This is a genomic window from Streptomyces sp. NPDC029041, from assembly GCF_040637515.1.
In the GTDB taxonomy this organism is placed as follows: Bacteria; Actinomycetota; Actinomycetes; order Streptomycetales; family Streptomycetaceae; genus Streptomyces.
Genome location: NZ_JBEZWO010000008.1, coordinates 73,757 through 158,098, shown reverse-complemented (window position 1 = coordinate 158,098; position 84,342 = coordinate 73,757). Strand labels below are relative to the sequence as shown.

At 71.4% G+C, this 84,342-nt stretch carries 75 protein-coding genes and 1 tRNA gene (1 of these 76 running past the window's edge); 32 read left to right on the top strand and 44 right to left on the bottom strand.

Annotation, left to right across the window (positions count from 1 at the left end; genetic code table 11):
* Positions 1-682, bottom strand: a 682-nt coding sequence (locus AB0F04_RS21975; RefSeq protein WP_362043678.1) for a helix-turn-helix transcriptional regulator, incomplete at its 3' end; no start/stop codon positions are given.
* Between the two features lie 119 nt (positions 683-801).
* Here AB0F04_RS21975 and AB0F04_RS21970 point away from each other — a divergent pair.
* From AB0F04_RS21970 to AB0F04_RS21960, 3 genes are all read left to right on the top strand, one after another.
* Entirely contained in the window at positions 802-1,233 is a 432-nt protein-coding gene (locus AB0F04_RS21970) for an ATP-binding protein (protein ID WP_362043676.1), read from the top strand.
* A 333-nt stretch (positions 1,234-1,566) separates the two neighbouring features.
* Positions 1,567-2,466, top strand: coding sequence for a helix-turn-helix domain-containing protein (locus tag AB0F04_RS21965; RefSeq protein WP_362044266.1), 900 nt, complete (start codon positions 1,567-1,569; stop codon positions 2,464-2,466).
* Between the two features lie 47 nt (positions 2,467-2,513).
* Complete coding sequence (locus AB0F04_RS21960) at positions 2,514-3,125, top strand: Uma2 family endonuclease (protein WP_362043674.1); 612 nt, start codon at positions 2,514-2,516, stop codon at positions 3,123-3,125.
* A 429-nt stretch (positions 3,126-3,554) separates the two neighbouring features.
* On the opposite strand, the gene aspS is transcribed toward AB0F04_RS21960, so the two are convergent.
* Entirely contained in the window at positions 3,555-5,318 is a 1,764-nt protein-coding gene (gene aspS, locus AB0F04_RS21955; protein ID WP_362043672.1) for an aspartate--tRNA ligase, read from the bottom strand.
* A gap of 178 nt (positions 5,319-5,496) precedes the next feature.
* Between aspS and AB0F04_RS21950 the strand changes: the two genes are divergently transcribed.
* Positions 5,497-7,635: a SpoIIE family protein phosphatase gene (locus tag AB0F04_RS21950; RefSeq protein WP_362043670.1), complete on the top strand. Its 2,139-nt coding sequence runs from the start codon at positions 5,497-5,499 to the stop codon at positions 7,633-7,635.
* Positions 7,636-7,648: 13 nt separating this feature from the next.
* Here AB0F04_RS21950 and AB0F04_RS21945 read toward each other — a convergent pair whose 3' ends face one another.
* From AB0F04_RS21945 to AB0F04_RS21935, 3 genes are all read right to left on the bottom strand, one after another.
* Complete coding sequence (locus tag AB0F04_RS21945; protein WP_362043669.1) at positions 7,649-8,728, bottom strand: AI-2E family transporter; 1,080 nt, start codon at positions 8,726-8,728, stop codon at positions 7,649-7,651.
* 85 nt (positions 8,729-8,813) lie between these two features.
* Entirely contained in the window at positions 8,814-9,791 is a 978-nt protein-coding gene (locus AB0F04_RS21940; protein WP_362043667.1) for a pirin family protein, read from the bottom strand.
* 271 nt (positions 9,792-10,062) lie between these two features.
* The gene (locus AB0F04_RS21935) at positions 10,063-10,527 is read right to left on the bottom strand and encodes an SseB family protein (RefSeq protein ID WP_030846788.1); all 465 of its coding nucleotides are present in this window, start codon (positions 10,525-10,527) and stop codon (positions 10,063-10,065) included.
* A gap of 121 nt (positions 10,528-10,648) precedes the next feature.
* Between AB0F04_RS21935 and AB0F04_RS21930 the strand changes: the two genes are divergently transcribed.
* The 5 genes from AB0F04_RS21930 (at position 10,649) to AB0F04_RS21910 (ending at position 15,728) form a co-directional block, all read left to right on the top strand.
* A complete protein-coding gene (locus AB0F04_RS21930; RefSeq protein WP_362043665.1) occupies positions 10,649-11,455 on the top strand; it encodes an intradiol ring-cleavage dioxygenase in 807 nt (268 codons plus the stop codon).
* Between the two features lie 134 nt (positions 11,456-11,589).
* Positions 11,590-13,416, top strand: a complete 1,827-nt coding sequence (locus AB0F04_RS21925; protein WP_362043664.1) for an acyl-CoA dehydrogenase — start codon at positions 11,590-11,592, stop codon at positions 13,414-13,416.
* A 76-nt stretch (positions 13,417-13,492) separates the two neighbouring features.
* Positions 13,493-14,791 carry a M18 family aminopeptidase gene (locus AB0F04_RS21920; RefSeq protein WP_362043662.1) on the top strand — a complete coding sequence of 433 codons (1,299 nt, stop codon included), beginning with the start codon at positions 13,493-13,495 and terminating at the stop codon, positions 14,789-14,791.
* 88 nt (positions 14,792-14,879) lie between these two features.
* Positions 14,880-15,131 (top strand): DUF6458 family protein, encoded by a 252-nt coding sequence (locus AB0F04_RS21915; protein WP_362043660.1) that lies wholly within the window; start codon positions 14,880-14,882, stop codon positions 15,129-15,131.
* Positions 15,132-15,236: 105 nt separating this feature from the next.
* Positions 15,237-15,728, top strand: coding sequence for an LURP-one-related family protein (locus tag AB0F04_RS21910; protein ID WP_362043658.1), 492 nt, complete (start codon positions 15,237-15,239; stop codon positions 15,726-15,728).
* A gap of 25 nt (positions 15,729-15,753) precedes the next feature.
* Here the strand turns inward: AB0F04_RS21910 and AB0F04_RS21905 are convergent, their stop codons facing one another.
* Positions 15,754-16,551, bottom strand: coding sequence for a carbon-nitrogen family hydrolase (locus tag AB0F04_RS21905; protein WP_362043656.1), 798 nt, complete (start codon positions 16,549-16,551; stop codon positions 15,754-15,756).
* A gap of 181 nt (positions 16,552-16,732) precedes the next feature.
* Between AB0F04_RS21905 and AB0F04_RS21900 the strand changes: the two genes are divergently transcribed.
* Together AB0F04_RS21900 and AB0F04_RS21895 are read left to right on the top strand one after the other, a co-directional pair.
* On the top strand, positions 16,733-17,557 hold the full coding sequence (locus tag AB0F04_RS21900; RefSeq protein WP_362043654.1) for a maleylpyruvate isomerase family mycothiol-dependent enzyme: 825 nt from the start codon (positions 16,733-16,735) through the stop codon (positions 17,555-17,557).
* Positions 17,558-17,648: 91 nt separating this feature from the next.
* Positions 17,649-18,386, top strand: a complete 738-nt coding sequence (locus tag AB0F04_RS21895; protein ID WP_362043652.1) for a methyltransferase — start codon at positions 17,649-17,651, stop codon at positions 18,384-18,386.
* A 7-nt stretch (positions 18,387-18,393) separates the two neighbouring features.
* On the opposite strand, the gene AB0F04_RS21890 is transcribed toward AB0F04_RS21895, so the two are convergent.
* Both AB0F04_RS21890 and AB0F04_RS21885 read right to left on the bottom strand, forming a co-directional pair.
* Entirely contained in the window at positions 18,394-19,707 is a 1,314-nt protein-coding gene (locus tag AB0F04_RS21890; RefSeq protein ID WP_362043650.1) for an MFS transporter, read from the bottom strand.
* Positions 19,704-20,354 carry a GntR family transcriptional regulator gene (locus tag AB0F04_RS21885; protein WP_053670247.1) on the bottom strand — a complete coding sequence of 217 codons (651 nt, stop codon included), beginning with the start codon at positions 20,352-20,354 and terminating at the stop codon, positions 19,704-19,706. The genes AB0F04_RS21890 and AB0F04_RS21885 overlap by 4 nt, the downstream gene beginning before the upstream one ends.
* A gap of 208 nt (positions 20,355-20,562) precedes the next feature.
* Here AB0F04_RS21885 and AB0F04_RS21880 point away from each other — a divergent pair, with 208 nt between their 5' ends.
* Positions 20,563-21,462, top strand: a complete 900-nt coding sequence (locus tag AB0F04_RS21880) for a serine hydrolase (RefSeq protein WP_362043648.1) — start codon at positions 20,563-20,565, stop codon at positions 21,460-21,462.
* Positions 21,463-21,531: 69 nt separating this feature from the next.
* On the opposite strand, the gene AB0F04_RS21875 is transcribed toward AB0F04_RS21880, so the two are convergent.
* The 6 genes from AB0F04_RS21875 to AB0F04_RS21850 form a co-directional block, all read right to left on the bottom strand.
* Positions 21,532-22,347 carry a hypothetical protein gene (locus AB0F04_RS21875; RefSeq protein WP_362043646.1) on the bottom strand — a complete coding sequence of 272 codons (816 nt, stop codon included), beginning with the start codon at positions 22,345-22,347 and terminating at the stop codon, positions 21,532-21,534.
* Between the two features lie 37 nt (positions 22,348-22,384).
* Positions 22,385-24,619 carry a glycoside hydrolase domain-containing protein gene (locus tag AB0F04_RS21870; RefSeq protein ID WP_362043644.1) on the bottom strand — a complete coding sequence of 745 codons (2,235 nt, stop codon included), beginning with the start codon at positions 24,617-24,619 and terminating at the stop codon, positions 22,385-22,387.
* Between the two features lie 249 nt (positions 24,620-24,868).
* Positions 24,869-26,332, bottom strand: coding sequence for a dihydrolipoamide acetyltransferase family protein (locus tag AB0F04_RS21865; RefSeq protein ID WP_362043642.1), 1,464 nt, complete (start codon positions 26,330-26,332; stop codon positions 24,869-24,871).
* Between the two features lie 10 nt (positions 26,333-26,342).
* The gene (locus tag AB0F04_RS21860; protein WP_362043640.1) at positions 26,343-27,320 is read right to left on the bottom strand and encodes an alpha-ketoacid dehydrogenase subunit beta; all 978 of its coding nucleotides are present in this window, start codon (positions 27,318-27,320) and stop codon (positions 26,343-26,345) included.
* Position 27,321: 1 nt separating this feature from the next.
* Positions 27,322-28,518 (bottom strand): pyruvate dehydrogenase (acetyl-transferring) E1 component subunit alpha, encoded by a 1,197-nt coding sequence (gene pdhA, locus AB0F04_RS21855; RefSeq protein WP_362043638.1) that lies wholly within the window; start codon positions 28,516-28,518, stop codon positions 27,322-27,324.
* Between the two features lie 395 nt (positions 28,519-28,913).
* On the bottom strand, positions 28,914-30,506 hold the full coding sequence (locus tag AB0F04_RS21850; protein ID WP_362043636.1) for a protein kinase: 1,593 nt from the start codon (positions 30,504-30,506) through the stop codon (positions 28,914-28,916).
* A 367-nt stretch (positions 30,507-30,873) separates the two neighbouring features.
* Here AB0F04_RS21850 and AB0F04_RS21845 point away from each other — a divergent pair, with 367 nt between their 5' ends.
* Positions 30,874-32,520, top strand: a complete 1,647-nt coding sequence (locus tag AB0F04_RS21845; RefSeq protein ID WP_362043634.1) for a protein kinase — start codon at positions 30,874-30,876, stop codon at positions 32,518-32,520.
* A 70-nt stretch (positions 32,521-32,590) separates the two neighbouring features.
* Here the strand turns inward: AB0F04_RS21845 and AB0F04_RS21840 are convergent, their stop codons facing one another.
* Positions 32,591-33,130 carry a bacterial proteasome activator family protein gene (locus AB0F04_RS21840; protein ID WP_362043632.1) on the bottom strand — a complete coding sequence of 180 codons (540 nt, stop codon included), beginning with the start codon at positions 33,128-33,130 and terminating at the stop codon, positions 32,591-32,593.
* Positions 33,131-33,793: 663 nt separating this feature from the next.
* Here AB0F04_RS21840 and AB0F04_RS21835 point away from each other — a divergent pair.
* Entirely contained in the window at positions 33,794-34,042 is a 249-nt protein-coding gene (locus AB0F04_RS21835) for a hypothetical protein (protein WP_362043630.1), read from the top strand.
* Positions 34,043-34,073: 31 nt separating this feature from the next.
* Here AB0F04_RS21835 and AB0F04_RS21830 read toward each other — a convergent pair whose 3' ends face one another.
* Complete coding sequence (locus AB0F04_RS21830) at positions 34,074-35,063, bottom strand: NAD(P)H-quinone oxidoreductase (RefSeq protein ID WP_362043628.1); 990 nt, start codon at positions 35,061-35,063, stop codon at positions 34,074-34,076.
* A 170-nt stretch (positions 35,064-35,233) separates the two neighbouring features.
* Here AB0F04_RS21830 and AB0F04_RS21825 point away from each other — a divergent pair, with 170 nt between their 5' ends.
* The gene (locus AB0F04_RS21825) at positions 35,234-36,253 is read left to right on the top strand and encodes an ATP-binding cassette domain-containing protein (RefSeq protein ID WP_362043626.1); all 1,020 of its coding nucleotides are present in this window, start codon (positions 35,234-35,236) and stop codon (positions 36,251-36,253) included.
* The gene (locus AB0F04_RS21820; RefSeq protein WP_362043624.1) at positions 36,250-37,098 is read left to right on the top strand and encodes an ABC transporter permease; all 849 of its coding nucleotides are present in this window, start codon (positions 36,250-36,252) and stop codon (positions 37,096-37,098) included. The genes AB0F04_RS21825 and AB0F04_RS21820 overlap by 4 nt, the downstream gene beginning before the upstream one ends.
* A gap of 71 nt (positions 37,099-37,169) precedes the next feature.
* Here AB0F04_RS21820 and AB0F04_RS21815 read toward each other — a convergent pair whose 3' ends face one another.
* The 6 genes from AB0F04_RS21815 to pdhA (AB0F04_RS21790) all read right to left on the bottom strand — a co-directional run bounded on the left by AB0F04_RS21815 (position 37,170) and on the right by pdhA (AB0F04_RS21790) (position 44,340).
* Complete coding sequence (locus AB0F04_RS21815; RefSeq protein ID WP_362043622.1) at positions 37,170-38,279, bottom strand: potassium channel family protein; 1,110 nt, start codon at positions 38,277-38,279, stop codon at positions 37,170-37,172.
* Positions 38,276-39,667, bottom strand: a complete 1,392-nt coding sequence (locus tag AB0F04_RS21810) for a molybdopterin molybdotransferase MoeA (RefSeq protein ID WP_362043621.1) — start codon at positions 39,665-39,667, stop codon at positions 38,276-38,278. The genes AB0F04_RS21815 and AB0F04_RS21810 overlap by 4 nt, the downstream gene beginning before the upstream one ends.
* Positions 39,664-40,653, bottom strand: coding sequence for an NTP transferase domain-containing protein (locus tag AB0F04_RS21805; protein ID WP_362043620.1), 990 nt, complete (start codon positions 40,651-40,653; stop codon positions 39,664-39,666). The genes AB0F04_RS21810 and AB0F04_RS21805 overlap by 4 nt, the downstream gene beginning before the upstream one ends.
* Positions 40,654-40,739: 86 nt before the next feature.
* The gene (locus AB0F04_RS21800) at positions 40,740-42,188 is read right to left on the bottom strand and encodes a dihydrolipoamide acetyltransferase family protein (RefSeq protein ID WP_362043619.1); all 1,449 of its coding nucleotides are present in this window, start codon (positions 42,186-42,188) and stop codon (positions 40,740-40,742) included.
* The gene (locus AB0F04_RS21795; RefSeq protein WP_362043618.1) at positions 42,188-43,192 is read right to left on the bottom strand and encodes an alpha-ketoacid dehydrogenase subunit beta; all 1,005 of its coding nucleotides are present in this window, start codon (positions 43,190-43,192) and stop codon (positions 42,188-42,190) included. The genes AB0F04_RS21800 and AB0F04_RS21795 overlap by 1 nt, the downstream gene beginning before the upstream one ends.
* A complete protein-coding gene (pdhA, locus tag AB0F04_RS21790; RefSeq protein ID WP_362043617.1) occupies positions 43,189-44,340 on the bottom strand; it encodes a pyruvate dehydrogenase (acetyl-transferring) E1 component subunit alpha in 1,152 nt (383 codons plus the stop codon). Before pdhA (AB0F04_RS21790) ends, AB0F04_RS21795 begins: the two co-directional genes overlap by 4 nt.
* Before the next feature lie 190 nt (positions 44,341-44,530).
* Here pdhA (AB0F04_RS21790) and AB0F04_RS21785 point away from each other — a divergent pair, with 190 nt between their 5' ends.
* Complete coding sequence (locus AB0F04_RS21785; protein ID WP_362044264.1) at positions 44,531-45,016, top strand: Lrp/AsnC family transcriptional regulator; 486 nt, start codon at positions 44,531-44,533, stop codon at positions 45,014-45,016.
* 283 nt (positions 45,017-45,299) lie between these two features.
* Here the strand turns inward: AB0F04_RS21785 and AB0F04_RS21780 are convergent, their stop codons facing one another.
* Complete coding sequence (locus AB0F04_RS21780; RefSeq protein WP_362043616.1) at positions 45,300-45,890, bottom strand: TetR/AcrR family transcriptional regulator; 591 nt, start codon at positions 45,888-45,890, stop codon at positions 45,300-45,302.
* A complete protein-coding gene (locus tag AB0F04_RS21775) occupies positions 45,887-47,404 on the bottom strand; it encodes a 3-hydroxyacyl-CoA dehydrogenase (RefSeq protein WP_362043615.1) in 1,518 nt (505 codons plus the stop codon). Before AB0F04_RS21775 ends, AB0F04_RS21780 begins: the two co-directional genes overlap by 4 nt.
* Before the next feature lie 160 nt (positions 47,405-47,564).
* Here AB0F04_RS21775 and paaN point away from each other — a divergent pair, with 160 nt between their 5' ends.
* Complete coding sequence (paaN, locus tag AB0F04_RS21770; RefSeq protein WP_362043614.1) at positions 47,565-49,256, top strand: phenylacetic acid degradation protein PaaN; 1,692 nt, start codon at positions 47,565-47,567, stop codon at positions 49,254-49,256.
* 69 nt (positions 49,257-49,325) lie between these two features.
* Here paaN and AB0F04_RS21765 read toward each other — a convergent pair whose 3' ends face one another.
* The 3 genes from AB0F04_RS21765 to AB0F04_RS21755 are packed head-to-tail and all read right to left on the bottom strand — an operon-like array spanning position 49,326 to position 52,041.
* Positions 49,326-50,069, bottom strand: coding sequence for a TrmH family RNA methyltransferase (locus tag AB0F04_RS21765; protein ID WP_362043613.1), 744 nt, complete (start codon positions 50,067-50,069; stop codon positions 49,326-49,328).
* Positions 50,066-51,277: an HTTM domain-containing protein gene (locus tag AB0F04_RS21760; protein WP_362043612.1), complete on the bottom strand. Its 1,212-nt coding sequence runs from the start codon at positions 51,275-51,277 to the stop codon at positions 50,066-50,068. The genes AB0F04_RS21765 and AB0F04_RS21760 overlap by 4 nt, the downstream gene beginning before the upstream one ends.
* The gene (locus tag AB0F04_RS21755) at positions 51,274-52,041 is read right to left on the bottom strand and encodes a DUF5819 family protein (RefSeq protein WP_362044262.1); all 768 of its coding nucleotides are present in this window, start codon (positions 52,039-52,041) and stop codon (positions 51,274-51,276) included. The genes AB0F04_RS21760 and AB0F04_RS21755 overlap by 4 nt, the downstream gene beginning before the upstream one ends.
* 284 nt (positions 52,042-52,325) lie before the next feature.
* Between AB0F04_RS21755 and AB0F04_RS21750 the strand changes: the two genes are divergently transcribed.
* Positions 52,326-53,459, top strand: coding sequence for an acyl-CoA dehydrogenase (locus AB0F04_RS21750; RefSeq protein WP_362043611.1), 1,134 nt, complete (start codon positions 52,326-52,328; stop codon positions 53,457-53,459).
* 29 nt (positions 53,460-53,488) lie between these two features.
* Here AB0F04_RS21750 and AB0F04_RS21745 read toward each other — a convergent pair whose 3' ends face one another.
* From AB0F04_RS21745 to AB0F04_RS21730, 4 genes are all read right to left on the bottom strand, one after another.
* Complete coding sequence (locus AB0F04_RS21745) at positions 53,489-53,818, bottom strand: rhodanese-like domain-containing protein (protein ID WP_362044260.1); 330 nt, start codon at positions 53,816-53,818, stop codon at positions 53,489-53,491.
* A gap of 76 nt (positions 53,819-53,894) precedes the next feature.
* Complete coding sequence (locus AB0F04_RS21740) at positions 53,895-54,722, bottom strand: hypothetical protein (RefSeq protein WP_362043610.1); 828 nt, start codon at positions 54,720-54,722, stop codon at positions 53,895-53,897.
* Positions 54,723-54,887: 165 nt separating this feature from the next.
* Positions 54,888-56,327 (bottom strand): DUF2252 domain-containing protein, encoded by a 1,440-nt coding sequence (locus AB0F04_RS21735; RefSeq protein WP_362043609.1) that lies wholly within the window; start codon positions 56,325-56,327, stop codon positions 54,888-54,890.
* Positions 56,328-56,457: 130 nt separating this feature from the next.
* Positions 56,458-57,156: a ScbR family autoregulator-binding transcription factor gene (locus tag AB0F04_RS21730; protein WP_362043608.1), complete on the bottom strand. Its 699-nt coding sequence runs from the start codon at positions 57,154-57,156 to the stop codon at positions 56,458-56,460.
* A gap of 512 nt (positions 57,157-57,668) precedes the next feature.
* Here AB0F04_RS21730 and AB0F04_RS21725 point away from each other — a divergent pair.
* A complete protein-coding gene (locus AB0F04_RS21725) occupies positions 57,669-58,682 on the top strand; it encodes a ScbA/BarX family gamma-butyrolactone biosynthesis protein (protein WP_362043607.1) in 1,014 nt (337 codons plus the stop codon).
* The gene (locus AB0F04_RS21720; RefSeq protein WP_362043606.1) at positions 58,679-59,602 is read left to right on the top strand and encodes an NAD-dependent epimerase/dehydratase family protein; all 924 of its coding nucleotides are present in this window, start codon (positions 58,679-58,681) and stop codon (positions 59,600-59,602) included. Before AB0F04_RS21725 ends, AB0F04_RS21720 begins: the two co-directional genes overlap by 4 nt.
* On the opposite strand, the gene AB0F04_RS21715 is transcribed toward AB0F04_RS21720, so the two are convergent.
* The 4 genes from AB0F04_RS21715 to AB0F04_RS21700 all read right to left on the bottom strand — a co-directional run bounded on the left by AB0F04_RS21715 (position 59,603) and on the right by AB0F04_RS21700 (position 63,894).
* Positions 59,603-60,895: a cytochrome P450 gene (locus AB0F04_RS21715; protein ID WP_362043605.1), complete on the bottom strand. Its 1,293-nt coding sequence runs from the start codon at positions 60,893-60,895 to the stop codon at positions 59,603-59,605.
* A gap of 278 nt (positions 60,896-61,173) precedes the next feature.
* Positions 61,174-61,941 carry a VOC family protein gene (locus AB0F04_RS21710; RefSeq protein ID WP_362043604.1) on the bottom strand — a complete coding sequence of 256 codons (768 nt, stop codon included), beginning with the start codon at positions 61,939-61,941 and terminating at the stop codon, positions 61,174-61,176.
* Between the two features lie 32 nt (positions 61,942-61,973).
* On the bottom strand, positions 61,974-62,633 hold the full coding sequence (locus tag AB0F04_RS21705) for a response regulator transcription factor (RefSeq protein WP_362044258.1): 660 nt from the start codon (positions 62,631-62,633) through the stop codon (positions 61,974-61,976).
* Positions 62,623-63,894: a sensor domain-containing protein gene (locus tag AB0F04_RS21700; RefSeq protein ID WP_362043603.1), complete on the bottom strand. Its 1,272-nt coding sequence runs from the start codon at positions 63,892-63,894 to the stop codon at positions 62,623-62,625. Before AB0F04_RS21700 ends, AB0F04_RS21705 begins: the two co-directional genes overlap by 11 nt.
* A 157-nt stretch (positions 63,895-64,051) precedes the next feature.
* Between AB0F04_RS21700 and AB0F04_RS21695 the strand changes: the two genes are divergently transcribed.
* From AB0F04_RS21695 to AB0F04_RS21685, 3 genes are all read left to right on the top strand, one after another.
* Positions 64,052-64,777, top strand: coding sequence for an ABC transporter ATP-binding protein (locus AB0F04_RS21695; RefSeq protein ID WP_362043602.1), 726 nt, complete (start codon positions 64,052-64,054; stop codon positions 64,775-64,777).
* The gene (locus AB0F04_RS21690; RefSeq protein ID WP_362043601.1) at positions 64,771-67,209 is read left to right on the top strand and encodes an ABC transporter permease; all 2,439 of its coding nucleotides are present in this window, start codon (positions 64,771-64,773) and stop codon (positions 67,207-67,209) included. The genes AB0F04_RS21695 and AB0F04_RS21690 overlap by 7 nt, the downstream gene beginning before the upstream one ends.
* Before the next feature lie 70 nt (positions 67,210-67,279).
* Positions 67,280-67,813 (top strand): helix-turn-helix domain-containing protein, encoded by a 534-nt coding sequence (locus AB0F04_RS21685; protein WP_362043600.1) that lies wholly within the window; start codon positions 67,280-67,282, stop codon positions 67,811-67,813.
* 112 nt (positions 67,814-67,925) lie between these two features.
* Here AB0F04_RS21685 and AB0F04_RS21680 read toward each other — a convergent pair.
* A tRNA-Leu gene (locus tag AB0F04_RS21680) sits at positions 67,926-68,009 on the bottom strand.
* Positions 68,010-68,481: 472 nt separating this feature from the next.
* On the opposite strand from AB0F04_RS21680, the gene AB0F04_RS21675 reads away from it, so the two are divergent.
* The 7 genes from AB0F04_RS21675 (at position 68,482) to AB0F04_RS21645 (ending at position 77,919) form a co-directional block, all read left to right on the top strand.
* A complete protein-coding gene (locus AB0F04_RS21675) occupies positions 68,482-69,339 on the top strand; it encodes a DUF3662 and FHA domain-containing protein (protein ID WP_362043599.1) in 858 nt (285 codons plus the stop codon).
* Between the two features lie 10 nt (positions 69,340-69,349).
* Positions 69,350-69,862: an FHA domain-containing protein gene (locus AB0F04_RS21670; protein WP_362043598.1), complete on the top strand. Its 513-nt coding sequence runs from the start codon at positions 69,350-69,352 to the stop codon at positions 69,860-69,862.
* Positions 69,863-70,002: 140 nt separating this feature from the next.
* Positions 70,003-71,550 carry a Stp1/IreP family PP2C-type Ser/Thr phosphatase gene (locus tag AB0F04_RS21665; RefSeq protein WP_362043597.1) on the top strand — a complete coding sequence of 516 codons (1,548 nt, stop codon included), beginning with the start codon at positions 70,003-70,005 and terminating at the stop codon, positions 71,548-71,550.
* 22 nt (positions 71,551-71,572) lie between these two features.
* Positions 71,573-73,021: an FtsW/RodA/SpoVE family cell cycle protein gene (locus AB0F04_RS21660; protein ID WP_362043596.1), complete on the top strand. Its 1,449-nt coding sequence runs from the start codon at positions 71,573-71,575 to the stop codon at positions 73,019-73,021.
* Positions 73,018-74,496 (top strand): penicillin-binding protein 2, encoded by a 1,479-nt coding sequence (locus AB0F04_RS21655; protein ID WP_362043595.1) that lies wholly within the window; start codon positions 73,018-73,020, stop codon positions 74,494-74,496. The genes AB0F04_RS21660 and AB0F04_RS21655 overlap by 4 nt, the downstream gene beginning before the upstream one ends.
* A 169-nt stretch (positions 74,497-74,665) precedes the next feature.
* The gene (pknB, locus tag AB0F04_RS21650; protein ID WP_362043594.1) at positions 74,666-76,696 is read left to right on the top strand and encodes a Stk1 family PASTA domain-containing Ser/Thr kinase; all 2,031 of its coding nucleotides are present in this window, start codon (positions 74,666-74,668) and stop codon (positions 76,694-76,696) included.
* 191 nt (positions 76,697-76,887) lie between these two features.
* Entirely contained in the window at positions 76,888-77,919 is a 1,032-nt protein-coding gene (locus AB0F04_RS21645) for a restriction endonuclease (RefSeq protein WP_362043593.1), read from the top strand.
* Between the two features lie 93 nt (positions 77,920-78,012).
* Here AB0F04_RS21645 and AB0F04_RS21640 read toward each other — a convergent pair whose 3' ends face one another.
* Genes AB0F04_RS21640 through AB0F04_RS21615 form a run of 6 tightly spaced genes read right to left on the bottom strand, consistent with a single transcriptional unit; the run spans position 78,013 to position 82,272 of the window.
* Positions 78,013-78,762, bottom strand: a complete 750-nt coding sequence (locus AB0F04_RS21640) for a class E sortase (protein ID WP_362043592.1) — start codon at positions 78,760-78,762, stop codon at positions 78,013-78,015.
* A 13-nt stretch (positions 78,763-78,775) separates the two neighbouring features.
* On the bottom strand, positions 78,776-79,948 hold the full coding sequence (locus AB0F04_RS21635; protein ID WP_362043591.1) for a class E sortase: 1,173 nt from the start codon (positions 79,946-79,948) through the stop codon (positions 78,776-78,778).
* Entirely contained in the window at positions 79,945-80,583 is a 639-nt protein-coding gene (locus AB0F04_RS21630) for an aminodeoxychorismate/anthranilate synthase component II (protein WP_362043590.1), read from the bottom strand. The genes AB0F04_RS21635 and AB0F04_RS21630 overlap by 4 nt, the downstream gene beginning before the upstream one ends.
* The gene (locus AB0F04_RS21625) at positions 80,580-80,777 is read right to left on the bottom strand and encodes a hypothetical protein (protein WP_033309918.1); all 198 of its coding nucleotides are present in this window, start codon (positions 80,775-80,777) and stop codon (positions 80,580-80,582) included. The genes AB0F04_RS21630 and AB0F04_RS21625 overlap by 4 nt, the downstream gene beginning before the upstream one ends.
* A gap of 17 nt (positions 80,778-80,794) precedes the next feature.
* Positions 80,795-81,469, bottom strand: coding sequence for a class E sortase (locus AB0F04_RS21620; protein WP_362043589.1), 675 nt, complete (start codon positions 81,467-81,469; stop codon positions 80,795-80,797).
* A 23-nt stretch (positions 81,470-81,492) separates the two neighbouring features.
* Positions 81,493-82,272, bottom strand: coding sequence for a DUF881 domain-containing protein (locus AB0F04_RS21615; RefSeq protein WP_362043588.1), 780 nt, complete (start codon positions 82,270-82,272; stop codon positions 81,493-81,495).
* 139 nt (positions 82,273-82,411) lie between these two features.
* Between AB0F04_RS21615 and crgA the strand changes: the two genes are divergently transcribed.
* Entirely contained in the window at positions 82,412-82,666 is a 255-nt protein-coding gene (crgA, locus tag AB0F04_RS21610) for a cell division protein CrgA (protein ID WP_031137573.1), read from the top strand.
* Positions 82,667-82,917: 251 nt separating this feature from the next.
* Here the strand turns inward: crgA and AB0F04_RS21605 are convergent, their stop codons facing one another.
* Together AB0F04_RS21605 and AB0F04_RS21600 are read right to left on the bottom strand one after the other, a co-directional pair.
* Positions 82,918-83,808, bottom strand: a complete 891-nt coding sequence (locus tag AB0F04_RS21605; protein ID WP_362043587.1) for a rhomboid family intramembrane serine protease — start codon at positions 83,806-83,808, stop codon at positions 82,918-82,920.
* 138 nt (positions 83,809-83,946) lie between these two features.
* On the bottom strand, positions 83,947-84,342 hold the 3' portion of the coding sequence (locus tag AB0F04_RS21600) for a peptidylprolyl isomerase (RefSeq protein WP_362043586.1). It continues 132 nt past the right edge of the window; only the last 396 of its 528 coding nucleotides appear in the window; its start codon lies off the right edge, out of view — the gene reads right to left on this strand; its stop codon occupies positions 83,947-83,949.

The window sequence follows — 84,342 nt, the reverse complement described above, 5'->3', positions numbered from 1 at the left end:
TCAAGCCGGCGTGCTCCTCGCGGTCCATCGGCATCACCTGAAGCTCGACGTTCCGCAACTGGCCCATGTCCAGCAAGTGCTCAAGCTGACGCCGCAACGCGGCCTTCCCACCGAGTGGGCGACGCAGCGTCCACTCCTCCAGGACAAAACTGAGCTCAGGCGCCGGTTCCCGATCGAACACCGACTTGCGGGCCACTCGCGCGGCGATGAATCGCTCCACCTCGTCCTCGGTGTAAGCAGGGCGCCGCATCAGAAGCAATCCCCGAGCGTATTCCGGGGTCTGCAGCAGTCCGTGAAGGTTCAGCGGATCGTACAGCTGCAGCTCGACCGCCCTGGCCTCCATCTGCGCCAAGTCCCGAACCTTCTTCGGATACCGGACCCTCTTCACGTCCTCCCAAGCCGCCGCGACGAGCCCACCCGCTCCCAGCACCTCGTCGGCCTTGTCCAGATACTCCTGCCGAGGAATCCGCTTCCCGCCCTCGACCTTGTAGACCAGGTCCTCCCCGTATCCCACCGCCGTCGCGAACTCGGCGGCCCGCATCCCCACCGCCTCACGCCGCAGCCTCAACTGCCGCCCCACCGTGGCGATCACGGCCACTCCCCACTCGTCGTCCGGGTCCACCTCCCACCCCGGCTCGTCCGCTTCCCCACCGAGCCGACGCACCTCGCCGTCCACCGTCATGCCGCACCTTCCGTCGTACTGCCGACAGCCCGGACAAGGGCCGACAAGCCCCGGACAGTCACTCTACGTACCTCCGCTGTCACTGTTCACGGTAGGCAGGTACCGCCACGCTCAGTCACGTGAATCAGGAAAAGTCCACCCAACTTCTCGCACCCACCGAGCACTTCAGCGTCCTGTTGTCGTCCACCCCACGCGGAGCCCGCCTCGCCCGGCTCCTGGCCCGGGAGTGGATGCGCACCGCGGAGATGCCCCACCGCATCACCGGGGCCGCCGAACACCTCGTCGCCGAACTCGCCGCGAACGCCGCCACCCACGGGCGGCTCCCCGGCCGGGACTTCCGCCTCGTACTCCGGACGCAAGGCGAAGCCCTCCGTATCGAGGTCACGGACACCCGGGGTGACGACCTCCCCCGCCACCACCCAGCCGCCCCCGACGCCGAGTCAGGCCGCGGCCTCCTCCTCGTAGAGGCCCTCGCCGACCGCTGGGGCGTGCGGACCGGGCCGGTCCCCCGCAAGACCGTATGGGCGGAACTCGATCTGCCGAACCTCTGACCAGCCAAAACGACACAGGCACCGTGACCCGGCCGCGTGTGCTCCGGTGCCGTCGGCGGTCTTCCCCAAGAAACACGAGAGGGAAAGAAACCGCACCAAGCCCCACCCCTCCCGCCCACGGCGCACACTCACTCCGGAGAGTGAACATCACCAACTGAACTGGATGTGGGACCGGTTGCCTGCCCTACGCTCAGCGCAACACCGAGCACCACGGAACAACCCCCAGACAGGCAACGGCCCTCGCCGGGACTGGCATCCCAATGCGAGGGCCTGACCACCAAGGAAGTCAGACCCTTCCCGATGGACACCACCAAGGAAGTCAGACCCTTCCCGATGGACACCCAAAACCCTAGCGTGCGCCCCCACGCCCAGTCCCGTAACAGCGGCAAAAACCACCCGCACCGGCACACCGGCGGGCACGCCCGCCCCGGCGGCGGCGTCATCCACGACAACACCCGCCACACCACCCGCTTCACGGTGATCGGCAACCACCTCACGCAGCACCCCGACCTGTCGCTCCTCGCGATCGGACTGGCCTGCCACATCCAGTCGCTGCCCACCGGCGCGGGCATCGACATCAAGTCCCTCGCCGCCCGCTTCCCCGAGGGCCCCACCCGGATCGCCGCCGCCCTGCGCGAGCTGGAGACCCACGGCTATCTGAGCCGCACCCGCGAACGCACACCAACCGGCCGCATCGTCACCCGCACCGTCTCCTGCAACCAGCCGCGAGGCCACCGCGACCACGACAGGCCCGAAGCGGCACCGCCCAAGCCCCCGCCCCGCCGATCGGCAACCGCCCCTCAGCAGAAACGCCGCGCCCTCCCCGCCGTGCCCAAACCCGCGTACATCTCCCCCACCCTCCTCCAGGCAGCCACCGATGTCCTGGCCGCCCTGCGCCGCACCGACCCCCGCCTGCTCCTCTCCGCCACGGACACCGAACACCTCGCCCCCGGTGTCGCCGCCTGGCTGGAACGGGACCTCACCCCCACCGCCGTACGACACGCCCTGACCAGCGACCTGCCACCAGAGCCCCTGCGCCGCCCGGCCGCCTTCCTGGCCCACCGCCTCACGTCCCAGCTGCCACCGCTGCCGACGTACCACCGGCCCGAGCCTCCACCGGCCGCCCGGCATCCCCTCCAGAACTGCCAAGGCTGCGACCGGGCCTTCCGCGCCCCGGCCCCCGGCCGCTGCCGCGACTGCCGAACCGATCTCCCCGGGGGCCGCCTAGCATGAACGTGACGATCCTTGCCCCTGGGCACAGACGACGAGGAGCGAGCGCCATGACCATCGCCCCGGAGAACGCGCGGCAGGGCGCCTCCCACCTGTACCGGGTCATGCGGGATTTCGTTCAGTCGGCGGACGACAACCTCCCCGGCAAGTTCGAGATCACCAAGGAAGGAATCGTCCTCGACATGATGTCGCCCATGAAGCCGCACGAACTCACCGTGCTGCGCGTCCGCAAGCGCCTGGAGAAGGTGATGCCGGACGAGATCGTGGCCCACACGGGTGAGCCCGACGTGGAGGACGAGCCCGAGGGCATCATGCGGCGCCCCGACGTGATGGTGATCGCCGAGGCGGACATGGAAGGGGAGGGTTCCTTCGACCCCCGGTCGCTCGTCGCCGCCGTGGAGGTCATCTCCCGCTCGAACCCGGACAACGACTGGGTCACCAAGATGCGCGACTACCCCCTGATGGGCGTCCCCGTCTACGCGATCTTCGACCCCCGCACCGGCACCGGCACGGTCCTCACCGACATCCACGCCACCCCCGACGGCCCCCGCTATGCCACCCGCAAGGACTTCGTCTACGGGGAGGACGTCACCATCGCCGACTGGACGATCACCACCGAGAACCTGCCACGTTACGAGAGCGGCACCGGCGAGCAGCGCTGAGCCTCTGACGCGACTTCTACGTCCTCAGCAACGCCGCGAGACGGGTAGCGGTCCGCTCGCCCGCCCGCTGCCTGATCAAGCCCTCCTTCGCGACGACACGGATCGTCCGTCGATCCCCACCGGATCCCGGCCACCCCCAGCCGGCCCTTCGCCCCGCTCGTCCGAGCACGGAGGCGACGCGCTCGACGGCGTCTTCGAACGGCAGGGCGACCACCAGGTCGATCCGTGAACGTTTTTCCTCATCAGCCTGGCCACGAGGCGGGTCGAGCCACCCCAGGCCCCGACAGCGGCAGCCAGAGCCGCAAGCTCCTCGGCCGGTGTCCGGTCCTCGTCGTCGTCCACACGCCCCCCTTCCCCTTGGAGACGAAAGTGGCTCGGAACCGGCGCCGGTTCCGAGCCACTCAAAGGCGTTCAAGAGAACGCGATCGCCTACTTCGGCTGCGGCTTGCGCACCGACAGGTGCAGCTCCTTCAGCCGCGCCTCGTCCAGCTCCGTCGGCGCGCCCATCATCAGGTCCTGGGCGTTGCCGTTGAGCGGGAAGGAGATGGTCTCGCGGATGTTGGGCTCGTCGGCGAGCAGCATGACGATGCGGTCGACGCCCGGGGCGATGCCGCCGTGCGGCGGGGCGCCAAAGCGCAGGGCGCGCAGCATGCCCGCGAACTTCTCCTCGACGGTCTCGCGGTCGTACCCGGCGATCTCGAAGGCCTTGAGCATGATCTCCGGCTCGTGGTTCCGGATCGCGCCGGAGGACAGCTCGACACCGTTGCAGACGATGTCGTACTGCCAGCCGAGGATGTCCAGCGGGTCCTGGGTCTCCAGGGCCTCCAGGCCACCCTGCGGCATGGAGAAGGGGTTGTGCGAGAAGTCGATCGCGCCGGTCTCCTCGTCCTTCTCGTACATCGGGAAGTCGACGATCCAGCAGAACCGGAACACGCCCTCCTCGAAGTGCCCGGCACGCTTGGCGGCCTCGACCCGCACCGCGCCCATGATCTTGGAGACCTCGTCGAACTCGCCGGCGCCGAAGAAGACGGCGTGGCCGGCCGAGAGCGACAGACGCTTGGTCAGCTCGGCGACGTTCTCCTCGGTGAGGAACTTCGCGATCGGGCCGGACAGCGAGCCGTCCTCGGCGACACGGACCCAGGCCAGGCCCTTGGCGCCCTGCGAGACGGCGTAGTCACCGAGCTGGTCGAAGAACTTGCGCGGCTGGCCCGAGACGTCCGGCACGGGCAGGGCGCGGACGTGCTTGCCGGCGAACGCCTTGAACTCCGAGCCCTCGAAGACGTCGGTGATGTCGACGAGTTCGAGCTGGGCGCGCAGGTCGGGCTTGTCGGAGCCGTACTTCAGCATCGCCTCGCGGAACGGGATCCGCGGGAACGGCGAGGTGACGTGACGGCCGCCGCCGAACTCCTCGAACAGCTCGGTCATGAGCTTCTCGACGGGCTGGAAGACGTCCTCCTGCTCGACGAAGCTCATCTCGATGTCGAGCTGGTAGAACTCGCCCGGCGAGCGGTCGGCGCGCGCGTCCTCGTCACGGAAGCAGGGCGCGATCTGGAAGTACCGGTCGAAGCCGGAGATCATCAGCAGCTGCTTGAACTGCTGGGGCGCCTGGGGAAGGGCGTAGAACTTGCCCGGGTTCAGGCGGGAGGGGACGACGAAGTCGCGGGCGCCCTCGGGGGAGGTCGCGGACAGGATCGGCGTCGCCATCTCGTTGAACCCGAGGGCGACCATCTTCGAGCGGATCGAAGCGATCACCGACGACCGCAGCATGATGTTCTTGTGCATGCGCTCGCGGCGCAGGTCCAGGAAGCGGTACTCAAGGCGCCGCTCCTCGTTGACCCCGTCCTCGGTGTTGATCGTGAACGGCAGCGGGGCGGCCGCGCCGAGCAGCTCGACCTCGCCGACCTCGACCTCGACCTCACCGGTCGGCAGCTCGGGGTTGATGTTCTCGGCACCCCGGGAGACGACCTTGCCGTCGACGCGGACGGTCGACTCCTTGGAGAGCTTGTCGAGGGCCTCGTAGGCGGGGGTGCCGGGTCGGGCCACGAGCTGCGTGATGCCGTAGTGATCGCGCAGATCGATGAAGAGGATGCCGCCCAGGTCGCGCCGATTGTGCAGCCAGCCACTCAGCCGGACGTCGCTGCCGACGTCAGAGGAGCGGAGCTCGCCGCAGGTGTGGGACCTGTACCGATGCATCGTCGTTCATCCAGTCTTCGCTGATCGGGGTCTGTGTTTCACGTGAAACGCCTCCCCAGCGTACCGGGCAGGCGAAGATCAGCTCTCCCCAGTTGTCGATCGAGCACGCCGTGGCCGTCGTTGCGGCGCGTGTCGCCATCGGTGGCAGCGGGCGAGCGCGTGTTCTTAAAGTAGGCCAATGCGCACTGGCGAGCCTCTGCCCGCCGTGGGGGAGGCCCTCGCCGCCCTCGCGACCGGCCTGTGGCACTGGGACACCGCCACCGGGCTGGTCACGGTCGATGCCGAGGCGGCCCGGTTGCTCGGGCTGCCCGCCGAGCAGATCAGCCTCACGGAGGCCCAGGCCCGGGCCCGGCTGCACCCGGTCGACTGGAACGAGATCACCGGCGTGATCCAGCTGGCCGTGGCCGAGGGCACCCTGGCCGAGGTCCGGATCCGGATCATGGACGAGCAGGGCCGGGTCGTCCGGATCGTCCGCAGCCGCTCCAAACCGTCCTTCGACCGGGCCCTCAAGGCGTACCGGATGATCGGCACGCTCCAGGAGGTCACCGAGCCGACGCCGGGCACCCCGGCCGGGCGCAGCGCGGTGACCGGGGACTGGCGGCGCTCCCGGGAGGCGTTCCTGCTGGACGCGGGCCGGGCGCTGGCCGAGGCGCGCTCCACCCAGGAGGTCCTGCGCGTCACGGCGAACCTGTCGATGCCCGGGTTCTCGCCGGACGGTCTCGCCGTGTTCGGGGTCTCGGGCGACCGCCTGACGGTCATCGGCCACCACGGGCAGCAGCGGGGCACCGAGAACCCCTTCTCGGAGATGCCGCTGGACACCGACTACCCGGCCGCGGAGGTGGTGCGGACCGGCCGGGCCGTGTACCTGTCCTCCGCCGAGCAGTACAAGGCCCGCTACCCGCTGACCTGGCCGCTCGCAGAGCGCTTCGGCCGCCGCTCCTGGGCGTTCCTGCCGCTGACCGTGGCCGGGCGCACGATGGGGGCGTGGATGGCGGCGTTCACCTACCCGGTGGCGTTCACCCCGGACGAGCGGTCCGTGCTGGCGACGGTGGCCCGGATGCTGGCACAGGCCCTGACCCGGGCGGGCCTGGCCGAGAGCGAGCGGGCCCTGACCGACGGCCTGCAGCGCACGATGCTGCCGAGGCTCGGACCCCAGCGCATCCCGGGCATGAGCGTCGCCGCCCGCTACGTCCCCACCGGTGGCGGACTCCAGGTCGGCGGCGACTGGTACGACGTGATCCCCCTGCCCAGTGGACGGTTCGCCCTGGTCATCGGTGACGTACAGGGCCATGACGTCCGGGCGGCGGGCCTGATGGGGCAGTTGCGGATCGCCCTGCGGGCCTACGCGTCGGAGGGCCACCGCCCGGACGCGGTGCTGTCACGGGCCTCCCGCTTCCTGCACGGCATCAGCGACGAGGATCCGGCCGATGCGCGCTTCGCGACGTGCGTGTACGTCGAGGTCGACCCCTCGACGGGGGTGCTGGACATCGCCCGCGCCGGACACCCGGATCCGGCGATCCGGATGGCCGACGGCACGGTGATGACCCGGCCGACGTCCGGCGGGCTGCCGCTGGGCATCGACCCGGACGCCGACTACCCCACGACCCGGCTCATCCTGGAATCCGGCGAGACGATGCTGATCTGCACGGACGGCCTGCTCGAGACCGGCGGACATGACCTGGAGACCGGCTGGCGGCGGCTGCGCCTGATCCTGGAGGAGCACAAGGGCGATCTGGAGGAGCTCGCCGACACCCTGGTGCAGGCCGTTCACGGGCCGTCCTCGCACCACACCACCGGGCCGCTGGCCGACCGCCGCGAGGACGACATCGCGATGCTGCTGCTGAGCCGCGAGGGCGGGGGCTGCGGCTGCGGCGACGCGATGACCGTACGGCCGCCGGTGCGGCGCTCGGTGCTGACCGTCGCGCAGGCCGAGCCCGAGCGGGTCGCCGTCGCCCGCCAGCAGCTGCGCGAGCTGCTGCACGACTGGGCCTCACGCGACCAGGTCGACTCGGCGGTGCTGCTGCTGTCGGAGATGCTGACGAACGTCCTCGTGCACACCGACTCCGACGCGCTGCTGGTCGCCGAGATCACCGGCGAGGTGGGCGGGCGGCGGTTGCGCATCGAGGTCACCGACGCCGGCGACGACCTGCCGCACCGACGCAGCCCCGGTGAACTGGCCTCGTCCGGCCGCGGCCTGGTGCTGATCGAACTGCTCGCGCACGCCTGGGGGGTGGACCCACGCGGCGAGGGCAAGAGCATCTGGTTCGAGCTCTACGAGTCCACGAACGGCTCGGGCGACGGCTCCTGGTCCCCCTAGCGCTCAGGGGCACTCACGCCTCCTTCGACGAAGGCCCGGGCACCGGCGGCTCCTGTTCGCCGTAGCGCGTGCGCAGTTCCTGGATGACGCCGAAGGCCGCCGCCGTGAGCGGGACGGCCAGCAGCATGCCGAGGACTCCGGCGACGGACGCCCCGGCCGTGATGGTCACCATCACCACCGCCGGATGCATCTGCACGGTCCGGCTCTGGATCATCGGCTGGAGCACGTGCCCCTCCAGCACCTGCACGGCCAGGACCACGCCGAGCGCCCACAGCGCGATGACGAACCCCCGGTCGGCGAGCGCGACCAGCACGGCCAGGGCTCCCGAGATGAACGCGCCGAGATAGGGGATGTACGCGCCGACGAAGACCAGCGCGCCCAGCCCGGGTGCGCCGGGCACGTCGAGGACGAGCAGCCCCACGGTGATGCAGAGGGCGTCGATGAGGGCGATGAGGGTGGTGCCGCGCATGAACCCCTCGACGGCCCTCAGAGCCCGCCGCGCCATGGCCTCCAGGACGTCCGCCGACCCGCGGGGCGACAAGGACCGCAGCGTCCCGGCGGCCTTGTCGGAATCGCGCAGGAAGAAGAAGACGAGCAGCAGCGCGAGGACGGCCATGGCGATGGACTCGCCGACCACGCTGACGCCGCTGATCACGCCGGAGGCGGCCGTACCGCCGAACTTGCCCAGCAGCTCCCGGGCGTTGGAGGCGAGGTCGTCCAGCGAGGTGCCGGCCGCCCCGAAGTGCTCGGAGACGCCCCGGGCGGCCTCCTTGAGCGAGGCGACGATCTCGTCGCCGGTGTCGATGAGCGCGGCGACGACGATGTACACGGCACCGCCGACCACGGCGACCACCGCGACACAGGTGAGCCCGGCCGCGAGAGACCGGTGCACCCCGGCCTTGACCAGCCGCCGGTGCAGCGGCCCGAGCAGCGCCGTCCCGAGCAGCGCGAGCAGCACGGGCACGACGGCGGTCCGGAACTCCACGACCAGCCGGATGCCGACGTAGACGGCTCCGGCGGCGAGCAGCAGGACGGCACACCAGGCGGCGAAACGCCGGGCGGCTTCGGGGAGCAGCGGGGTGGAGGCCTGCACATGCCCACCCGACCACGCCCCGGGCGGGCCGTCCCGTCAGGGAGGCCCGCCAGGGTGACGGGGCGTCAGCCGACCCCGTGCCGCGTCAGTCCTGCGGACCGCTCGCGGTCATCCCGTGCACCGCCGGGACCGTGCCCAGGCGGCCCTTCTGGAAGTCCTCGAAGGCCTGCATGAGCTCGTCCTTGGTGTTCATGACGAACGGGCCGTAGTGGGCCATCGGCTCGCGGATGGGCTGCCCGCCGAGCAGGACGACCTCCATGTCCGGCGTGTGCCCGTCCTGCTTCTCGTCCGCGCGGACGGTCAGCGAGGAACCCGCGCCGAAGACCGCGGTCTGGCCCATGTGGAGGGGACGCCGCTCGGCACCGACCGCGCCCTTGCCCGCCAGGACGTACGCCAGGCCGTTGAAGTCCTCGCGCCACGGCAGGGTGAGCTCCGCGCCCGGCGCGAGGGTCGCGTGGACCATCGTGATCGGCGTGTGCGTGATGCCGGGGCCCTCGTGGCCGTCCAGCTCACCGGCGATGACGCGCAGCAGCGCACCACCGTCGGGGGAGGTGAGCAGCTGGACCGAGCCGCTGCGGATGTCCTGGTAGCGCGGGGCCATCATCTTGTCCTTGGCCGGGAGGTTCACCCACAGCTGCAGGCCGTGGAAGAGCCCGCCGGAGACGACGAGATGCTCGGGTGGGGCCTCGATGTGCAGCAGGCCCGAGCCCGCGGTCATCCACTGGGTGTCCCCGTTGGTGATGGTGCCGCCACCGCCGTTGGAGTCCTGGTGGTCGAAGATCCCGTCGATGATGTAGGTGACGGTCTCGAAGCCGCGGTGCGGGTGCCAGGGCGTGCCCTTGGGCTCGCCCGGCGCGTACTCCACCTCGCCCATCTGGTCCATCATGATGAACGGGTCGAGATGGCGGTAGTTGATCCCCGCGAACGCCCGGCGTACCGGGAAGCCCTCGCCCTCGAAACCGCTCGGAGCGGTCGTGACGGCAAGGACGGGACGGGCCACGGCGTCGGCCGGCGCGGTCACGCGGGGCAGCGTCAACGGGTTCTCGACGGTCACTGCAGGCATGTCGGTTCCTCCTCGTGTACGCCCAGTTTAGTTGAGCGTTGAACTTTCTGCTACCCGGAACAGAGAAAACCCGGAGGGCATTCCCACCCGGGGGACGGCGCAGCGAACCACGGGAGACGGGCATGACGAAAGGCCGTCACCCCGTCGCGGGTGACGGCCCTCGGGCACCGGTGTCGGATTCGCCCACGGCCTGGAGGCCGTCCTCGACGGTCCGGCGTCCGCCTGCCGAGCCGGTGGGACGTCTCAGCCGCCGTCTGCGCAGCGATGGCGCCTAGCCATACATGCGGCGCATCGCGAACTCGACCATCTGCTCCACGGCCTTCGCGTCGAACACCATGCGGTGCTCGCCCTCCATGTCGAGGACGAAGCCGTAGCCGGTCGGCAGCAGGTCCAGCACCTCCGCGCCGGTGATCACGAAGTACTTGGACTCCTTGCCCGCGTACCGGCGCAGCTCCTTGAGCGTGCTGAACATCGGGATCACGGGCTGCTGGGTGTTGTGCAGGGCGAGGAAGCCGGGGTTGTCGCCACGCGGGCAGTAGACCTTCGAGGTGGCGAAGACCTGCTGGAAGTCCTCGGCGGCCATCTGCCCGGTGGTGAAGGCGCGCACCGCGTCCGTGAGGGAGGGCGGGGACGGCTCGGGGTACAGCGGCGGCTGCTGCCCGTATCCGCCGGACATCGGCTGCTGCGGAGGGGCGTACTGCCCTTGCGGGCCCGCTGTCTGGTCGTAGCCGTACATGAGCGCAAGCGTACCGAGAGCGGACGGGCGGGCGGGCCGGTACGGCCGGTCAGGGAAACCGACAGCGAGTCGACAGCGCCGGGCCGTGGATCGGCCCGGCCCGCGCTCGTAGCGTCGTGGCATGAGCGCACGCCCCGGCCAGAGCCCGCCCGCGCACGACGGGGGCCTCGCCCTCGACCTGCCCGTCCTCGCCCGGCGCCGGATGATCCGGCTGATGGCGGGCGTGAGCCTGGTCCCGCTGGCGGGCTGCACGTCCGAGTCCCCGGAGGGGACCCCGGAGTCGTCCTCGCCCGGCGGGTGCGCGGAGATCCCCGAGGAGACGGCCGGGCCCTTCCCCGGCGACGGCTCGAACGGTGTGAACGTGCTGAGGGAGAGCGGGGTCGTGCGCAGCGACATCACGCGGAGTTTCGGCGACTCCGCGGGCGGCACGGCCGAGGGCGTGCCGCTGACGGTCCGGCTCACGGTGGTGGACGCGGCCTCCGGCTGCGGGGCACCGAAGAAGGGAGCGGCCGTCTACCTCTGGCACTGCGACCGGGAGGGCGCCTACTCCTTGTATTCCGAGGGCGTCACGGAGGAGAACTACCTGCGGGGCGTGCAGGAGGCGGACGACCGGGGCCGGGTCACGTTCACCAGCGTCTTCCCGGGCTGCTACCCGGGCCGCTGGCCGCACCTGCACTTCGAGGTCTACGGCAGCCTCGCCGACGCCACCGCGGCGACGTCGATCACGAACACCTCGCAGCTCGCCTTCCCGAAGGACGTCTGCGACGCGGTCTACGCCACGGACGGCTATGGCGCGAGCGTGCCGAATCTGGCCGGCCTGTCCCTGGAGGACGACGGTATTTTCAGCGACGGCCACGACCGCCAGCTGGCGACGATGACGGGCAGCGCGAAGGACGGCTACACCGCGGCATTGACCGTTCCGGTGTGACCTGTCACAGATGACGGATCGGGGTTGCTTCTTATTACCGACGGGTAGCATCATCGTAGCTACTTGTTGGTACGTGAACTAGCGCGAGGATCCAGTGCCTCGCCGATCTCTCTACGGAGCCGGGAGCCGTCGCCATGGGGCACTACAAGTCGAATCTCCGCGACATCGAGTTCAACCTCTTCGAAGTACTCGGGCGCGACAAGGTGTACGGCACCGGCCCGTTCGAGGAGATGGACGTCGAGACCGCGAAGAGCATCCTGGAAGAGATGACGCGCCTCTCGGAGAACGAGCTGGCCGAGTCCTTCATCGACGCCGACCGCAACCCGCCGGTCTTCGACCCGGAGACCAACACCGCGCCGGTCCCCGCGTCCTTCAAGAAGAGCTACCAGGCCTTCATGGACTCCGAGTACTGGCGCCTGGGCCTGCCCGAGGAGATCGGCGGCACCACCTCGCCCCGCTCCCTGATCTGGGCCTACGCCGAGCTCATCCTGGGCGCCAACCCGGCCGTGTGGATGTACTCCTCGGGCCCGGCGTTCGCCGGCATCCTCTTCGAGGAGGGCAACGAGGTCCAGAAGCACATAGCCCAGGTCGCCACGGAGAAGCAGTGGGGCTCCACGATGGTGCTCACCGAGCCCGACGCGGGCTCCGACGTGGGCGCCGGCCGCACCAAGGCCGTGCAGCAGGAGGACGGCTCCTGGCACATCGAGGGCGTGAAGCGCTTCATCACCTCCGGTGAGCACGACATGTCGGAGAACATCCTCCACTACGTGCTGGCCCGCCCCGAGGGCGCAGGACCCGGCACCAAGGGCCTGTCCCTGTTCCTCGTCCCGAAGTACCTCTTCGACTTCGAGACCGGCGAGCTGGGCGAGCGCAACGGCGTCTACGCCACCAACGTCGAGCACAAGATGGGCCTGAAGGCCTCCAACACCTGCGAGATGACCTTCGGCGACCAGCACCCCGCCAAGGGCTGGCTGATCGGCGACAAGCACGACGGCATCCGCCAGATGTTCCGCATCATCGAGTTCGCCCGCATGATGGTCGGCACGAAGGCGATCTCCACGCTCTCCACGGGCTACCTCAACGCCCTGGAGTACGCCAAGGAGCGCGTCCAGGGCCCCGACCTGGCGAACTTCATGGACAAGACCGCGCCCAAGGTCACCATCACCCACCACCCCGACGTGCGCCGCTCGCTCATGACGCAGAAGGCGTACGCCGAGGGCATGCGCGCGCTGGTGCTGTACACCGCCTCCATCCAGGACGAGATCCAGGTCAAGGAGGCCGCCGGCGAGGACACCTCCGCCCTGGAGGCGCTGAACGACCTGCTCCTGCCCATCGTCAAGGGCTACGGCTCCGAGAAGGGCTACGAGCAGCTCGCCCAGTCGCTGCAGACCTTCGGCGGCTCCGGCTTCCTGCAGGAGTACCCGATCGAGCAGTACATCCGGGACTCCAAGATCGACACCCTCTACGAGGGCACCACGGCCATCCAGGGCCAGGACTTCTTCTTCCGGAAGATCGTCCGCAACCAGGGCGCCGCGCTGAACTCCCTCGCCGAGGACATCAAGAAGTTCCTGGCGCTCGGTGAGGGCGGCGAGGAGCTCGGCGCGGCCCGCGAGCACCTCGCCAAGGCCGCCGTCGAGCTGGAGGCCATCGTCGGCCTGATGCTCACCGACCTCGCGGCCACCGAGCAGGACGTCAAGAACATCTACAAGGTGGGCCTCAACAGCACCCGCCTGCTGATGGCCTCCGGTGACGTCGTCGTCGGCTACCTGCTGCTCAAGGGCGCCGCGGTGGCCGCCGAGAAGCTGGAGACGGCCGGCTCCAAGGACAAGGCCTTCTACACCGGCAAGATCGCCGCCGCGAAGTTCTTCGCCGCCAACGTCCTGCCGGGCGTCACCCTGGCCCGCAAGGTCGCCGAGGGTGTCGAGCTGGACCTGATGGAGCTGGACGAGGCCGCGTTCTAGATCTTTCACGTCCTCTGTGCGAGGGCCCGTTCCCCTACCCGGGGAACGGGCCCTCGTCCGTCGTTACAGTGAACCCATGACCGAACGAGCCCGCTTCGACCGCGGCCACACCGACGACCTCATGACCTTCCTGGCGGCGAGCCCCTCGCCGTACCACGCCGTGGCGAACGCCGCCGAGCGGCTGGAGAAGGCGGGCTTCAGGCAGGTCGCCGAGACGGACGCCTGGGACGGGACGAGCGGCGGCAAGTACGTGCTGCGCGGCGGCGCGATCGTCGCCTGGTACGTGCCGGAGGGCGCCGCGCCCCACACGCCGTTCCGGATCGTCGGCGCCCACACCGACTCCCCCAACCTGCGCGTCAAGCCCCTCCCCGACAGCGGGGCGCACGGCTGGCGCCAGGTGGCCGTGGAGATCTACGGCGGACCGCTGCTCAACTCCTGGCTGGACCGCGACCTCGGCATCGCGGGCCGCCTCACCCTGCGCGACGGCTCGACGCGCCTGGTCAACGTCGACCGGCCGCTGCTGCGCGTCCCGCAGCTCGCCATCCACCTGGACCGCTCGGTGACGGCCGACGGCCTCAAGCTCGACAAGCAGCGGCACATGCAGCCGGTGTGGGGCCTGGGCCACGACGTCCGCGACGGCGACCTGATCGCCTTCCTGGAGGAGACGGCCGGCGTCCCGGCGGGCGAGGTCACCGGCTGGGACCTGATGACGCACTCCGTGGAACCGCCCGCCTACCTGGGCCGCGACCGCGAGCTGCTGGCCGGCCCGCGGATGGACAACCTCCTGTCGGTGCACGCCGGGACGGCGGCCCTGGCGGCCGTGGCGTCCGGGGCGTCCGCCCCCTCCTCCATCCCGGTCCTGGCCGCCTTCGACCATGAGGAGAACGGCTCGCAGTCGGACACCGGCGCGGACGGGCCGCTGCTCGGCAACGTCCTGGAGCGCTCGGTCTTCGCGCGCGGCGGCTCCTTCGAGGACCGGGCCCGCGCCTTCGCCGGCACGGTCTGCCTGTCCTCCGACACGGGCCACGCCGTCCACCCCAACTACGCGGAGCGGCACGACCCGACGCACCACCCGCGCGTCAACGGCGGCCCGATCCTCAAGGTCAACGTCAACAACCGCTACGCCACGGACGGTTCGGGCCGCGCGGAGTTCACGGCGGCCTGCGAGGCGGCCGGTGTGCCCTTCCAGTCCTTCGTCTCCAACAACTCCATGCCCTGCGGCACCACGATCGGCCCGATCACCGCCGCCCGGCACGGCATCAGGACCGTCGACATCGGCGTGGCCATCCTGTCGATGCACAGCGTGCGCGAACTGTGCGGCGCCGACGACCCGTTCCTGCTCGCGGGCGCGCTGGCGGCGTTCCTCGAGAGGTAGAAGAGGCCGTCACCGCATGGGTGTTCCCTTCGGGGGTACCCGGTGTTCCGGGACCGGAACGGCCGGACCGTACAGGGAGGCGACACACATGGGCCTCGGCGGATGCATCATCCTCATCGCCGTGGGAGCCATCCTCACGTTCGCGACCGACTGGGACATGCAGGGGGTCAACCTCGACCTGGTCGGCATCATCCTGATGATCGTCGGACTGATCGGCGTCACCACGTTCAGCAGCATCGCCAGGCGCCGACGCGTGGTGGTGCCCCCCGCGACCCCGGTCGTGGAGGACCCGGCGGTGCACCACCGCCGCGACGGCTACAGCGACGGCTACGGGGTCTGACCCCGGAGGCCTCGCCGCTGCGCAGCGGTTCCGGCGGGCGGGAGGGCTCAGCCCTTCGGCCTATCGGCGGCGTTGCATCACCGGCCGCCGGGAAGCCCTGGTCTCATGAGATTCCTCGTGTACGACCGGCTTCTCGGGTTCGGTGACGACTACTGGATCGAGGACGACCGCGGCAGCAAGGTGTTCCTCGTCGACGGCAAGGCCCTGCGGCTGCGGGACACCTGGGAGTTGAAGGACACCCAGGGGCGCGTCCTCGTCGACATCCATCAGAAGATGCTCGCGCTGCGCGACACCATGGTGCTCCAGCGCGGCGGGGAGCCGCTGGCGACGATCCGCAGGAAGCGGCTGTCCCTGCTGCGCAACCACTACCGGGTGTCCCTGGCCGACGGCAACGAGCTGGACGTCAGCGGGAAGATCCTCGACCGGGAGTTCGCCGTCGAGTACGACGGCGAACTGCTGGCGGTGATCTCCCGGCGGTGGCTGACCCTGCGGGACACCTACGGCGTGGACGTCGTCCGCGAGGACGCGGATCCGGCGCTGCTGATCGCCGTGGCGGTGTGTGTGATCCACCTGGCGGAGAAGGAGCGGGAGGACTGAGCCGACCGGGCGGGCGCTCGCTTCGTCAGGGCCGGCGGGGAGGCCGGAGTCCCAGCACCCGGTCCTTCAGTGCCGGGAACTGCTCCCGGGTGGCGGCGACCTTCCCCGGGTCGAACTCCACCGTGAGGACCTCCTCGCCGGCGCCGGCCTGCGCCAGCACCTCACCCCACGGGTCGACCACGATCGAGTGACCGGCCTGCGGAACTCCGGCGTGCGTCCCGGCCGTTGCGCAGGCGAGGAGGAACGTCTGGTTCTCCACGGCCCGCGCCCGGGCCAGCAGCGTCCAGTGGGAGCGGCGGCGCTCCGGCCAGCCCGCCGAGACCACGAGCGTCTCGGCACCGGCGTCGACGAGACCGCGGAAGAGCTCGGGGAAGCGGAGGTCGTAGCAGGTGGACAGGCCCAGGGTCGTCGCGGGCAGACGCACCGTCACCAGCTCGGTGCCCGCGCCCATCAGCACGGCCTCGCCCTTGTCGAAGCCGAAGCGGTGGATCTTGCGGTAGGCGGCCGCCAGGTCGCCGGAGGGGGAGAAGACGAGGGAGGTGTTGTAGAGCGGCCCGTCAGGGTCCCGCTCCGGGATGGAACCGGCGTGCAGCCACACCCCCGCCTCGCTCGCGGCCTTCGCCATCGCCTCGTACGTCGGCCCCTCGAGCGGCTCGGCCTCGCGCCCGAACTCCTCGTAGGCGAAGGCGCCCGTGGTCCACAGCTCCGGCAGGACGACGAGATCGGCTCCGGCCTGTTCCCGGACCAGCGCCGTCACGCGTCGGCGGCGCGCTTCGACCGATTCGTCCTCGTTCACGGCAATCTGGATCACAGAGGCGCGCACACTACCACCGTCCTGGCATTCAAGCCGTTCACACGGGCCTACGATCGTCACACGAAAGCACTGCCGGGGTGCCTCACAGCAGCGTAACTTAGCTCGCAAGACGCCCGCCGACAGCCGCCGCCTCCCACTGGCAACGCCGCCACCACCTGCCCGTGACCGAACCGCCGAGGGGTCCCGTTCCGTGAGTCTGCATCCCACCCTCCAGCCCTACGCCGACGCCTGGACCCACTCCATCGAAGCGATATCCGAGCTGCTGCAGCCGCTCCCGGAGGCCGAGTGGAACCGGCGGACGCCGTGCCCCGGGTGGTCGGTGCGGGACGTGGTCTCACACGTCATCGGTCTGGACTGCGAGATGCTCGGCGACCCCCGGCCCATCCACAGCCTCCCGCGCGACCTCTTCCACGTCACCAACGAGCACCAGCGCTACATGGAGATGCAGGTCGACGTCCGCCGCCACCACACGGCACCGGAGATGACCTCCGAGCTGGAGTACGTGATCATCCGCCGCAACCGGCAGCTGCGGAACGAGTCGCGGGACCCGGGCACGAAGGTACGGGGGCCGCACGGCAGCGATCTCACCCTGGAGGAGTCGATGCGGCGGCACGCGTTCGACGTGTGGGTGCACGAGCAGGACCTGCGCACGGCGCTCGGCCGCCCGGGCAACCTCGACTCCCCCGGCGCGCTGATCGCCCGCGACGTGCTGCTCGGGGAGCTCCCGCGCGTGGTGGCCGAGGACGCGCAGGCGCCGCGCAGCTCGGCGATCGTCTTCGACGTGCACGGGCCCGTCGAGTTCCTGCGCACGATCCGCGTCGACATCCAGGGCCGCGGCACCCTGGAGACGGCCCCGGCCCTCGGCCCCGCCGCCACCCTCACCCTCGACTGGGAGACGTACGTCCGTCTGGCCTGCGGCCGCGTGACCCCGGAGTCGGTCTCCGACCGCCTGAAGACGGAGGGCGACCCGGAGCTGACGGCGGCGATCCTGAACAACTTCGCGGTGACGCGGTAGGAGCGGCGCACCCACCCGGCCCCGGCACCGGCCCCCGGGGGCCGGAAAAACCCCGTGCCGCCGTCCCGCCCCGGCCCCTACCGTCCCGGCCATGACCACCCCACCCCACCGCACCCGCCTCACCTTCCACGGCCCGATGTCCGGGACCCGGGCGGACGCCCTCGTACGACGTCTCACCCGCCACCGGCCCACCACGGTCCTGGACATCGGCTGCGGCTCGGGCGAGCTCATGCTGCGCGTCCTGGCCGCCGTGCCGGGGGCGACCGGCACCGGCGTCGACCTCGACGCCGGTGACCTGGCGCGCGGGCGGAAGGCTGCCGAAGAGCGGGGCCTGGCGTCCCGGGTCCGTTTCGTGGAGGAGTCCGCCACCGGGACGACCCGCGGCCCCGCCGACCTCGTCCTGTGCGCGGGATCGAGCCAGGCCCTCGGCGACCGGCTCCCCGAGGCCCTGGCCGAGCTGCGCCGCCTCGTCACCGACCACGGCCGCGTCCTGCTCGGCGAGGGCTTCTGGGAACGCACTCCGGCCCCCGACGAGCTGTCCCGCATGTGGCCGGACGCCGCCGCGACGGACCACCCCGGCCTCGCGGCGCTCATCGGGATGACCGTCGACGCGGGATTCCGGCCCGAGTGGACGGAGACGGCGAGCCTCGACGAATGGGAGGAGTTCGAGTCGGGGTACCTCGCGGACACCGAGGTGTGGCTCGCCGAGCACCCCCGGCACCCCCTCGCGGAGGAGACGCGGCAGCGCGTCGACCGGCACCGCGCCCGGTGGCTCACCTACCGCGGCGTGCTCGGCCTCGCGTACCTCACCCTCGTACCCACCGCCTGACGGAACGTCACACCGGCACGTGCACCGTCTCCACCCGGCTCGCCACCAGCCGCTCCCGCTCCCGCCGCTGCGCCCGCCCGCGCAGCCGCAGGATCTGGGAGACGCCGACCGCCTGGAGCACGAACACCGCCGAGAAGGCCAGGGACCAGTTGTCGCCGGTGGCGTCCAGCAGGACGCCGATCGCGAGCAGTGTGGTCATGGAGGCCACGAAGCCGCCCATGTTGGTGATGCCGGAGGCGGTGCCCTGCCGTTCGGGCGGGTTGGCCGGGCGGGCGAAGTCGAAGCCGATCATCGACGCCGGTCCGCACGCTCCGAGCACCGTGCACAGGACGATCAGCAGCCACATCGGGGCGTGCGGGCCGGGGTGGGCGACGGTCGCCGCCCACAGGGCCGCCGTCGTGCCGACCGTGCCGAGCGCGAGCGGCAGCCGGGCCCCGTGGTGCCGGGCGACGATCTGGCCGTAGACCAGGCCCACCACCATGTTCGACAGGACGACGAGGGTGAGCAGTTCACCCGCGACCGCCCGGGACAGCCCCTGCGCCTCGACGAGGAACGGCAGCCCCCACAGCAGCAGGAACACCATCGCCGGGAACTGGGTGGTGAAGTGCACCCAGAGGCCGAGCCGGGTCCCGGGCTCGCGCCAGGAGGCGGCGATCTGGCGCCGTACGTAGGCCGCGCCCTGGTGCGGGAGCGGCTCCGGCTCCTGGCCCTCGGGGTGGTCCTTGAGGAACAGCAGCACCAGGACGAGCACCACGGCCCCGGCGGCCGCGCTGCCCGCGAACGCCGCCGTCCAGCCGATGCCGTGCAGCAGCCGGGCCAGTACGAGCGTGGAGACGAGGTTGCCGGCCATGCCGACCAGTCCCGCGAACTGGGCGACCATCGGCCCGCGCCGGGCCGGGAACCAGCGGCTGCCCAGGCGCAGCACGCTGATGAACGTCAGCGCGTCACCGCAGCCGAGCAGCGCCCGGGAGGCGAGCGCCGTGCCGTACGACGGGGAGAAGGCGAAGCCCAGCTGCCCGGCGGTGAACAGCACCGCGCCGAGCGCCAGCACCTTCTTGGTGCCGAGCCGGTCGACCAGCAGGCCGACGGGGATCTGCATGCCCGCGTAGACCAGCAGCTGCAGAATGGAGAAGGTGGACAGGGCCGAGGCGTTCACGTGGAAGCGGTCGGCGGCGTCGAGACCGGCCACGCCCAGGGACGTGCGGAAGATGACCGCGACGAAGTAGACCGAGACGCCCGTGCCCCACACGGCCAGCGCCCTGCGCCCGCCTGGGGGTGCCCCCTCTGGGGGAGGCTCACCGGGTGTCACGCCGGCGCTCATCGGACCTCTCCGCGGGCCAGGTGCGCGAACCAGCCGATGTGCCGCCGGACGAGGCCGACGGCCGTCTCCGCGTCGTCGGAGCGCAGGGCGTCGAGGATCTCCTCGTGCTCGGCGAGGGTCTTGGCGAGGCGGTCGGGGTGGGAGTGCATGATGGCGACGCCCATCCGGAGCTGACGGTCGCGCAGCTGGTCGTAGAGCCGGGAGAGGATCTCGTTGCCGCCGCTGCGGACGATCTCGGCGTGGAAGCAGCGGTCGGTGACGGCGGCGCCGGCGAAGTCCCCGGCGGCGGCCTGCTGCTTCTGGCGGGCCAGCAGCTCCTCCAGACGCTCCACGAGCCCGGCGGGCGCGGGCACGGCCTTGCGCGCCGCGTGCTCCTCGACGAGCAGCCGGGTCTCGATGACGTCGGCGATCTCCTGCGCGGAGACGGGCAGGACGAGGGCGCCCTTCTTCGGGTAGAGCCGGATGAGCCCCTCGGCCTCGAGCCGGAGCAGCGCCTCGCGGACCGGCGTGCGCGACACCCCGACGGCTTCGGCGAGCTCGCCCTCGGTGAGGAGGGAGCCGCCCTCGTAGCGGCGCTCCAGGACGCCCTGTTTGACGTGGCTGTAGACGCGGTCGGCGGCGGGCGGTTGCTTCACGGCCAGGGTCATGCGGACAGCATAGATACATCACGTACGCATGGATGGATACGTCCAGTATGCGGACTTGAATGTCACACATCCGTGGCAAAGGGGGGCCCGGTTCGGCAACAGCACAACCTCGTGTGCTAGTTACGAGTCAGATACGTGCGGCCCCCTTCCCCTCGTCCTCAACTCGGCCGCACCGTTGGGGCATTTCGACGTAATCGGGGTACTTGACTTGATAACCGGCATTAAGGGCACTCGTCTCCGCAGAGCCGCGGCCGTCGCCGTCACCACCGGCGCCATGCTCGCGACCGGTGCCCTCACCGTCGCACCGGCGCAGGCCGCCTCGGCGCCCTCCATCGCCGCCAAGGGCGGCTACGTGATGAACAACGCGACCGGCACGTCGCTCTACACCAAGGCGGCCGACACGCGCCGCTCGACCGGCTCGACCACCAAGATCATGACCGCCCTGGTCGTGCTGAAGCAGTCGAACCTGAACCTGGACAGCAAGGTCACGATCCAGAAGGCGTACAGCGACTACATCGTCGACAACAACTACGCGTCCAACGCGAAGCTGATCGTCGGCGACAAGGTCACCGTCCGCCAGCTGCTGTACGGGCTGATGCTCCCGTCCGGCTGCGACGCCGCGTACGCGCTCGCCGACAAGTTCGGCTCGGGCTCGACGCGCTCGGCGCGCGTGAAGTCGTTCATCGGCAAGATGAACACCACCGCCAAGAACCTGGGTCTGAAGAACACCCACTTCGACTCGTTCGACGGCATCGGCCACGGCGCCAACTACTCCACGCCGCGCGACCTGACCAAGCTCGCCAGCTCGGCGATGAAGAACTCCATGTTCCGCACGGTCGTCAAGACCAAGAAGTACACGGCCAAGACGACCACCAAGACCGGCGGTACGCGGACGATGGCGCCGTGGGAGAACACCAACCCGCTGCTCGGCAGCTACTCCGGAGCGATCGGCGTGAAGACCGGTTCCGGCCCGGAGGCGAAGTACTGCCTGGTCTTCGCCGCCACCCGCAGCGGCAAGACGGTCATCGGCACGGTCCTCGCCTCGACCGGCCTGGACGCCCGCAAGGCGGACGCGACGAAGCTGCTCAACTACGGCTTCAGCAGGTAGGACGACACCGGCAGGACGGCGAAGGGGCTCCACCGCACACCGCGGCGGAGCCCCTTCGTCATACGGAGGTCATGCCGCGGTGCGCTGTCGGCGCTCCAGCGCCCGGGCCGCCTTGCGCCGGACGCCCGACAGCACGTTCACCGGGACACCCGCACCGGCTCCGGGCTCCAGCTGCCAGCCCCGGATCCGCGCCGCGACCCGGACCAGCCGCCGGTCGTCCGGACGCACGTCGATGCTGAACAGCGACTCGTCGGGCGTGCGGTCGTCGCCGCCCCAGCGGACCACGCCGTCGAGCTCGGCGAGGATGTCACGGATCACGGTCTCCTGCTGCGGGAAGAAGCCGCCCCGGGCGCCGCGCGGATAGAACCCGGGCCGGATCCGCACGGCCGTGCCGGACGCCAGATTGGACTCGGGCCTGCTCCTGGCCAGGCCGGCCGGCTCGCGCCATCCGGTGACGTCACCCCGCCGCAGCGGATCCACCTCGTAGTGGAACCGGCGCACCAGGTGCACGAGGACGGTCTCCACGTCGCCCATGCGCACGGCGACGCCGGTGAGCGGGGTGCCGGGGACGGGCCGGGTGTAGACGGTGCCGCCGTCGTCGGCGGCGTTCTCCATCTCCCAGCCGTTGTGGGAGCGCGAACCCGCCAGCACGCGCCGGGTCCGGTCCTGCGCGTTGCGCAGGGCGTCCCGCACACGGGCCGGGATCGGGTTGTCCGCGTCGGCGTACGCCCGGGACAGGAAACGGGACAGGGGCAGGGCGGCGACGCCCACGGCAGCGCCGACGGCGGCTGTCCGGCCGAGCAGGGCTCGGCGGGACAGGCTCCTGCGGTGGCCGGCGCCGGGCGCCGACGGTCTGCGGGGGACGCGGGGGAGGCTGAGTTTCAACGGAGTCTCTTCCTGAAGGTGTGTCGCGCGCACGCGCTCAGGCGTTGCGGAAGATGCTGTTGTACTTCTCGAAGATCTGGTAGACGGCCAGGCTCTGGTGCGTCTGGGAGTCCACGTCGGGGTCCCAGGCCCGGTAGCGGCGCAGGAGTTCGGTGATCTCGAACTCGACGAGGTCGAGGCGCATGGACCGCGGGGTGGTGACGCGGTCGCCGGGAGGCAGCTGTCCGCCGGGCCTGCCGCGGGTGCCCCACAGGTGGATCAGCGCCGCGGTGCGCACGCTGAACGCGTCGTCCTTGTTCAGCCGCTGCCACACGGTCCACAGGTCGGCGTCCTTCGCCGGGTCACGGTGGTCGCCGGTGGCGAAGCCCCAGCCGATGCAGTGGTTCCAGGCCTGGATGGCGTCGGCGGCGCTGATCTCGCCGATGCCGGTGTGCGAGTCCCCGACCGTGCCGGAGCCGGTGAGGTGGTGGTCGGCGACCTGCTGGTCGGCGGCCTGGTCGGCGAGGTCGTAGTCGCGCAGGGCCCAGTAGACGGCCGTCTGGATCAGCGCCTTGCGCATCGAGTACGTCGTCGACAGCTCGGTGATCAGCCCGTCCTGCTCCTGGATCGCCGCCACGGCCTGCGCGTTGGTGTAGAGCCGCGCGTCGCCGCCGATGCCGCCGGCGTCCGGGCGGCCGATCGAGCGCATGTAGCGGGAGAGGTCGGCCCGCAGCGCCGGCACCTGACGCGCGTCGAAGGCGACGTCCGGGACGGCGGGCCGCGGCCGGTCGAAGGCGCCCTGCCCGGTGTCCCGCCCCGAGGCGATGTCGGCGTCGGTCTCGAGCTGCCCGTCCCCCGAGCCGAGGGTGCGCACCGCGAACTGGTCGTAGGCCCAGTCCCCGGGCAGCGGGTGCCCGGCGTTGCCTTCGAAGCCCGAGGACATGTCGGCGACGAAGCTCGCGGTCGAGTAACCGGCCGCGCCGACCCGCGCGCACACGTTGCGGGAGCCGTAGACCCCGATCTCGTACGGGTGACCGGAGTCCGCCATCGCCTCCTTGACGCCCTTGAAGTGGGGCAGGACGTTCGCGGTGATCTCGGCGTCGACCGCGTCGAAGTCGACGGCGAAGAAGATCCGGGTCCCGCGCCGGAAACCGTGGTCACGGGCGGCGTTGACCGCCGCGTACCCGGCGGTCCGGCCGGCGACGTAGTCGAAGTCCGAGGCGTCGCTGTTGACGGTCTGGTAGATCGGGAAGCAGCGCAGGCCCTGCTGGGCGAACGTGTCCAACTCGCCCGGCTGGATGGCCTTCTCCGGCAGGGAGGTGGCACTCGGGTTGGTGAGGTAGCGGCCGACGTACGCGATCCCGGCCGCCTTGAGCGACGCCGCCCGGGCGGGGGTGATCCGGGCGGCGGTGTCGCAGGCCCTGGCGGGGCGGGACTGGTCGCCGAAGGACGCCAGCAGGGAGGCGAAGGTGGCGAAGTCGCCCTCGCCCGTGGCCGGGAGCGCCGCGAAGGTCTGGAAGGCCCGGACGGCGGCGGAGAGGGCGGAGTCGAAGGTGTCGGTGAGGGCGACGGGGCGCCGGCCGAGGACCATCCCGGCGGAGAACAGCTGGACGAAGACGCCCTTGTCCCCCTGGGTCACGGGATGCGCCTTCAGGCCCGACTGGGTGCCGGGCCCGAAGTTGCCGTTGGCGGTGCCGTCCGCCATGCCCAGCTCGTACTGCACGCCGAAGAGCAGCGCCTTGGCGGTGTCCCGGGTCACGATCCCGTCGCAGGCGATGACGAAGAAGTCCCGCCGGTTCACGTAGCGGCCGTTGAGCCACTGCTGGACGGCCCGGACCTGTCCGGTGCCCGAGGCGCCGGGGACGTACGCGTCCATCGTCAGCAGCGCCTTGAAGACCTTGGGCGTCAAGGCGTCTCCGGGGTAGGCCTCCTGCACGCCCATGTCGGTCTTGAGCCGGGTGACGGCCTCCTGCACCCGGGTGCCGTACGTGCCGTCGAGGTCGCCGCCGTCGTAGCCCTTGCAGTACAGGCCGGACTGGATGATGCGGCAGAAGTCGGGCGAGGGCACGGTGGCGGCGTCGAGCTTCGGGTACCTGGCGGTCAGGGTGCTGAGTGTGGTGGGGCCGAAGTTGTCGGAGAACGCCGTGATGCCCAGCTCGTACTGCAGGGCGCGGGTCAGGGCGTACAGGGTCGCCCAGTCGGCCACGCCGGTCTCCTGCACGGTCGTGCCGGTACGGCTGCCGTAGACGGAGTTCACGAATCTCTGGGCTTTGAGCACCATCGCGTCGCGCATGGGGGGTTCACTCGCTTTCGAGGGAGTGACCGCGCCCGTCGCAGCCCGGAACCGGACTCCCCCGGGACGCCGGGCGAGTGGTCGATCTCGTGGAGAGCTTGATCGTATGTCCGGATAAACCGCTTACTGTGCGGTACTTGGGTGGGTTCCAGGAGTTATTTGTGCTCTTCGGCGAACCGCCGGTTCACCTTCACTGCAGACGACGGCGGCCCCCCGTCCACAAGGGGACGGGGGGCCGCCGCAGTCGGCTCACGCCCAGGTGATCAGCCGCTTCGGCTGCTCCAGGATCGCCGCCACGTCGGCCAGGACCTTCGAGCCGAGCTCGCCGTCGACCAGGCGGTGGTCGAAGGACAGGGCCAGGGTGGTGACCTGACGGGGCTTCACCTTGCCCTTGTGGACCCACGGCTGCGGCTTGATCGCACCGACCGCGAGGATCGCGGACTCGCCCGGGTTGAGGATCGGCGTGCCCGTGTCGACGCCGAAGACGCCGACGTTGGTGATCGTCACCGTGCCGCCCTGCATGGCCGCCGGAGACGTCTTGCCGTCCCTGGCCGTCGCCACCAGCTCGCCCAGCGACTGCGCCAGTTGCGGCAGCGTCTGGGCGTGGGCGTCCTTGATGTTCGGCACGATCAGGCCGCGGGGGGTCGCGGCCGCGATGCCCAGGTTCACGTAGTGCTTGACCACGATCTCCTGGGCGGCCTCGTCCCAGGACGCGTTGACGTCCGGGTTGCGCCGGATCGCGACCAGCAGCGCCTTGGCGATCAGCAGCAGCGGGTTCACACGCAGACCCGCGAACTCCTTGTCCGCCTTCAGCTCCTCGACCAGCTTCATCGTGCGCGTCACGTCGACCGTCACGAACTCCGTGACGTGCGGCGCGGTGAACGCCGAGCCGACCATCGCCGCCGCCGTCGCCTTGCGGACCCCCTTGACCGGGATACGGGTCTCCCGGGTGGTGTCGTACGACGCCGGAGCCTGAGCCGCGGCGGGCGCGGCGGCCGGGGCGGGCGCGACCTGCGGCTCGGTGGCCGCCGGTACGGCGGCGGCGACCGCCGCGTGCACGTCCTCGCGGGTGATGATGCCGTCCGGGCCGGTCGGGACGACCGTCGTCAGGTCGACGCCCAGGTCCTTGGCGAGCTTGCGGACGGGCGGCTTGGCCAGCGGGCGCTCCCCGCCCGCCGGGGCGGCCGGAGCCGCCGGGGCGGGTTCGGCCGGAGCGGGCGCGGCCGGGGCCGCCGGCGCGTGGCCGTTCAGCTCCGTCCGGACGGCCGTCGAGGCCTGCTGGACCGTGACCTCAGGGCCCTTGCGGGGGCGGCGGCGGGTGGACGAGGCCGCCACCCCGTACCCCACCAGGACCGGCTGGCGGCCCGAGCCCGCGGCCTTCGGCTCCTCGGCGGGTGCGGCGGCCTCGGGCCGCACGGCGGCGGGCTGCTCGGCGGCGGGCGCGGCGCTGCCGCCGCCCACGTCCACCGCGATGATCGCCGTGCCCACGTCGACTGTGGTGCCCTCGGGGAAGTGCAGGTCCCGGACCACGCCGTCGTACGGGATGGGCAGCTCGACGGCCGCCTTCGCCGTCTCGACCTCGCAGACCACCTGGCCGTCGGTGACGGTGTCACCGGGCTGGACGTACCACTTGAGGATCTCGGCCTCGGTGAGTCCCTCGCCCACGTCGGGCATCTTGAACTCGCGCACGGACGCTTCCGTCATCGTCGTCACGACCCTCTCCTCAGTACGCCAGCGAGCGGTCGACGGCGTCCAGTACCCGGTCCAGGTTCGGCAGGTACTCCTCCTCCAGGCGGGCCGGCGGGTACGGCGCGTGGTAGCCGCCGACCCGGAGCACCGGGGCCTCGAGGTGGTAGAAGCAGCGCTCGGTGATCCGCGCGGCGATCTCCGCGCCGGAGCCGAAGAACACCGGCGCCTCGTGGACGACGACCAGGCGGCGGGTCTTCTCCACCGACGCCTGGATCGAGTCGAAGTCGAGCGGGGAGACCGAGCGCAGGTCCAGGACCTCCAGGTTCTTGCCCTCCTCGGCGGCCGCGTCCGCGACCTCCTGGCAGAGCTTCACCATCGGCCCGTAGGCGGCCAGGGTGAGGTCGGTGCCCTCGCGGACCACCTGGGCCTTGTGCAGCGGGCCCGGGATCGCCTCCGTGTTGACCTCGCCCTTGTCCCAGTAGCGGCGCTTGGGCTCGAAGAAGATCACCGGGTCGTCGCTCTGGATGGCCTGCTGCATCATCCAGTACGCGTCCGACGCGTTCGACGGGCTGACGATCTTCAGGCCCGCCACGTGCGCGAAGAGCGCCTCGGGGGACTCGGAGTGGTGTTCCACCGCGCCGATGCCGCCGCCGTAGGGGATGCGCACGACGACCGGGAGCTTGACCTTGCCCAGCGAACGGGCGTGCATCTTCGCGAGCTGCGTGACGATCTGGTCGTACGCCGGGAAGACGAAGCCGTCGAACTGGATCTCCACCACCGGGCGGTAGCCGCGCAGGGCCAGGCCGATCGCCGTGCCGACGATGCCCGACTCGGCGAGCGGGGTGTCGATGACGCGGCTCTCGCCGAAGTCCTTCTGCAGGCCGTCCGTCACCCGGAAGACGCCGCCGAGCTTGCCGACGTCCTCGCCCATGATCAGGACCTTGGGGTCGGACTCCAGGGCGCGGCGCAGCGACTCGTTGATCGCCTTGGCCAGTGCCATCTTGTCGGCCATCTCAGTTACCCCCCTCGTCGGCGAACGACGCCTGGTATGCGGCGAACTGGGCGCGCTCCTCGTCGACGAGCGCGTGTCCGTCCGCGTAGGCGTTCTCGAAGATCGCGAAGTGGTCCGGGTCAGGCATGGCACGGACCGCCTCGCGCACTCGTTTGCCCAACGCCTCGGACTCGGCCTCCAGTTCCGCGAAGAATCCCTCGTCCGCGTGGTTTGAGGCCTCCAGGTAGCGGCGAAGGCGCAGGATCGGGTCCTTGGCCTCCCAGGCCTGGCGCTCCTCGTCGCCCCGGTAGCGGGTCGGGTCGTCGGAGGTGGTGTGGGCGCCCATGCGGTAGGTGAACGCCTCGACGAGGGTCGGGCCCTCGCCGTTGCGGGCCCGCTCCAGGGCCCAGCGGGTGACCGCGAGGACCCCGAGCACGTCGTTGCCGTCGACCCGGACGCCCGGGAAGCCGAAGCCCTGGGCGCGCTGGTAGATCGGGACGCGGGACTGCTTCTCGGTGGGCTCGGAGATGGCCCACTGGTTGTTCTGGCAGAAGAACACGACCGGGGCGTTGTACACCGCGGAGAAGGTGAAGGACTCGGCCACGTCACCCTGGCTGGAGGCGCCGTCGCCGAAGTAGGCGATCACCGCGCTGTCGGCACCGTCCTTGGCGATGCCCATCGCGTAGCCGGTGGCGTGCAGCGTCTGGGAGCCGATGACGATCGTGTACAGCTGGAAGTTGTTGCTGTTGGGGTCCCAGCCGCCGTTGTTCACGCCGCGGAACATCCCCAGCAGGTTGGCCGGGTCGACGCCGCGGCACCAGGCCACGCCGTGCTCGCGGTAGGTCGGGAAGACGTAGTCGTCCTCCCGGGTGGCCCGGCCGGACCCGATCTGGGCGGCCTCCTGGCCGAGCAGGGAGGCCCACAGGCCCAGCTCGCCCTGGCGCTGCAGGGAGGTGGCCTCGGCGTCGAAGCGGCGGGTGAGCACCATGTCGCGGTAGAGGCCGCGAAGCTCTTCGGGAGTGACACCGGCGACGTACTTGTCGTACTCGGCGTTCTTGACGCGCTTGCCCTCGGGCGTCAGCAGCTGCACGAGCTGGGGCTCGGTGCTCTTGGCGTCCTTCTTGGCAGGCGTGCGGGTGGTGCGCTTGGTGCCGGTGGTGCCGGCCTTGCTTCCGGCGCTGCGTCGCGGTGTGCGCGCGGCAGTGCTCTCCACGGTCACGTGTGCTCCTCCGTCGGTCCGGCCCCCGGGGTTGCCGGTAGGCCAGTGCGGCTCACCTGTTCTCGGCCACCGGGGCACGGGGTGGGTGCCGCTCGGCCGGGTACAGGCGTTGCAGGTGCCCCGGCGAGCGCCCTGCTGAAAGCACGTTACCCAGTGCGCCACATTTCTGTGAAACCCCACCTGACCTGCGATTTTGCTTGGATATCCAAGTAAATCGGGAAGGCGTGGAAGGGGCCCTGGTCACAGCCTTGCAGGAGGCCGGAGCTACCGCACGTTAACCCGGTGACCCAGGTCACGGGAAGAGTCCTTTTTTCGGCGTGCCCCGAACGCCACGCGCGCGCGGGCCCCGTCCCCGGGTCCCACGCGCGCGTGGATCATGCCGTTGAGCAGCGGGATCAGCCTTCGCCGCCCGCTCCGCCCACGATGCCCTCCGTGGTGCCGCCGCCGTCGACACCGCCGGTGTCGTCGGTCGGGGTGCCCGGATCCGTGGGCTCCTCCTCCGTCGGTTCGCCGGTCGGGTCCGCGCTGGTCGGCTGGCCCGTCGGCTCGCCGGTGGGCGAGGGGGGGGCGCTCTGCGTCGGCGTGGGGGACGGCTTGTAGGTCGGCGTCCAGTTGCCGTTGCCCGAGCCGGTGCCGGTTCCGGTGTCGGTCTCGGTGTCGGTCGGCTGCCCGGTGTCGTCGTCGCTCGGCGTCTCGCTGGGCGTCTTCTTCTCTTTGGTCTGCGTGGCGGTCGGCTTCTGCTCCTTGCTCGGGCCGTTCTTGTCGCCGCCGGTGTTCTGCAGCGCCAGGGCGACGCCCGCGGCGATGGCGATCACCGCGAGCACGGCGAGGATCCAGAGCTTGCCGCGGCCGCTGCCCTTGTTGCCGTGGCCCTCGAAGCCGCCGTCGTCCCCGCCGCCGTAACCGCCGGGCAGGATCGGCGAGGGGATCTGCGCGGTGCCGGACGCGTCCCCGGGGTGCCCCATCACGGCCGTCGCACCGGCGAAGCCGCCCGAGGGGGTGTTCCGGCCCTCGTGCATGTCGACGGGGCCGGTGTTCCAGGTGCCGGTGTGGCCACCCTGGTCGTAGAGCATCTGGAGCGCGTACTGGACCAGCCCGCGCATCTCCTCCGCCGTCTGGAAACGGTCGTCGGGCTCCTTCGCGAGGGAGCGCATGACCATGCCGTCCAGCTCCGGCGGGCAGGCGTCGGAGACCTCGGACGGCGGCGTCGGGATGTCCTGGACGTGCTGGTAGACGACCGACAGCGGGGTCTCGCCGGTGAACGGCGGGCGCAGCGCGAGGAGCTCGTAGAGCAGGCAGCCCGTCGCGTACAGGTCGGAGCGGTGGTCGACGGCCTTGCCGAGCGCCTGCTCGGGGGAGAGGTACTGCGGGGTGCCCATGACCATGCCGGTCTGCGTCATCGTCGTGGACGCGCCGTGCAGGGCGCGGGCGATGCCGAAGTCCATCACCTTCACGGCGCCGTTGTGCGTGATGATGACGTTGGCGGGCTTGATGTCGCGGTGCACGATGCCGTGCTGGTGCGAGTAGGCGAGCGCCTCCAGGACGCCCGAGACGATGATCAGCGCCTGCTCGGGGCCGGGCGCCTCCGCGTTCAGCAGGAGGTCGCGGATGGTGCGGCCCTCGACGATCTCCATGACGATGTACGGCACGGACTGGCCGCCGACGAAGTCCTCGCCGGAGTCGTACACGGCGACGATCGCGTGGTGGTTGAGGCCGGCCACCGACTGGGCCTCGCGCGTGAAGCGCGCCTTGGAGACCGGGTCCTCGGCGAGGTCGGAGCGGAGCAGCTTGACCGCGACGGTGCGTCCGAGGCGGACGTCCTCGGCTGCGAACACCTCGGCCATGCCGCCCCGGCCGAGTCTGCGGGTCAGCCGGTACCGGCCGTCCCCGACCAGTCCGCCGTTCCCCCAGGACTCCGGCGCCTCCGACATGCCGCCGCCAGTGCCCTCGGGGTCGGACGGGCCCTGAGCGCGCTGCTGCTGTGCCATCAGTCCTCGCCGTCGTTTCTGCCCGCGGTGCGCGCGGTGTTGTTACGGTCTCCGTCGGCCACGCTACAGCCTCCGCGCAAGCCTCCGGCCCGAGAAGGGGCTCCGGGACCGGCACGAGACGGACCGGCCATGAAACCTTCACTCCTTACCGTCGTGCAAATTCTGTGCCCCGGCCGTACGCCCCCGGTAACGCTTCCGCGACGCTTCTTTCGCGTACGGTCACGGAACGGGCACCGAGCTTGACGTGTCAGTGCCCTGGGGCAGACTTGGCCGGGAATGGCGGTTTGGATCAACGACGGATCGACGGCTGATCTGCGGCGGATCAGCGAAGTCGGCGGCGCCTCAAGGGCTACGGGGGAAACGGGACATGAGCCAGGACGGCGCACAGGGCCAGTACGCGGGGCGGGCGCTCGCCGGCGGCCGCTATCAGCTGCGTGACCTCCTCGGCCAGGGCGGCATGGCCTCGGTGCACCTCGCGTACGACAGCGTGCTCGACCGGCAGGTCGCGATCAAGACACTTCACACGGATCTCGGACGGGAACAGGCCTTCCGTGAGCGGTTCCGCCGCGAGGCCCAGTCCGTGGCCAAGCTCACGCACACCAACATCGTGTCGGTCTTCGACACCGGCGAGGACACCCTCGACGGCATGACGACGCCGTACATCGTCATGGAGTACGTCGAGGGCCGCCCGCTCGGCTCGGTGCTCGACGAGGACGTGCGGCAGCAGGGCGCGATGCCCGCCGACAAGGCGCTGAAGATCACCGCCGACGTGCTGGCCGCCCTGGAGATCAGCCACGAGATGGGCCTGGTCCACCGCGACATCAAGCCCGGCAACGTGATGATGACCAAGCGCGCCGTGGTCAAGGTGATGGACTTCGGCATCGCGCGCGCCATGCAGTCCGGTGTGACGTCGATGACGCAGACCGGCATGGTCGTCGGCACGCCGCAGTACCTCTCGCCGGAACAGGCCCTCGGCCGCGGTGTGGACGCCCGCTCCGACCTGTACTCGGTCGGCATCATGCTGTTCCAACTGGTCACCGGGCGCCTGCCGTTCGAGGCGGACTCGCCGCTGGCCATCGCGTACGCACACGTCCAGGAGGAGCCGCCGGTTCCGTCCTCGGTCAACCGCTCCCTGCCCCCGGCCGTGGACGCGCTGATCGCCCGCGCGCTCAAGAAGAACCCGAACGAGCGCTTCCCCAGCGCCGAGGCCATGCGCGACGAGTGCCTGCGGGTGGCCGCGTCCTTCCAGGCGGCGCCGCCGAGCATCGTCCCGGGCACCCAGGCCCCCAGCGGCGCGGGCGTCGGCTCGGCCGTGTTCCCGCCGGTCGACCAGGCGGCCCCGGCGCCCTCGGGCCAGGTGCAGACGCCGTACCAGCCGACCCCGCCCCCGAACCCGTACGGCACACCCGCCCCGACGGGGCCCTCCCCGGCGTACGGCTATCCGCAGCAGGGCGGCTACCAGACGCCGTCCCCGGCGGCGTACTCCCCGCAGCCCGGCCCGTCGACGCCGCCGCCGTACAACCTGTCGCCCCCGGCCGCGGCCGCCTCCTCCTCCGGCGGCGGCCGGAACAACAAGCCGGTGATCATCGGCTCGGTCATCGTCTCCGTCGTCGCGGTCGGCGGCCTCGTCACGGCGCTGCTGCTGAACGGCGGCGGTGAGGAGGACAAGGGCGGCGGCAACGGCCCGAGCGCCTCGGCCTCCGCGGAGAAGAAGCCCGGCTACCGCGGCCCGGACACCACGAAGACGATCGACACCGAGGAGTGCACGGAGCCGAGGGAGTCGTACAACGACCCCGACAAGATCCAGATCCCGGACTTCAAGTTCAAGAACATCCAGTCGGTCAAGGCCTGTCTGCAGGCGGCCGGCTGGGAAGTGAACGAGAAGAAGTTCGACGAGAACACCTACGGCGACGGCACGGTCATGAACCAGTTCCCGTCCGCCGACACGGACGTCGACCCGAAGGACATGCCCGAGATCGAGCTCAGCGTCTCCACGGGCAACCCGCCCTCCTGAGGTCCCCCGACACGCGGAAGGGCCCGGCGGCTGCGCCGGGCCCTTCTCACTCCGTCCGTGCGACCTCGCCCTACAGGTAGGGGCCGCCCGACCGGCCGCCCGGGTGCTGCTCGTCGAGGCCGTCGCCGACTCCCGGCGGGAGGGCGCGGCGCATCTGCTCCAACTGGGCACGTGCCGCCATCTGCTGGGCGAACAGCGTCGTCTGGATCCCGTGGAAGAGCCCCTCCAGCCACCCGACGAGCTGGGCCTGCGCGATGCGCAGCTCCGAGTCGCTGGGAGTCGTCTCGTCCGTGAAGGGCAGGGAGAGCCGCTCCAGCTCCTCGACCAGCTCGGGCGCCAGACCGTCCTCCAGCTCCTTCACCGAGCTGGCGTGGATGTCCTTGAGCCGGACCCGGCTGGCCTCGTCGAGGGGAGCCGCGCGCACTTCCTCCAGCAGCTGCTTGATCATGCTGCCGATCCGCATGACCTTCGCGGGCTGCTCCACCTGTTCCGTGACCGGGGTCTCGCGGGAGTCCTCGTCTGCGCTGCCGCCACCGAGCGCCATGCCGTCCTGGCCCACGACCAGGATCTGCGGGTTCTCCGACGACCGTTCGTTCCTCGGCATCTCCATGTCGCCATTCTGTCGCACGCCTGCACCTCACCTCCGTGGTGCCCCCACTGGGGGCTGATCCACCGCGCTGGAGGAGACGAGTCGGTCACGCTTCGGGTTGCTCCGGCACAGCGCTTGCAGCGATTCCGTCCGTCGGCCGAACCCGGAGTGCCGGGAGCACCGGGCGGTGTGAGGCTGACTGTCACGATATGACCGCACTTGCCGTTTCTGCCCTGCCGGGCACGGCGGGAGGGGGTCACCCCCGTGACTCCATGGCTACGCGCGCTGCGGGCGACGGGACTCGTCCTCGCCCTGGGGGCCGGCGCGGCCGTCTCACCCTTCGGATCCGCCCCCTCCCACGGGGCTGTCCGCGCGTACGACGAGGAGACGGGCTCGGCGGAGCCGGAGGAGGAGGGGCCGGGAGCCCCCGCCGCCCCGTCCCCCGGGCCCGTCTCCTCACCCGCGTCCGCCCCGCCGGCTCCGACGTCCCGGCCGGCGGCATCGCCCCGGACGGCCTCGTCGTCCCGGTCCGCCCCGCCGCCCCGGGCGGCCTCACCGTCCCGGTCCGCCCCGTCACCCCTGGCTGCTCCGTCGGCGCGGGCGGCTTCGTCCGGAGCGTCCCCCGGGCCCTCCTCCGCCGCCGGTGAGCCCTCGCGCGCCGGGAGCAGGGCAGGAGAGGGCCGGGTGCGTCCGGGACGGCCGGAGGAGACGGGCTGGGGACCGGGCCTCTCCGACGCCACGGCCCTCCCCGAGGAGCCACGTGAGACCGACCCGGTGCCCGCTGCCCCGTCGGACCAGCCCGTACGGGAGGCAGCGACCGCGGAACGCCCCGTGGGCCAGGTCCTGCGCATCCTGCCCCTGGGCAGCGGCCTGGTCCTGATCGGACTGGGACTGGCCCTGGCGTTCGTGGCGCTGCGGCTGCGGCGGGTCTAGGGGAAGCCCCCGGGGGGCGGTCCGTGGGGCGTCAGGCTCCCTGCGCGGTGATCAGCAGCACCTTTCCGATGTGGCCGCTCTCCTCCACCACCCGGTGCGCGGCGGCGGCGTCCCGCATCGGGAGTTCACGGTCGACGACCGGACGCAGGTGGCCGCCCGCGAACAGGGGCCAGACGTGTTCACGCACGGCCGCGACGATGGCGGCTTTCTCCTCCCTGGGCCGGGCGCGCAGGGACGTGGCGCTGATCGCGGCGCGCTTGGCCAGCAGGGCGCCGATGTTCAGCTCGCCCTTCACGCCGCCCTGCATGCCGATGATCGCGAGCCGGCCGTTGACGGCGAGGACCTTGACGTTGCGCTCCAGGTACTTGGCGCCCATGTTGTCGAGGATGACGTCGGCACCGGCGCCGTCCGTCGCCTTCCTGACCTCCTCGACGAAGTCCTGCTCGCGGTAGTTGACCAGGATGTCGGCGCCCAGCTCGGCGCACCGCCGAAGCTTCTCCTCCGTACCGGCCGTCACGGCCACCCGCGCGCCGACGGCCTTGGCCAGCTGGATGGCCATCGTGCCGATGCCGCTGGAGCCGCCGTGCACGAGGAGCGTCTCACCGGGCCGCAGATGGGCGATCATGAAGACGTTCGACCAGACGGTGCACGCCACCTCGGGCAGTGCCGCGGCCTGCGTCAGGCCGACGCCCTCGGGCACGGGCAGCAGCTGACCGGCCGGGACGGCCACCTTCTCGGCGTAGCCGCCGCCGGAGAGCAGCGCGCAGACCTCGTCGCCGACGTCCCAGCCGGAGACACCGGTGCCGATCGCGGCCACCCGCCCGGAGCACTCCAGGCCGGGGTAGGGGGACGCGCCGGGCGGTGGGTCGTAGAAGCCCTGCCGCTGCAGGATGTCGGCCCGGTTGACGGCGCCGGCCGCCACCTCGACCAGGATTTCGCCCTCGCCGGGCACGGGGTCCGGGACCTCGTCCCAGACCAGCGCCTCGGGCCCACCGGGTTCGGGAATCGTGATCGCATGCATGCAAGGGACCGTACCCGTAGGTCCCCGGACCGAGTCCGCTCCGTCCCGAGGTCGTCCCCGCCTCCGCCCTTGGACCGGTTCCCGCGAAAACCCATGTGCGTCACCGATGAGTTTGCGCGACGGTAAAGGTCTCACCCTGCGTAGCCCACGCACGCGGAAGGACCCGAAGCATGAGCACGCACATGTCCGGCCTGGCGATCGAGACAGCGGGCCTGGTCAAAACGTTCGGCGAGACGAGAGCCGTCGACGGCGTCGACCTGTCCGTGCCCGCGGGCACGGTCTACGGCGTCCTCGGCCCGAACGGCGCCGGCAAGACCACCACCGTGAAGATGCTCGCCACACTCCTGCGGCCGGACGGCGGCGAAGCGCATGTCTTCGGTCACGACATCGTCCGGGAGGCGGACGAGGTGCGCGGCCGGGTGAGCCTCACCGGCCAGTACGCGTCGGTGGACGAGGACCTCACCGGCAGCGAGAACCTGGTCCTGCTGGGCCGGCTGCTCGGTCATCACAAGAAGGCCGCCCGCGAGCGCGCCGCCCAGCTCCTGGAGGCCTTCGGGCTCACGGACGCGGCCGCTAAGCAGGTCAAGCACTACTCGGGCGGCATGCGGCGCCGCATCGACATCGCCGCGTCCATCCTCAACACCCCCGACCTGCTGTTCCTCGACGAGCCGACCACCGGCCTCGACCCGCGCAGCCGCAACCAGGTCTGGGACATCGTGCGGGCCGTCGTCGCCCAGGGCACCACCGTGCTGCTGACCACGCAGTATCTGGACGAGGCCGACCAGCTCGCGTCCCGGATCGCCGTCATCGACCGCGGCAAGGTGATCGCCGAGGGCACCAAGGGGGAACTGAAGTCGTCGGTCGGCGCCGGGTCCGTCCATCTGCGCCTCAGGGATCCCGGCCAGCGCGACGTCGCGGCCGACCTGCTGCGCCGCGCCCTCGACGCGCAGGTGCAGCCCGAACCCGACCCGGTCGCCCTCACCGCCCGCCTCGGTACGGCGGCGGGTGACGACTCCGCGGCCGAGCAGTCCGCCCGCGCGCTGAGCGAGCTGGCCCGCGCCGGGATCACCGTCGACAACTTCTCGCTGGGCCAGCCCAGTCTGGACGAAGTCTTCCTCGCTCTCACCGGGCACGACACGCACGACTCCGCCCAGCACTCCGACGACCCGAAGGACGAGGTGGCGGCATGAGCACCGCGACGACCACCGAGAACAAAGAGCTCGCCCCGGTCAGCGCCGAGTCCCTCGCCGCGCTGCTCGTCTCCAAGGAGCGGCCGCCGCGCCCCAGCGCGTGGTCGGCCTCGATGACCTTCGGCTGGCGGGCGATCCTCAAGATCAAGCACGTGCCGGAGCAGCTCTTCGACGTCACGGCGTTCCCGATCATGATGGTGCTGATGTACACGTACCTGTTCGGCGGGGCGCTGGCCGGCTCGCCGGAGGAGTACATCCAGTTCCTGCTGCCGGGCATCCTCGTGATGTCGGTCGTGATGATCACGATGTACACGGGTGTGTCCGTGAACACCGACATCGAGAAGGGCGTCTTCGACCGGTTCCGCAGCCTGCCGATCTGGCGGCCGTCGACGATGGTCGGCTATCTGCTCGGTGACGCCCTGCGGTACACGATCGCGTCGGTGGTGATGCTCACCGTGGGCATGATCCTCGGCTACCGGCCGGACGGCGGGGTCGCCGGTGTGCTCGCCGGGATCGCCCTGCTGGTGGCCTTCTCGTTCGCCTTCTCGTGGATCTGGACGATGTTCGGGCTGATGCTGCGCACCGAGAAGTCGGTGATGGGCGTCAGCATGATGGTGATCTTCCCGCTCACGTTCCTGTCCAACGTGTTCGTGGATCCGAAGACCATGCCGGGCTGGCTGCAGGCGTTCGTGAACAACAGCCCCATCACGCATCTGGCGTCGGCGGTGCGCGGTCTGATGGGCGGTGACTGGCCGGCCGACGAGGTCGCCTGGTCGCTGGGCTGGGCGGCCCTGTTCGTGCTGGTCTTCGGGCCGGTCACGATGCGGCTGTACAACCGCAAGTAGCGCATGCCGAGGCTTCGCCGGCCGTCCCGCACCGGGTGGTGCGCGGCGGCCGGCGTGCTTCTGCCCTGCCCTCAGTTGTTGCGGGGCATCGGGGGCATCGGGCGGATGTCGGGCGCGACCTGGGTGGCCGGGGTCTTGCGCACGATGGTGATGAGGCGGTCGGCCAGCTCCAGCCGTCCGACGGACGGATCGTCGTAGCCGAGGACCCGGTGACCGCGTATGACGCTCACCACCAGGTCGGCGACCTCCCGCGGCGTCTTGCCCACCTCGGCCTTCACCACCGGCCGTTCGACGATGTCGAGCCCGCTGCCCTGCTGGATGAGGTCCTCCATCACCATGCCGGCCGAGGGGCTGAGCACGGACAGGCCCAGCAGCCGGCCGGCGGCACTGGCGCTGGTGACGACCGCGTCGGCGCCCGACTGCTTGAGCAGCGGGGCGTTCTCCTCTTCCCGCACGGTGGCCACGATCTTCGCCCCACGGTTGAGCTGGCGTGCCGTCAACGCCACCAGGACCGCGGTGTCGTCGCGCTGGGTCGCGATGATGATCTGGCGCGCCTTGTGCACCTCGGCCTGCTTCAGCACCTCGCTGCGGGTCGCGTCCCCGACGATGCCCGCGTAGCCCTCGGCGGTCGCGGCGTCGATCACCTTGGAACTGGGGTCGACCACGACCACCTGCTCCTTCCTCAGACCCGTCGCGCAGACGGTCCGGATCGCCGACCTGCCCTTCGTTCCGAAGCCGATGACGACGGTGTGATCGCGCAACGTGGACCTCCAGCGGGTCAGTCGCCATTCCTCCCGGGTGCGTTCGGTGAGGGCTTCGAGGGTGGTGCCGACCAGGATGATCAGGAACAGCACCCGCAGGGGCGTGATGACGAGGATGTTGGTGAGCCGGGCGCTTTCGCTCGCCGGGGTGATGTCACCGTAGCCGGTGGTCGAGAGCGTGACGGTCGCGTAGTAGAAGGCGTCGAGGAGGCTGATGCCGCCGCCCGCGTTGTCGTTGTAGCCGTCGCGGTCGGCGTAGACGATCAGCGCGGTCAGGACGAGGACGAACAGCGCCATGGAAAGCCGTTTGGCGACCTGGCGGATCGGGTGCTCCACCACTTTTCTCGGGAGTTTCACCCGATAGGTCACCAGATGCTCGTCGGCCTGGCGGGCGATCGCGTCCTGGCCCGGAAGTTTCACGTGAAACACACCCCGATTCCTCCGGACGCCCAGGGCAGGTCGAGCAGTTCCGCGTCCTGTCCCGGACGTGCGCCGCCCGGCGGGACCACGGCCAGCGCGTCCGCCGCCGCGATGCCGCGCAGCATGGCGGGACCGTTGTAGTGCAGCGGCACGGCCTCGTCGCCGCGCAGGACGACGGGGACGAGCCGGGTGTCGTCGGGGTGCCCGTGCACGGCGTCCCGGAGCGGCATCGTGTACGGCTCGGGGGCCGGGCGCGCCGCGAGGGTCCGCAGCAGGGGCTCGGCGAGCGTCAGCAGGGCGGAGACAGCGGCGAGCGGGTTGCCCGGGAGGCCCACGAGGTGCTGCGTCCGCGTGATGCGGGCCAGCAGCATGGGGTGGCCCGGGCGCACCTTCACACCGTCCACGAGGAGTTCGGCGCCGATCCGGCGCAGCGTGGGGTGGACGTGGTCGACGGGACCCGCCGCGGTGCCGCCGGTGGTGAGGATGACGTCCGCGCCGGAGGCGGTGACGGCCTCGTGCAGGGCGTCGGCGTCGTCACGGATGCGCCGGACGGCGGTGACCTCGGCGCCGAGCGCCCGCAGCCAGGGCGGCAGCATCGGGCCGAGCGCGTCGCGGATCAGGCCGTCGTGCGGCAGGCCCTGGGTGAGCAGCTCGTCACCGAGGACCAGGACTTCGGCGCGGGCCCGGGGGACGGCGGTGACGCTGTCGTATCCGGCCGCCGCCGCGAGCCCGAGGACGGCCGGGGTGACGAGCGTGCCGACGGCGAGGAGCTGGTCGCCGGTACGGCACTCCTGGCCGCGCGGGCGGATGTCCTGGCCGGGGACGACGTCCCTGGTCGCGTACAGGCGGCCCTTGTCGTCGGTACGGCCGTGCTCGCTGCGCAGGACCGCGGTGGTCTCCGGGGGGATGCGGGCGCCGGTGGCGATCGGGACGGCCTCGCCGTCGGTGAGGGAGCCGGGCCCGGCGTGCCCGGCCAGGACGCCCTCGTCCCGTACGTGCCAGGGGGCGGGGCCGCACACCGCCCAGCCGTCCATCGCGGAGGTGTCGAAGGAGGGGAGGTCGGTGAGGGCGTCCAGCGGGGCGGCGAGGGTCAGGCCGAGGGCGGTGTCGAGGGACGCCGGGACGGGGGCGCGGCGGGCGGCCCGGGCGGCGTCGCGGCCGGCGCGTTCGGCCAGGGCCCGGGCCTCGGGCCAGGGCGTGGCGCGGTGGCGGTCGTCGGGCCGGACGGAGGGGTCCGGCTGGTGGGAGGGGCGGGCGGCGCTGTCCGTCTCGCCTCGCGCTGGGGGTTCGGGCGGGTGATTGCCGTTGCTGTTCCTCACGAGGGCGAGCACCTCCTCGACGTCGAGGTCCTCGGCGTCCTCACCGGCACGGGCGCCGTGCGGGGTCATCCGGCGTCCGGGCGGGTGTCGGGCGTGGCATCGGGGGCCACGTCGCCCTGGGGCCCGTCGGCGGAGGGCTTGGTCTCGGAGGCCGCGGCCTCGGAGGTGCTCTCCTGCGCCCAGCGCTCGGCGAGAGCCGCGGCTTTGCGGGCTGCCTCGGCGACCGCGTCGGGGCCTCCGCCCGCCTGCGCGGCCGCGTAGCCGACGAGGAAGGTGGTCAGCGGCGCCGCGGGCCGGGCCACCCCGTGGGCGGCGTCGCGGGCGAGGTCGAGCAGGCCGCGGGTGTCGACATCGAGGTCGATCCCCAGTTCGTCCCTGACGGCGGAAATCCATTCATCCAACACGTGCCCATGCTCCCTGATACGTGCCCTGGCGGTGGCGATGTCGTCCCAGGTGTCGCAGTCGAAGGACGCGACGGGGTCCAAGACGCGGGTGAGGTCCAACTCGGCGGTGAGGCGCCGCAGGGGGAGACCGGCGAGGGCGCCGTGCCGGTCGGTGAGGAGCGCGAGCTCCTCGCGCAGCCGCGACGCGCGGTAGGCCGCCACGAGCGGCTGGTCGCGGCCTGTGGGGTCGGTCAGCAGTGCACCGTCCAAGCCGCTCTCCCGCAGTGCGGTCAGCAGACGGCCCACGGCCGGTTCTTGAAGGAACGGCAGGTCGGCGGAGAGCACGGCGACGTGCTCGGCCGTGGTGTGGCGGAGCCCGGCGCCGAGCGCTGCGAGCGGGCCGCCGCCGGGCGGGTCCTCGCGGGCCCAGGTCACCGGCCGTACGGTCGGCCGGGGCGCGGCGACGACGACGGTGGTGCGGGCGGTGGCGCAGGCGGCGAGCACCCGGTCGAGCAGGGGCCGTCCGCCCACCCGCACACCGGGTTTGTCCGTGCCGCCCAGGCGCCGGGCGGCACCACCGGCGAGCACGACGGCGTCGTATCCGGCGGGGTCCGTCCCCGGTGCGGGGCCGGTTCCGGCGCCGGGTTCCCCGGAGGGCTCGTAGGCGGTCACCCCCCGAGTATGCGTGCCCCCGCGATCACACGGAACGCGGGGGAAGCGACACGATCACGAACACCGGCTCGGACGAGGAACAGGAATCACAGCGTCCGCAGCAGCACCGCCGGCTGTTCCACGCAGTCCGCGACGTAGCGCAGGAAACCGCCCGCCACGCCCCCGTCGCACACCCGGTGGTCGAAGGTGAGCGAGAGCTGGACGACCTGCCGCACCGCCAGCTCGCCCTCGTGCACCCACGGCTTGGGGACGATGCGGCCGACGCCGAGCATGGCGGCCTCGGGGTGGTTGATGATCGGGGTGGAGCCGTCGACGCCGAAGACGCCGTAGTTGTTCAGCGTGAAGGTCCCGCCGGTGAGTTCACCCGGCGTCAGCGTCCCCGTCCGGCCCGCCTCGGTCAGCCGGGCGAACTCCGCGGTCAGCGACTCGGCGTCACGCGCGTGCGCGTCCCGTACGACCGGGACGACCAGGCCCCGGTCGGTCTGTGCCGCGAACCCCAGGTGCACATGGTCGAACCGGACGACTTCCCTGGCCTGTGTGTCGACCGTGGAGTTGAGCTCCGGGAAGCGGGCGAGGGCGGCGGTGCAGATCCGGGCCAGCAGGGCCAGGAGGGAGATCTTCGGCCCGCCGGCCGCGTTCATCGCCGCGCGCGCCCGCATGAGCTCCGTGGCGTCCGCGTCCACCCAGCAGGTGGCGTCGGGGATCTCGCGGCGGCTGCGCGCCAGCTTGTCGGCGACGGCTCCCCGGATGCCCTTGAGCGGGGTGCGGATCTCGCCGGGTGCCGCTGTCGCCGACGAGGCCACGGCGGGCTGGGGCACGGCTGCCTGCGGCACCGGCGGGTGCGGCTGCGCCGGCGGTGCCGTCACGCCCTGCCCGGCTGCCCGCAGGGCGTACTCCACGTCCGCCCGCAGGATCAGCCCGTCCGGGCCGGACCCGGTCAGTTCCCGCAGGTCCAGGCCGTTCTGCCGGGCCAGTCGGCGCACCAGGGGCGAGATCACGGGGACCGGACCGTCACCCGGCCCGGCACTGCCGGCCTGCCCGTTCACGGCCGTCTCGGGGCCTCCGGCGTGCGACGGCGCACCCGCCGGGGACACGGCGGCGTCCGCCCGCCCGTTCAGCGGCCCGGCGGCACCGTCCCGGCCGGCCTGTCCGGCTGTCGCGGACGCGCCGGACCGCGGTCGCTCCTGCCGTACCCGGCGGCGCCGCGCGGGCGCCTCGGAGGTGCCGTAGCCGACCAGGACGTTGCCCGACCCCCCGGAGCCGGTGTCGTCGGCGCCGGAAGCGGGCCGCTCCCCCACGGCCACGGTGATCAGGGGCGCCCCGACGGGCAGCTCCGTGCCCTCCTCGCCGAAGCGGGCCGTGACGACACCGCCGTAGGGGCAGGGCACCTCGACCATCGCCTTGGCCGTCTCGACCTCGACGACCGGCTGGTCGATCGCGACGACGTCGCCGACCTCGACCAGCCAGCGCACGATCTCCGCCTCGGTGAGCCCCTCACCGAGGTCGGGCAGCTTGAACTCGAGCACCTGTGCCATCAGCTCTCGGCCTCCCACTGCAGACGCCCCACGGCGTCCAGGATCCGGTCCACACCGGGCAGGTGGTGCCGCTCCAGCATCGGCGGCGGATACGGGACGTCGAACCCGGCCACCCGCAGCACCGGCGCCTCCAGGTGGTGGAAGCAGCGCTCGGTGACCCGGGCCGCGATCTCCCCGCCCGGGCCGCCGAAGGAACCCGACTCGTGGACGACGACCGCGCGTCCGGTCCGCCGCACCGAGGCGCACACCGTCTCGTCGTCGAACGGCACCAGGGAGCGCAGGTCGACGACTTCGAGGTCCCAGCCCTCGGCCCTTGCCGCCTCGGCGGCCTCCATGCAGACCGGTACGGACGGCCCGTACGTGATGAGCGTGGCGCTGCGCCCCGGGCGCCGCACCACGGCGCGGCCGATCGGCTCGACCGGTGCCGGCTCCTCGGGGTTCCAGGAGTCCTTCGACCAGTACAGCCGCTTCGGCTCCAGGAAGACGACCGGGTCGTCGGAGGCGATGGACGCGCGCAGCAGCCCGTAGGCGTCGGCGACGGTCGCGGGCGTGACGACATGGAGCCCCGGAGTCGCCATGTAGTACGCCTCGGAGGAGTCGCTGTGGTGCTCGACACCGCCGATGCCGCCGCCGTAGGGCACGCGGATGGTGACCGGCAGGGGCATCCTGCCGCGGGTGCGGTTGCGCATCCGGGCCACGTGCGAGATGAGCTGCTCGAACGCCGGGTAGGCGAACGCGTCGAACTGCATCTCCACGACCGGCCGGAGCCCATACATGGCCATGCCGACCGCGGTGCCGAGGATGCCGGCCTCGGCGAGCGGGGTGTCAGTGCAGCGGTCCTCGCCGAACTCCTTCGCGAGTCCGTCGGTGACGCGGAAGACACCGCCGAGGGTGCCGACGTCCTCGCCCATGACGTGCACGGCGGGGTCGGCGGTCATGGCGTCGCGCAGCGCGCGGGTGAGGGCCTGCGCCATGGTGGCCGGCTTGACGGCGACGGTGGTCATCGGTGCGTGCCCCCCTCGGACTCGGCCTCGGACTCGGCCTCGAGCTCGGCGCGCAGCTGGTCCCGCTGTTCCAGCAGCTGGGGCGTGGGCTCGGCGTAGACGTGGTCGAACAGGTCCATCGGGTCGAGTGCCGCGTCCTGGTTCATCTGCTCGCGCAAGGAGGCGGCCATGGTCTCGGCGTCCCGTCGGGCGGCCTCGATGCCGGCCTCGTCGAGCAGACCGCGCCCGGTCAGCTCGCGCTCCAGGAGCCGGATCGGGTCGTGCTCGCGCCAGGTCTCGACCTCGGCGTCGCCGCGGTAGCGGGTCGCGTCGTCGGCGTTGGTGTGGGCGTCGACGCGGTAGGTGATCGCCTCGACGAGGGTGGGTCCGCCGCCCGCGCGGGCGTGGCGTACGGCGTCGGAGAGCACCTCGTGCACGGCCGCGGCGTCGTTGCCGTCGACCAGCCGTCCGGGCATGCCGTAGCCGACGGCCTTGTGGGCCAGCGACGGGGCCGCGGTCTGCTTGGCGAGCGGGACGGAGATCGCGAAGCCGTTGTTCTGCACGAAGAAGACGACCGGCGCCTGCCAGACGGCGGCGAAGTTCAGCGCCTCGTGGAAGTCGCCCTCGCTGGTGCCGCCGTCGCCGACCATGGCCAGCGCGACCACGTCGTCGCCCTTGAGGCGGGCGGCGTGCGCGAGGCCGACGGCGTGCGGCAGCTGGGTGGCGAGCGGGGTGCACAGGGGGGCGACCCGGTGCTCGTGGGGGTCGTAGCCGGTGTGCCAGTCGCCGCGCAGCAGGGTGAGCGCCTCGACGGGGTCCACGCCCCGGGCCACCACGGCGAGCGTGTCGCGGTAGCTCGGGAAGAGCCAGTCGCGCTCCTGGAGGACCATGGCGGCGGCGACCTCGCAGGCCTCCTGGCCGGTGGTGGAGGGGTACACCGCGAGACGGCCCTGCTTGGTGAGGGCGGTGGCCTGTGCGTTGTAGCGACGGCCCTTCACCAGCTGCGCGTACAGCGTCCCCAGCAGCTCGGGGTCGGCCTTCGCGGCCGCCTCGGTGCCGAGGACGCGGTACGGCTCGGCGTCGGGCAGCAACGGCGCGGGATCCGTCCGGGGCTGCCAGGCGGGCGGCGGGGTCGGCTGGTACGCGCCCCGCTGCTCCATGACCGTCATGACGGCACCTCCTCGTGGGAGCGGCTCGAAGAGGCGCGTCGGCTGTGACCCGCCTCACCTACCGATTGTTCGGTCGACGGCACAATTTGGCTATGGGTGACCCCAGGCTGTGGACAAACGGTTGTCCACAGCCTGAGATGGACGCAGTACGTCCATCTGAGGGAGGTCGGCGCGGGTGGCATCTGAACAAATGGCCGAAGGCCCGGACGACGGCGGCGTGCTGCCGCCGCCACGCCCCCTGGACGCCATCGATCAGGACATCCTGCGCATGCTCCAGGCGGACGGCCGCGCCTCGATACGGTCGGTCGCCGAGCGGGTCCACGTCTCCCGGGCGAACGCCTACGCCCGCATCAACCGGCTCGTCGAGGACGGTGTCATCCGCGGCTTCAGCGCCCGCGTGGACCACCAGCGGGCAGGTCAGGGCACGTCCGCCTACATCACGCTGAAGATCGTCCAGAACTCCTGGCGCACGGTGCGCGAGGAGCTCAGACAGCTGCCCGGCGCCTCCCACATCGCCCTGGTGGGCGGCGACTTCGACGTACTGCTGCTGGTCCACGTCTCCGACAACCGGGCCCTGCGCGAGCTGGTGCTGACCCGGCTCCAGGCGATCCCGCAGGTGCTCAGCACCCGCACCCTGCTGGTCTTCGAGGAGCAGGACCTGGAACCGCAGGGCTGAGGCGGCCGGTCCGCGCCCGTCTGCTCGCGGCCACCGCGACACCGCGCTGCACCGCGCAGCACCGCGAACGTCACCGGGAGCAGCGCGCGGTGCGGACGGGCGGTGCGTCATGTCCGGGCATGCGCCGCACCCCGATCACCGCTGGGCGCCCGGGCATGCGCCCCACCACCAATCACCGCGGGGCGCCCGGGTATGCGCCCCACCCCGTCACCGCGGGGCGGCCGCCACCCCGCCACGTGTACTCAGCCCTACCCGTGCGCGGGTCCTCACGCGCAGGGCGCGGTCACCCGCCCTTGCGCAGGCCCGAGAAGGCCAGCTGCACCACCGCGTCGGCCACCTCGCGCTCGCTCATGCCGCGCCCGTCCGGCCGGTACCACTCGGCGATCGAGTTGATCATGCCGAAGACCAGCCGCGTCACCAGCCGGACGTCTATGTCGGCGCGCACGTCCCCGTCCGCGGCGGCCGCCTTGAGCAGGTCGGCGACCCGGTGGTCGAAGTCGCGGCGCTGCTCCAGGGCCCACCGCTCGGTGTCGGTGTTGCCGCGCACCCGCAGCAGCAGAGTCACGTAGGGCAGCTCGTTGATCAGCACCTCGACCATGCGCCGGACGACGTACTCCAGACGGTCCGAGGCGCGTCCCTCGCACGCGTGCTCCTCGTCGAGGATCCCGAAGAGCCCGCCCAGGGCGCGGTCCACGGCCCGGCGCAGCAGCTCCTCCTTGCCGGTCACGTGGTGGTAGATCGACGACTTGGAGATGCCGGCCGCCTTGGAGAGGTGCTCCATGGAGGTGCCGTCGTAGCCACGCTCGTTGAACACCTGGACGGCGACGGACAGCAGGGTGTCCCGGGTGTAGGTGTCACGCTTGGCGGTGCTCATGAGGCGGTGCCCTCCCGCTTGTCGGAGGCGTGGGCGTGGCGGTACAGCGCCAGGGAGGGCGCGTAGCGCCCCGAGGGGTCGCGCAGGTGGAGGTCGTCCAGGAGCGCGTAGGCCCAGGAGCGGCCGAGCCGGCGGCTCCACTCGAAGGGGCCGAGGGGGTAGTTCACACCGAGGCGCATCGCGGTGTCGATGTCCTCCTCGGTGGCGACGCCCTTGGCGACCGCGTCGTGCGCCAGATCGATGATCCGCGCCACCGTGCGGGCGACGATCATGCCCGGCACGTCGCCGATGACACTGACCTGCTTGCCGAGCGCCTGGAAGAGGCCGACGGCCTCGGAGAGGGTCTGCGGGGCGGTGTCCTGGGAGGCGGACAGGGCGATCCGGCCGGCCTTGCGGTAGTCGAGGGCGAGGTCGAAGTAGACGACGTCGCGGAACTCCACCGAGGTCTGCCCGTCGGCGAGGGCGAGCTGCCCGCCGCTCGGCAGCACCAGGCGGCTGCCGCCGTCCTCGTCCTCCTCGCGGACCGGGATGCCCGCCTCGCGGATCAGCGCGAGCAGCTCGGCGGCCGGACCGAGGTCCCCCTCGGCGACGACATACGCGGGCGGCTGCCGCTTCTCGGCGGTGTCCGGTTCGGGGCGCTCGGCGCCCTCCCCGTGGTCGTACCAGCCGTGGCCGGTCTTACGGCCGAGCCGGCCGGACTCGACCAGGCGCCGCTGGGCGAGGGACGGCGTGAAGCGCACGTCCTGGAAGAAGGACTCCCACACCGACCGCGTGACCGACTCGTTGACGTCCTGGCCGATCAGGTCGGTCAGCTCGAACGCGCCCATCCGGAAGCCGCCCGACTCGCGCAGCACGGCGTCGATGGTGGCCGGATCGGCGCCCTGCGACTCGTACACCGCGAAGGCCTCGGCGTAGAAGGGCCGGGCGATGCGGTTGACGATGAAGCCGGGGGTGTCCGCGCAGGCCACGGGCGTCTTGCCCCAGGCGCGGGCGGTCTCGTAGGCGCGGGTGGCGTAGGTGACGTCGGTGGCGAAGCCGGAGACGACCTCGACCAGCGGCAGCAGCGGCGCCGGGTTGAAGAAGTGCAGTCCGACGAACCGGCCGGGGGTGCGCAGGGCCCCGCCGATGGCGGTGACGGACAGCGACGAGGTGTTGGTGGCGAGCAGGCAGTCCTCGGAGACGATGCCCTCCAGCTCACCGAACAGCGCCTGTTTGGCGTCCAGCCGCTCCAGGACGGCCTCGACGACCAGGGCGCAGTCCGCGAGCTCGGCGAGGTCCTCGGCGGGCAGCAGCCGGGCCCGGGCGGCGTCCCGGTCGGCGCCGGTGAGCCGCTCCTTCTCGACGAGCCGGTCCAGGCGGGCGCCGATCGCGTCGGCCGCCTCCCGGGCCCGCCCGGCGACGGTGTCGTACAGCCGGACGGGATGGCCCGCGACCAGCGCGACCTGGGCGATTCCCTGGCCCATGGTGCCGGTGCCGACGACGGCCACGGGGCTGCTGAGGTCGAGTGCTGTCATGTGCGCGATCCTCCCGCACGGGGTTTTCCACAGATGCGGCGGACCCCCTTGAACCGACCGATCGTTCGGTTACTCTAGCTCTGTCCGAGTGTCCCTGCCCAGGTTTCTGCCCAGGTCATGAACTCGACGAGGAGTTCTTGAGACGAGGAGTTGGTCACCCATGACCGCCGCACTCTCGGCGCACGAGCTGATCGCCCGGCACCGGTCCACCCTCGACCAGGCGCTGGAAGCGATCCGCACCCGCGCCTACTGGTCCCCGCACCCCGAGCACCCCAAGGCCTACGGGGAGAACGGCAGCCTGGACGCGGCGGCGGGCAAGGCCGCCTTCGACGCCCTGCTCGGCTCCCGCCTCGACCTCGGCCAGCCGGGCACGGACGACTGGGTCGGCGGCGAGACGTCCCCGTACGGCGTCGACCTGGGCCTGACCTACCCGCACGCGGACCTCGACGTGCTGCTGCCCGCCATGAAGGCCGGACAGCGGGCCTGGCGGGACGCGGGCGCGGAGCAGCGCGCGGTGGTCTGCCTGGAGATCCTCAAGCGCATCAGCGACCGGACGCACGAGTTCGCCCACGCGGTCATGCACACCTCCGGCCAGGCGTTCATGATGGCGTTCCAGGCGGGTGGCCCGCACGCCCAGGACCGCGGCCTGGAGGCCGTGGCCTACGCGTACGTGGAGCAGGTGCGCACGCCCGACACCGCCGAGTGGACCAAGCCCCAGGGCAAGCGCGACCCGCTGGCGATGAACAAGCAGTTCACGCCGGTCCCGCGCGGCATCGCCCTGATGATCGGCTGCAACACCTTCCCGACGTGGAACGGCTACCCGGGCCTGTTCGCCTCCCTCGCCACCGGCAACGCGGTGCTGGTCAAGCCCCACCCGCGCGCGGTGCTCCCGCTCGCGCTCACCGTGCAGGTCGCCCGCGAGGTGCTCACCGAGGCCGGATTCGACCCGAACCTGGTCGCCCTGGCCGCCGAGCGCCCCGGCGAGGGCATCGCCAAGACGCTCGCGCTGCGCCCCGAGATCCGCATCATCGACTACACGGGCTCGACCGAGTTCGGTGACTGGCTGGAGGCCAACGCCCGCCAGGCGCAGGTCTACACCGAGAAGGCCGGCGTCAACACGGTCGTCGTGCACTCCACGTCCGACTACAAGGGCATGCTCTCCAACCTGGCCTTCTCGCTGTCCCTGTACAGCGGCCAGATGTGCACGACCCCGCAGAACCTCCTCGTCCCCCGCGACGGCATCACCACGGACCAGGGCCCCAAGTCCTACGACGAGGTCGTCGCCGATCTCGCCAAGGCGGTGGACGGGCTGCTGGGCGACGACGCCCGGGCGAACGCGCTGCTGGGCGCGATCGTCAACCCGGACGTGAAGGCCCGCCTGGAGGCCGCCTCTGGTCTGGGCGAGGTCGCCCTGGCCTCCCGCGAGATCACCAACGCGGACTTCCCGGGGGCCGTCGTCCGCACGCCGGTGATCGTCAAGCTGGACGGGGCCAAGCCGGACGACGAGGCCGCGTACATGAGCGAGTGCTTCGGGCCGGTGTCCTTCGCCGTCGCCGTCGACTCCGCGTCCGACGCGGTGGAGTTGCTGCGGCGGACCGTGCGGGAGAAGGGCGCGATGACCGTCGGGGCGTACACGACCGACCCGGACGTCGAGCAGGACGTGCAGGAGGCCTGTCTGGAGGAGGCGGCGCAGCTGTCGCTGAACCTCACGGGTGGGGTGTATGTGAACCAGACGGCGGCGTTCTCCGACTTCCACGGGTCCGGCGGCAACCCGGCGGCGAGCGCGGCGCTGTGCGACGGGGCGTTCGTGGCCAACCGGTTCCGGGTGGTGGAGGTGCGGCGGGACGCCTAGGAGCCCGGGGGTTCGGCTCGCCGAGCGGCTGCGGGTGATCGGTGGTCGTTCGCGCAGTTCCCCGCGCCCCTAACGGGGCGCACCGAGGCTCCAGTGGTACAGCGTCATCGCCACGCTCGTCGCCAGGTTGTAGCTGCTGACCTGGGGGCGCATCGGCAGGGACAGCAGGTGGTCCGCGCGGGCGCGGAGTTCCGTCGACAGGCCCGTGCGCTCGGAGCCGAACGCGAGGACGGCGTCGTCCGGGAGCTTGACGCCCCGGATGTCGTCGCCCTCCGGGTCGAGGGCGAACAGCGGGCCGGCCGGCAGATCGGGGACCTCCAGCCGCTCCACCGCCGTCGCGAAGTGCAGGCCCGCCCCGCCGCGTACGACCGTGGGATGCCAGGGGTCGACCGTCCCGGTCGTCACCACACCGGTCGCGCCGAAGCCTGCGGCCAGGCGGATCACCGCGCCCGCGTTGCCCAGGTTGCGCGGGTTGTCGAGGACCACGACCGGGGTGGTGCGGGGCGTGCGCGCCAGCCGCGCGAGGTTGGACTCGCGGGAGGGGCGCACGGCGAGCGCGGCCACGGCGGTGGGGTGCGGACGCGGCACGAACGACGCGTACGTCTCGTACGAGACCTCCGTGAGCAGCGCGCCCAGCGCGTCCCGCACGTCCGGGGCCAGCTCGTCGGCGAGCGCGAGGGCGGCCGCCCGGTCGGCCGTCACCGCCACCGGCACCTCCGCGCCGAAACGCAGCGCGTGCTTGAGGGCGTGGAACCCGTCGAGCAGGACGGTGTCGCCGGCGAGCCGGTGCCAGGCGGTCACGGGGTCGGTCATGCCCCGAAGCCTACGTGCGTGGTCTCGGGGCTCTCGTGCGCACGCGGTCCGGGGACCGGCGCACGGCCGCCGCGGCGCGGCAGCCGGTCACGCGCGCGTGCCACCCGGTCGCCCAGGCGGCGCAGGAAGCCCGTCGGCAGGAACACCGCGTCCGCCGCGATCATCGCCAGGGAGAAGAACGGCAGACCGAGGACCACGGCGATCACGGCGTGCTCGGTCATCATGACCGCCAGCAGGACGTTCTTCACCCGCCGGTTGAACAGCGTGAACGGGAAGGCGACCTGCACCAGGACCGTCCCGTAGGTCACCAGCATCACCATCGTGCCGCTGGCGGACAGCAGATCCGCCAGCCCCGGCCACGGCGAGAAGTACTCCAGGTGGAGCGGGTAGTAGACCGCGGTGCCGTCCTGCCAGCGGGAGCCCTGGATCTTGTACCAGCCGGCCGTCGCGTAGATCAGGCACGCCTCCGCCATGATCACGAGCAGCGCGCCGTTGTGCACGATGTTCGCGACGACGTCCAGCATGATCCGCGGCTCACCGGTCCGGGCCCGGCGCCCCACCAGCCACCACAGGCCCTGCACCGCCCAGACCGTCCACAGCAGGGCCGGTATCAGCCAGTCGCCCTGCATCCGGCCGGCCAGGGTCACCGCGACCAGCACGAGCCCGAGTGCGCCCCACAGGGCCGGGCCGGTCCGGTCGTGGACCCGCTCGCCCCGCTCGCGGGCCGCCCGCTCCCGCGCGGCCCGCCGGGCGTCCAGCGACCACACCTGGGCGCAGCGCGTGAACACCAGGTAGATCGACATCAAGTGCAGCACGTTGTCGCCGCCGTCGCCCATGAAGACGCTGCGGTTCTGCAGCGACAGCACACCCACCATGAACAGCACCGACATGGTGCGGGTGCGCCATCCCAGCGTCAGCAGGGCGCTGAAGAGGACCGCGAGCGCGTAGACGATCTCGAACCAGACCCGGCCGTCCGACCACATCAGGACGGTGAAGGAGCCGTTGGACGCGACCAGCTGCTGGGCGAGATCCCAGCTCCAGGGGCCGTCGGGGCCGTACAGCTCGTGCCGGTGGGGGAGCTCGCGCAGCAGGAACAGCAGCCAGGTGGCGCCGAAGCCGATGCGGATGACGGCCGTCTGGTAGGGGCCGAGGGCGGCCTCGGTGACGCGGGATATGACGCCCGAGACGGCCGGCGAGAAGCGGGTCACCGCGCCCCTCCCCGGGCCTCGTCCCGCGACACCCGCCACCACGGCAGCTCCCGGTAGGACGGTGTCGTGGAGACCTTCTCCCGGCTCCACACGGGCGGCGGCACATTGCTCGTGCGCGAGCGCCCCTGCACCCGTTCGATGACACCGGCGCCCCCGGTCGCGGCCCGCACCGCGTCGTCGTCATGCAGGCGCAGCACCATGATCCGGCGCAGATACGACTCCGAGAGCGCTCCGCGCAGGCCCACCGGGCGGTTCTCGCCGTCGTGCGTCGCGACGTAGAAGTCCCAGGCCCGGCGCAGCTCGTTCTGCTGGGTGTGGCTGGGCAGCAGGTTGCCGTCGATGGCCCGGCCGTCCTCGGCGGACAGGTCGTACCAGCCGGTGGTCGACGTCATGCCGTCCGGCCCGCGTACCCCGGCGCGCACCTGGATCGAGATGTTCTGCTGGAGCGGGTTCGGGGCGAAGAGCTTCCAGTTCTGCTCGAACTCCGGATAGATCCAGTCGTCGACCGCCTCCCCGTGCGCCCGGGTGACCGTGTTCGCCGGCGCGACGTGCAGGAACATCATCCCGAGGTGCACACACACCCCGATGGCGACGACCGCGAGCGCCAGGGCGACACCGAGCTGGTAGCGGAGGGAGAGGGCGGCGATGCCCGTACGGGGCCCGCCGGGCGGGCCCACCGGCAGGTCCTGCTCCGCGGGCGGGGCCGGATGCCTGGGCGCGCCGGGGCCGTGCCGGGCGTTCGAGCCCTCGTCGTACGCGTCCATTCCGCCCCGTTCCACGATCCCGGTCCGTCGTTCCGTCCGCCCGGCCGCGAGGGCGTCCCGCCGCCCGCGCGGCACTGCGGGCATCGGCACGGTACTCAGCAGACCCACCCGCGCACAGCCCCTGACCGCCCCTTCCACCGTGGCCGTCGCCACACCGGGGAGGCCGGCCGTACGGCGAGTGTGACACCCTACGGCGCCCGCCCGTACGCCCATTCCCTTCTTCTGGAACCTGTTCTATCTTGACGCCCCGTCAGCTCAACGGGATCGCCGGAAGGACGGGCACCGTGGACTTCACCTTCACCGAGGAGCAGCAGGCGGCGGCCGAGGCGGCGAAGGGTGTCTTCGCCGGGGTCGCCCCCGACGCCGTGCCCAGCCCGGCCCTCACCCCGGGCGCCGTCGCCGAGACGTACGACCGCGCCCTGTGGGCCCGGCTCGCCGACGCCGACCTGCTGAGCCTGCTGCTCGACGCGCGGTACGGCGGGGCCGGCCTGGACGCCATCGCGCTGTGCCTGGTGCTGCGGGAGTCGGCACAGGTACTGGCCAGGGTCCCCCTGCTGGAGAGCAGCGCCGCGGCCGCGGCCGTCCAGGCCTACGGCGGTGAGGAGGCGAAGGCGGACCTGCTCGCCCGGGCCGGCCGGGGCGAGATGGTGCTGACCGTCGCCGCGCACGGCCGCACCGGCCACGACCCGGCCGAACGGTCCGTGACCGCCCGCCGGGACGGCGCCACCTGGGTGCTGGACGGTATACAGACGGCGGTGCCCTGGGCCTACGACGCCGACGTCACGCTCGTCCCCGCGCACACCGGGACCGGCCGGACCGTGCTGGCCCTGGTGCCGCGCGGGCACGAGGGAGCCGACCTCGCCGAACAGTTCTCCACCAGCGGCGAGCGGCTGGGCGAGCTGCGGCTGACCTCGGCCCGGCTCGCGGCCCGGGACGTGATCGACACCGACGGGGCGTGGGAGTGGCTGCGGGACCTGCTGGCCACCGGGACGTGTGCGCTGGCGCTCGGGCTCGGGGAGCGCGTCCTGCGGATGACCGGGGACTACACGGGCCAAAGGGAGCAGTTCGGGTTCCCGATCGCGACCTTCCAGGCCGTCGCCGTGCAGGCCGCCGACCGCTACATCGACCTGCGCGCGATGGAGGCCACGCTGTGGCAGGCCGCGTGGCGGATCGCCTCGGGGGCCCCGGGCCCGCTGCCCGCCGCCGGTGACGTGGCCGTCGCCAAGATCTGGGCGGCGGAGGGCGTCCGCCGGGTCGTGCAGACCGCGCAGCATCTGCACGGCGGGTTCGGCGCCGACGTGGACTACCCCCTGCACCGCTACCACGCCTGGGCCAAGCACCTGGAACTCTCGCTCGGCCCGGCCGCGGCACACGAGGAGGCCCTGGGCGACCTCCTGGCCGCCCACCCGCCGGCCTGACCCGCCGGACGGGCCCTGTGCGGGCGTCCCTAGAGGACGAACCCCTGCTGCCCGTCGTCCGTCACGACGGGACGGCCCGCCGCCTCCCACACCTGCATGCCGCCGTCGACGTTCACGGCGTCGACGCCCTGCTGGGCCAGGTACATCGTGACCTGGGCGGACCGAGCGCCCGAACGGCAGATCACATGGACCCGGCCGTCCTGCGGGGCGGCCTCGGTCAGCTCGCCGTACCGGGCGACGAACTCGCTGATCGGGATGTGCAGCGCCCCTGCGGCGTGGCCGGCCTTCCACTCGTCGTCCTCCCGGACGTCCAGCAGGAAGTCACCGTCCTTGAGGTCCGCGACCGCGACCGTGGGCACACCAGCTCCAAAACTCATGTGCCCGACGCTACCGGAACCGGCCGGAACGTGACCGGGGCACGGCTCAGCCCCGGCCCTAACCCTGGCCTCCTCCGCCGTCGAGCAGCGCGGCCAGTTCCGCCTCCCGCTCGGCGACCTGGGTGAGCAGGCCCTGCCCGATCTCGTCCAGGAGCCGGTCCGGGTCGTCCGGCGCCAGCTGCAGCATGTGGCCGATGGCGCTGTCCTCCAGCTCCCCGGCCAGCAACCCGAGCATCTCCTTGCGCTGGGCGAGCCACTCGAGGCGGGCGTAGAGCTCCTCGGCGCGGCTGGGGCCCCGCTTCAGCTCGGGCCCCTCGGCCCACTCCGCGGCGAGCTCGCGCAGCTCCGCCTCGTCGCCCCGGGCGTAGGCGGCGTTGACCCGCGTGATGAACTCCTCGCGCCGCGCGCGTTCCTTCTCCTCCTGCGCCAGGTCCGGGTGGGCCTTGCGGGCGAGGTCGCGGTAGAGCTTGCGGGCCTCCTCGCTGGGGCGCACCCGCTGCGGGGGCCGCACCGGCTGGTCCGTGAGCATCGCCGTGGCCTCGGGGAACAGACCGCTGCCGTCCATCCAGCCGTGCAGCAGTTCCTCGACGCCGGGGATGGGGGCGAGCCGCGCTCTGGCCTCCTGCGCACGCTGCCGGTCCGCCGGGTCGCCGCTGCGGGCGGCTCTGGCCTCCAGGATCCGGGCGTCCAGCTCCTCGAGCCGGGCGTACAGCGGGCCGAGTTTCTGTTCGTGCAGCCGGGAGAAGTTCTCGACCTCGACGCGGAAGGTCTCCACCGCGATCTCGTACTCGATCAACGCCTGCTCGGCGGCCCGCACGGCCCGCTCCAGCCGCGCCTCGGGCCGTGCGGCGTCGTCGCCGTCCTGCTCAGCTTCCGGGGTCGTCACCCGACCAGCCTAGGTGACGCACCGGCCGGGCCTTGCGCCCAGCAGGGGAACGGCCCGGAACGCGCGGCACCGGCCTCGCCGCCGCTGACCGGCGAAACGGTGGCCGTGGCGGCATGCAGAAACAGACCCGCCGCATACGGCACCGGTGTGCAGCCCCTCGCCTCCCTACACCCCCGTCTCCGCCGCGACCTTCCCCGCCCGCACCCCCGCCAGCAGCTCCGCGTGATCCGCCTCGGTCCGGTCCGCGTAGGCCACGGCGAAGGCCGCCATCGCCTCGTCCAGCTCCTCGTTCTTCCCGCAGTACCCGGCGATGAGCCGCGGATCGGCGCTGTGCGCGTGCGCCCGCGCCAGGAGGGCACCGGTCATACGGCCGTAGTCGTCCAGCTGGTCGGTGGCCAGGGCGGCCGGATCCACGCTGCCCTTGCGGTTGCGGAACTGGCGGACCTGGAAGGGCAATCCGTCGACCGTCGTCCAGCCCAGCAGGTTGTCGCTCACGACCTGCATCCGCTTCTGGCCCAGCACGACCCGCCGGCCCTCGTGGCCGGCCTCCGGCGTCTCGAAACCGGCCGTCGCCAGATGCGGGACCAGCGCCGACGCCCGCGCCTCCTTGACCTGCAGCACCAGCGGCTCGCCCCGGTGGTCCAGGAGCAGCACGACGTAGGACCGGGTGCCGACGCTGCCCGTGCCGACGACGCGGAAGGCGACGTCGTGCACCGCGTGCCGGGCGAGGAGGGGCAGGCGGTCCTCCGGGAGGGTGCCGACGTACTCCTCCAGCGACGCGGCCACCGCCGCGGCCTGGGCGTCCGGGACGCGGCGCAGCACCGGTGGTGCGTCCACGAACCGGCGTCCGCCGTCCTGCGTGGCCTCGGTCGACCTGGCCGCGAAGCGGCCGCTGGTGTTGTGGCGGGCCTTCTCGGAGACCCGCTCCAGCGTGCCGAGCAGGTCATGGGCGTCGGTGTGGGAGACGAGCTCCTCGTCAGCGATGGCGTTCCACGCGTCCAGGACCGGCATCCTGGCCAGCAGCCGCATGGTCCTGCGGTAGGCACCGGCGGCGTCGTAGGCCGCCTTGCGGCACTGGTCCTCGTCGGCGCCGGCCACCCGGCCCGCGAGCACCAGGGAGGCCACGAGCCGTTTGAGGTCCCACTCCCAGGGGCCTGGCACCGTCTCGTCGAAGTCGTTCAGGTCGATGACCAGGCCGCCGCGCGCGTCGCCGTACAGGCCGAAATTGGCCGCGTGGGCGTCGCCGCAGAGCTGGGCCCGGATCCTGGTCATGGGTGTGCGCGCGAGGTCGTACGCCATGAGTCCCGCCGAGCCGCGCAGGAACGCGAACGGGGTGGCGGCCATGCGGCCGACACGTATCGGGGTCAGCTCCGGCAGCCGCCCGCGGCCCGACTCCTCGACGGCGCTCACCGCGTCGGGCCGGGACGGGTCCAGGTCGAGCGAGGCGTGTGAGCTGCGCGGGATCCGCTGGCGCAGGGCCTTGCCGTCGTCCTTGGGCGACCCGGCGGCCGGCCACTCGGCGAAGCCGCGCACCCGGGGCAGCCTTCGCGGCGCCCCGGACCCCGCCGTCGTCCCGCTCTCGCCGTGAACTCCACTGCCGGTCATCCCGACCGCCTCCCCCGCACGCGCACGAACATCAACTCGTGCCGACCGTACAACCGGTGGCCGAAACACGTCAGACCCTGTGGACAACTCCACCGCTGTGGACACCCACGCCGGGCCCGTACGGCGGTGTCTACGCCCCGGAGGACACGGGGGCCTGGGCGGGCACGGAGTCCTGCGCCGGCCCGGCCGCCTCCTCCTCCGTCAGGACCTGCGCCAGCAGCCGCCCCGCCCGCTCCACCGACACATCGAGCCTGGCCAGCACCGCCGGCACGGTGATACTGGGCAGGAAGTGCTCGAACAGCACGACGACCCGGCGCTCCAGATCCTCCCGCTGGCAGCGCAGCTGGGACAGCAGCTGCACCCCGGAGAAGCTGCCGACCAGCAGCTCCGCCGTCTCCGCCACGTCGACGTGCTCCAGCAGTTCGCCCCGCGCCTTGGCCTCGGCCAGTTTCTGCGTGTTCTGGTCGATCCACATCCGGAAGGCCGGGGTGCGGTCGAGGTCCATGGCCCCCTGGTCGAGGGCGAGCCCCACACTGGCCCGCACCAGCGGTTCGAACCGCAGCCGGTGGGCCAGGACCAGACCGGTGTCGACGAGTTCCTGGAGCCTGCTCGGCTGCGGCGGGAGGGTGATCGCGATCTGCTCCTCGAACACCCCCACCGCCAGCTCCTCCTTGGAGCCGAAGTGGAAGTACAGCGCACCCTTGGTGACGCCGGCCCGGTCCAGGATCTCGCCGATGGTCGCCGAGGTGTAGCCGCGTTCGTCGAAGACGGCCGCGGCCGCCTCCAGGATGGTCCGCCGGGTGCGGATCGCGCGCTCCTGTCGCGCCATCGGATGCCTCCTGATCTCCGTCGATCCCTGTGAAGTAGCTGTGTGGCGAGGGCGCGAGAGCCTGTTCAAGGGCTTGGCTCGCCCTTTGAAAAAAACCGGCTTGTCCGTATCTTAGTCGAGCGTCGACCGCGGCCAGGCAGCCGATCCGGGGGGTTCTCATGCCGCAGACAGGGCCTTTGAGCGCACTCACGGAGGAGCAGACCGGACGCGACGGCCGTCCGGCAAACGAAGGCGCTACGACCGTCGAGAACCCGCCACAGACTCCGCTGAGACGAACTCCGTCGGCCCCCCGGTCGACCGCCCCACCGCGCCCCGCCGCCGAAGCGCCGACCGCCACCCCGGCACCTTCCACACCACCGGCCCCCACCGCCGGAGCACCCGTACCCACCGCCGCGGCAACGGCCACCGAAGCACCCGCAGCCGCGACCACGGCAACGGCCACCGAAGCACCCGCAGCCCCGGCCACGGACTCGGGCACCGAAGCACCCGCAGCCGCAGCCGCAGCCGCAGCCATGGACTCGGACACGGACACGGAGACCGAGGAGCCCCCGGCATCGGCCGACGTCGTCCGCGTGCTCGCGCCGCCCTCCACCGTCACCGCACGCCCCGCCGCCCACTCCCACACCGCCGCCGTCGTCACCCGGGAACTCGCCCATCGCACCACTGGGACGGACGTCTTCCCCACCCGGTGGACCCGAATCTCCGGCAACCGCTTCCGCTTCACCGCCGACTGGCCGGCCGACCACCCGTTCTTCGGGCCCGTGGACGACCGCCACCAGGACCCGATGGTCGTTGGCGAAACGTTGCGGCAGGCTTCGATGGTGCTGGCGCACGCCGAGTTCGGCGCCCCGGCCGACACGCACTTCGTCATGCGGGACATGACGGTCCACGTCGACCCGGCCGCGCTGCTGCTGGCGGACGCCGCCGAACCGGTCGAGTTCGACGTCGTGTGCTCCGAGGTCCGCCGCCGCGGCCGCGGTCTGCACAGCATGCGGACCACGATGGAGTTCCGCCGCGCGGGACGGCTCGTCGCCCACGGCACCGGAAGCACCGGCTGCACCTCACCGCGCGCCTACCGCCGTCTGCGGGCGGGCAGGTCGGACGCCGTGAACCGGCCGGTCCCCCTCCTGGCGGGCATAGCGCCGCACACCGCGGGCCGGACCCGCGCCGAGGACGTCGTGCTCGCTCCCGGCGACCGCCCCGGCGTCTGGAAACTGCGCGTCGACACCGGCCACCCGGTCCTCTTCCCGCGGCCCAACGACCACGTCCCCGGCATGGTCCTGTTCGAGGCGGCCCGCCAGGCCGCGACCGCCGCGTCCGGCCTGCACCCCTTCCTGCCGAGCAGGATGACGGCCGACTTCACCCGGTACACCGAACTGCACAGCCCCTGCCGCGTCGAGACCGAGGTACTCGCCGAAGGCTCCGAGGAGGTGACCGTGAGGGTGTCGGGGCGACAGGACGGCGAGTTTGTCTTCACCGCCTCCCTGACCTGCGCCCGGCCCGCGCGGGCACCGTCCCTGCCGTGACGCTCACACTCCTGATCACGGGCTCGAGCGGTTTCGTCGGCGGCCGGGTCGCGACCACGGCACGGCGGCAACCGGGCGTCGACGTGCGTCTGTTGTCCCGGCACGCACCTCAGGGGCCCGAGTACGTGCACGGCGACCTGTGCGCCCCGCACTCCCTGCGCGGCGCCTGCGCCGGGGCCGACGTCCTGGTCCACTGCGCCTCGCGCGTCGGCGGCGACGCCGAAACGGTCGAGGCGGTCAACGACCACGGCACCCGGGCCCTGGTCGAGGAGGCCGTGCGCGCCGGAGTGCGCCGGATCCTGTACGTCAGTACCGCCGCCGTGCACGGCCGGGGCCCCTTCCGCGGCGTACGCCCCGGGGAGGCACCGATCGCGCCCGCCTCACCCACCAGCCGCACCCGGGCCGCCGCCGAACGGTACGTCCTCGACGCGGGCGGCCTGGTGCTGCGCCCGCACCTCGTGTACGGCGAGGGCGATCGCTGGGTGATACCCGGCCTGGTGTGGCTGATGAACGAACTGTCGGCCACCCTGACCGGCTGCACGGCCCTCCAGTCGATGATCGACGTCGGCACCCTGGGCCGTGCGGTGGTTGCCGCCGCGCTCTCCCCGGCACCCGGCGGCGGTGTGCACCACGTGAACCACCCCGAGCCGGTGCCGGTCGCGGACCTGCTGGCGGCCGTGTCCCGGGAACTGGGGGAGCCCGTCGGCGGCACGGCCGTGGACGTCGCCACCGCCCTCGACCGGGCCGCCGGGTCACCCCTCGCCCTTCACCACCTCGGCATGCTCACGGCCGACCACTGGTTCGTGGACGACACCTTCTGGAAGACCTTCGACTGCTCGCCCGGCGAGGGGTTCGCGGCCGTATTCACCCGCGCGGCGCCCTGGTACCGCGCGTTCCTCGAGGGCCGGAAGGTCTCCTGATCACTCCGCCTCCACCGCCACCGCCGCCTCCTCCGGGCGCGGGCCGGGGCCCCGGCCGTGCAAGAGCACCGGCAGCTCCTCGTGGCCGGTGGAGATGATGGACCGCAGCCGCTTCGGCGGATGCGACGGATCGGCCAGGGCCAGCCGCGGGAAGCGCGCGAACAGCGACGTCAGGGCCACGGTCGCCTCGGCCATCGCCAGGGGACGGCCCAGACAGTGGTGCACGCCGTGGCCGAAGGACACGTGGTCACGGCTGGTGCCGCGGGTGATGTCGAACCGGTCGGCGTCGGGCCCGTGCCGCTCGGGGTCGCGTCCGGCACCGGCGAAGGACACCACGAGCGGGTCGCCCTCGGGGATGGTCAGGCCCGGCTCGATCTCGATGTCCCGCACGGCGTAGCGCAGACCGGACATGGCACCCGGCGCCTCGAAGCGCAGCGACTCCTCCAGGGCGTCCTCCCAGGTCGCGCGCCCGGAACGGACGAGGCCGAGCTGATCGGGGTGGGCGAGCAGGCTGTGCACGGTGTTGTCGATGAGGTTGACGGTCGTCTCGAAACCCGCGGTGAGCAGCAGGATCAGGTTGTCCATCAACTCCTGTTCGCTGAAGCTGCCTTCGTCGCGCGCGGCGATGAGCGCCGTCGTCAGGTCGTCGGCCGGGTGCTCGCGTTTGTGCTGGAGGAACGCGGTCAGCGTGCCGTAGAGCTCGACGGCGTTGGCCTGGGCGTCCTCCAGGGAGATGGCGGTGTCGAAGAAGCGGTTGATGATCCGGTAGAGGTCCGCGCGCGGGCCGTCCTCGCCGGGCGGTACGCCGAAGAGCTCGCACACCACCTCGTGCGGGACGGGCGCCGCGAACGCGGCCCGCAGGTCGACGACTTCGCCCTCGGGGACGCGCTCCAGCGCGTCCAGCGTCCGGTCGACGATCTCCTGGACGCGGGGCATGAGGGCGTCGACGCGGCGCTTGGTGAACGCGGCGGCCATCGGCTTGCGCAGCCGGCTGTGGTCGGAGCCGTAGGCGGTGACCATGTTGCGCACCGAGACCCAGATGGCGAGCGGCCAGGTGCGGGAGATGTCCCCGTTGATCCAGGCCGGCCAGTGCTGGAAGGCGTCCTTGCTCGTCTCGGGGCCGGCCAGCAGCCGCTTGTTCAGCTCCAGGCCGGTGATCCACCACGCCCGTACGCCGCCGGGGAGTTCGACCTCCACGGCCGGGCCCCGGGCACGGATCCGGGATATCTCGCCGTAGAGGTCCTGACCGGACGGGTCGATCGACAGGAAGGGGCAGGCCTGCGGTTCTGCCATGGCTCATCGCTCCTCGGTCCAGAGGTTGGGGGACCATCGTGCGATCAGCGGACCGGAAAAACTTGGCATCCGGTCTGTTTCCGCTGTGCATTCACCCACGGTCGGCCGCGGAAACGGCACCACCGCAGCGCGAGCCCCACGCGACGCGCCTCCTCCCGAAGACCCGGAGCAGCCGCCGACCGCCTCGCACGCCTGTGCGCCGTCCACAGGCCCGTCCCACACCACCCCCGGCCGCAGAGGCGGAATGCGTCACTCCTCAAACGCCGACGCGGTATCCGTCAGCTCCCGGCCGCGGACGCGGAATCGGTCAGTCCCCGGCCGAGGACGCAGAACTCGTTGCCCTCCGGGTCGGCCAGGACGACCCAGGAGACGTCGCCCTGCCCCACGTCGGCCCGTGTCGCGCCCAGGCCCTCGAGCCGGGCGACCTCCTTCGCCTGGTCCTCGGCCGGATCGGGCCTGACGTCGAGGTGGACGCGGCTGGTGACGACCCGGTCGTCCGGGGTGCGCCGGAACTCCAGGTACGGCCCGACGCCCTCGGCGGAACGCAACAGGGCGCGCTCGTCGGTCAGTTCATGGACGGTCCAGTCGATCGCCTCGCCCCAGAACCGGACCATGCCCCGTGGGTCGGCGCAGCCGACGACCACGGCGGCGACGGGTCCGGTGTCCCGGTAGAGCTCCCGTGGCTCCAGGACGCTGAACACGTTGCCCTCCGGGTCGGCCAGCATCGTCCACGGCACGTCGCCCCGGCCCGGGTCGACGGGCGTCGCCCCGAGGTTCTTCAAGCGTGCGACCAGCTCCCTCTGATGGGCGTCGGAGCCGGTGGCGAGCTCGAGGTGGACGCGGTAGCGCACCGTCTCCGGGTCCGGGACACGGACGAGATCGACGCAGACGGCGGACGGGTCCGGCCAGTCGAAGCCCACCGGTTCCAGGTTCGTGACCCCGGGAGCTTCACTGGCCATGCCCCAGCCGAGCGCGTCCGCCCAGAACCGGCCGAGCGCCGAGTCGTCCCGGGCCTTGAAGTTCACCTGAACAAGCTGCAGCGTCATGTGTGCACCCTAGGCGCGATGCTGTCGCCCCGTCAGGCCCGCAGATACGCCAGCACGGCGAGCACCCGGCGGTGGGTGGCGTCGGCCGGCGGCAGGTCCAGCTTGGTGAGGATGCCGGAGACGTGCTTGCCCACGGCCGCCTCGGAGACCACCAGTTCGCGGGCGATCGCGCTGTTGGACCGGCCCTCCGCGATCAGCGCCAGCACCTCCCGCTCGCGCGGGGTGAGCCGCTCCAGCGGATCGCGGCGCCGGCGCAGCAACTGCCGTACGACCTCGGGGTCGACGACCGTGCCGCCGTCCGCGACCTCGCCGAGCGCCTCGACGAACTCCTCGACCTGGCCGACGCGGTCCTTGAGCAGGTAGCCGACGCCCGTGCCGTCGCCGGAGTCCAGCAGCTCGGCGGCGTACCGGCGCTGCACGTACTGGCTGAGGACCAGGACGGGCAGTGTGGGCCGCTCCTGGCGCAGGCGTACGGCCGCGTGCAGGCCCTCGTCCTGGAATCCGGGCGGCATCCGCACGTCCGTCACGACCACGTCCGGCTCGTGCTCCCCTACGGCGGCGACCAGCGCCTCGGCGTCCCCCACGGCCGCGACGACCCGGTGCCCGCAGCGCTCCAGCAGTCCGACGAGCCCGTCCCGCAGCAGCACGCTGTCCTCCGCCAGGACGACACGCAGCGGCCGCTCAACTCGCAGGGTCACAAGGGATCTCCACACGCAGCAGGGTCGGTCCGCCGGGCGGACTGGACAGGGAGAGTCTGCCATCGAGCACCGACACCCGGTCGGCGAGCCCGGTCAGCCCGCTGCCCTGGCCGGCCCGCGCCCCACCGCGCCCGTCGTCGCGTATCCGCAGCAGCAGCCGCCCGTCGCGGTGCTCCCCGCTGATCTCCGCCCGGCCGGCCCCGCTGTGTCTGCCCACGTTGGCGAGCGCCTCGCACACCACGAAGTACGCGGCGGCCTCGACAGCGGGGGAGAGCCGTCCGGGCAGGTCCAGGTCGACGTCCACGGGCACGGCCGAACGGTCCGCCGCGTCGGCGACGGCCGCTTCGAGCCCGTAGTCGGCGAGGACCTTGGGGTGAATGCCGTGGATGAGTTCGCGCAGCTCCGCGAGGGCCGTGCCCGCCTCCTGGTGCGCCTTGGCGAGCTGGTCGGCCAGCGGACCGGGCGGGGCGTCCAGGCGTGCCAGCCCGAGCGTCATCGTCAGGGCGACGAGCCGCTGCTGCGCCCCGTCGTGCAGATCCCGCTCGATCCGCCGCCGTTCCGCCTCGAAGGCGTCCACCAACCGCACCCGGGAACGGGCCAGTTCGACCACCCGGGCTCCCAGGTCGGCCTCCCGCGGTGCGATCAGCAGCCGGGTCAGCCCGGCCCGGGCCCCGGCCACCACGCCCAGCAGCCAGGCGCCCACCGCGAGCAGGACCAGTCCGAGGACCGCGCACCCCACGGCGGTCGGCCAGGTGGTGACCAGCCACACCTTGAGGACCTTCGCCTCGCCGAAGCACGCCAGCAGCAACGGAGTCGCCACCACGGTGAGCGGCCCCAGCAGGAAGACGGCGAACGCGAGGGCGTCGACCGGCCACAACAGCCCCGCGAACAGCAGGGCGTGACCCAGCTCCCGCCACGTGGCCCGCTCCCGCAGCCGCGTCGACAGCCAGGCGCGCAGCCCCGGCTCCCGGGGCGCCTCGTGCGGATCCGGCGCCGGCTCGGCGTCGACCAGCCGCAGCCGGTACCGCTCCAGGGCCGCCACCGGAAGGCCGGAAAGGGCCGTCCCCAGCAGCAGCGGCAGCCCCACCAGCACGAGTGCGAGCACCCCGCCGGCCGCCGCCGAGAGCACGATCCCCACCAGCACGACCACACCGGTGAGCGCGCCGCTGAGCAGATAGGCGGCCGACCGCCAGGGCCAGGCCGACAGTGGATAACCGGGGCGGGACATGGCCTGCCACACGTTCCGTGGGTGCATGGGGATCACCGTAGAAGCCGCCTGGGGCCTCGGCGATGGGATCAGGCGGAGGCCGTGGGGTATGCCTGGCCCTACCCCGGGTCTAGGCCCTGCCGCACTGCGCCGGCCCGCCCCCGCACGGTTTCGTGGACCCCGACACCGACACCAGGGGGAACCCATGACACACGACGCCGTCCGGCTGGACTCGGTCACCAGAAGATACGGATCACTGACCGCACTCGACGGGGTCTCCCTGTCGTTCCCGGCCGGGAGTTTCACCGCCGTCATGGGCCCCTCCGGCTCCGGCAAGTCCACGCTGCTCCAGTGCGCGGCCGGGCTGGACCGGCCCACCTCCGGGTCGGTCACCGTGGGCGGCACCGACCTGACCGGCCTCGGCGAACGGCGGCTGACCCTGCTGCGGCGCGAGCGCGTCGGGTTCGTCTTCCAGGCGTTCAACCTGCTGCCGTCGCTGACCGCCGAACAGAACGTGGCCCTGCCCCTGCGCCTGGCCGGCCGACGCGTCCCCACGGCCCGGGTGCGCCAGGCGCTCGGACAGGTCGGCCTCGCCGACCGGGCCCGGCACCGGCCGGCCCAGCTCTCCGGCGGCCAGCAGCAACGCGTCGCCCTGGCCCGCGCGTTGATCACCCGGCCCGACGTGCTGTTCGGTGACGAACCGACCGGCGCCCTGGACACCCGCACCGGCCGCGAGGTCCTCGGCCTGCTGCGCGGCATGGTCGACCGCGAGGGCCAGACGGTCGTCATGGTCACGCACGACCCGGTGGCCGCCGCGTACGCCGACCGTGTGATCTTCCTCGTCGACGGCCGCGTGAGCGGGGACCTGACGGGCGCCGACGCCGACTCCATCGCCACCCGCATGACCCGCCTGGAGGCCGTGCCGTGCTGAGCGTCACCCTGCGCACCCTGCGCGCCCGCTGGGCCACCTTCACCGGCAGCTTCGTCGCACTCTCGCTCGGCGTGGCCCTGCTCACCGTGATGGGCCTGGCCCTGGCCGCGACGGCCACCGCCCCGGAGCGCGACCCCGAACGCTTCGCCGCCGCGCCGGTCGTGGTCAAGGGGCAGGACACCCTGCGCGTCCCGACCCCGACCGGCGTCCGGGAGTCCCGGCTCGCGCACCCCCGTCCCGTACCGGCCGCGACCCTCGCGCGACTGCGGACGCTGGGCCCGGTCGTCGAGGACCGCTCGTTCCCCGTCCGCGCGCAGCACGGTCCCGCCCAACTGGTGGGCCACCCCTGGTCCACCGCCGCGTTCGCCCCGTACGACCTCACCGGCGGCCGGGCACCCCGCACGGCCGGCGAGGTCGCCGTCACCGGCGACTGGGCGCGCCCGGGCCAACGCATCCGCACCGACGCGGGCACCGTACGCGTCGTCGGCACGCTGGCCTCCCGCGGCTTCGAGAACGCCGTGTTCTTCACGGACACCCGCGCCGCACAACTGCAACCGTCCACCGCCCAGTTGGTCGTGAAGGCCGACCCGGCGTCCGTACGCCCGGCGGTGGGCGACAGCGCCCGGGTGCTCACCGGCACGGCACGCCGCCTCGCCGACGCCGACCCGGACCGGGACCGTGAGGCGCTCACCGCGATGAACGCCCTGTTCGGCACCGCCGGCGGCGTCACCGCGTTCGTGTCCGTCTTCGTCGTGGCGTCGACCTTCGCCTTCGCGGTCGCCCAGCGCCGCAGGGAGTTCGCCCTCCTGCGCACCGCCGGGGCCGGTCCGGCCCAGCTGCGCCGGGCCGTCCTCGCCGAGGCCCTCGCCGTCGGCACCCTCGCCTCGGCCGCGGGCTGCGCGCTGGGCTCCTACGCGGCACCGCTGCTGGCGGCCACGGTCGTCGAAGAGGGCCTCGCCCCGGCCTGGTTCACCCTCGGCGAGCACACCTGGCCCTACCACGCGGCCTTCTGGACCGGCCTGCTCGTCGCCCTGGGCGGAGCCACCGCCGCCTCCTGGCGGGCCGGCCGCACCGCCCCCGCCGAGGCCCTGCGCGAGACGGCCGCGGACACCGGCCCGCTGACCCGGGGACGCCTGCTCTGCGGCATCGCCCTCCTGCTCACGGCCGCCGTGACCCTGGTCCTGTCCCTCACCGGCGACCCGTCCGACCTGCTCCACCGCAAGACGTACATCATCCGGCCCATGCTGCTGATCACCGCGGCCGCCCTGCTCGCGCCCCTGGTGCTGCGGCCCCTGACCCGCCTGCTGACCTGCCTCCCCACGGCCGTGGGCATGCTGGTCCGCGAGAACACGGCCACCGGAGTACGCCGCACCGCCGCCCTCGCGGCCCCCGTCCTCGTCACGGTCGCGCTCGCCGGTTCACTCCTCGGCGCCACCGCGACCCTGAACCACGCGAAGTCCACCGAGACGAGCGAGCGCACCACCGCCGCCTTCGTCGTCACCCCGGCCGCCGGACAGGACCTCGACGCCGCCACCCTGAACCGGCTGCGTGCCGTACCGGGCGCGCGGATCTCGGCGACGTCGTCGACGGCCGTCCACGTCCTGGAGGACGGCGTGGCCCTGATCCGTTCCGAAGCCCGCGCCACGACCCCCGCCGACCTGGCGGCCACCAGCCGCCTGCCGATCGGCGCGGGCCGGGCGAGCGACCTCGACGACGACTCGATCATCGTCAACGAGGAGTGGGAACGGCACCGGGTCGGCGACCGGGTCCGGGTATGGCTCGGCGACGGAACACCCCGCACCCTCCGCATCGCCGCGGTGATGCCCACCGGCACGGGCGGCAACGGCGTCTACCTGACCCCGCGCAACGCCCCGGGCGCCACGGTCGACCGGGTGGACGTGGCACTCGAGGACGGCGCCGCCCCCGGCACCGTGGCCGCCGCCCTGCGCGAGGCGGCCGGTCCGGGAGGCGGGCAGGTCCTCACGAGGGCCGCGTGGATCGACGCCACCCAGCCGCGAACGAACCGCAACACCCGCCTCGGCGTCTTCCTGGTCCTCGGCATCGCCCTGCTCTACACGGGCATCTCCGTGGCCAACACCACGGTCATGGCGGCCTCCGACCGGGTCCGCGACCTGGCCGTGCTGCGGCTGACCGGAGCCACCCGCCGGCAGGTGCTGCGGCTGACCGCGGCCGAGGCCCTGACGGCCACCACGGCAGGAGCGCTCCTCGGCGTGCTGGTCACGGGCGTCAACCTGGCCGGCATGTGGGGCGCCCTCGGCCTGCTGTCGGTGCGGCCCACCCTCACCCTCCCGTGGCAGGCACTCGGCACGACGGCGGCCGCCTGCGCCCTGCTGGCCGTGGTCTGCGCGACGCTCCCCGCCGCCCTCGCCCTGCGCCGCCGCCCGGCGGACCTCGCGGGGATGCGCGAGTAGCCCGCCCCGCCCCGGGAGGGGCGATCTCATCACGAGACCAAAAGGGGGGACGGCCTTCTACAGTGAACCCATGAGACGGACCTCGTTCAGCACCTGGCCCTGCTCGATCGCCCGCACCGCGGACATCCTGGGCGACGCCTGGACCCTCCTGGTGCTGCGCGAGGTCTTCTACGGCGAATCCCGCTTCGACGGCTTCATCGGCACCCTGGGCATCGCCCGCAACACCCTCACCGACCGACTGCGGCGCCTGGAGGCCGAGGGCCTGCTGCGGCGGCACGTCTACCAGAGGGACCCGGTCCGCCACGAGTACCTGCCGACGGACAAGGGCCGCGACTTCTTCGGCGTCCTCGCCGCGATCAACGCCTGGGGCGACCGCTGGCTGGCCGGCGAGGAGGGCGCCCCGGTGGTCCTGCACCACCAGCCGTGCTCCCACGACACCGAGCCACAGGTCGTGTGCTCCGCCTGCGGCGAACCCCTGCACCAGCGGGACATGAGCGCCCGCACCGGCCCCGGCTACCCGCCCCGCCTCCTCGACGACCCGGTCGTACGGGAACGCTTCGCCCCGGGGCGAACCCTGGGGGACGGCCGGGCCGACCAGGCCTGAGAGCTTCCTCACACGGCCCGAACCGGACCGGCCCGTACCGGCCCGAGACAACCGTCACATCCGCAGACACGAAGAACGGGCGGCATCTGATCGATGCCGCCCGTTCCGACGGTGCGCGAGGGGGGAGTTGAACCCCCACGCCCTTGCGGGCACTGGAACCTGAATCCAGCGCGTCTGCCTATTCCGCCACCCGCGCATTGGGTGTGTCCTGGGCATCTGCCCCTTTGGGGCCGGCGCCTTCCGACACCCAGAACATTAGCACGCTGGAAGGGGTGGGTTCACATCCCTTATCCCCGCAGGCAGAACCCCTGCCGAACCATCGATGTGCCTGCCACGTATCAACGCGTACCTGTTCACGTATCAACCTCGTACCGGTACCCGCCGTCTCCGCAGGAGGGGGCGGGGTCCACAGCCAGGTGCGGGACACTGGTCTTCAGCCGCCTCTACGATCCTTGTCAGGCATACCGGAGGCGGATACGCGCAGCAGTAAGACCGGAGGAGTTCGAAGAGGAGCTCCACAGGGAACTTCGTCATGCGTCGACACCCGTCGGCGGTGCTGACAGGGGGAACCAGCCGATCGAGCGGCGCGTGGATACGATCAGTAAGCAGTACCGGCCAAGCGGCCCGCAGGGCAGTACACAGGACGGCAGCTACGGAGGAGGTGCCTCATGGGAGTCCTGAAGAAGTTCGAGCAGCGTCTCGAAGGTCTGGTCAACGGCACCTTCGCCAAGGTGTTCAAGTCCGAGGTCCAGCCCGTGGAGATCGCCGGAGCGCTCCAGCGCGAGTGCGACAACAACGCCACGATCTGGAACCGCGACCGCACGGTCGTCCCCAACGACTTCATCGTCGAACTGAGCACGCCCGACTTCGAGCGGCTCAGCCCCTACTCCGGCCAGCTCGGCGACGAGCTCGCCGGCATGGTGCGCGACTACGCCAAGCAGCAGCGCTACACCTTCATGGGCCCGATCAAGGTGCACCTGGAGAAGGCGGACGACCTCGACACCGGCCTGTACCGGGTGCGCAGCCGTACGCTCGCCTCCTCCAGCAGCCAGCAGGGCGGCCCGGGAGGCGGCGGCGCGCCCGCCGCCCCGCAGGGCTCACGCCCCGGTGGCTACGGCTACCCGCCGTCGGCCTCGCCCGCCGGCGCCCCGCCCATGCCGGCCGCGCCGCCGCCCGGCGGCCGCCCCGGCGGTTACGGCTACCCGCCCGCCGCGAGCGGCCAGCGGCCCCCGGCCGCCGGCGGACGCACCCGCCACTGGATCGAGATCAACGGCACCCGCCACCAGATCTCCCGCGCAACGCTGGTGCTGGGCCGCAGCACCGACGCCGACGTGCGGATCGACGACCCCGGCGTCTCCCGCCGGCACTGCGAGATCCGGACCGGAACGCCCTCGACGATCCAGGATCTCGGATCCACCAACGGCATCGTGGTGGACGGGCAGCACACCACCCGCGCTACGCTCCGCGACGGCTCGCGGATCGTCGTGGGCAGCACCACCATCATTTACCGGCAAGCCGAAGGGTGAAGCGGGGGCAATGTCAGAGCTGACCCTCACGGTCATGCGGCTGGGTTTCCTGGCCGTACTGTGGCTGTTCGTGATCGTGGCCGTGCAGGTCATCCGCAGCGACCTTTTCGGTACGCGCGTCACCCAGCGCGGCGGGCGCCGCGAGGCGGGCCGCCAGCAGCAGGCCGCCGCCCGCCAGGCACCTCCGCAGCAGCGCCAGCAGCCGGCCGGCGGCCGGCGCGGCCGCAACGCCCCCACCAAGCTGGTCGTGACCGAAGGCACCCTCACCGGCACCACGGTCGCGCTCCAGGGCCAGACCATCACCCTGGGCCGGGCGCACGACTCGACGATCGTGCTGGACGACGACTACGCCTCCAGCCGCCATGCCAGGATCTACCCGGACCGCGACGGCCAGTGGATCGTCGAGGACCTCGGCTCCACCAACGGCACGTACCTGGACCGGTCCCGGCTGACGACTCCCACACCGATTGCGCTGGGCGCGCCGATCCGCATCGGCAAGACCGTCATCGAGCTGCGGAAGTAGTGCTACATCATGGATAGGCGCGAGCGGAGCGAGCACGCAGTGGCGGGCCCCACCCCGGCCCCCCGCGCGCTCCCGACCGGAGGGTGGGCAGTGTGGCTCGACACGACCGGCTGTACCCGGAGCCGACAGGCGAGGTGCGCATGAGTCTGTCACTGCGCTTCGCGGCCGGATCGCACAAGGGCATGATCCGGGAGGGCAACGAGGACTCCGGATACGCCGGCCCGCGACTGCTCGCCATCGCCGACGGCATGGGCGGCGCGGCGGCCGGTGAGGTCGCCTCCTCCGAGGCCATCTCCACCATCGTCGCCCTCGACGACGACGTCCCCGGCTCCGACATCCTCACCTCGCTCGGCACGGCGGTGCAGCGCGCCAACGACCAGCTGCGCTCCATGGTCGAGGACGACCCCCAGCTGGAAGGCATGGGGACGACCCTGACCGCCCTGCTGTGGACGGGCCAGCGCCTCGGCATGGTCCACGTCGGCGACTCCCGCGCCTACCTGCTCCGCGACGGCGTCCTCACCCAGATCACCCAGGACCACACCTGGGTGCAGCGCCTGGTCGACGAGGGCCGCATCACCGAGGAAGAGGCGACCACGCACCCGCAGCGCTCGCTGCTGATGCGCGCCCTCGGATCCGGAGACCACGTCGAACCGGACCTGTCCATCCGCGAGGTCCGCGCCGGCGACCGCTACCTGATCTGCTCCGACGGCCTGTCCGGCGTGGTCTCCCACCAGACCCTCGAGGACACCCTCGCCAGCTACCAGGGCCCCCAGGAGACCGTCCAGAACCTGATCGAGCTGGCGCTGCGCGGCGGCGGCCCGGACAACATCACCGTCATCATCGCCGACGTCCTCGACCTCGACACCGGTGACACCCTCGCGGGGCAGCTGTCCGACACCCCCGTCGTGGTCGGCGCCGTCGCCGAGAACCAGCACCAGCTGCACGACAACGGCATCATGCAGACCCCCGCGGGCCGCGCCTCCGGACTCGGCCGCCACGGCCGCGGCGGAGGCGGCGAGTTCGGCCCGCCCGGCTCCGGCGACACCACCGGCTACATCCCCGCGGACGGCTTCGACTACGGCGACGACGACTTCACCAAGCCCCGCAGGAAGGGCCGCTGGCTGAAGAGATCCCTCTACGGCGCCCTCGCGCTGGCCGTCGTCGGCGGCGGTCTCTACGGCGGATACCGCTGGACCCAGACGCAGTACTACGTCGGCGCCGAGGACGAACACGTCGCGCTGTACCGGGGCATCAGCCAGGACCTGGCCTGGGTCTCGCTCTCGGACGTCGAGAAGGACCACCCCGAGATCGAACTCAAGTACCTGCCGCCCTACCAGCAGAAGCAGGTCAAGGAGACCATCCCCGAGGGCGGACTCAAGAACGCCCAGGCGAAGATCCAGGAACTGTCGGTGCAGGCCTCCGCGTGCAAGAAGGAGGCGCAGCGGCGCGAAGCCGAGAGCCAGAACAACTCCAAGACCGGCGAAGGCGAGGCCGGGGGCACCACGGGAACCACTCCCGCCTCCTTCACGTCCAAGGCCACACCGACGCCGAACCCGTCCAGCCCGTCGGGTTCACCGTCGGCCCCGGAGAAGTCCACGCCCCCGACCACGACCGCACCCACCCCCAGCCCCGGCCCCAGCCTCTCGGAGGAAGAGCAGAAGGTCGTCTCGCTGTGCGGTAAGCAGTAGCCGTGAGAGGCCCTGTCACACGATGAGCGGTACGAATACGTCGCACTCGCCGACGCACCACACGTCCACGATCGGCGCCATCGGCGCGCCGAGCCGGCGCAACACCGAGCTCGCGCTGCTGGTGTTCGCCGTCGTCATCCCGGTGTTCGCCTACGCCAACGTCGGCCTGGCCCTCAACGACTCGGTGCCACCGGGCCTGCTGAGCTACGGGCTCGGGCTCGGACTGCTCGCGGGCGTCGGTCACCTGGTCGTACGGAAGTTCGCGCCGTACGCGGATCCCCTGATGCTGCCGCTGGCGACGCTCCTCAACGGGCTCGGGCTGGTGGTCATCTGGCGGCTCGACCAGTCCAAGCGACTCAGCAACTACGCCGAGGCCGCACCGCGCCAGCTGCTGTACTCCGCGATGGGCGTCGCCCTGCTGGCGGTCGTGCTGGTCTTCCTCAAGGACCACCGCGTCCTGCAGCGCTACACCTACATCTCCATGGCCAGCGCGCTACTGCTGCTGGTTTTGCCGCTCGTGCCCGGGCTCGGCGCGAACATCTACGGCGCCAAGATCTGGATCAAGATCCCCGGACTCGGCACACTCCAGCCCGGTGAGTTCGCGAAGATCGCCCTCGCGGTCTTCTTCGCCGGCTACCTCATGGTCAAGAGGGACGCCCTGGCCCTGGCCAGCCGCCGCTTCATGGGCCTGTACCTGCCGCGCGGCCGCGACCTGGGCCCGATCCTCGTCGTCTGGGTCATCTCGATCCTCATCCTGGTCTTCGAGACCGACCTCGGTACGTCCCTGCTGTTCTTCGGGATGTTCGTCATCATGCTGTACGTCGCCACCGAGCGGACCAGCTGGATCGTCTTCGGTCTGCTGATGTCCGCGGTCGGCGCCGTCGGCGTGGCGAGCTTCGAGCCGCACATCCAGACGCGTGTACAGGCCTGGCTCAACCCGATGCGCGAGTTCGACCTCTCCCGCTCAGGCGTCCAGGACGGCATCGTCCACTCCGAGCAGGCCATGCAAGCCCTGTGGGCCTTCGGCTCCGGCGGCACGCTCGGCACCGGCCTCGGACAGGGCAACTCCGACCTCATCGGCTTCGCCGCCAACTCCGACTTCATCCTCGCCACCTTCGGCGAGGAACTCGGGCTGGCCGGCGTCATGGCGATCCTGCTGCTCTACGGCCTGATCATCGAGCGGGGTGTGCGCACCGCCCTCGCGGCCCGCGACCCGTTCGGCAAGCTGCTGGCCGTCGGCCTGTCCGGCGCCTTCGCCCTCCAGGTCTTCGTCGTGGCCGGCGGCGTGATGGGCCTCATCCCGCTGACGGGTATGACCCTGCCGTTCGTGGCCTACGGCGGTTCCTCCGTGATCGCCAACTGGGCCCTGATCGGCATCCTGCTGCGCATCAGCGACACCGCCCGCCGTCCGGCCCCCGCTCCCGCCGCCAACCCCGACGCCGAGATGACCCAGGTGGTCCGCCCGTCATGAACAAGCCCCTGCGCCGAATCGCGATCTTCTGCGGCCTGCTCGTTCTGGCACTGCTGATCCGCGACAACTGGATCCAGTACGTCCAGGCCGACGAGCTCCGCAGCGACAAAAAGAACCGTCGCGTCACCATCGAGCGCTACGCCTCCCCCCGCGGCAACATCATCGTCGGCGGGGAGCCGATCACCGGCTCCGCCGAGTCGTCGGACAGTGACTTCAAGTTCAAGCGCACCTACAAGGACGGCGCCATGTGGGCGCCGGTCACCGGCTACGCCTCGCAGGCCTTCGGTGCCACGCAGCTCGAGAGCATCGAGGACGGCATCCTCACCGGCAACGACGACCGGCTGTTCTTCCGCAACACCCTCGACATGCTCACGGGTGAGAAGCAGCAGGGCGGCAACGTCGTCACCACCCTGAACGCCGCCGCCCAGAAGGCCGCGTACAACGGCCTGAAGAGGCAGGGCGGCAAGGGCTCCGTCGTCGCCCTGGAGCCGTCCACGGGCAAGATCCTCGCGCTCGCCTCCTTCCCGTCGTACGACCCGTCGTCCTTCGCCGGGAACTCCACGACGACGGACACCAAGGCCTGGCAGAAGCTGCAGAAGAAGAACAACCCCGACGACCCGATGCTCAACCGGGCGCTGCGCGAGACCTACCCGCCCGGCTCCACCTTCAAGGTCGTCACCGCGGCCGCGGCGCTGGAGGACGGGCTGTACGACTCCGCCGACGCCAAGACGAACTCGCCGGACCCGTGGATCATGAAGGGCACCACCACCAAGCTGCCCAACGAGGGCAACATCCCCTGCAAGGACGCGACACTGCGGGTGGCCCTCCAGTACTCCTGCAACACCGTCTTCGGCAAGATCGGCTCGGACCTCGGCAACGACAAGATGCTGGACATGGCCAAGAAGTTCGGCTTCGACGAGGAGCAGTTCACGCCGGTCCGCGCCAACGCCTCGGTCTTCTCCGACAACATGAACCCCTCTCAGACCGCGCTGTCCTCGATCGGCCAGTTCAACACCGCCGCGACGCCGCTGCAGATGGCCATGGTCGCCTCGGCCGTCGCCAACGACGGCAAGCTGATGAAGCCGTACATGGTCGACGAACTCCAGTCGCCCGGCCTCGACCCGATCGCGAAGACCGACCCCGAGGAGCTGAGCCAGCCGCTGTCGCCGGAGAACGCCCAGATCCTCCAGTCCATGATGGAGACGGTCGTCGACAAGGGCACGGGCACAAGGGCCAAGATCCCGGGCGTGAAGGTGGGCGGCAAGACCGGTACGGCCCAGCACGGCGTCGACAACAGCGAGAACCCCTACGCGTGGTTCATCTCCTACGCCAAGGGCGAGGACGGCAGCGCGCCGGTCGCCGTGGCGGTCGTCGTCGAGGACGACAACGCCGTCCGTGACGACATCTCCGGCGGCGGCCTCGCGGCGCCGATCGCGAGGAACGTGATGGAGGCGGTCATCGACAGCAAGAAGTGACCCCGCTCACGCCTGCTTCACATCGGTGCACGTTGCGATACCGGTCCTGTATCGGCTGACGGGCTTGGCCAGGTCACACAAAGCGAGCCGGGTACGGTAGGCCCGGACGGCAGCCTCCGACCGTACAAGCATGCCGGTCGGGACCGACGGAGAGGGCTGGTAGGTAGCTATGGAAGAGCCGCGTCGCCTCGGCGGCCGGTACGAACTGGGCCAGGTGCTCGGGCGTGGTGGCATGGCGGAGGTCTACCTCGCGCATGACACCCGCCTCGGCCGCACCGTGGCGGTGAAGACGCTGCGCGCGGATCTCGCGCGTGACCCTTCCTTCCAGGCCCGGTTCCGCCGGGAGGCCCAGTCGGCCGCCTCGCTCAACCATCCCGCGATCGTCGCGGTCTACGACACGGGCGAGGACTACATCGACAACGTGTCGATCCCGTACATCGTCATGGAGTACGTGGACGGCTCGACCCTGCGTGAACTGCTGCACTCCGGCCGCAAGCTGCTGCCGGAGCGTGCCATGGAGATGACCATCGGCATCCTCCAGGCCCTGGAGTACTCCCACCGCGCCGGCATCGTCCACCGCGACATCAAGCCGGCGAACGTCATGCTGACGCGCAACGGCCAGGTCAAGGTCATGGACTTCGGCATCGCCCGGGCCATGGGCGACTCCGGCATGACCATGACGCAGACCTCCGCGGTCATCGGCACCGCCCAGTACCTCTCCCCGGAGCAGGCCAAGGGCGAGCAGGTCGACGCCCGCTCCGACCTGTACTCCACCGGCTGTCTGCTCTACGAGCTGCTGACCGTCCGTCCGCCCTTCGTCGGCGACTCCCCGGTGGCCGTGGCCTACCAGCACGTCCGGGAGGAGCCGCAGTCGCCGAGCGTCTTCGACCCCGAGATCACGCCCGAGATGGACGCGATCGTGCTGAAGGCGCTCGTCAAGGACCCGGACTACCGCTACCAGTCGGCCGACGAGATGCGCGCCGACATCGAGGCCTGCCTCGACGGCCAGCCCGTCGCAGCCACGGCCGCGATGGGCGCGGTGGGCTACGGCGGCTACCCCGACGACCAGCCGACGACGGCCCTGCGCGCGGACCCCGGCGCCGGCGCCACGTCCATGCTGCCCCCCATGAACCCCGACGACGGCGGCTACGGCTACGACGACCGCCCCGACCGGCGCCGCGGGCAGCAGCGCAAGTCCAACACCTCCACGATCCTGCTGGTGGTGGCGGGCATCCTCGTCCTGGTCGGGGCGATCCTGATCGGCCGGTGGGCGGTCAGCGGCGACGGCGTGAGCAACGACAAGGTCGACACTCCCAACTTCGTCGGCGAGACGAAGAGGAGCGCCGAGCAAATGGCCGAGAACGGCGACGTCGAAGTGACCTTCTCCAGCAAGCCCTGCGCCGCCCAGCCCAAGGGCAACGTTTGCTCCCAGGACCCGAAGGCCGGGGTGAAGGTCGACAAGGGTGACACCATCTCCCTGGTGGTCTCCACGGGCGCGCCGAAGGTGGCTGTGCCGAGCGTCGTCGGGGACAGCCTCGAGGACGCCAAGGCGACACTGGAGGCCGACAAGTACGACTTCCAGGTGGAAACGAAGACGAAGGAGTCCACCGAGGACCCCGGCACCGTCCTGGAACAGAACCCCGACCTGGGCGAGGAGGTGGAGAAGGGATCCACCATCACCCTCACCATCGCCAAGGAAAAGGCGAAGTCCACCGTCCCGGACGTGCTCGGCCGGGACTGCAACGCCGCCAAGCAGCAGATGCAGGCCAGCAACCTGGTCGGCAACTGCACCGAGGTGGAGACCGACGACGACAGCCAGGTCGGGAAGGTCATCCAGACCACCCCGCAGGCCGGCACGTCGGTCGACCCGAACTCGTCGGTCACCATCCAGATCGGCAAGAAGAAGGAACAGCAGAAGGTCAAGGTCCCCCAGGTCGTCGGCCAGACGGTCGCCCAGGCCAAGCAGACCCTCGCGCAGCAGGGCTTCACCAGCATCCAGTTCGTGAACGGCAGCGACCAGAGCGACAACGCCCGCGTCGTCGGCCAGAACCCCGGACCCGGCCAGGAGGTCGACGACCCGGCAGGGACGACGATCACCCTCCAGACCGTCGGCTTCGGGGACAACAACGGCGGCAACAACGGCGGCGGCGGAAACGGCGGCATCTTCGGCGGCCTCAACGGCACCAACGAGGACGACTGACCGCACATCAGCGCAACCGACGCACAGAGCCCCCGACCTTCAAAGGCCGGGGGCTCTGCCGTTCACGACCGCCGGCGGCGGCCCGCAAACATGCGCGCTTGTCGATCGTGTCTTCATATGTCCTGCCTCGTTCGCCGGGTGGGGTGGGGAATCGGAAACCCACCCCGGCCATCCGAGCCGGAGGACACAACGTGATCAACGAAACGGCCTTGCTGGAATCGCAGACCCTGCGTGGCAGCGTGCTCGACCACACGGACGTGCTCGACAGGGTCAAGGCCCTGTCGCTGCTGCCGGACGGGATGCACGTGACGACGGCGATGGTGGCGTCGTACTTCGACGTCGGTCTCGAAGCCATCAAGTCACTCGTCAAGGACCACCGAACCGAGTTGGAAGCCAGCGGCTACCGGCTGTTGACCGGCGAAGCACTGAGGTCCTTCAAGAACCTCAGTGGAATCCAGTCCCGCACCCCCTCCCTGGCCCTCTTCCCCCGGCGCGCCGTCCTCAACATCGCCATGCTGCTCCGGGACAGCGACGTCGCACGTCAGGTGCGTGTGTACCTCCTCGACATGGAGTACCTGGCGCGCACACAGCCTGTGGAAAACCCCGCCCCGCTGGATGCAACCTCCCTCGACGCCCGCATCGACCAGCGCATCACCCACATCCTGGGGAGGACCGTCGTCCCCCTGTTCAACGCCCTGATCGAAACCTCGGGCGAGCACCGGCGGGAGCTCACCGCCCTCCGGGCAGGCGTCCAGCACATCGAGAAGCGGCTCCGGCAGCACCACAACCGACTGCAACGACTGGAAGCCCCCCGGGAGGACCGTCCCCTCGCCGGAGTCATGGCCGCCATGGACGCCATGAACGGGCGCGAATTCGAGGAACACGTCGCCCAGCTGCTACGCCGCGACGGCTGTACCAACGTCGTCGTGCAAGGCGGCGGAAGGGACCGGGGCATCGACATCACCGCGCTCGCGGCCGACGGGCGGCGCATCGTCGTCCAGTGCAAGAGGTTCGCGCCCCACCTCTCCATCACCAGCCCCGAGATCCAGAAGTTCCTCGGGGCGGCCAAGGTCCTGCACGACTCCGAGGTGGCCCTGTTCGTGGCGACCTGCCCCTTCACCCGCGACGCCCTCAACATCGCAGCCGAGAGCGGCATCACCGCCGTACACCGTGGGCTGCTGGAGGAGTGGAGCGCCGGCGCGGTCCTGACCGTCCTGGAGTGACGACCCGACCGCGCAGAGGCCCGAAGCCGCAAGAGAAAGTTGCGGCTTCGGGCCTCCGTCATGCTAGCGGCCTGCCACCCCGAAGGAGCGCGGTCAGCCCAACTCCTTCGGCGGTGTCCGGTCCGCGTCCACCTTCTCCACCCGCTCCAGCTCCCCCCACACCACGTACCGGTACGTGCTCGTGTACACCGGCGTGCAGGTCGTCAGCGTGATGTAGCGGCCCGGCTTCTTCTTGCCGGACTCCTCCGGGACCTGGGAGAGGACCTTGACGTTGAACTTCGAGGTTTCCGGCAGGATGCCGAAGACCTTGTAGACGTACCACTTGTCCTTCGTCTCGAAGACGATCGGGTCGCCCTTCTCGATCTTGTCGATGTGGTGGAACTTGGCCCCGTGACCATCACGGTGGGCGGCCAGCGAGAAATTGCCGTCCTTGCCCGACATCGGCAGGGTCGCCTTCACCGGATCGGTGTAGTAGCCGGCGACACCGTCATTGAGGATCTTGCTCGACGTGCCCTTCTCGACCAGGACCTCGCCGTTGCGCATCGCCGGCACATGCAGGAAACCGATGCCGTTCTTGGTGTCCAGCGCACCGGGACCGCCCCGGCCCTGGGCCCAGTCCTCACGGACCTTGTCGGCCTGCTTGCCGGCTGCCCGGTCGGCGACCACATTCGTCCACCACAGCGAGTAGACGACGAACAGGCCGAGGACCAGGCCCGTCGTGATGAGGAGTTCCCCGAAGAAACTGACCGCCATGGCGATCGGGCCGGGCCTGCGACGTGCCGCAGGCGGCCGGGACGCCCCGCCGGTGTGCTTCTCGTGGTCCGTGTCGGTGGTCGCTGCCACTGGTCATCTGCCCTTAACTGACGAGCGCATCCGGCTTGCCCTTGCTGCGCGGCCGTTCCTCGACCATCTTGCCCCAGACGATCATCCGGTACTTGCTGGTGAACTCCGGCGTGCACGTGGTCAGCGTGATGTAACGGCCGGGCTTGGTGAAGCCGGACCCCGTGGGCACGGGATTCAGCACGCTCGTGTTGCTCGGCGGCGTCACCGGAAGGATCGACGCCATCTTGTAGACGAAATACTCGTCCTGCGTCTCCACGACGATCGGATCGCCCGGAGCGAGCTTGTTGATGTACCGGAACGGTTCCCCGTGGGTGTTGCGATGGCCCGCGAGCCCGAAGTTGCCGGTCTTGTCGCCGGGCATCGCCGTCTTTAGCGCACCGTCCGCGTAATGGCCGACCATCCCCCGGTCGAGCACCCCCTTGCTGTTGGTGCCCTCGGCGATCGGCACCACCACGTCCAGCTTCGGAATGTGCAGGATCGCGAAACCCTGCCCCGGCTCGAAGGTCCCCGGGTTGCGCTTGCCGCTCGCCCAGTCGTTCTGGAGGCTGCTGGCCTCCTGGCCGGCCTCGGCATGCGCCCGGACGTTCGTCCACCACAGCTGATAGGTGACGAACAGCAGCATCAGCACGCCGGTGGTGATGAACACCTCGCCGATGGCCCGGCTCGCGACGACCGCCGGACCCGGCTTGCGCGCCCGCGCCTGCCGCCGCGCCTCGACCCGCGACAGCGGCGCCCCCGCCCGGCTCCCGGAATCGGCGTCACTGCCCTCATGGGCGGCCGCCGGAGTCTCCGCCGCACCCCCATGACGCCCGTGACGGCGCTTGGCGGCCTTTCTCCGGGCCGCTCGGCCACCAGGGGCGGATCCGTCCTGCCGGGCACCGGAAGCAGCCGGAGAACCCGCTGTGGGATCACCGCCCTCCGCCGGAGGATCCGGAATCCGCAGCGCCACCGTCTCCTCGTCGACGGGCGGCAGATACGGCTCCTCCGGGACAGGCTCGTACGCCGCGTACTGCCCCGGATGCCGCACGCCGGACTGCGGCTGCGCTCCCGGCCCCGCCGGATACGGCTCCTGCCGCGAAGACGCCCCGTACCCCCCGCCCGACCAGTCCTCGAACGCACCCGACACCCCGTACGACTGCTGCCCGTACGAGGTGTCGGACTCGCGCTCGGGGCGCAGCGCGGTCACGCCGTGGCCCTGCCCACCACCGGGGCGAGCCCGGCCGACCTCTCCACCGCGCCCTGGTCCCCGCACTCCACCAGCCAGTTCGCCAGCATCCGGTGCCCGTGCTCGGTCAGCACCGACTCAGGGTGGAACTGCACTCCCTCGACCGGCAGTTCCCGGTGCCTCAGGCCCATCACGATGCCGTCGTGCGTGCGCGCCGTGACCTCCAGCTCGGCCGGAACCGTCGCCGGCTCGGCGGCCAGCGAGTGGTAGCGCGTCGCCGTGAAGGGCGAGGGCAGGCCCGCGAAGACACCGCCCCCGCCGTGCTCGACCAGCGACGTCTTGCCGTGCAGCAGCTCGGGCGCCCGGTCCACCACACCGCCGTACGCCACCTGCATCGACTGCATACCGAGGCACACACCGAAGACCGGGACACCCGTGTCGGCGCAGTGCCGGACCATGTCGACGCAGACGCCGGCCTGCTCCGGCGCGCCGGGGCCCGGGGAGAGCAGGACCCCGTCGAAGCCGTCCTGGGCGTGCGCGGTCGACACCTCGTCGTTGCGCAGGACCTCGCACTCGGCGCCCAGCTGGTACAGGTACTGGACCAGGTTGAAGACGAAGCTGTCGTAGTTGTCGACGACGAGAATGCGCGCGCTCACTGGTTGTCCACCGTCACATCATTGAAGGGCAGCAGCGGTTCCGCCCACGGGAAGACGTACTGGAAGAGGACGTAGACCACGGCCACGACCAGGACGAGTGAGATCACTGCCTTCACCCACGTGTTTCCCGGCAGATGCCGCCAGATCCAGCCGTACATGCCGTCCCTTCCGTCGTACCACGGCACCAGACCCACGCCGTACAGCAACCAGACTAGCGGCGTAGCGCCTCTGGTTTCCCGGCCTCCACAGGCTGAGTGGAGTCCAGGTGCGCCCAGACGATCAACCGATGACTGTGTCCCCATTCCGGCTCGCACGTGGTCAGCGTCAGATACCGCCCCGAACGCGTGTACCCGGATGTACGTGGGACAGGGTCGATCACCTCGATGTCGGACGGCACTGTTTTGTACGGGCCTTTGTCGATCCGATACGTGAACCAGGTCGTACCGTCGGTCAGCACCACCGCGTCCCCCCGCCTGAGCTCGGGAAAGTCCTTGAAAGGGTCCCCGTAGGTACGGCGGTGACCGGCGACCGCGAAGTTCCCCTTCTGCCCGAGCTGTGCGGTCTCGGCATAGTGGCCGAGGCCCTTCTTCAGGGTGGCGGTGGCGGTGCCTTCGAGCACGGGCTTGTTCCACGTGAAACCAAGCCGCGGGATGTACATGATCGCGAAAGGCCTGCCCTTGGCGTACGGCCGGGGTCTCGCCGGGCCCGCAGGGCCCCCCGCCGGCGGACGGGGCTTCGACCACTCCTCGCGGAGCAGGTCGATCTGGTCGTCCATGACACCGTCGGCCCGCACACCGGTCCAGAAGAGCACGTAGACGACGAACAGCACGATCACGCTGCCGACGGTGACGCAGAGTTCGCTGACGGTCCTGACGATCACGCGCACCGGCAGCTCCCCCGGCCTGGCCGCTACTCCACGGGCTTCGCGTAGTGCAGATCCACTGTGCCCGAGTAGCCGGGCAGAGTCACCGGGCCGTTCTCCTCGACTTTCCAGCCGAGCCCGTAGACGTTGACGTAGACCATGTAGTTCTGGATGGCCGGCGAGGCCGCCAGCGCCTTCTGCAGCGCGCCCGGGTCACCCACCGCCGTGATCTTGTACGGCGGCGAGTAGACACGGCCCTGCAGGATCAGGGTGTTGCCCACGCAGCGCACCGCGCTGGTGGAGATCAGCCGCTGGTCCATGACCTTGATGCCCTTGGCTCCGCCCTTCCACAGCGCGTTCACCACGGCCTGGAGGTCCTGCTGGTGGATGACCAGGTAGTCCGGCTGGGGCTCGGGATAGCCGGGGAGCTTGGCGGTGGCGTCCGGCGGCGCGTCGTTGAGGGTCACCGTGAGCGAGTCGCCCGTGAGTTTCTGCGTGCCCGCGCGCTTCTCCAGCGCGGTGAGCTTGTCGTCCTCCGCCTTGGTGCTGCCGTCGTCGCGCTCGGCGAGGGCCTCTATCTCCTGGCGCAGGGCGCCGTTGGTCTCGTCCAGCTCACCGTTCTCACGGCTGCGCTCGTGGATGAGATCGGACAGCTTCAGCAGGGAGGTGTCCGTGCGGATGTTGGTGCCCTTGGCCGTGTTGAAGCTGGTGAAGAAAATGAGCCCCGCGAGAGCGAACACGGCCGCCGTGAGGATGCGCACAGGCCGGAAACGGCGCGCGCGCTCAGGGGTGGATCCCGTCCCGGGGGAGTCGGCAGAATTGCTCAACGTACCCTTATCTCCTTCGGCGCGGCGGAAGCACTACGCTAACGGACGCCCGGGGGAGCAATCGGAGTCCCCTTACGCTGCCCCGAGACCGACCCAGTTACCTGCGCGGCCACGCAGCGCATCGACAGGAGAGACCCTCGTGCCGAAGTCACGTATCCGCAAGAAGGCCGACTACACGCCGCCGCCTGCCAAGCAGACGACCGCCATCAAGCTCAGCAACCGTGCCTGGGTCGCGCCCGTCATGCTGGCCATGTTCCTCATCGGCCTGGCCTGGATCGTCGTCTTCTACGTCACCGACGGAACCCTGCCCATCGACTCGCTGGGCAACTGGAACATCGTGGTGGGCTTCGGCTTCATCGCTGCCGGATTCGGTGTCTCGACCCAGTGGAAGTAGCGATCGCCGCACGGTGAACGCAGCTCTGCCCAGGGGTGTTCGTTGAGTTATCCACAGCGGTTTTCCACATGGGGATAATGAAGACGATCTGTGGATAACCCGTTGGGCGTTGACGCCGGTATGACGGAAGTACCGGCGCTCGAAAACCTGTGCCCCCCGCCTGACCTGCACATACGCAGATCGTGGTAGGGGGCACAGGTGTTCCCGCACCGTATGCACAAGATCCGCCACCCGCTGTGGACAACGCCTGCTCAGGCGAGCTGCGCCGTCCTCAGAAGGGTCATGAGCACGACCACGCCCACGACCAGGGCGCAGGTGCCCCACTGCACGATCGCGCGGCGCTCGCGCGGAGCGTGGACCATGGCGTATCCGACGACGACACCGGCTACCAGGCCCCCGATGTGGGCCTGCCAGGAGATGTTGAAGCCGGGGCTGAAGGTGAAGATCAGGTTGATCACCAGCAGGGCGATGATCGGCCGCATGTCGTAGTCGAGCCGGCGCATCAGTACGGCTGTCGCGCCGAAGAGGCCGAAGATCGCGCCGGAGGCACCCAGCGTGGCCGTCTCGGGGGGCGTCAGCAGATAGGCCAGGGCGCTGCCCGCGAGGCCGGAGATGAAGTAGAGCGCGAGATAGCGGGCGCGGCCGAGGGCCGCTTCGAGCGGGCCGCCGAGCCACCACAGGCTGAGCATGTTGAACGCGATGTGCCAGATCTCCTGGTGCGTGAACATCGACGTCACCATGCGGTACCACTCGCCGCCCGCCACGCCCTGTGTGGGGGTGAAAGGTGCCGGCGGCCAGGCACCGCGCAGGACGATGTCGTTCAGCAGCGACTCGTTGACCTGGACGGCGATGAACACGGCCAGGTTGATGCCGATGAGGATCTTGGTCAGCAGCCGGGGATCGGCGGCGATGGAGCCGCCCGCGATCGTCCGGGGCAGGGTGGCCGTGGGCGAGTGGCCGGTGCCGGAGCCGGTGCGGACGCACTCGGGGCACTGGAAGCCGACGGAGGCGTTGACCATGCACTCGGGGCAGATCGGGCGCTCGCAGCGCGTGCAGCGGATGCCGGTCTCGCGGTCCGGGTGGCGGTAGCACATGGGGACGCTGTGGGCGTCCTGCGGGCTGCCCGCAGCCTGGTCGTCCATGGTCTCCCCTAGGTCGTGTGAGAAAAGCCCGCCCCGCTCATCCTTACGGATGAGCGGGGCGATTGGTTCCCCGCGGGAGCCTGCGCGTGGTTCGTGGTGGGAGCCTCGCGTGGTTTCCCGGTGGGAGCCTTTCTGCGCTCAGCGGGTCTCGATGACGACCGACTCGATGACCACGTCGTTGAGCGGGCGGTCGGTGCGCGGGTTCGTCTGGGTCGTGGCGATGGTGTCCACGACCTTTTGGCTCGCCGCGTCGGTGACCTCGCCGAAGATGGTGTGCTTGCGGTTCAGCCACGCCGTCGGGGAGACGGTGATGAAGAACTGCGAGCCGTTGGTGCCCGGGCCGGCATTGGCCATCGCCAGCAGGTAGGGCTTGTCGAAGCGCAGGTCCGGGTGGAACTCGTCCTCGAACTGGTAGCCGGGACCGCCGGTGCCGTTGCCCAGCGGGTCACCGCCCTGGATCATGAAGCCACTGATCACCCGGTGGAAGACCGTGCCGTCGTAGAGCCTGTCCGTGGACTTCGCACCCGTCTGCGG

What these genes read in the sequence shown, in the direction of transcription:
- AB0F04_RS21675 (WP_362043599.1), top strand. Translation starts at nt 68,482, where the DNA reads ATGGGAGTCCTGAAGAAGTTCGAGCAGCGTCTCGAAGGTCTGGTCAAC.
- AB0F04_RS21910 (WP_362043658.1), top strand. Translation starts at nt 15,237, where the DNA reads ATGAGATTCCTCGTGTACGACCGGCTTCTCGGGTTCGGTGACGACTAC.
- AB0F04_RS21915 (WP_362043660.1), top strand. Translation starts at nt 14,880, where the DNA reads ATGGGCCTCGGCGGATGCATCATCCTCATCGCCGTGGGAGCCATCCTC.
- AB0F04_RS21935 (WP_030846788.1), bottom strand. Translation starts at nt 10,527, where the DNA reads ATGTACGGCTACGACCAGACAGCGGGCCCGCAAGGGCAGTACGCCCCT.
- AB0F04_RS21840 (WP_362043632.1), bottom strand. Translation starts at nt 33,130, where the DNA reads ATGGAGATGCCGAGGAACGAACGGTCGTCGGAGAACCCGCAGATCCTG.
- AB0F04_RS21725 (WP_362043607.1), top strand. Translation starts at nt 57,669, where the DNA reads ATGGACTCGGACACGGACACGGAGACCGAGGAGCCCCCGGCATCGGCC.
- AB0F04_RS21655 (WP_362043595.1), top strand. Translation starts at nt 73,018, where the DNA reads ATGAACAAGCCCCTGCGCCGAATCGCGATCTTCTGCGGCCTGCTCGTT.
- AB0F04_RS21715 (WP_362043605.1), bottom strand. Translation starts at nt 60,895, where the DNA reads ATGGCAGAACCGCAGGCCTGCCCCTTCCTGTCGATCGACCCGTCCGGT.
- AB0F04_RS21920 (WP_362043662.1), top strand. Translation starts at nt 13,493, where the DNA reads ATGACCGAACGAGCCCGCTTCGACCGCGGCCACACCGACGACCTCATG.
- AB0F04_RS21830 (WP_362043628.1), bottom strand. Translation starts at nt 35,063, where the DNA reads ATGCATGCGATCACGATTCCCGAACCCGGTGGGCCCGAGGCGCTGGTC.
- AB0F04_RS21870 (WP_362043644.1), bottom strand. Translation starts at nt 24,619, where the DNA reads ATGCGCGACGCGATGGTGCTCAAAGCCCAGAGATTCGTGAACTCCGTC.
- pknB (WP_362043594.1), top strand. Translation starts at nt 74,666, where the DNA reads ATGGAAGAGCCGCGTCGCCTCGGCGGCCGGTACGAACTGGGCCAGGTG.
- AB0F04_RS21665 (WP_362043597.1), top strand. Translation starts at nt 70,003, where the DNA reads ATGAGTCTGTCACTGCGCTTCGCGGCCGGATCGCACAAGGGCATGATC.
- AB0F04_RS21890 (WP_362043650.1), bottom strand. Translation starts at nt 19,707, where the DNA reads ATGAGCGCCGGCGTGACACCCGGTGAGCCTCCCCCAGAGGGGGCACCC.
- AB0F04_RS21775 (WP_362043615.1), bottom strand. Translation starts at nt 47,404, where the DNA reads ATGACAGCACTCGACCTCAGCAGCCCCGTGGCCGTCGTCGGCACCGGC.
- AB0F04_RS21825 (WP_362043626.1), top strand. Translation starts at nt 35,234, where the DNA reads ATGAGCACGCACATGTCCGGCCTGGCGATCGAGACAGCGGGCCTGGTC.
- AB0F04_RS21930 (WP_362043665.1), top strand. Translation starts at nt 10,649, where the DNA reads ATGAGCGCACGCCCCGGCCAGAGCCCGCCCGCGCACGACGGGGGCCTC.
- AB0F04_RS21795 (WP_362043618.1), bottom strand. Translation starts at nt 43,192, where the DNA reads ATGACCACCGTCGCCGTCAAGCCGGCCACCATGGCGCAGGCCCTCACC.
- AB0F04_RS21605 (WP_362043587.1), bottom strand. Translation starts at nt 83,808, where the DNA reads ATGGACGACCAGGCTGCGGGCAGCCCGCAGGACGCCCACAGCGTCCCC.
- AB0F04_RS21860 (WP_362043640.1), bottom strand. Translation starts at nt 27,320, where the DNA reads ATGGCCGACAAGATGGCACTGGCCAAGGCGATCAACGAGTCGCTGCGC.
- AB0F04_RS21810 (WP_362043621.1), bottom strand. Translation starts at nt 39,667, where the DNA reads ATGACCCCGCACGGCGCCCGTGCCGGTGAGGACGCCGAGGACCTCGAC.
- AB0F04_RS21885 (WP_053670247.1), bottom strand. Translation starts at nt 20,354, where the DNA reads ATGACCCTGGCCGTGAAGCAACCGCCCGCCGCCGACCGCGTCTACAGC.
- AB0F04_RS21800 (WP_362043619.1), bottom strand. Translation starts at nt 42,188, where the DNA reads ATGGCACAGGTGCTCGAGTTCAAGCTGCCCGACCTCGGTGAGGGGCTC.
- AB0F04_RS21780 (WP_362043616.1), bottom strand. Translation starts at nt 45,890, where the DNA reads ATGAGCACCGCCAAGCGTGACACCTACACCCGGGACACCCTGCTGTCC.
- pdhA (WP_362043617.1), bottom strand. Translation starts at nt 44,340, where the DNA reads ATGACGGTCATGGAGCAGCGGGGCGCGTACCAGCCGACCCCGCCGCCC.
- AB0F04_RS21660 (WP_362043596.1), top strand. Translation starts at nt 71,573, where the DNA reads ATGAGCGGTACGAATACGTCGCACTCGCCGACGCACCACACGTCCACG.
- AB0F04_RS21820 (WP_362043624.1), top strand. Translation starts at nt 36,250, where the DNA reads ATGAGCACCGCGACGACCACCGAGAACAAAGAGCTCGCCCCGGTCAGC.
- AB0F04_RS21670 (WP_362043598.1), top strand. Translation starts at nt 69,350, where the DNA reads ATGTCAGAGCTGACCCTCACGGTCATGCGGCTGGGTTTCCTGGCCGTA.
- AB0F04_RS21685 (WP_362043600.1), top strand. Translation starts at nt 67,280, where the DNA reads ATGAGACGGACCTCGTTCAGCACCTGGCCCTGCTCGATCGCCCGCACC.
- AB0F04_RS21735 (WP_362043609.1), bottom strand. Translation starts at nt 56,327, where the DNA reads ATGACCGGCAGTGGAGTTCACGGCGAGAGCGGGACGACGGCGGGGTCC.
- paaN (WP_362043614.1), top strand. Translation starts at nt 47,565, where the DNA reads ATGACCGCCGCACTCTCGGCGCACGAGCTGATCGCCCGGCACCGGTCC.
- AB0F04_RS21765 (WP_362043613.1), bottom strand. Translation starts at nt 50,069, where the DNA reads ATGACCGACCCCGTGACCGCCTGGCACCGGCTCGCCGGCGACACCGTC.
- AB0F04_RS21895 (WP_362043652.1), top strand. Translation starts at nt 17,649, where the DNA reads ATGACCACCCCACCCCACCGCACCCGCCTCACCTTCCACGGCCCGATG.
- AB0F04_RS21850 (WP_362043636.1), bottom strand. Translation starts at nt 30,506, where the DNA reads ATGGCACAGCAGCAGCGCGCTCAGGGCCCGTCCGACCCCGAGGGCACT.
- AB0F04_RS21845 (WP_362043634.1), top strand. Translation starts at nt 30,874, where the DNA reads ATGAGCCAGGACGGCGCACAGGGCCAGTACGCGGGGCGGGCGCTCGCC.
- AB0F04_RS21965 (WP_362044266.1), top strand. Translation starts at nt 1,567, where the DNA reads ATGGACACCCAAAACCCTAGCGTGCGCCCCCACGCCCAGTCCCGTAAC.
- AB0F04_RS21710 (WP_362043604.1), bottom strand. Translation starts at nt 61,941, where the DNA reads ATGACGCTGCAGCTTGTTCAGGTGAACTTCAAGGCCCGGGACGACTCG.
- AB0F04_RS21730 (WP_362043608.1), bottom strand. Translation starts at nt 57,156, where the DNA reads ATGGCGCGACAGGAGCGCGCGATCCGCACCCGGCGGACCATCCTGGAG.
- AB0F04_RS21695 (WP_362043602.1), top strand. Translation starts at nt 64,052, where the DNA reads ATGACACACGACGCCGTCCGGCTGGACTCGGTCACCAGAAGATACGGA.
- AB0F04_RS21940 (WP_362043667.1), bottom strand. Translation starts at nt 9,791, where the DNA reads ATGCCTGCAGTGACCGTCGAGAACCCGTTGACGCTGCCCCGCGTGACC.
- AB0F04_RS21925 (WP_362043664.1), top strand. Translation starts at nt 11,590, where the DNA reads ATGGGGCACTACAAGTCGAATCTCCGCGACATCGAGTTCAACCTCTTC.
- AB0F04_RS21960 (WP_362043674.1), top strand. Translation starts at nt 2,514, where the DNA reads ATGACCATCGCCCCGGAGAACGCGCGGCAGGGCGCCTCCCACCTGTAC.
- AB0F04_RS21700 (WP_362043603.1), bottom strand. Translation starts at nt 63,894, where the DNA reads ATGCACCCACGGAACGTGTGGCAGGCCATGTCCCGCCCCGGTTATCCA.
- AB0F04_RS21755 (WP_362044262.1), bottom strand. Translation starts at nt 52,041, where the DNA reads ATGGACGCGTACGACGAGGGCTCGAACGCCCGGCACGGCCCCGGCGCG.
- AB0F04_RS21785 (WP_362044264.1), top strand. Translation starts at nt 44,531, where the DNA reads ATGGCCGAAGGCCCGGACGACGGCGGCGTGCTGCCGCCGCCACGCCCC.
- AB0F04_RS21950 (WP_362043670.1), top strand. Translation starts at nt 5,497, where the DNA reads ATGCGCACTGGCGAGCCTCTGCCCGCCGTGGGGGAGGCCCTCGCCGCC.
- aspS (WP_362043672.1), bottom strand. Translation starts at nt 5,318, where the DNA reads ATGCATCGGTACAGGTCCCACACCTGCGGCGAGCTCCGCTCCTCTGAC.